The sequence below is a fragment of the Sphingopyxis sp. EU05-FHT14B03 genome, from assembly GCF_058790875.1.
On the sequence record NZ_JBYTDC010000001.1, the window covers coordinates 1,009,808 to 1,123,494 of the forward strand.

General features: G+C 66.9%; 106 protein-coding genes (2 of these 106 running past the window's edge). 69 read left to right on the top strand and 37 right to left on the bottom strand.

Going from position 1 to position 113,687, the window contains the following annotated elements; all coding sequences use genetic code 11:
* The 5 genes from AC3WS4_RS04975 to AC3WS4_RS04995 form a co-directional block, all read right to left on the bottom strand.
* Positions 1–331 carry the 5' portion of a reverse transcriptase-like protein gene (locus AC3WS4_RS04975; RefSeq protein WP_492736070.1) on the bottom strand. The gene continues 53 nt to the left of window position 1, outside the view, so the window shows 331 of its 384 coding nt (coding positions 1–331); it begins with the start codon at positions 329–331; its stop codon lies beyond the left edge, outside the window.
* A 178-nt stretch (positions 332–509) separates the two neighbouring features.
* On the bottom strand, positions 510–2,606 hold the full coding sequence (locus AC3WS4_RS04980; RefSeq protein WP_492736069.1) for a TonB-dependent receptor plug domain-containing protein: 2,097 nt from the start codon (positions 2,604–2,606) through the stop codon (positions 510–512).
* Complete coding sequence (locus tag AC3WS4_RS04985) at positions 2,603–3,346, bottom strand: hypothetical protein (RefSeq protein WP_492736067.1); 744 nt, start codon at positions 3,344–3,346, stop codon at positions 2,603–2,605. Before AC3WS4_RS04985 ends, AC3WS4_RS04980 begins: the two co-directional genes overlap by 4 nt.
* 146 nt (positions 3,347–3,492) lie before the next feature.
* Positions 3,493–5,226: a M56 family metallopeptidase gene (locus AC3WS4_RS04990; protein WP_492736065.1), complete on the bottom strand. Its 1,734-nt coding sequence runs from the start codon at positions 5,224–5,226 to the stop codon at positions 3,493–3,495.
* Positions 5,223–5,600, bottom strand: coding sequence for a BlaI/MecI/CopY family transcriptional regulator (locus tag AC3WS4_RS04995; RefSeq protein ID WP_187138989.1), 378 nt, complete (start codon positions 5,598–5,600; stop codon positions 5,223–5,225). Before AC3WS4_RS04995 ends, AC3WS4_RS04990 begins: the two co-directional genes overlap by 4 nt.
* 127 nt (positions 5,601–5,727) lie before the next feature.
* On the opposite strand from AC3WS4_RS04995, the gene AC3WS4_RS05000 reads away from it, so the two are divergent.
* The 3 genes from AC3WS4_RS05000 (at position 5,728) to AC3WS4_RS05010 (ending at position 11,110) form a co-directional block, all read left to right on the top strand.
* On the top strand, positions 5,728–6,531 hold the full coding sequence (locus AC3WS4_RS05000) for a hypothetical protein (RefSeq protein ID WP_187138990.1): 804 nt from the start codon (positions 5,728–5,730) through the stop codon (positions 6,529–6,531).
* 101 nt (positions 6,532–6,632) lie between these two features.
* Positions 6,633–8,768, top strand: a complete 2,136-nt coding sequence (locus tag AC3WS4_RS05005) for a S9 family peptidase (RefSeq protein WP_492736063.1) — start codon at positions 6,633–6,635, stop codon at positions 8,766–8,768.
* 2 nt (positions 8,769–8,770) lie between these two features.
* A complete protein-coding gene (locus AC3WS4_RS05010) occupies positions 8,771–11,110 on the top strand; it encodes a GH92 family glycosyl hydrolase (RefSeq protein WP_492736061.1) in 2,340 nt (779 codons plus the stop codon).
* A 6-nt stretch (positions 11,111–11,116) separates the two neighbouring features.
* Here AC3WS4_RS05010 and AC3WS4_RS05015 read toward each other — a convergent pair whose 3' ends face one another.
* Positions 11,117–11,488: a hypothetical protein gene (locus AC3WS4_RS05015; protein WP_492742649.1), complete on the bottom strand. Its 372-nt coding sequence runs from the start codon at positions 11,486–11,488 to the stop codon at positions 11,117–11,119.
* Positions 11,489–11,552: 64 nt separating this feature from the next.
* Here AC3WS4_RS05015 and bchE point away from each other — a divergent pair, with 64 nt between their 5' ends.
* Both bchE and AC3WS4_RS05025 read left to right on the top strand, forming a co-directional pair.
* The gene (gene bchE / locus AC3WS4_RS05020; protein ID WP_492736057.1) at positions 11,553–13,067 is read left to right on the top strand and encodes a magnesium-protoporphyrin IX monomethyl ester anaerobic oxidative cyclase; all 1,515 of its coding nucleotides are present in this window, start codon (positions 11,553–11,555) and stop codon (positions 13,065–13,067) included.
* A gap of 63 nt (positions 13,068–13,130) precedes the next feature.
* Positions 13,131–14,102, top strand: coding sequence for a magnesium and cobalt transport protein CorA (locus AC3WS4_RS05025; protein ID WP_492736055.1), 972 nt, complete (start codon positions 13,131–13,133; stop codon positions 14,100–14,102).
* A 240-nt stretch (positions 14,103–14,342) separates the two neighbouring features.
* Here the strand turns inward: AC3WS4_RS05025 and AC3WS4_RS05030 are convergent, their stop codons facing one another.
* Genes AC3WS4_RS05030 through AC3WS4_RS05040 form a run of 3 tightly spaced genes read right to left on the bottom strand, consistent with a single transcriptional unit; the run spans position 14,343 to position 15,746 of the window.
* Positions 14,343–14,522, bottom strand: coding sequence for a hypothetical protein (locus AC3WS4_RS05030; protein WP_492736054.1), 180 nt, complete (start codon positions 14,520–14,522; stop codon positions 14,343–14,345).
* Position 14,523: 1 nt separating this feature from the next.
* Positions 14,524–15,099 (bottom strand): SRPBCC family protein, encoded by a 576-nt coding sequence (locus AC3WS4_RS05035; protein WP_492736053.1) that lies wholly within the window; start codon positions 15,097–15,099, stop codon positions 14,524–14,526.
* Entirely contained in the window at positions 15,099–15,746 is a 648-nt protein-coding gene (locus AC3WS4_RS05040) for a glutathione S-transferase family protein (protein ID WP_492736051.1), read from the bottom strand. Before AC3WS4_RS05040 ends, AC3WS4_RS05035 begins: the two co-directional genes overlap by 1 nt.
* A gap of 181 nt (positions 15,747–15,927) precedes the next feature.
* On the opposite strand from AC3WS4_RS05040, the gene AC3WS4_RS05045 reads away from it, so the two are divergent.
* The 5 genes from AC3WS4_RS05045 (at position 15,928) to AC3WS4_RS05065 (ending at position 24,048) form a co-directional block, all read left to right on the top strand.
* On the top strand, positions 15,928–17,574 hold the full coding sequence (locus AC3WS4_RS05045; RefSeq protein ID WP_492736049.1) for a CHASE domain-containing protein: 1,647 nt from the start codon (positions 15,928–15,930) through the stop codon (positions 17,572–17,574).
* Positions 17,558–21,214: a hydantoinase B/oxoprolinase family protein gene (locus tag AC3WS4_RS05050; protein ID WP_492736047.1), complete on the top strand. Its 3,657-nt coding sequence runs from the start codon at positions 17,558–17,560 to the stop codon at positions 21,212–21,214. The genes AC3WS4_RS05045 and AC3WS4_RS05050 overlap by 17 nt, the downstream gene beginning before the upstream one ends.
* Before the next feature lie 57 nt (positions 21,215–21,271).
* Positions 21,272–21,946 carry a DUF969 domain-containing protein gene (locus AC3WS4_RS05055; RefSeq protein WP_492736045.1) on the top strand — a complete coding sequence of 225 codons (675 nt, stop codon included), beginning with the start codon at positions 21,272–21,274 and terminating at the stop codon, positions 21,944–21,946.
* Positions 21,943–22,881: a DUF979 domain-containing protein gene (locus tag AC3WS4_RS05060; RefSeq protein ID WP_492736044.1), complete on the top strand. Its 939-nt coding sequence runs from the start codon at positions 21,943–21,945 to the stop codon at positions 22,879–22,881. The genes AC3WS4_RS05055 and AC3WS4_RS05060 overlap by 4 nt, the downstream gene beginning before the upstream one ends.
* A 177-nt stretch (positions 22,882–23,058) precedes the next feature.
* On the top strand, positions 23,059–24,048 hold the full coding sequence (locus AC3WS4_RS05065; protein WP_492736042.1) for a DUF2891 domain-containing protein: 990 nt from the start codon (positions 23,059–23,061) through the stop codon (positions 24,046–24,048).
* On the opposite strand, the gene AC3WS4_RS05070 is transcribed toward AC3WS4_RS05065, so the two are convergent.
* From AC3WS4_RS05070 to AC3WS4_RS05085, 4 genes are read right to left on the bottom strand one after another with little or no spacing between them, the layout of a single operon-like run.
* Positions 24,045–25,277: a nucleotidyltransferase family protein gene (locus AC3WS4_RS05070; RefSeq protein ID WP_492736040.1), complete on the bottom strand. Its 1,233-nt coding sequence runs from the start codon at positions 25,275–25,277 to the stop codon at positions 24,045–24,047. The two genes, AC3WS4_RS05065 and AC3WS4_RS05070, sit on opposite strands and share 4 nt — an antisense overlap.
* On the bottom strand, positions 25,274–27,004 hold the full coding sequence (locus tag AC3WS4_RS05075) for an ATP-binding cassette domain-containing protein (protein WP_492736039.1): 1,731 nt from the start codon (positions 27,002–27,004) through the stop codon (positions 25,274–25,276). Before AC3WS4_RS05075 ends, AC3WS4_RS05070 begins: the two co-directional genes overlap by 4 nt.
* Positions 26,997–27,485: a lasso peptide biosynthesis B2 protein gene (locus AC3WS4_RS05080; protein WP_492736037.1), complete on the bottom strand. Its 489-nt coding sequence runs from the start codon at positions 27,483–27,485 to the stop codon at positions 26,997–26,999. The genes AC3WS4_RS05075 and AC3WS4_RS05080 overlap by 8 nt, the downstream gene beginning before the upstream one ends.
* Complete coding sequence (locus tag AC3WS4_RS05085) at positions 27,482–28,738, bottom strand: cupin domain-containing protein (protein ID WP_492736035.1); 1,257 nt, start codon at positions 28,736–28,738, stop codon at positions 27,482–27,484. The genes AC3WS4_RS05080 and AC3WS4_RS05085 overlap by 4 nt, the downstream gene beginning before the upstream one ends.
* Positions 28,739–28,933: 195 nt before the next feature.
* Between AC3WS4_RS05085 and AC3WS4_RS05090 the strand changes: the two genes are divergently transcribed.
* The 13 genes from AC3WS4_RS05090 to AC3WS4_RS05150 all read left to right on the top strand — a co-directional run bounded on the left by AC3WS4_RS05090 (position 28,934) and on the right by AC3WS4_RS05150 (position 39,720).
* Entirely contained in the window at positions 28,934–29,536 is a 603-nt protein-coding gene (locus tag AC3WS4_RS05090; RefSeq protein WP_187139010.1) for an aspartyl/asparaginyl beta-hydroxylase domain-containing protein, read from the top strand.
* The gene (locus AC3WS4_RS05095) at positions 29,533–30,459 is read left to right on the top strand and encodes a hypothetical protein (protein ID WP_492736033.1); all 927 of its coding nucleotides are present in this window, start codon (positions 29,533–29,535) and stop codon (positions 30,457–30,459) included. The genes AC3WS4_RS05090 and AC3WS4_RS05095 overlap by 4 nt, the downstream gene beginning before the upstream one ends.
* 6 nt (positions 30,460–30,465) lie before the next feature.
* Positions 30,466–31,320, top strand: coding sequence for a sulfotransferase domain-containing protein (locus AC3WS4_RS05100; protein ID WP_187139012.1), 855 nt, complete (start codon positions 30,466–30,468; stop codon positions 31,318–31,320).
* 53 nt (positions 31,321–31,373) lie between these two features.
* Entirely contained in the window at positions 31,374–31,664 is a 291-nt protein-coding gene (locus AC3WS4_RS05105) for a PqqD family peptide modification chaperone (protein WP_492736031.1), read from the top strand.
* Between the two features lie 130 nt (positions 31,665–31,794).
* Complete coding sequence (locus AC3WS4_RS05110) at positions 31,795–31,938, top strand: hypothetical protein (protein WP_156377568.1); 144 nt, start codon at positions 31,795–31,797, stop codon at positions 31,936–31,938.
* A gap of 226 nt (positions 31,939–32,164) precedes the next feature.
* Positions 32,165–33,910 (top strand): asparagine synthetase B family protein, encoded by a 1,746-nt coding sequence (locus AC3WS4_RS05115; protein ID WP_492742651.1) that lies wholly within the window; start codon positions 32,165–32,167, stop codon positions 33,908–33,910.
* Complete coding sequence (locus AC3WS4_RS05120; RefSeq protein ID WP_492736027.1) at positions 33,907–34,539, top strand: sulfotransferase family 2 domain-containing protein; 633 nt, start codon at positions 33,907–33,909, stop codon at positions 34,537–34,539. Before AC3WS4_RS05115 ends, AC3WS4_RS05120 begins: the two co-directional genes overlap by 4 nt.
* Positions 34,536–35,381, top strand: a complete 846-nt coding sequence (locus tag AC3WS4_RS05125; protein ID WP_492736025.1) for a glycosyltransferase — start codon at positions 34,536–34,538, stop codon at positions 35,379–35,381. Before AC3WS4_RS05120 ends, AC3WS4_RS05125 begins: the two co-directional genes overlap by 4 nt.
* On the top strand, positions 35,378–36,178 hold the full coding sequence (locus AC3WS4_RS05130) for a sulfotransferase (RefSeq protein WP_492736023.1): 801 nt from the start codon (positions 35,378–35,380) through the stop codon (positions 36,176–36,178). The genes AC3WS4_RS05125 and AC3WS4_RS05130 overlap by 4 nt, the downstream gene beginning before the upstream one ends.
* Positions 36,175–36,933, top strand: a complete 759-nt coding sequence (locus tag AC3WS4_RS05135) for a sulfotransferase family 2 domain-containing protein (protein WP_492736021.1) — start codon at positions 36,175–36,177, stop codon at positions 36,931–36,933. The genes AC3WS4_RS05130 and AC3WS4_RS05135 overlap by 4 nt, the downstream gene beginning before the upstream one ends.
* A gap of 49 nt (positions 36,934–36,982) precedes the next feature.
* The gene (locus AC3WS4_RS05140) at positions 36,983–37,999 is read left to right on the top strand and encodes a LacI family DNA-binding transcriptional regulator (RefSeq protein WP_492736019.1); all 1,017 of its coding nucleotides are present in this window, start codon (positions 36,983–36,985) and stop codon (positions 37,997–37,999) included.
* Positions 38,000–38,097: 98 nt separating this feature from the next.
* Positions 38,098–39,279, top strand: coding sequence for a GGDEF domain-containing protein (locus tag AC3WS4_RS05145; RefSeq protein WP_492736017.1), 1,182 nt, complete (start codon positions 38,098–38,100; stop codon positions 39,277–39,279).
* A 144-nt stretch (positions 39,280–39,423) separates the two neighbouring features.
* The gene (locus tag AC3WS4_RS05150; RefSeq protein WP_187139020.1) at positions 39,424–39,720 is read left to right on the top strand and encodes a hypothetical protein; all 297 of its coding nucleotides are present in this window, start codon (positions 39,424–39,426) and stop codon (positions 39,718–39,720) included.
* Between the two features lie 33 nt (positions 39,721–39,753).
* Here AC3WS4_RS05150 and AC3WS4_RS05155 read toward each other — a convergent pair whose 3' ends face one another.
* Positions 39,754–40,224 (bottom strand): MarR family winged helix-turn-helix transcriptional regulator, encoded by a 471-nt coding sequence (locus tag AC3WS4_RS05155; RefSeq protein ID WP_492736015.1) that lies wholly within the window; start codon positions 40,222–40,224, stop codon positions 39,754–39,756.
* Positions 40,225–40,460: 236 nt separating this feature from the next.
* Here AC3WS4_RS05155 and AC3WS4_RS05160 point away from each other — a divergent pair, with 236 nt between their 5' ends.
* The 5 genes from AC3WS4_RS05160 (at position 40,461) to AC3WS4_RS05180 (ending at position 46,554) form a co-directional block, all read left to right on the top strand.
* Positions 40,461–42,800 carry a bifunctional diguanylate cyclase/phosphodiesterase gene (locus AC3WS4_RS05160; RefSeq protein WP_492736014.1) on the top strand — a complete coding sequence of 780 codons (2,340 nt, stop codon included), beginning with the start codon at positions 40,461–40,463 and terminating at the stop codon, positions 42,798–42,800.
* A 132-nt stretch (positions 42,801–42,932) separates the two neighbouring features.
* The gene (locus tag AC3WS4_RS05165) at positions 42,933–43,097 is read left to right on the top strand and encodes a Flp family type IVb pilin (RefSeq protein WP_492736012.1); all 165 of its coding nucleotides are present in this window, start codon (positions 42,933–42,935) and stop codon (positions 43,095–43,097) included.
* Positions 43,098–43,252: 155 nt separating this feature from the next.
* Positions 43,253–45,925 (top strand): aconitate hydratase AcnA, encoded by a 2,673-nt coding sequence (acnA, locus tag AC3WS4_RS05170; protein WP_492736010.1) that lies wholly within the window; start codon positions 43,253–43,255, stop codon positions 45,923–45,925.
* A 16-nt stretch (positions 45,926–45,941) separates the two neighbouring features.
* Positions 45,942–46,229: a ribosomal protein L7/L12 gene (locus AC3WS4_RS05175; protein ID WP_492736008.1), complete on the top strand. Its 288-nt coding sequence runs from the start codon at positions 45,942–45,944 to the stop codon at positions 46,227–46,229.
* Between the two features lie 49 nt (positions 46,230–46,278).
* Positions 46,279–46,554, top strand: coding sequence for a CBU_0592 family membrane protein (locus tag AC3WS4_RS05180; RefSeq protein ID WP_492736006.1), 276 nt, complete (start codon positions 46,279–46,281; stop codon positions 46,552–46,554).
* Here the strand turns inward: AC3WS4_RS05180 and AC3WS4_RS05185 are convergent.
* Complete coding sequence (locus AC3WS4_RS05185; RefSeq protein WP_492736004.1) at positions 46,499–48,010, bottom strand: amidohydrolase family protein; 1,512 nt, start codon at positions 48,008–48,010, stop codon at positions 46,499–46,501. The two genes, AC3WS4_RS05180 and AC3WS4_RS05185, sit on opposite strands and share 56 nt — an antisense overlap.
* Positions 48,011–48,582: 572 nt before the next feature.
* On the opposite strand from AC3WS4_RS05185, the gene AC3WS4_RS05190 reads away from it, so the two are divergent.
* The 6 genes from AC3WS4_RS05190 to AC3WS4_RS05215 all read left to right on the top strand — a co-directional run bounded on the left by AC3WS4_RS05190 (position 48,583) and on the right by AC3WS4_RS05215 (position 54,780).
* A complete protein-coding gene (locus AC3WS4_RS05190; RefSeq protein ID WP_492736002.1) occupies positions 48,583–49,470 on the top strand; it encodes a TauD/TfdA dioxygenase family protein in 888 nt (295 codons plus the stop codon).
* A 25-nt stretch (positions 49,471–49,495) separates the two neighbouring features.
* Positions 49,496–50,476: an aliphatic sulfonate ABC transporter substrate-binding protein gene (locus tag AC3WS4_RS05195; RefSeq protein ID WP_492736000.1), complete on the top strand. Its 981-nt coding sequence runs from the start codon at positions 49,496–49,498 to the stop codon at positions 50,474–50,476.
* A complete protein-coding gene (locus AC3WS4_RS05200) occupies positions 50,473–51,333 on the top strand; it encodes an ABC transporter permease (protein WP_492735999.1) in 861 nt (286 codons plus the stop codon). The genes AC3WS4_RS05195 and AC3WS4_RS05200 overlap by 4 nt, the downstream gene beginning before the upstream one ends.
* 10 nt (positions 51,334–51,343) lie before the next feature.
* Positions 51,344–52,114, top strand: a complete 771-nt coding sequence (locus AC3WS4_RS05205) for an ABC transporter ATP-binding protein (RefSeq protein ID WP_492735997.1) — start codon at positions 51,344–51,346, stop codon at positions 52,112–52,114.
* Positions 52,115–52,194: 80 nt separating this feature from the next.
* Positions 52,195–53,067 (top strand): TauD/TfdA dioxygenase family protein, encoded by an 873-nt coding sequence (locus AC3WS4_RS05210; RefSeq protein WP_492735995.1) that lies wholly within the window; start codon positions 52,195–52,197, stop codon positions 53,065–53,067.
* 51 nt (positions 53,068–53,118) lie between these two features.
* Positions 53,119–54,780 carry an arylsulfatase gene (locus AC3WS4_RS05215; protein ID WP_492735993.1) on the top strand — a complete coding sequence of 554 codons (1,662 nt, stop codon included), beginning with the start codon at positions 53,119–53,121 and terminating at the stop codon, positions 54,778–54,780.
* A gap of 19 nt (positions 54,781–54,799) precedes the next feature.
* On the opposite strand, the gene epsC is transcribed toward AC3WS4_RS05215, so the two are convergent.
* From epsC to AC3WS4_RS05235, 4 genes are all read right to left on the bottom strand, one after another.
* Positions 54,800–55,732: a serine O-acetyltransferase EpsC gene (epsC, locus tag AC3WS4_RS05220; RefSeq protein ID WP_492735991.1), complete on the bottom strand. Its 933-nt coding sequence runs from the start codon at positions 55,730–55,732 to the stop codon at positions 54,800–54,802.
* Between the two features lie 329 nt (positions 55,733–56,061).
* Positions 56,062–57,255, bottom strand: a complete 1,194-nt coding sequence (locus AC3WS4_RS05225; RefSeq protein ID WP_492735990.1) for an aminotransferase — start codon at positions 57,253–57,255, stop codon at positions 56,062–56,064.
* Between the two features lie 67 nt (positions 57,256–57,322).
* Complete coding sequence (locus AC3WS4_RS05230) at positions 57,323–58,330, bottom strand: NAD(P)H-dependent flavin oxidoreductase (RefSeq protein ID WP_492735988.1); 1,008 nt, start codon at positions 58,328–58,330, stop codon at positions 57,323–57,325.
* An 84-nt stretch (positions 58,331–58,414) separates the two neighbouring features.
* Positions 58,415–59,398 (bottom strand): GlxA family transcriptional regulator, encoded by a 984-nt coding sequence (locus AC3WS4_RS05235; RefSeq protein ID WP_492735987.1) that lies wholly within the window; start codon positions 59,396–59,398, stop codon positions 58,415–58,417.
* Positions 59,399–59,537: 139 nt separating this feature from the next.
* On the opposite strand from AC3WS4_RS05235, the gene AC3WS4_RS05240 reads away from it, so the two are divergent.
* A complete protein-coding gene (locus AC3WS4_RS05240; RefSeq protein ID WP_492735985.1) occupies positions 59,538–60,521 on the top strand; it encodes a phytanoyl-CoA dioxygenase family protein in 984 nt (327 codons plus the stop codon).
* 17 nt (positions 60,522–60,538) lie between these two features.
* Here the strand turns inward: AC3WS4_RS05240 and AC3WS4_RS05245 are convergent, their stop codons facing one another.
* Positions 60,539–61,486 (bottom strand): DUF7064 domain-containing protein, encoded by a 948-nt coding sequence (locus tag AC3WS4_RS05245; RefSeq protein WP_492735983.1) that lies wholly within the window; start codon positions 61,484–61,486, stop codon positions 60,539–60,541.
* A 46-nt stretch (positions 61,487–61,532) separates the two neighbouring features.
* On the opposite strand from AC3WS4_RS05245, the gene AC3WS4_RS05250 reads away from it, so the two are divergent.
* Positions 61,533–62,576, top strand: coding sequence for a phosphotransferase family protein (locus AC3WS4_RS05250; protein WP_492735981.1), 1,044 nt, complete (start codon positions 61,533–61,535; stop codon positions 62,574–62,576).
* Positions 62,577–62,709: 133 nt separating this feature from the next.
* Here AC3WS4_RS05250 and AC3WS4_RS05255 read toward each other — a convergent pair whose 3' ends face one another.
* The 6 genes from AC3WS4_RS05255 to AC3WS4_RS05280 are packed head-to-tail and all read right to left on the bottom strand — an operon-like array spanning position 62,710 to position 68,078.
* Positions 62,710–63,450: an SDR family NAD(P)-dependent oxidoreductase gene (locus AC3WS4_RS05255; RefSeq protein ID WP_492735979.1), complete on the bottom strand. Its 741-nt coding sequence runs from the start codon at positions 63,448–63,450 to the stop codon at positions 62,710–62,712.
* Positions 63,447–64,232 carry an SDR family NAD(P)-dependent oxidoreductase gene (locus tag AC3WS4_RS05260; protein WP_492735977.1) on the bottom strand — a complete coding sequence of 262 codons (786 nt, stop codon included), beginning with the start codon at positions 64,230–64,232 and terminating at the stop codon, positions 63,447–63,449. Before AC3WS4_RS05260 ends, AC3WS4_RS05255 begins: the two co-directional genes overlap by 4 nt.
* Entirely contained in the window at positions 64,229–65,185 is a 957-nt protein-coding gene (locus AC3WS4_RS05265) for an SDR family NAD(P)-dependent oxidoreductase (protein ID WP_492735975.1), read from the bottom strand. The genes AC3WS4_RS05260 and AC3WS4_RS05265 overlap by 4 nt, the downstream gene beginning before the upstream one ends.
* Positions 65,182–65,973: a thioesterase family protein gene (locus AC3WS4_RS05270; protein WP_492735973.1), complete on the bottom strand. Its 792-nt coding sequence runs from the start codon at positions 65,971–65,973 to the stop codon at positions 65,182–65,184. Before AC3WS4_RS05270 ends, AC3WS4_RS05265 begins: the two co-directional genes overlap by 4 nt.
* The gene (locus AC3WS4_RS05275) at positions 65,973–66,929 is read right to left on the bottom strand and encodes an acyl-CoA dehydrogenase family protein (RefSeq protein WP_492735971.1); all 957 of its coding nucleotides are present in this window, start codon (positions 66,927–66,929) and stop codon (positions 65,973–65,975) included. The genes AC3WS4_RS05270 and AC3WS4_RS05275 overlap by 1 nt, the downstream gene beginning before the upstream one ends.
* A 3-nt stretch (positions 66,930–66,932) precedes the next feature.
* Positions 66,933–68,078 (bottom strand): acyl-CoA dehydrogenase family protein, encoded by a 1,146-nt coding sequence (locus AC3WS4_RS05280; RefSeq protein WP_492735969.1) that lies wholly within the window; start codon positions 68,076–68,078, stop codon positions 66,933–66,935.
* Positions 68,079–68,229: 151 nt separating this feature from the next.
* On the opposite strand from AC3WS4_RS05280, the gene AC3WS4_RS05285 reads away from it, so the two are divergent.
* On the top strand, positions 68,230–69,345 hold the full coding sequence (locus AC3WS4_RS05285; RefSeq protein ID WP_492735967.1) for a GntR family transcriptional regulator: 1,116 nt from the start codon (positions 68,230–68,232) through the stop codon (positions 69,343–69,345).
* On the opposite strand, the gene AC3WS4_RS05290 is transcribed toward AC3WS4_RS05285, so the two are convergent.
* Positions 69,337–70,029 carry a hypothetical protein gene (locus tag AC3WS4_RS05290; RefSeq protein WP_492735966.1) on the bottom strand — a complete coding sequence of 231 codons (693 nt, stop codon included), beginning with the start codon at positions 70,027–70,029 and terminating at the stop codon, positions 69,337–69,339. The two genes, AC3WS4_RS05285 and AC3WS4_RS05290, sit on opposite strands and share 9 nt — an antisense overlap.
* Positions 70,030–70,123: 94 nt before the next feature.
* Here AC3WS4_RS05290 and AC3WS4_RS05295 point away from each other — a divergent pair, with 94 nt between their 5' ends.
* The 7 genes from AC3WS4_RS05295 to AC3WS4_RS05325 are packed head-to-tail and all read left to right on the top strand — an operon-like array spanning position 70,124 to position 77,456.
* A complete protein-coding gene (locus AC3WS4_RS05295; RefSeq protein ID WP_492735964.1) occupies positions 70,124–70,924 on the top strand; it encodes an enoyl-CoA hydratase/isomerase family protein in 801 nt (266 codons plus the stop codon).
* Between the two features lie 18 nt (positions 70,925–70,942).
* Positions 70,943–72,016 carry an acyl-CoA dehydrogenase family protein gene (locus AC3WS4_RS05300; RefSeq protein WP_492735962.1) on the top strand — a complete coding sequence of 358 codons (1,074 nt, stop codon included), beginning with the start codon at positions 70,943–70,945 and terminating at the stop codon, positions 72,014–72,016.
* Positions 72,016–73,218 carry an acyl-CoA dehydrogenase family protein gene (locus tag AC3WS4_RS05305; protein WP_492735960.1) on the top strand — a complete coding sequence of 401 codons (1,203 nt, stop codon included), beginning with the start codon at positions 72,016–72,018 and terminating at the stop codon, positions 73,216–73,218. The genes AC3WS4_RS05300 and AC3WS4_RS05305 overlap by 1 nt, the downstream gene beginning before the upstream one ends.
* 37 nt (positions 73,219–73,255) lie before the next feature.
* Complete coding sequence (locus AC3WS4_RS05310; RefSeq protein WP_492735958.1) at positions 73,256–74,680, top strand: MFS transporter; 1,425 nt, start codon at positions 73,256–73,258, stop codon at positions 74,678–74,680.
* A gap of 20 nt (positions 74,681–74,700) precedes the next feature.
* Positions 74,701–75,858 (top strand): NADH:flavin oxidoreductase, encoded by a 1,158-nt coding sequence (locus tag AC3WS4_RS05315; protein WP_492735956.1) that lies wholly within the window; start codon positions 74,701–74,703, stop codon positions 75,856–75,858.
* 23 nt (positions 75,859–75,881) lie between these two features.
* Positions 75,882–76,673: an SDR family NAD(P)-dependent oxidoreductase gene (locus AC3WS4_RS05320; protein ID WP_492735954.1), complete on the top strand. Its 792-nt coding sequence runs from the start codon at positions 75,882–75,884 to the stop codon at positions 76,671–76,673.
* Between the two features lie 18 nt (positions 76,674–76,691).
* Entirely contained in the window at positions 76,692–77,456 is a 765-nt protein-coding gene (locus AC3WS4_RS05325; protein ID WP_492735952.1) for an SDR family NAD(P)-dependent oxidoreductase, read from the top strand.
* A gap of 6 nt (positions 77,457–77,462) precedes the next feature.
* Here AC3WS4_RS05325 and AC3WS4_RS05330 read toward each other — a convergent pair whose 3' ends face one another.
* On the bottom strand, positions 77,463–78,032 hold the full coding sequence (locus tag AC3WS4_RS05330) for a nuclear transport factor 2 family protein (protein ID WP_492735950.1): 570 nt from the start codon (positions 78,030–78,032) through the stop codon (positions 77,463–77,465).
* A gap of 75 nt (positions 78,033–78,107) precedes the next feature.
* Between AC3WS4_RS05330 and AC3WS4_RS05335 the strand changes: the two genes are divergently transcribed.
* The gene (locus AC3WS4_RS05335; protein ID WP_492735948.1) at positions 78,108–79,418 is read left to right on the top strand and encodes an oxidoreductase; all 1,311 of its coding nucleotides are present in this window, start codon (positions 78,108–78,110) and stop codon (positions 79,416–79,418) included.
* Position 79,419: 1 nt separating this feature from the next.
* On the opposite strand, the gene AC3WS4_RS05340 is transcribed toward AC3WS4_RS05335, so the two are convergent.
* From AC3WS4_RS05340 to AC3WS4_RS05350, 3 genes are read right to left on the bottom strand one after another with little or no spacing between them, the layout of a single operon-like run.
* Positions 79,420–80,238 carry an enoyl-CoA hydratase-related protein gene (locus tag AC3WS4_RS05340; RefSeq protein ID WP_492735946.1) on the bottom strand — a complete coding sequence of 273 codons (819 nt, stop codon included), beginning with the start codon at positions 80,236–80,238 and terminating at the stop codon, positions 79,420–79,422.
* Positions 80,239–81,315 (bottom strand): acyl-CoA dehydrogenase family protein, encoded by a 1,077-nt coding sequence (locus tag AC3WS4_RS05345; RefSeq protein WP_492735944.1) that lies wholly within the window; start codon positions 81,313–81,315, stop codon positions 80,239–80,241.
* Positions 81,312–82,481, bottom strand: coding sequence for an acyl-CoA dehydrogenase family protein (locus AC3WS4_RS05350; protein ID WP_492735942.1), 1,170 nt, complete (start codon positions 82,479–82,481; stop codon positions 81,312–81,314). Before AC3WS4_RS05350 ends, AC3WS4_RS05345 begins: the two co-directional genes overlap by 4 nt.
* A gap of 324 nt (positions 82,482–82,805) precedes the next feature.
* Between AC3WS4_RS05350 and AC3WS4_RS05355 the strand changes: the two genes are divergently transcribed.
* The 9 genes from AC3WS4_RS05355 to AC3WS4_RS05395 are packed head-to-tail and all read left to right on the top strand — an operon-like array spanning position 82,806 to position 91,174.
* Entirely contained in the window at positions 82,806–84,008 is a 1,203-nt protein-coding gene (locus AC3WS4_RS05355) for a cytochrome P450 (RefSeq protein WP_492735940.1), read from the top strand.
* Entirely contained in the window at positions 84,008–85,147 is a 1,140-nt protein-coding gene (locus AC3WS4_RS05360; RefSeq protein ID WP_492735938.1) for a serine hydrolase domain-containing protein, read from the top strand. The genes AC3WS4_RS05355 and AC3WS4_RS05360 overlap by 1 nt, the downstream gene beginning before the upstream one ends.
* A complete protein-coding gene (locus AC3WS4_RS05365; RefSeq protein ID WP_492735937.1) occupies positions 85,144–86,394 on the top strand; it encodes a cytochrome P450 in 1,251 nt (416 codons plus the stop codon). The genes AC3WS4_RS05360 and AC3WS4_RS05365 overlap by 4 nt, the downstream gene beginning before the upstream one ends.
* Before the next feature lie 12 nt (positions 86,395–86,406).
* Positions 86,407–86,571 carry a rubredoxin gene (locus tag AC3WS4_RS05370; protein ID WP_492735936.1) on the top strand — a complete coding sequence of 55 codons (165 nt, stop codon included), beginning with the start codon at positions 86,407–86,409 and terminating at the stop codon, positions 86,569–86,571.
* A gap of 1 nt (position 86,572) precedes the next feature.
* Entirely contained in the window at positions 86,573–88,153 is a 1,581-nt protein-coding gene (locus AC3WS4_RS05375; protein ID WP_492735934.1) for a GMC family oxidoreductase, read from the top strand.
* 8 nt (positions 88,154–88,161) lie between these two features.
* Positions 88,162–89,205, top strand: coding sequence for a phosphotransferase (locus tag AC3WS4_RS05380; protein WP_492735932.1), 1,044 nt, complete (start codon positions 88,162–88,164; stop codon positions 89,203–89,205).
* Between the two features lie 11 nt (positions 89,206–89,216).
* Complete coding sequence (locus AC3WS4_RS05385) at positions 89,217–89,984, top strand: SDR family oxidoreductase (RefSeq protein WP_492735930.1); 768 nt, start codon at positions 89,217–89,219, stop codon at positions 89,982–89,984.
* Positions 89,981–90,469: a cupin domain-containing protein gene (locus AC3WS4_RS05390; RefSeq protein ID WP_492735928.1), complete on the top strand. Its 489-nt coding sequence runs from the start codon at positions 89,981–89,983 to the stop codon at positions 90,467–90,469. Before AC3WS4_RS05385 ends, AC3WS4_RS05390 begins: the two co-directional genes overlap by 4 nt.
* 3 nt (positions 90,470–90,472) lie before the next feature.
* Complete coding sequence (locus AC3WS4_RS05395) at positions 90,473–91,174, top strand: nitroreductase (RefSeq protein WP_492735926.1); 702 nt, start codon at positions 90,473–90,475, stop codon at positions 91,172–91,174.
* Positions 91,175–91,187: 13 nt separating this feature from the next.
* On the opposite strand, the gene AC3WS4_RS05400 is transcribed toward AC3WS4_RS05395, so the two are convergent.
* The 4 genes from AC3WS4_RS05400 to AC3WS4_RS05415 form a co-directional block, all read right to left on the bottom strand.
* Positions 91,188–91,418, bottom strand: coding sequence for a biotin/lipoyl-containing protein (locus AC3WS4_RS05400; protein WP_187139065.1), 231 nt, complete (start codon positions 91,416–91,418; stop codon positions 91,188–91,190).
* 12 nt (positions 91,419–91,430) lie between these two features.
* Positions 91,431–92,441 (bottom strand): alpha-ketoacid dehydrogenase subunit beta, encoded by a 1,011-nt coding sequence (locus tag AC3WS4_RS05405; RefSeq protein WP_187139066.1) that lies wholly within the window; start codon positions 92,439–92,441, stop codon positions 91,431–91,433.
* A complete protein-coding gene (locus tag AC3WS4_RS05410) occupies positions 92,438–93,427 on the bottom strand; it encodes a thiamine pyrophosphate-dependent dehydrogenase E1 component subunit alpha (RefSeq protein ID WP_056344113.1) in 990 nt (329 codons plus the stop codon). Before AC3WS4_RS05410 ends, AC3WS4_RS05405 begins: the two co-directional genes overlap by 4 nt.
* Before the next feature lie 86 nt (positions 93,428–93,513).
* A complete protein-coding gene (locus AC3WS4_RS05415; RefSeq protein ID WP_187139067.1) occupies positions 93,514–94,305 on the bottom strand; it encodes a GntR family transcriptional regulator in 792 nt (263 codons plus the stop codon).
* 193 nt (positions 94,306–94,498) lie between these two features.
* Here AC3WS4_RS05415 and AC3WS4_RS05420 point away from each other — a divergent pair, with 193 nt between their 5' ends.
* Genes AC3WS4_RS05420 through AC3WS4_RS05435 form a run of 4 tightly spaced genes read left to right on the top strand, consistent with a single transcriptional unit; the run spans position 94,499 to position 99,098 of the window.
* Complete coding sequence (locus AC3WS4_RS05420) at positions 94,499–95,842, top strand: aromatic ring-hydroxylating oxygenase subunit alpha (protein ID WP_492735922.1); 1,344 nt, start codon at positions 94,499–94,501, stop codon at positions 95,840–95,842.
* On the top strand, positions 95,839–97,485 hold the full coding sequence (locus AC3WS4_RS05425) for an FAD-binding protein (RefSeq protein ID WP_492735920.1): 1,647 nt from the start codon (positions 95,839–95,841) through the stop codon (positions 97,483–97,485). The genes AC3WS4_RS05420 and AC3WS4_RS05425 overlap by 4 nt, the downstream gene beginning before the upstream one ends.
* Before the next feature lie 31 nt (positions 97,486–97,516).
* Entirely contained in the window at positions 97,517–98,068 is a 552-nt protein-coding gene (locus AC3WS4_RS05430) for a nuclear transport factor 2 family protein (protein WP_492742654.1), read from the top strand.
* Positions 98,069–98,090: 22 nt separating this feature from the next.
* On the top strand, positions 98,091–99,098 hold the full coding sequence (locus AC3WS4_RS05435; protein ID WP_492735916.1) for a zinc-dependent alcohol dehydrogenase family protein: 1,008 nt from the start codon (positions 98,091–98,093) through the stop codon (positions 99,096–99,098).
* Between the two features lie 24 nt (positions 99,099–99,122).
* Here the strand turns inward: AC3WS4_RS05435 and AC3WS4_RS05440 are convergent, their stop codons facing one another.
* Positions 99,123–100,046 (bottom strand): SDR family NAD(P)-dependent oxidoreductase, encoded by a 924-nt coding sequence (locus AC3WS4_RS05440; RefSeq protein ID WP_492735914.1) that lies wholly within the window; start codon positions 100,044–100,046, stop codon positions 99,123–99,125.
* 137 nt (positions 100,047–100,183) lie between these two features.
* On the opposite strand from AC3WS4_RS05440, the gene AC3WS4_RS05445 reads away from it, so the two are divergent.
* The 9 genes from AC3WS4_RS05445 to AC3WS4_RS05485 all read left to right on the top strand — a co-directional run bounded on the left by AC3WS4_RS05445 (position 100,184) and on the right by AC3WS4_RS05485 (position 110,811).
* Positions 100,184–101,308 (top strand): Rv3169 family protein, encoded by a 1,125-nt coding sequence (locus tag AC3WS4_RS05445; RefSeq protein WP_492735912.1) that lies wholly within the window; start codon positions 100,184–100,186, stop codon positions 101,306–101,308.
* 4 nt (positions 101,309–101,312) lie between these two features.
* Positions 101,313–102,341, top strand: a complete 1,029-nt coding sequence (locus AC3WS4_RS05450; RefSeq protein WP_187669096.1) for a phosphotransferase family protein — start codon at positions 101,313–101,315, stop codon at positions 102,339–102,341.
* Between the two features lie 4 nt (positions 102,342–102,345).
* Positions 102,346–102,798 carry a hypothetical protein gene (locus AC3WS4_RS05455; protein WP_056344141.1) on the top strand — a complete coding sequence of 151 codons (453 nt, stop codon included), beginning with the start codon at positions 102,346–102,348 and terminating at the stop codon, positions 102,796–102,798.
* Positions 102,799–102,808: 10 nt separating this feature from the next.
* Positions 102,809–103,618 carry an SDR family NAD(P)-dependent oxidoreductase gene (locus tag AC3WS4_RS05460; RefSeq protein ID WP_187139075.1) on the top strand — a complete coding sequence of 270 codons (810 nt, stop codon included), beginning with the start codon at positions 102,809–102,811 and terminating at the stop codon, positions 103,616–103,618.
* A 4-nt stretch (positions 103,619–103,622) separates the two neighbouring features.
* On the top strand, positions 103,623–105,071 hold the full coding sequence (locus AC3WS4_RS05465) for an aldehyde dehydrogenase family protein (protein ID WP_492735909.1): 1,449 nt from the start codon (positions 103,623–103,625) through the stop codon (positions 105,069–105,071).
* 11 nt (positions 105,072–105,082) lie between these two features.
* Positions 105,083–106,687 (top strand): GMC family oxidoreductase, encoded by a 1,605-nt coding sequence (locus AC3WS4_RS05470; RefSeq protein WP_492735907.1) that lies wholly within the window; start codon positions 105,083–105,085, stop codon positions 106,685–106,687.
* Positions 106,684–107,373: an SDR family NAD(P)-dependent oxidoreductase gene (locus tag AC3WS4_RS05475; RefSeq protein ID WP_492735905.1), complete on the top strand. Its 690-nt coding sequence runs from the start codon at positions 106,684–106,686 to the stop codon at positions 107,371–107,373. Before AC3WS4_RS05470 ends, AC3WS4_RS05475 begins: the two co-directional genes overlap by 4 nt.
* Before the next feature lie 80 nt (positions 107,374–107,453).
* Entirely contained in the window at positions 107,454–108,950 is a 1,497-nt protein-coding gene (locus AC3WS4_RS05480; protein WP_492735903.1) for a class I adenylate-forming enzyme family protein, read from the top strand.
* A gap of 31 nt (positions 108,951–108,981) precedes the next feature.
* Complete coding sequence (locus AC3WS4_RS05485) at positions 108,982–110,811, top strand: AMP-binding protein (protein ID WP_492735901.1); 1,830 nt, start codon at positions 108,982–108,984, stop codon at positions 110,809–110,811.
* Between the two features lie 10 nt (positions 110,812–110,821).
* Here the strand turns inward: AC3WS4_RS05485 and AC3WS4_RS05490 are convergent, their stop codons facing one another.
* A complete protein-coding gene (locus AC3WS4_RS05490; RefSeq protein ID WP_492735899.1) occupies positions 110,822–112,027 on the bottom strand; it encodes a cytochrome P450 in 1,206 nt (401 codons plus the stop codon).
* A gap of 25 nt (positions 112,028–112,052) precedes the next feature.
* Between AC3WS4_RS05490 and AC3WS4_RS05495 the strand changes: the two genes are divergently transcribed.
* Together AC3WS4_RS05495 and AC3WS4_RS05500 are read left to right on the top strand one after the other, a co-directional pair.
* On the top strand, positions 112,053–112,214 hold the full coding sequence (locus AC3WS4_RS05495; RefSeq protein ID WP_492735897.1) for a hypothetical protein: 162 nt from the start codon (positions 112,053–112,055) through the stop codon (positions 112,212–112,214).
* Positions 112,211–113,687, top strand: partial view of a class I adenylate-forming enzyme family protein gene (locus AC3WS4_RS05500; RefSeq protein WP_492735895.1) — the 5' portion only. 206 nt of this gene lie beyond the right edge of the window; only the first 1,477 of its 1,683 coding nucleotides appear in the window; it begins with the start codon at positions 112,211–112,213; its stop codon lies beyond the right edge, outside the window. The genes AC3WS4_RS05495 and AC3WS4_RS05500 overlap by 4 nt, the downstream gene beginning before the upstream one ends.

The window sequence follows — 113,687 nt, forward strand, 5'->3', positions numbered from 1 at the left end:
CGACATGGCGCACCCGCGGCCTGGGGCCGTCGCCCACCAGGGCATGAAATGCCGCCAGATGGACCGCCGCACCGCCGCGCGCCCTTACCGCCCCGTTCGCCTGAGCCACCACAGCGGCGGCATCGCCGAGCAACAGGAAATCCTCGAACCCCCGCGTCCGCGCCAGCCGCAGCCCCGCGATCAGCGCCAGCCATTCGGCGTCGAGGCTGCCGCCCCGACCCGCATCGCGCTCGATATGCGCGACCCCGCCGCACACGACGGCGATCTCGATCGTCCCCGGATTCGGCCGCGCCCCGCCGTCGAAATAGATTTTGATACGGGTCTTGGTCATAGCGCTCACTTACCGCAAAGCGGCGCCATCGAGAACCGATCCTCCCTGTGCCGAAGGCATGGGGAGGGGGACCGCTCGCGAAGCGAGTGGTGGAGGGGCCAGCGACGTCGCGCCAACGCCCCTCCGTCAGCGCTTCGCGCTGCCACCTCCCCATCGCTGCGCGACAGGGAGGATTTCCTCAGAACTTCCCGCGCACCGAGAAAGCGAAGACCGGCCCGATCAGCCGGTCGCGCTTCTCGACGAAGGCGATCGGGCTTTCGCCGCGCACCCCGGTGTAGACGGTGCGGTCGCGCTTCGACCGCGCATTGGCGGCATTGGCAAGCTGCGCCCGTACCGTCAGCCCCATCACATTCTTGTGCTCGATATAGGCCGCGGCGAACCACGGCCCCTCCCACGTCTTGTCGACCTGGTTGCGGCGATAATTGGGCTGGTAATGCCCATAGTTGGCGCTCGCGCCCAAGGCGATATCACTGCCCGGGATGTCGTACCGCGTGCCCAGTTCGATCACGGTGTCGGTGAACCCGCTCCACTGGCGCTTCTCCCCCGTGAACGGATCGCGCAGCGAGCTTTTCTGGAGCAGCACCCGTGTCTCGAACTTCATACCCTTGATGCCGGCGGGGTCCATGTTGATCGTCGCGGTCCAATCGATCGCGCCGGCCTTGGCCTTGGCGATATTGCCGACCGCTTCGCCATCGACCCCGATCGGCACGACATCGACACGGTCCTCGACGTCGCGATAGATCAGGATGACCTTGGTCGATCCCCAGGCGCCGAATTTCTTGTTGATCTCGGCCTCGTAACTCCAGTCCTGCTGGGGCCGCAGGTCGTTGTTGCTCTCATTCTGGTTGCCGTCGTTGAGGAAGGCGCGCGCAAGAAAATCGTAAAAGGACAATTGCAGCACCCGCCGCCGGATCTTGAGCGACGCGTCGAAATCGGCGGTCGGCGTCCAGGCGAGCGACAGCGACCCCTTAGGCCGGGAAAAGGTGCGCGTCAGGCCGTTGACCCCGGTCTGGGTGATCGTCGAATGCTCGGCGCCCGCGACGATCTGGAACGACAATTTGTTCGTCAGCTTGCGCCCGAAGCTCAGCAGCCCTTCGTAGCGGTCCTCGCTGACTCCGCCGGTGCCGCCCGGAAAGGGTATGTCGACGAACACGCCATCCTCGAGCTCCGCGATCGACGCCACATTGTCGAGCGTGTTGAACGCCGCCTCCCCCGACAATTGCCAGTCGCCGCCGAACATCTTCCACTGATATTCGCCGCGTGCGATCGTCTCGCCCAAATCGCCGGTCTGCGCAAAGCGGTCGCCCTCGTCCGGCCTGCCGTCGGCAAAGGTCGTGACGATTTCCTGTGAGTAGGGCTCGTGGCTGAACCGCCGCAGCCCGATCAGCTTGAGTTTGCCCGGTCCGACCCCGAACTGATAATCGCCGCTGACCTCGTAGTTCCAGCTGTCGGCGTTCTCACGCACGGTGCGCAGCCGGTCGACAAGCCCGGGGCCGGTACGCACGCCATTCTCATAATAGCGGTCATATTTGCGCTGATAATGGCCGCCGAGGTTCGCGACGCTGTCGCCCGCCGGGTCCCAGGTGATCCGCCCCGACAATTTGGGCGTGTCATAATGGGTGTTCCAGATATCCTTGCGCCGCTCGATGAGGTTGCCCGCCCCGTCGGTGATCAGCGTCGGGCCGCCGGCACCGCTGCGCGCCGAATCGTCGTTGTTGAGCGCCGCCTCATATTCCAGATCGCCCGACCGCCCGCGCACCGACACGTCGCCGCGGGTGAACAAAGGATCGGTGTAATGCGCCCGAAACTCGGGCTTCCACGAAAATTGGCCCGAGAAGCTGTCGGCGCGATAGACGATGTTCGCGACCTGCCCCGACAATCCGGGGATATCGAGCGTCGCCCCGTCGACGATCTCGATCCGCTCGACATTGCCCGCGGGGATGCGCGACAGCTGGGTGTACATGTCGTCGCCCTTGTTCGACGGCCTTTCGCCGTTGAACAGCACATTGCCCGTCGCCTGCCCCAGCCCGCGCAGATTCTCATTGTCGCGGATTGAAAAGCCGGGGACCTGATTGAGCATGTCATAGGCGTTCTTCGGCGCGTAGCGCGCGAAGTCGGCAGGTGTATAGACCTGCCGCGCGGTGCTGCTCGCGCCGCCTGCGGGCACCTCGGTCGCCGCGGGCGGCGGCGTGTCGCCGGTCGGCGCGTCCTGCGCCGCGACGGGAAGGGCGACCAGCACCGCCGCGATCGCCGAAAGACTGGCTGCGATCCTCACTGACCGCCCCCCGTCGCCCGGTTCATCGCCCTGGCATAATCGCCGGTGACGCCCATCGCCTTCATGCCGACCACATCCTCGACGTCGAGCGTGTCATATCCCGCCGCGACCAGCTCGCGGACATAGGCGCCGGTCACGCCCAGCGCCTTGCACGCGATCGCATCCTCGACCTCGGTCAGCTTCAGCGGCGCCCGCTTGAGGTCGCGGACATAGTCGGGGGTCACCCCCAGCGCCGCGGCGGCGATCAAATCATTGCTGTCCTTCGGCTTCACGCCTTCGCGCGTCAGGCCGTCGGCGAGCGTCAGCGTCGCATCGACCATCAGCATCGCGAGCAAGTCGCCGCGCTTCTCGGGCGCCAGCCCGCGGGCGGCCAGTTCGCGCTCGAAACCGGCATCGGCGGTGAAGTCGCAACGCCCCTGCCCCTTGTGGGCCGCGGTCAGCGTGCCCGTGCATTCGAGCGACCCCGCCGCATGCCGCACCGCAAAGCGGACCGGTCCGGTCCCGCCCAGCGCGCTGCGCGCCGCGGCGAATTCGGGGCGCGCGCCGTCGAGCGCGATGTCGCTGTTCGAATTCTTCTGGCGCAGGCGCAGCACCGGCTGGTCGCCGGCGCCGTCGGCCGGCTTCACGTCCCAGGCGATCGCGCCCGTTTCCTGCGCCGCGGCGGTCGCGGGCTCGCCCGGTCCGGCGCAGGCCAGCACCGACATCAGGGCCAGGCTCGACGCGATAATCATGCTCTTCATGGCTACACTCCTCCCTCGTGCGCCGGACGAGCGTCATCGCTCGCCGCCGCAGCGACGTTTCAACACAGACTTTCGATCAGTGGCCGCCAGGGTCGGACGAATGTCCGGGCGTCAGCGGCCGGTTGGGCCGGACCGGAGTCCGGGGATCAATCTTCGGGCGGTTCCGGCGGCTGCGGTGCTTCGGGGATTTCGATCCGCGCGACCCGGCCGTCGGCCGACCGCGCCTCGATCACCCCGCCGGGGCCAACCCGCACCGTCGCCGCCTTGTCGCCCTTGTCGCCTTTGCCGCCCTTCGGCCCCTTCGCGACAAAGGGTCGCCGCGGCGCCGACACCGCGCGCAACGCGATCGCATCGTCGGGGGTGCGCAGCACCACCCCGGCCTTGCGCATCTCGCGAATATAGGCGCCGTCGACCCCCATCGCGCGCATCCCGGTCAGGTCGTCGAGGCCGACGCCGGGGAAATAGGACTGGATTTCGCGGGCATAGGCGGCATCGACGCCGACCGACGCGGCGCCGATCATGTCGCCGACGTCGGATCCGGGGAACAACCGGCGCATCTGGCCGATATACGCGCTGTCGACCCCGCTCGCCTTCGCAGCGATCACATCGTCGGCATCGACCGACCAGCGTTCGTCCTGCATCTGGCGGACGTCCTCGGGGGTCACGCCGACCGCACGCATGCTGATCAGCTGCTCGGGGGTCAGCGGCTTGCCGGCCGCGGCGGCCTTGGCCTCCTTCTCGGCGACGGCCTGGGCAGCGACGGCCGTCCGCGCCGACGCCCGGGCGGTTTCGCGCGATGCGACCGCGACGGCGCGGGACTCCTCCGCCGCCTGCCGCGCTTCGGGTGCGGTCGCCGAAAAGGCGGCGAGCGGCACCGTCAGCCCGACCAGCAGCATCAGGCTGCCGAACATCCAGCCGCCGCTCGCCGGACCGCGCTTCAGGCTGCCGTCGAGCACGCGGGTGATCCGCCGCTTCAGGCTGCTCTTGGCGGGTGCGACGCCATGCGCCGCCAGCAATACGGCCTTATTGTCGTGGCGCGCCGCGCCGACCAGCAGGGTCGCATAGTCGGGGCCGTCGATGTCGGCCATCAGCACCGCATCGTCGGCGGCTTCCTCGCGGAGCTGGTGGCTCTCGCGCGCCAGCATCCACACAAAGGGATTGAACCAGAACACCGCACAGGCGACCCGCGCGCCGAGCAGTTTCGCCCAGTCGAGCCGTGCGACATGCGCCAGTTCATGCGCGATGATCGCCTCGGCCTCGCCGGTCGCCGCGACCGCCTTCGGGCTGAGCACGATCGTCGGGCGCAGCACGCCCCAGCTGATCGGCGAGCGCAATTCCTCGCTCACCAGCAGCGCGGTGCCATGCTTGAAGCCCATGCGGCGCTGCGCCTCGGCGAGCGCCGACAGCCACGACGGCTGCACCAGCACCTCGGCGCGGCCGCGCATCGCGAACAGGCGGACGACCGCGAGCAGCATCACTCCAAACAGCAGGACGAGCGGGACCGCATAGAGAAAGGGGGCAATATCCCCCAGCGATGGCAATACGACCGGCGGCGACCCGGTCGCCCCCGCCGCGACAGGGACTGACGTCGCGGCGGGGGGGGCCAGGTCGGCCACCGGCCCCCCCGTTGTCGAAAGGTCGCCCGCGGCCAGCGCCACCGGGGCCGCGTCGGCGAACCACGCGGCGGGCAGCGGCGCCCATTGGGGCATCAACAGGATCGCGGCGGGCAGCGCGAGCAGGGCGAACAGCCCGCTGTGCGCGATCATCGACCGCTCGCTCGACGAGCGCGACCGCGCGAGGCGCAGCAGCAACAGCGTGACGCCGGCGATCGCGGCGGATTTCCAAGCAAAGCCCAGCAGCATGTTGGCATCGAGCATCATTTCGCCCTCCCTTCGCGCGCCTGCGCGATCAGTTTTTCCAGTTCATCGAGTTCGGATCCGCTCATCTCGTCCTGCATGCCGAGCAGCGCCGCGGCGGCGCTCGTCGCCGATCCGTTGAAGAACACGCGCACCACCTGCCCCAGCGCCGACTTGCTCGCCGCCTTCTCGGGGACGCTCGGCGCATAGAGAAAGCCGCGCTCCGATTGTTCGCGCGCGACGAAGCCCTTGCCCTCGAGCCTTTTCAGCATCGCGCGGATCGCCGACCCCGACAGCTCGTCGGGCATCGCCTCGCCGATCTCGGTGACCGTCGAGGCGCCGCGCTCGTACAGGATATCGACAATCTCGCGTTCCCGCGGGGGCAGACTGGACAGCATTCGAATCACCTCATGCGCTACATTTGTAGCGTGCTACATTTGTAGCGCCACCTTGGCAAGGGGTTTTATTCGAGTAAGACAGTGGAAGCCGGCGGCGGCCGGGATGGCGGGGCGGGAGTAACCAGGCATGGCGGGGAAATGGACCTTCGGGACGGGGCGACTACTGGCGCTGGTGGCCGCTTTGGCCGCGCTCCCGGGCTGCGACCGGGCACCGAAGAAGCCAGTCGTCGAGACCGCGGCGGCGCCCGCGACATCGTCATCGCGGGCCGAAATCTTCGGCCGGCTCGCCGACACCTTCGTCGCGTCGGAGACCTATCCGACGGGCAACATGATTTTCTACGCCCCGCCGAAAGCTTATGGAAGCTGGCTCTGCCGCGTGGACAAAATCTCGATTCCCGAATGGATCGCGCGCGGACGTCCCAAGAGCGAAGGCGAAAAGTGGAAAGACGACATCGCGGTCGAAACCTATTATGCCGCATGGCGGTCCCCCGCCGAAGGCAATGATGATGATCGCGAGGCGGCTTGTGCCAAATTCCGCGACTTCGACACGCTCTTCTATGCCGACGGTATCGATGGTCCCGGACGCTATATCTTCCTGCTCGACCGGCTGCTGCGCGACCTCGCGGCGGGCAAGACGACTTATCCGGTCGAATGCGTCGACCGGCGCGGGTCGCGCGCGGGCAAGCCATGCGACGCCAAGGCTGTGGCGAGCGGACTTTCGATCAGGAAGCTCGGCAGCGGCCAGACCGAATCCGAACGCGAAACCGAAAACTCCTTCCTCAGAACCGACCGGCTCCACTTCCGGATTGGAAATGCCCATGACCACCCCGTCATCCTCGTCCTGACGATCGACAGCGAACAGCATTTCGGACGCCAGTCGATTGACGAGGGAGACATCCGCTCGGCGCGCCTTGAGATGGAAGTCATCTGAACGCGGCATGGTGCCCGGCACCATCTCCGGGCACCCGGTTGACCGTCCGCCGCTTAAGGTTCAGACCCGCGCCATCCAGTCGAACAAGGGGCATGATATCTATGCGTAAACTCGCGATCCTCGGGGCGAGCCTCCTCGTCCTCGCCGCCCAGACCGCCGCCGCGCAGGAGGCCCCCGCCGCGACCGCAACCCCGGACACACCCCCTGCCATGTCGGCCTCGGCCACCGGCAGCGCGCGCACCGGGGCGCAGCATCGCTTCACCGGCGAGGATCTGTTCGACCTCGCGATCGCCTCCGATCCGCAGATCAGCCCCGACGGCCGCCGCATCGCCTATGTCCGCCGCGCCAACGACATCATGTCCGACAAGGCGGCCAGTTCGATCTGGCTGATCGACACGACGACCGGCGAGGAAGTCGCGATTGCCGGCCAGAATGGCGGCGCCTTTTCGCCCCGCTGGTCGCCCGACGGCAAGCGGCTGGCCTATGCCTCGACCGAGGGCGGCAGCGCGCAGCTCTGGGTCCGCTGGATGGACGGCGGCGAAGCGGTGCGGCTGACCGGTCTGCCGACCAGCCCGTCGAGCCTCGCATGGTCGCCCGACGGAAAGTCGATCGCCTACACGATGCTCGTCAAGGACGACGGGCCGAAATTCGGCAAGGCCCCCGCGAACAAGCCCGAGGGCGCGAAATGGGCCGAGCCGCTCGAGGTCCGCGACCTGCTCACCTACCGCGCCGACGGCGAGGGATATATCGAGCCGGGGTTCGAGAAGATCTTCACCGTTCCCGCCACCGGCGGCGCCCCGCGCCAGCTGACCTTCGGCCCCTATCACGACGGCGGCCCGCTCAGCTGGTCGCGCGACGGCCGCACCCTCTATTTCGGCGCCAACCGCAAGCCCGATTGGGAAAATGACCCGGTCGAGGGCGAAATCTACGCGCTCGACGTCGCGAGCGGCGGCGTCACCGCGCTGACCGACCGCAATGGCCCCGACGGAAATCCCGTCGTCTCGCCCGACGGCAGCAAGATCGCCTGGCTCGGTTTCGACGACAATCTGCGCGCCTATGAAAATACCCAGCTCTATGTGATGAACCGCGACGGCTCGGGCCGCCGCAGCCTCACCGCCAACTGGGATTATGGCGCCGACGCGATCCTCTGGGATGCCGACAGCGGCGGCGTCTATGTCCAATATGACGACCATGGCGAAACCCATGTCGCACGCATCGGCCTCGACGGATCGGTGCGCACCGTCGCCTCCGGCCTGTCGGGCGGTGGACTCGACCGCCCCTACACCGGCGGCAGCTTCTCGGTCTCGAACGGCGACGCGATCGCCTTCACCGGCGGCACCGCCACCCGCCCCGCCGAGGTCCAGCTGGCGGCCGCCGGCAAGACCCGCATCCTCACCGACCTCAACCGCAGCTTGCGCGACGTCAAGGCGTTCGGCGAGGTCCGCAAGATCACCACCCCGTCGAGCCACGACGGCAAGGCGATCGAGGGCTGGCTCACCCTGCCCCCCGGCTATGTCGCTGGCAACAAGGTGCCGCTGATCCTCGAAATCCACGGGGGGCCCTTCGCGGCGTACGGCCCGCATTTTTCGACCGATAACCAGCTCTATGCCGCCGCGGGCTATGCCGTACTCTCGGCCAACCCGCGAGGGTCGACCAGCTATGGCGCCGCCTTCGCGAACGAGATCGACAAGGCCTATCCGGGCAATGATTATTTCGACCTGATCTCCATCGTCGACCGCGCCATCGCTCTCGGCATCGCCGATCCCGACGCGCTGTTCGTCACCGGCGGCTCGGGCGGCGGGGTGCTCACCAGCTGGATCGTCGGCAAGACCAACCGCTTCAAGGCCGCGGTGACCCAGAAACCGGTGATCAACTGGACGACGCAGGCGCTGACCGCCGACGGCCCCGCCTTCTTCGGTCGCTACTGGCTCGGCGCGATGCCGTGGGAAAAGCCCGAGCTGTTCTGGGCGCGCTCGCCGCTGTCGCTCGTCGGCCAGGTCGAGACCCCGACGATGGTCGTCGTCGGCGCCGAGGATTATCGCACCCCGGTCAGCGAGTCCGAGCAATATTATACCGCACTGCGCCTGCGCGGAGTCCCGACCGCGCTGGTCAAGGTCCCCGGTGCCAGCCATGGCGGCATCGCGGCGCGCCCGTCGCAATCGGCGGCCAAGGCTGCGGCGATCCTCGCATGGTTCGAGAAGTACAAGAAGGGATGGACCCGGCCGGCGGGCGAGTGAGCATGAAACGCCTCGCCACCACCGCCGCGTTGCTGCTCGCGGTGCTGGCGATTCCGGGCGCGGCCGAGGAACCCGCGCCCGATATCCTGACCTTCGTCGACCCGATGATCGGCACCGGACCCGAAGGCCACACCTTCCCCGGCGCCACCGCGCCCTTCGGCATGGTCCAGCTCTCGCCCGACACCGACGCGACGTGCCAGATCCGCGACTGCTACGCCAACGCCGCGGGCTACAGCTACCACGACCCGACGATCCAGGGCTTCAGCCACACCCATTTTTCGGGCGCTGGCCATTCGGACCTCGGCGATTTTCTCGTCATGTCGCAGGTCGGGGAGGTCAAACTCGACCCCGGCGATCCCAACCGGCCCGGCTCGGGCTATCGCCAGCGCTTCGACCATGTCACCGAAACCGCCAGCCCCGGCTATTATGCCGTGACCCTCGCCGACAGCGGCATCCGCGCCGAACTCACCGCGGGCACCCGCGTCGGCATCCACCGCTACAGCTTCCCCGCGGGGCAGCAGGCGCATCTCCTCCTCGACCTCCGCTCGTCGCTCTATGATTATCCGGGCAAGATCCTCTGGTCGGGGCTCCGCCGCCATGCCGACGGCACGATCACCGGCTTCCGCGAGACCCGCGGTTGGGCGCCGGGGCGCAAACTCTATTTCGCGATGCGCTTCTCGCACCCGCTGTTCGGCCACGCCTTCGTCGATCGCGACGACAAGATTCCGTACAAGGGTTTCCAGGGTCCCGGCCGCGGCAGCGACGCGCTCGCCGAAAAGCTCGGCAAGGCGCTCGAAGCGCGCTTCGACTTCGGCGAATTGCGCGGCCCGCTCGAAGTCCGCGTCGCGCTCTCGGGGGTCGACGAGGCCGGCGCGATCGCCAATCTCGATGCCGCCGAAAAGGAAGCTGGGGGCGCCGGCTTCGACGCCGTCCGCGCCCGCACTGAGGGTGCATGGCGCAAAGCGCTCGGCGGGCTCACCATCGAGGCGCCCGCGCCGATGCGCACAAACCTCACCACCGCGCTCTACCACAGCCTGCTCGCCCCCAGCGTGTGGAGCGACGTCGACGGCCGCTACCGCGGTCCCGACGACCAAGTCCATGTCGCCAAGGACTTCACCGTCCGCTCGACCTTTTCGCTCTGGGACACCTTCCGCGCCCAGCATCCGCTGCTCACCCTCGTCCAGCCCGAGCAAACCACCACCGATATCGTCCGCTCGCTGCTCGCCAGCCAGCGGCACAGCCCGCACGGCATCTTGCCGGTCTGGCAATTCCACGGGCGCGAGACCTGGACGATGATCGGCTATCATGCCGTCCCTGTCATCGCCGACGCCTATATGAAGGACCTCGGCGATTTTGGTGCCGACGACGCGCTCGACGCGATGGTCGCGAGCGCCGACTATGCGCCTTATGGCGGCCTCGGCGACTATATGACGCGCGGCTACGTCCCGATCGACCGCGAGCCCGAGGCGGCGTCAAAGACCGTCGAATATGCCTATGACGACTGGACCATCGCCCGCATGGCCGAGAAAATGGGCCGCACCGACATCGCCGACCGCTTCTACAAACGCGCCGGTAATTGGCGGAACAGCTTCGACGCCAAGACCGGCTGGCTGCGCGCGCGCAAATCGGACGGCGACTTCCGCACCCCCTTCGATCCCACCGCGATCAACTATGGGTCGGATTATACCGAGGGCAACGCCTGGCAATATTCATGGTTCGTCCCGCAGGACCAGGCCGCGCTCTTCGCCATCCTCGGCGGCGACGCGAAGGCGATCGCCAAGCTCGACGCGATGTTCGATTATGACAACAGCAAGCTCGACTACAGCCATGCCGAGGATATCGCCGGCCTCATCGGCCAATATATCCATGGCAACGAGCCGAGCCACCATGTCGCCTATCTCTACGCCTATGCCGGGGCGCCCTGGCGCACGCAGGAACGGCTCAAGCAGATCGTCGACAGCCAGTATAAACCGACCCCCGACGGCCTCTCGGGCAATGACGATCTCGGCCAGATGTCGGCCTGGCTCGTCTTCACCGGCCTCGGCTTCTACCCCGTCGCGCCGGGGTCGAACCAATATGTCATCGGCCGGCCGTTCGTCGACCGCGCGGTGCTGGCGCTACCGGGCGGCAAAAGCTTCACCGTCGAAACGGTCGGGCTGTCGGACGCGAACCCCTATGTCGGCAAGGTCGAATTGAACGGCAAAGTGCTGACCCGCAGTTGGATCGCCGACGCGGAGATCCGCCAGGGCGGCACGCTGCGCTTCACGATGCAGGCGAAGCCCAACGCGGCGTGGGGCAAGGGCACGGACGCTCGCCCCTATTCGATGTCGCGCACGAAATAGGATCGCTCAGCCGAAGTAAGCGGCCAGCCCGATCGCGACCAGCACCGCTCCCGCCAGCGCCTCGCCGATGAGGACCAACGCCATCGCTCCCGGTGCCGACCGCCCCGAGGGCACCACCGCCTCCCCGTTCAACCCCTGCCACGCCGCCGTCATCGCAGCAAAGGCCGACCGCTCGCGCAGCAGCAGCCGCTGGGCGACAAACGCCCCCGCCACCGGCACCCATCCGATCAGCGCAAGCGCTTCCACCACCGGAAACAGCGCCCACAAGGCCAGCGTCAGCAGAACCGAAAAAGCAACCACCGCGAAATAGAGCCGGCTGAAATGCAGCCGCGTGTCGCTCATCACCCGGTAACGGACCAGCAACGCGTCCCTGTCCATCATATCCCCTCGCGCTTCCCTAATCGGCTGATATACCGGTCAAACCCGATGGAGTGAACGGTCGATGCGCATTGCCCTGGTCAACGTCCCGCATCCCGCGATCGGCAGCCGTATTCCGGACGAACATCTCCCCCCGCTCGGCCTGCTCTGCGTCGGCGGGCCGCTGATCGACGACGGGCATGAGGTGCGCCTGTTCGATGGCGAATTCGGCCCCGCGCCGCTCGAAACCCTCGCCGCCGACATCGCCGCCTTCGCCCCCGACGCCGTCCTTTTCGGCCATTCGGGCTCCTCCTCGGCGCAGCCGATCATCACCGCGGTCGCCGCAATGATCCGCACCGCATTGCCGCACGCGACGATCGTCTATGGCGGCGTCCACCCTACCTATCACTGGCGCGACATCCTCGCCGCCGACCCCCATGTCGACGTCATCGTGCGCGGTGAGGGCGAGGCGACCGGTGCCGCGCTGTTCGCGGCGCTCGGCGCGCAGGCGCCGATCGATACGATCCGCGGCCTCGCCTTCCGCGATGCCGACGGCCGCGCCATCGCCACGCCCCCCGCCGCCGCGATCAACGACCTCGACGCCCACCGCATCGGCTGGGAGCTGATCGACCATAGCCGTTATTCCTATTGGGGCGGCAAGCGGGCGGTCGTGATCCAGTTCTCGCGCGGCTGCCCGCACCTGTGCAACTATTGCGGCCAGCGCGGCTTCTGGACCCGCTGGCGCCACCGTGACCCGCGGAAACTCGCCGCCGAAATCGCGCATCTTCACCGCAACCATGGCGTCGAGGTCTTCAACTTCGCCGACGAAAACCCCAGCGCCGGGCGCAAGCCGTGGAAGGCGTTCCTCGAGGCTCTGATCGCCGAAAATATCTCGGTCACCCTCGTCGGCTCGACCCGCGCCGACGACATCGTGCGCGACGCCGACATCCTCCACCTCTATAAGAAAGCGGGCTTCGAACGCTTCCTGATGGGCATGGAGAATACCGACGAGGCGACGCTCAAGCTGATCCGCAAGGGCGGCACCGTCGCCGCCGACCGCGAAGCGATCCGCCTCCTTCGCCAGCATAATATCCTCTCGATGGCGACCTGGGTCGCGGGCTTTTCGGACCAGAGCGACCGCGACCTCTGGCACGGCCTCAGACAACTGATCGACTACGACCCCGATCAGATTCAAGCGCTGTACGTCACCCCGCATCGCTGGACCCCCTTCTTCTCGCTCGCTCGCGACCGCCGCGTCGTGCAGGACGACCGCACCAAATGGGATTACAAGCATCAGGTGCTCGGCATGGACCGCATGCCCCCCTGGCGGCTGTTCCTGTGGGTCAAGGCGATCGAGGCGGCGGCGCAGCTTCGCCCGCGGTCGCTGCGCCGTTGGGCGTGGAACCCCGACCCGAAGATCCGCCACGCGATCCGCTGGTACTACCGCATGGGCCGCCGCGTCTGGTTCCACGAAATCATCGGTTTCCTCTTCCGCGACCGCACCCGCGACCGCGGCATGACGCTCGCCCAGTTTGCGGGCGAAACGCTCGAAGCCGAGGAGGAATCGATGGTCGTCGAGCGGCGCGCCCGCGCAGCCTGACGCCCCTTCCCTTCCCCGCGCCGCGATCTATGGAAGGCATAGCTCCGCAAGAAAGTCCCGCCGATGCCGATCATGGCCGCCCGCCACTATAACCAAGGCCTGCTCGTCCGCGAACTCGGCCCCGACGACATCATCCCCGAGGATTGCGACGACGGCGATTTCTACTGGCTCGGCCTCTTCGAGCCGACGCCAGAGGAACTCGCGGGCATCGCCAAGCGCTTCGGCCTCCACCCGCTCGCCGTCGAGGACGCGCTCAAGGCGAAGCAATTGCCCAAGGTCGAGGTCTATGGCGACCAGCTGTTCGTCATCGCCGCGACCGGCAACCGCGAGGGCGATACGATCCAGTCGGGCGAGACCGCGATCTTCGTCGGCCGGCATTTCATCGTCACCGTCCGTCACGGCTCGGCGCGCGCCCACACCGACGTGCGGGCGCGGCTCGAAACCCTGCCCGCCAAGCTCGCGCACGGCCCCGACTATGTCCTTTATGCGATCCTCGATTTCATCGTCGACGGCTATTTCCCGGTGATCGACGCGATCGAGGACCGGCTGCTGCTCGTCGAGGAAAGCGTGATGGACACGCCGTTGGATGCGGCGGAAATCCGCCACCTCTATGCCCAGCGGCACGAGGTCATCCGCTTCCAGCGCATCGTCGGGCTGATGAAGGACGTCGCCTGGCGCCTCGCGGGCGACGACGAACTGCCCGGCATCGACGACGCGGTGCGCCCCTTTTTCCGCGACATCTGGGACCATGTCCAGCGCGCCGAATTCCGCCTCACCGGGCTGCGCGACGTCACCGCCTCGGTGATCGAGACCAACTCGATGCTCGAACAGCAGCGCCAGGGCGTCATCACCCGCCAACTCGCCGCCTGGGCCGCGATCCTCGCGGTGCCGACCGCGATCGCCGGCATCTACGGCATGAATTTCGAGTTCATGCCCGAGCTCGACTGGACGCTCGGCTATCCCTTCGCGCTCGGGCTGATCTTCGGCGGCTCGGCGCTCGTCTTCTGGCGCTTCAAGCATATCGGCTGGCTCTGACGCAGCTGGAATGTCGGTTTTGGGGTGGGAAGCGGACTTTGCCGCTTCCTTGCTTTGTCCTTCCCGCGAAAGCGGGAACCCAGGGATGAACCAGCCAACGGACGCTCTGGGTCCCCGCTTTCGCGGGGATGACAAAGAGAGAGAGAGAGAGAGAGAGAGAGAGAGAGAGAGAGAGAGAGAGAGAGAGAGAGAGAGAGAGATGAGGCAGATTTCGCCGGAAACCCGCCACCCCTCACCGCCTCAGCCCGCCGCCTTCGGCATCCACTTGCCCTTGGTCCGGCTCGTCAGGTGAAACTGCCGGCACCGCTCGCAGCGATAGGGCCGCAAGATCAGCCCGGCCTCGCGCGCCGCCGCCATCGCCGCTTCCGCCGAGGCATAACGCCGCTTGCGTGCACAGATACTCGCCCGCGTGCGCACCATGTCAGCGGCGCAGCTTGGCGTTCCAGTCGACCGGCCCGGTCACGAACCGTGCGCGCAAATTTTCCAGCGTCTCCCCATTCCCGCCTTCGAAAAAGGCGACCAGCGCCCGCCCGCCCTCGCTGTCCGGATAGCCGCGCGAGATCAGCCGGACACGGGTCTGCCGGCCCGCCGGTTCTATCTCGAACACGCTCGTCACCTTTTGATACGCCTCCCAGTGCGGAAACCCGGCCGGCGCCTTGACCGTCCGGAATCCCAGCCGCCGGCCGGGAATCCGATCGCCGAACCACTGCTGGATCGTGTCGGCACCGCCCGGTTTCGACGCCGGGTCATAGGCCGCCTCGATCAGGTCGGGGTCGTCCTTCGTCATCCACGCGACCGGCACCGCCCAGGTCATCCAGCCTTCGGCGGTCGAGATCGCGGTCCACACCTCGGCGGGCGTCGCATCGACCAGTATCTCATGCACCAGCGTCGTCGTGGCGTCGGCCTCGACCTGCCTCGTCACCCGTATCTCTCCGGCGAGCGCCGGCGACACCGTCAGCAGCAACGCCGCGGCCAGCCCGGTCGCCCATGCGCGCATCAGGCGAGTACCTTCGCCATCATCCGTTCTTCCTTCGCCACCCACGGCGCCATGCTCGGCCGCGACAGGATAGCTTCGCTCCATGCCGCGATCTTCGGGTGCGTCGCCGCATCGACGACCGCGCCGCAATGGCGGAAATTCATCAGCGGCGACGCCACCGCGAGGTCGGCGAGCGTCAGCCGGTCGCCGACGAGGAAACCCGACGCCGGGATCGCGCTTTCCAGATAATCGAGCAGCTTCGGCAATTCCTCGCTCTCGGCCTGCGCCGCGGCGGCGAGGTCGCCCTCGCGGCCCAGGAATTTCGGCGCGACGATGCGGTTGAAGAACATCTTGCCGCTGCACGCCGCGAACACCGTGTCGCCGAACTCCTCCCACCAGATCACCCGCCCGCGCGCCTGCGGGTCGGCGGGGATCAGTTCGGGTGAGGGATGCTTCGCCTCCAGATACTGGATGATCGCGCTCGAATCGGCGAGCATGAAGCCGTCGTCGTCCATCGCGGGCATCTTGCCGAGCGGCGAGGCGGCTCGGAACCCCGGATCGGGATCGCCGATCCCCACCCCTTTCAGTTCGAAGTCGATCCCCTTCTCGCCGAGATAGGCGAGCAATTTTCGCACGAAAGGCGACACCAACGAACCGTAAATGATCATCCGACCGCTCCCCTGTTCTTCTCCATCGCGCCCGTCTTACGCCAAAGGGCATAAACCGCAACCATCGCCGCGGCGGGTGCATAAGCGCGACATTGCGCTTGCTAAGCGCCCGTCCGCGTGGGAATATTGCGGTCACAGGGGCGCCGGGCTCAGCGATAAACCACGGGAAAATAACAAGAGCATGCGCTCGGTTTGGGCAGATCGGCTGATAGGGCTGCTGGTCCGTTTCGTCGGGCTGGTGATCCTTGTCGCCACCCTGATCGCCGCCGCCGCCAGCTTCCTCTACAACCAGTCGCAGGAGGCCGACCAGGCCAGCCGCGTCGCGACGCAGGTCAATATGCGGCTGCGCGACCATATCGCGGTGCTCGAAGGCGTCCGCGCGCTGTATCAGTCGGACACCGCCGCCAGCGGTCCCGGCATCCGCGCCTATCTCGCCGCGCTGCAGCCGCAGGTGCAGGCGCCGGGCATGGAGGGGGTCGGCATCGCCGCCGCGGTCCGCCGCGACGACCTGGCCCCCGCGGTGGCGCAATTGCGCCTCAACTACGGCCGCGACATCGCGATCTGGCCCGCCACCAGCCCCCGCAAGATCGGCTTCGCGGTCGTCCTCGTCGAACCCTATACGCCGCGCCGCAACGCCGCGCTCGGCTTCGATATGTACAGCGAAGCGACCCGGCGCGAGGCGATGCGCCGCGCCTGGCAGACCGGACGCCCCGCCGCCAGCGGCATCGTCCACCTCGCGCAGGAACGCGTGTCAAAGGTCAAACAGCCGGGCTTCCTCGTCTACGTCCCCGTCTATGCGCGGCAACGCACGGCGCTGGAACCCGCCGACCCCGGCGATGTCCCCGCTCCCTCCACCACCGCCATCATCGCGACGATGGGTGACGCGCGGCCGGTCGAAGCGTTCGTTTACGCGCCCTTCCGCACCGAGGACATGATGAAGGCGGTGCTCGGCGAACAGCTCAAGGGCGTCGATGGCATCGAGGTCCGCGCCGGCGAGGGTCCGTCGGCGCCGCTCGTCTTCAGCCACGGCACGATCGGCTGGGACGCGCACGAACAGAAATTGCACGTCGCCGACCGGCAATGGATCATCCGCATTTCCTATGGCCGCTTCATCGACCGGCTCGGGCGGCCGCTCGGCATCTTCCTGTTCGGCCTCGCGCTCGCGGTGCTCGCGACCCAGCTCCACCGCGTCCAGCGCCGCCGGATCGACGCCGCCCAGGCGCTCGCCGCGGAAAAGGCGCGCCATGCCGAGGATCGCGAACTGATGATCGGCGAAATGGCGCACCGGATGAAAAACGCCTTCGCGCGGATCGGGGCGCTCGCGCGGATCACGCTGCGCGAATCGACCGACCTTCAGGATTTCGAGGCCAAGTTCGACGGCCGCATGCGCGCGCTGTCCGATGCGAAACAGATGCTCGTCACCGGCGCCGTCGACACCGTCGACCTCGGCCAGATCATCCGCCGCGAACTCGAAACCACCGGTCGGGCGTCCGACGACGTCACCGGCCCCGACGTCCGCCTCGACGACGAAGCGGCGCAGGCGATCTCGCTCGCGGTGCATGAAATCGTCACCAACAGCATCAAATATGGCGCGCTCGCCGGCAAGGGCGAACTCAGCGTCGGCTGGCGCCGCGCGGCCGAGGATATCGAACTCAACTGGGTCGAAAGCGGCCTTCCCGAAACCCCGCAGATCGACACCGAAAGCTTCGGCACCCAGTTCATCCGAACCCTGATCGAACGCCAGCTCAAGGGCAGCTGGAACCGCAGCGCCGCCGACCACAGCCTCTCGATCACCATCCGCTGGCCCGACCGTGACATCGCGGACTGACGCCGACTGGCAGGTCTGGATCGATCGCGGCGGCACCTTTACCGATGTCGTCGCGCGGTCGCCGGACGGCGCGGTCGTCACCGCCAAATATCTGAGCGAGGATCCCGCGCGCGCCGGTGACGCCGCGGTCAATGCGATCCGCGACCTGACCGGCGCCGGCACGGGCGCGCTGCCGCCGCTCGCGATCCGCATGGGCTCGACCGTCGCGACCAACGCGCTGCTCGAACGCAAGGGCGAACCGACATTGCTCGCGATCACCCGCGGTTTCGGCGACGCGCTGACTATCGGTTACCAGGACCGCCCCGACCTCTTCGCACGGCGGCTCGACCGCATCCCACCCCCGCATGCCGCGGTCGCCGAGATCGCCGAACGCACCGCCCCCGATGGGAGCATCCTGACCCCGCTCGACGAGGATGGCGCGCGCGCCGCGTTGCGGGCCGCCCGCGACGCCGGCCTCGCCAGCATCGCGATCGTCCTGATCCACGGCTATCGCTATCCGGCGCACGAACTGCGCCTCGCCGAAATCGCGCGCGAAACCGGCTTTACGCAGATCTCGACCAGCCACGACGTCAGCGCGCTGATCAAGCTGGTCGGCCGCGGCGACACGACCCTCGCGGACGCCTATCTCTCTCCCGTCCTGCGCCACTATGTCGATCAATTCTGCGCCCAACTCAGTGACGACGTCGAACCACAATTCATGAAAAGCTCGGGCGGCCTCGCGTCGGCCAGCGCCTTCCACGGCCGCGACGCGATCCTCTCGGGTCCCGCGGGCGGCATCGTCGGGATGGTCGGCAGCGCCGCCCCCTTGGGCAAGACCCGCCTGATCGGCTTCGACATGGGCGGCACCTCGACCGACGTGAGCCATTATGCCGGCCGCCTCGAGCGCGATAACGAAACGATCGTCGCGGGTACCCGCATCCGCGCCCCGATGCTGCGCATCCACACAGTGGCGGCGGGCGGCGGCTCGATCTGCCGCTGGGACGGCGCGCGCCTGCTCGTCGGCCCCGAAAGTGCCGGTGCCAACCCGGGTCCCGCCGCCTATGGTCGCGGCGGGCCGCTCACCGTCACCGACTGCAATGTGCTGCTCGGCAAGATCCAGCCCGATCATTTCCCCAAACTCTTCGGCCCGAACGGCGACCAGCCGCTCGACCGCGACGTGGTGGTCGAAAAATTCGCCGCTATGGCCGCCGAAGTCGGCAACATCACTCCCGAAGCTCTCGCCGAAGGCCTGCTCGCGATCGCGGTCCAGCAGATGGCGAACGCGATCAAGCGCATCACCATCGCGCGCGGCCATGACGTGACCCAAGGCTATAGTCTTGTCGGCTTCGGCGGCGCCGCGGGCCAGCATGTCTGCCTCGTCGCCGACGCGCTCGGCGTCGACGAAATCTTGCTCCATCCGCTCGCGGGGGTGCTCTCGGCCTATGGCATGGGCCTCGCCCGGCCCTCGGCGATCCGCGAGCGCACGCTGGGGTCGACGCTCGACGCCCAATGCGCCGAGATGCTCGCCGAGGTCGAAACCGAGCTAGCGCAGCAAGCCCGCGCCGACCTCGCCCCCGACGCCCAAACGACCCAGGAAACCCTGCTCTTCGTCCGCCTCGCCGACAGCGACAATGCGATCGAACTCCCCCTCGCCGCGCCCGCCGACGTGGCGCGAGCCTTCGCCGCCGCCTTCCGCCAGCGCTTCGGTTACGCCCCGCACGCCAATCTCGTCGTCGACCGCATCCGCGTCGAACTGACCGAGGCGGGCGACGCCCCCGCCGCGCTTCCGCCGCCCGCTGCATCCGAGGAAACGCCGCCCGAAACCGTCTCCGCCTGGCTCGCCGGAGCCCGCCACGACGTCCCGCTCCACCAGCGCGACGCCCTCGCCCCCGGCCGCACCGTCACCGGTCCCGCGATCATCATCGACGCGCTGTCGACGACGGTGATCGAGCCGGGCTGGACCGCGACGGTAGAGGCAGAAGGAACGCTCAGGCTCTCTAGTGCTCCCCGGCGAAAGCCGGGGCCCAGCGCAACCAAAAACGCGCGCGGCAGCGCGCCGTCTGGGCCCCGGCTTTCGCCGGGGAGCACTGACCCCGCAACCCCCGACCCCATCCGCCTCGAAATCTTCAACAGCCTGTTCATGGCGATCGCCGAGGAAATGGGCAGCGCGCTCCAGCACAGCGCCTCGTCGATCAACATCCGCGAACGGCTCGACTTCTCCTGCGCGATCTTCGACGGCGAGGGCCGCCTCGTCGCCAACGCCCCGCACATGCCGGTGCATCTCGGCTCGATGGGCGAAAGCGTCCGCACCATATTGCGCCAACGGACCAAAGACGGCCGCGGCCTCCGTCGCGGCGACGCCTACGCCCTCAACGCCCCTTACGACGGCGGCACCCACCTCCCCGACATCACCGTCATCATGCCGGTGTTCGTCGCCAAAGAAGAGGGGGACGCCGACGCCCCCGCCTTCTTCGTCGCCGCGCGCGGCCATCACGCCGACCTCGGCGGCATCGCGCCGGGATCGATGCCCCCCGACAGCCGCAGCATCGAAGACGAGGGTATTCTCTTCGACAACATACTGATCGTCGACGACGGCAATTTCCTCGACGCGGAGGTCGCCGCGCATCTGGTCGACGGCGCCTTCCCCGCGCGCAACCCCGCGCTCAACATCGCAGACCTGAAGGCGCAGGTCGCCGCGTGCCAGCGCGGCGCCAGCGCGCTTGCCGACCTTTCCGCCGCGCACGGCACCGCGACCGTTGCCGCCTATATGGCGCACGGCCAGGCGCAGGCCGAAGCGGCGGTCCGCCAGCTCATCGCCCGCCTCGACGACGGCGCCTTCCGCTACGCGATGGACAATGGCGCCGAGGTGGTCGTCGCGGTCAAGGTCGACCGCACCGCGCGCCATGTCACCATCGACTTTACCGGCTCGTCGGCGACCCTGCCCGACAATTTCAACGCGCCGCTGCCGGTCGTCCGCGCCGCGGTTCTTTATGTGCTGCGCACGATGCTCGACGACCCGATCCCGATGAACGAGGGCTGCCTCGCCCCCGTTACCCTGATCGTCCCCGCGGATTCGATGCTTAGCCCCAGCTATCCCGCCGCGGTCGTCGCGGGCAATGTCGAGACCAGCCAGGTCATCACCGACGCGCTGTTCGCCGCCTTCAACGCGATGGCGCCCGCGCAGGGGACGATGAACAATTTCACCTTCGGCAACGACGCCTACCAATATTATGAAACGATCGCCGGCGGTTCGGGCGCGGGCCCCGGCTTCGACGGCACGTCGGTGATCCAGACGCATATGACCAACAGCCGCATGACCGACCCCGAAGTCATGGAAATGCGCTTCCCCGTCATCGTCGAGGAATTCTCGATCCGCAAAGGCTCGGGCGGCGGGGGCCAATGGCGGGGCGGCGACGGCGCCACCCGTCGCATCCGCTTTCGCAAAGCGATGACCGCGAACATCCTCGCGAACCGCCGCAGGATCGCGCCCAGTGGGCTCGCGGGCGGCGACGATGCCGCACCGGGACAAAACTGGATCGAGCGCGCCGACGGGTCGGTCGAGATGCTCGCCGCGACGGGTAGCGCCGATCTCGGAGCGGGCGACGCGTTCGTGATCGAAACGCCGGGCGGCGGCGGCTATGGGAAAACAGGGGAGAGATAGGGTGACGACAGCGCGGTCTACCCCACGCGGGGATGACGGGATGACAGGATATCGATCATGCTCGTCCTGATCGGCATCCTGATCATCATCGCGGGCTTCCTACTCCGCTTCAATCCGTTGCTCGTCATCATGGCCTCGGCGCTCGCGACCGGTCTTGCCGCAGGGCTCGACGTCACCGCGATCATCGCCGCCTTCGGCAAGGCGTTCAACGACACGCGCTATGTCTCGATCATCTGGATCGTCCTGCCCGTCATCGGCCTGCTCGAAGCCTATGGTCTGCAACAACATGCCCGCACGCTGATCGCCCGGATGAGGGGCGCGACGCTGGGGCGCCTTCTGACCGGCTATCTGCTGCTGCGTCAGGCGATGTCGGCGGCGGGCCTCACCTCGGTCGCGGGCCATGCGCAGACCGTGCGTCCGCTCGTCGCCCCGATGGCCGAGGCCGCCGCCGACGCGCAGAATCCCGCGCTCAACGATGACCAGCGCGAGGAGATCAAGGCCTATTCGGCCGCCACCGACAATGTCGGCCTGTTCTTCGGCGAGGACATCTTCCTCGCGATCGGCTCGATCCTGCTGATGAAGGGCGTGCTCGAAGGCTATGGCTATGTCATCGAGCCGCTGCACTTCTCGCTTTGGGCGATCCCGACCGCGATCGCCGCCTTCCTGATCCACGGCTTCCGGCTCCGGCGCCTCGACAAGAAGATGCGCGCATCGGGGGAGCGTAGCGCATGATCACCCTCGACCATGTCTATATCCTCGCGGGCCTCACCTTTGCGGCGTTCGCGCTGCTCGGCGCCGCCGACCGCAGCAACCCGAAACGCTTCGGCAATGCCGCCTTCTGGGGCTTGCTCGCGGTGTCGATGCTCGCGGGCGACCGGCTCGGCGACTTCTACAACGGGCTGCTCGTTCTCGCGCTCGTCGCCATCGCCGGCGCCGGCCAGATCGGCCGCGCGCCCGGCGGCGAAGTTCCTGCCGAGGTGCAGGCCGAACGCGCCGCGAAATATGGCAATTTCCTCCTCCTCGTCGCGCTGATCATCCCGGTGGTCGCACTCATCGGGACTTTTCTGTTCAAGGAAATTCCTGGCCTCGCCGATCCCAAGCAGGCGACGCTCATCTCGCTCGCGATCGGGGTGCTGATTGCGCTCGCGGTCGGCATGGCGCGTCTCAAACCGCCCGCCCTGCTCCCGCTGCAACAGGGCCGCCGCCTGCTCGACTCGGTCGGCTGGGCGGCGATCCTGCCGCAGATGCTCGCCAGCCTCGGCGCGGTCTTCGCACTCGCGGGCGTCGGCGACGTCGTCGGCGGGCTGATCGGCACCGCCATTCCGCAGGGCAGCCTGTTCGGCGCGGTGCTCGCCTTCGGACTCGGTATGGCGCTCTTCACCATGGTGATGGGCAACGCCTTCGCCGCCTTCCCGGTAATGCTTGCGGCGGTCGGCATGCCTTTGCTCATCAAGCAGTACGGTGGCGACCCCGCGGTGGTCGCGGCGATCGGCATGCTCGCGGGCTTCTGCGGCACGCTGATGACCCCGATGGCGGCGAACTTCAACCTCGTCCCCGCCGCCTTGCTCGAACTCAAAAACCCCTATGGGGTAATCAGGGCGCAGATCGGCACCGCGCTGCCGCTGCTGGGCGTGAACATCGTCTTCATCTACCTGTTTGCTTTCTAAGATCCTCCCCATCGCGAAGCGTTGGGGAGGGGGACCGCGCCCGTAGGGCGTGGTGGAGGGGTTATACGTCAGCGCCATTACCCCTCCGTCAGCGGCTACGCCGCTGCCACCTCCCCATCGCTTCGCGTGGGGAGGATCGTCTCGACTTCGCTCGATGCAAACGGATAAGAGGATCGCATGCACCTCACCCCCGACCACGCCGCCCGCTTCGCGACCGCCACCCTGTCGCACCTCGGCCGCGAATATCCGTACAAGATGGACCATGTCCTTGCCGGCCCCGAGGACGCCCGGCCCCCGCGCGATTTCCATCCGATCTTCCACGGCAGCTTCGACTGGCACAGCTGCGTCCACGGCTGGTGGCAGATCCTCCGCCTCGCGCGCCGCTTCCCCGATCTTCCGATCGCCGCCGACATCCGCGCCCGCGCCGATGCGATGCTCGTGCCCGACAAGGTCGCGGGTGAACTCGTCTATCTCGCGCGCGCCACCGCGACCGGCTTCGAACGTCCCTACGGCTGGGCCTGGCTCCTCGCGCTCCACGCCGAGGCCGAACGTCACGACGCCCCCTGGGCCGCCGCGCTCGCACCGCTCGCGCTCGCCTTCGCGCAGCGCTTCCACGCCTTCCTGCCCAAGCTCACCTATCCGCTGCGCGTCGGCACCCATTTCAACATTAGCTTTGCGTTGCTCCTCGCGCGCCACTGGGCCGAAGCCCGCGACGCCGATCTCGTCGCCCTGATCGACACCCGCGCCCGCGACTGGTTCGGTGGCGACCGCAACTGTCAGGCATGGGAACCCGGCGGCGACGAATTCCTTTCCCCCGCACTCACCGAAGCGCATATGATGTCGGTCGTCCTTGGCGATGATTTCGCCGCATGGTTCGACGCCTTCCTGCCCCGCGCCGCCGGGCAGCAGCCCGCGACGTTGTTCACCCCCGCCACCGTCTCCGATCGCAGCGACGGCAAGATCGCGCATCTCGACGGCCTCAATCTCAGCCGCGCCTGGTGCTGGCGCGCGATTGCGAGCGCGCTCGGCCCCGCGCACCCCGTCAGTCCCGCCGCTGAAGCCGCCGCCCAACAGCATCTCGACGCCGCGCTCCCGCACGTCACCGGCGACTATATGGGCGAACATTGGCTCGCGAGCTTCGCGCTGCTCGCGCTCGACGGGCTCTAGCCGCCCGTACCCAGCCAGCGCCGCATCGCGCGCATGTCGGCGACCTCGGCGTCCATCGCGTCGCCGCCGCGCTGGACCAGCCAGCGCCAGCCATGATCGGCCATACGCAGCGGATAAGCGGGCCACACACGCCAGCTGTCGACCGGCACGCCCGCATAGTGCGCGACGATATGCCGCGGCGGAAAGGCGCGGCCCCAGGCAAAGGCCGCCTTGCCGCGCTTGCCCTCCGCCTCGGCGATCTGCGTCGCGAAACCGCGCTCGGCGCGCGCGCCCATGTCCTGCAGCATCAGCGCCTCGGCCGCCGCGACCAGCCGCTCGGGCAGCGGCACCGGATCGGGATCATCGACCACCCGCGCCCCCATATATTTCGCCATCAGCGCGAACAGCAACCGCGCGCCACCCGTCCGTCCCTGCGCCGCCGCGTCGGCCCAGAAGCGCGGCCAGTCGATCGCCGCCGTGTCGATCGCGGCGGCGAGGTCGCACAGCACCTGCGGCCCGGTGTCGAACGGCTGGCGGCCATAGGCCGCATGGACGACCAGATGCAGCAGGGTGTCGGTCGGATCGAGATAGGCGATCTCGACCGGCCCGGCTTTCGCCCGCCCCCCCCGCGCCAGCAGCCCCGCCGTCGTCGCCGCGACCGCGTCGCGATCCTCACCGGGGACCGGGTTGGTCAGCCGCCAGTGCAGTTCGAACGCCACCTTTTGCGGCCCCCAGTGCAGTGGCGGCAGATGCTTGTGATGCGCGCGCGCATAGTCGATCGGCGTATGCGAAACCGGCCCCGGCACCGCCCCGGCCGCGATCATCGCCGCGTACAGGCGCACCGCATCCGCCTCGCCGAGCAGCAGGTCAATGTCGCGCATCGGGCGCAGCGCCGGCTGCGGATAGGCCTGCCAGGCAAGCCAGGCGCCCTTCAGCGCCGCATAGTCCAGCCCCTCACGCCCGGCCAGCGCCCCCACCTCGCCCAGCGCCTGCTGCATCGCCAGCGCCCGCGCCGCCGCCGCCAGCCATCCGCGCGCCCAGCGCGCCTTCAGCGTCTCGGGCACCGGCCAGTCGCTCCCGCGCCCCGCCATCTGGCGGTGGAGCAGCGACGCCAGCCGGTGCTGTTTCGCCATGTCGCCGATCACCTCCCATTCGGCGTCGGACAGCGCCGCGAGCATCGCGCGGTCGGCGCCGCGCACATCGGCGAGCATGTCGAGCAACAGCCGCGCCAGCCCCCCGCGCGCCGTCATTCGGCCGCCTCCGCCCGGGGTACGATCCGCCCGTCCTCGATCCGTACCAACTGGTCGGCCAGGTCGAGCATGACCTGTCGGTGCCCGATGATCACCAGCGTCACCGCGCCGTGCAGTCCAGCGATCGCCTTGCGGATCGCCGCCTCGTTCGCGGGGTCGAGCGCGCTTGTCGGCTCGTCGAGCACCAGCAGTTCGGGCGACAGCAACAACGCGCGGGCCAGCGCGATCCGCTGGCGCTCGCCGCCCGACAATGTTTGCCCGCGATCGCCGACCACCGTGTCGATCCCCCGCGGCAGCGCAAAGACGAAATCGGCCGACGCTTTCGCCAGCGCCGCGCGCAACGCCGCCTCGTCGGCTTCCGGCGCCGCCCACAACAGATTGTCGCGGATACTGCCGCCGAGCAGGAAGGGCTGCTGCTGGACATAAGCGACCGACCGCCGCCACAATTGTCGCGTCGCCCCCGCGATGACGACATCATCGACGCGCATTTCGCCCGTGTCGGGCGACAGCAGCCCCATCAGGATGTCGGCCAGGCTGCTCTTGCCAGCGCCCGAAGGCCCGACGATCGCCGTCGTCGTGCGCGCCGGCAGCACCAGGTCGATCTCGTGCAACGCGGCGCCTTCGCGCCCGGCATAGGTGAAACCCGCGCCGCGCAGCGTCACCGCGCGCGCCAGCGCCAGCGGCGGCGCATCGGCGGGCGCGCCGGCTTCCGCCACCGACGCCGTCTCGCGGCGCAGCGCCTCGGTCTCGGCCATCGCCGCCGCGGCGTGCAGCCAGCTGTGCCAGCTTTGCTGGATCACCCCCAGCATCGGCACCAGCCGCGCAAAGACCAGCAAGATCGGCAGCATCGCCGCCAGCGGCAGTTTCAAGACCGCCAACCCGACATAGACGAGCGCCGCCAGCAACGCCCCGCCGCCCAGTTGCAGCGCGGTGCGCCCGTGGCTCGCGCTTGCCGCATAATCGATCTGCTGCCCGCGCAGCGTCCTGAGCACTGAGGCAAAGCGCGCGCGCTGGCGCGCCTCGCCGCCCAGCATCTTGGTGATCCGCACCCCGTCGAACCCTTCGACGATCTCGGCCTGCAACCCCTTGTTCGCGCCGCCGAGCAAGCGCCCGAGTTGCACCGCGCGGCGCCGGTGTCCGGCAAAACCGAACAGGATCAGCGCCCCGCCCAGCGTCGCCACCAGGGCCACCTGCCAGGACAGCAGATAGGCCGCCGCCAGATAGGCGATCGCGGTCACCAGCGTCGCCGCCAGCGTCATCAACTGCTGGAACGCCGCCCCGATCCGCCCGATGTCGGTGATCAACAGGCTGGCATGGTCGGATGCGCGCCGCGTCGCCAGCCAGCGCCACTCGGCCGACACCAGCCCCGCGAACAGGCTCTCGCGCATCCGGTCTACCAGCATGTGCTGCAGCTCGAGCGCCTTCATCGTCTGCGCATGTTTGACATAAGCGCGCAGCAACAGCAGCGCGAGGAAGACCAGCACCACCTGCCCCAGCGACACCGTGCCGACCAGGCCGTGCAGCAGCTCGCCGACCCGCCCCGGCGCGCGCATGCCGCCGGCGTCGACCAGCGCCAGCATCGGCACCAGCATCATGATGCCGACCCCCTCGGTCAGCGCCGCGGCGATCATCAGGGCCATCACCACGACCAGCTGGCGCCGGTCGGCGCTCGCCAGCATCGCGGCGAGCAGCGCGCGCGGCCGGATCGGAGCCACGGGTTCAGACAAAGGCCGCCACCTCGATCAGCGCCGGATCGACCGGATAACCGGCGATTCTTTGCCCCGACGCGTCGAGCCATGCATGGGCGGGCGGCGTATCGGGATCGATCTTCACCGCCTCGCGGTGGTCGCGCCACACCCCCAGGTGCAGCGTCGCCGCGATCCCCCGGCGCTTCAGCATCGCGCGCGCCGCGATCGCCTGCGGCAGGCACACCGCCTCGACGGGCAGGCGCCCGGCGGCAAAGCGCACCGCCCAGCTCACCATCATCGCGGCATCGTCGGGGCGTTCGCGCGGCGCCGGCGGTACCAGCGCGCCCGGCGAAACCGGCGTACCGAGCCAGCGTGCGACGCGGCGAAAGGGCAGCGTCGCAACCGCGATCCGCGCGCCGAGCAGCAATATACTCGCCTCGGCGACCAGCAACCCGCGCCGCCCGCCCAGCCGCCACGCGCTCGCCAGCTTGCGCCGCGCAAAGGCGATCCGCCCGGTCATGCGCCGAGGTCGACGAACAAATATCCCGCCGCATTGAGCCGGATCAGCAATTGCTCGAGTTCGCGCCGCGCGGCGTCGTCCAGCCCGGCGGCGAGCGCGTCGAAGGCAACATCGCCGTCGCTCGACAGCCGCCCGAGCACCGCACCGACCGCCACGCTGCACGGAAAGAAGTGCTCGCCGATCTCGATCCCATGGTCGCCGCTCACCGCATCGCGAACCGCCGCGAAGGCGCGCCGGCTCGCGGGGCGCAGCCGGCTGTCGCCGCCGATCCGCGCCATCTTGCCCGCCGCGAACTGCGGCAGGGTGAAGACCGGGCGCGCCACCGGCGCCGCGCGCTGCTCGGCCAGAAAGGCTTCGGGCGGATGCGCGGCGTGCAGCGCCTGCATCGCTTCGCCCAGGTCTCGCCAATAGGCTGCGGTCGCCTCGGCGCCGCGCGCCGCCGGCCAGTCGGCACGGAACAGCGGCGATCCGGTCGCCTTGCCGACCAGCCAGCGCAGATAATCCTGCCCCGTCGGCGGCGACAGCGCGATCGTCAGGTGCAGGCTCGGCTCGTCGACCGGGGTCGCGACATGCCACCAGCCGCGCGGGATATAGAGGATCGCGCCCTCTTCCAATATCGCGTCATGGACTGGATCATCGCCCTCCGCGGGCGGCGGCACGGTCTCGCCGCGCGCCGGGTGGTCGCGCGTCGGCCGCTGGACCCGCCAATGCTTGCGTCCCGCGACCTGCAGGATGATGACGTCATGATGGTCCCAATGCAGGTCGAACCCATGGTCGGCGCGCCACCCCGCATACAGGTTGACGTTGCAACGCACGCCGAGTTCGTCCGCCATCCGGTCGGCGAGCGCACCGATCCGCGCCACCATCTCGTCGACGAAGCTCAAGACCAAGGTCGCGCCCTGCGCCAACTGCGCGGTGACCGCGCCGGCATCGAGGCGGCGGTTCGGCCCTACCATATCGACGAATTTTTCGGCCGGCACGTTTTTCCCGGTTTTGACCAGTTGCAGGCGCGGCGGCTCCAGCCGCTGCGTCGCCAGGATATGGTTGATCTCGTCCCAGCCGATCAGCGCCGCAAAGCGCCCCGCCTGCCCCGGCCAGGCGCGAAACGCGCGGTTCCAATATCCCTCGAGGAATTCGCCGACGCTCAACGGGGCGACCAGCGCGGCCAGCGATGGCGGCGCGGCGTCGACGTCGCCGGATGGCGACAGAGCGCCAACCTCGCGGGTCATTTGCCCCTGATCCTGATCCGCCATCGAAACACTCCCCCGGGTCCGGCCGCATCCCCACCGGCACCGCCACGATCTTAGCTAGCGCGCGCCAAAGGTTCAATGCGGCCCTGCGGCGCGAAGCATCTGTGTCCCAAAGCGAAATCGGGGTGACTTTACCCTTGTCGCGGGGCGCAACGCGCGCCAGAACGACCCGGCAATTGCGGGGGCAATTTTCATCCCATGGCCGTCATCGTCACAAAGCCTGCCAATGTCCGCGACCTCGGCCCGGTCGACGCGACCGCGCTCGCTGCACGTGTCGCCGCGATTTCGGAACGCGCCTGGGCCGGCGAGGATGCGCGCAAGGAAAATGACTTCGAGGTCTTCCACCACACGCGCCACATCATCTTCCGTTTCACCCCGGGCAATCGCGAACCCGAAGACCATTATGACAATCCGGCATGGATGGTCTGGCGGCCGCTGCTCCAGCCGGTGATGGACGCGGCGATCCGGCCCTATGGTTTCGCCGATCCCGCCTTTCCAAAGGCGATGCTCGCGCGGCTCCAGGCCGGGCAGAAAATCGACCTCCACCGTGACGGCGCCGGGTCGAACCTGCGCACCCACAAGATCCATGTGCCGCTGATCACCAATCCGGGGGCCTTTTTTCTCAGCGGCCCGAACCGCCACCATCTCGGCCTCGGCCATGCGTGGGAGGTCAACAATATCGCGTCGCACGGCGGGGTGAACGAAGGCGACGCCGACCGTATCCACTTCATCTTCGAAGTGTTCGACCGCGCCGCGCCGGCGCCATTGGGGGCCGGGGCCGAAGCCGCGACGACCGCATGACACGGGGTCATTTTTACCGCCACTACGGCTTCACGCTGCGCTCCGACCTCGCGCTGCCGCACTTGCTGCCCGGCGATCCCGCGGCACCGGTCGCGGTCGACATCCGCCTCGGTTCGATCGCCGACGACCGGCTGGCCGAGGCGATGCATTTTCGCAACTGGCGCGCCGAACCGGGCGAAATCCTGTTTCACGCCTTTGGCATCGGCCGGCTGCTGATCGCCGGCGGCACGTCGATCACCGTCGACCGCGAAGCCGGGGCGACCGACGCCGCGCTCGTCTCGATCATCCTCGGCACCGGCATTTCTGCGCTGCTGATGCAGCGCCGCATCCTGCCGATGCACGCCTGCTCGATCGCCAGCGACAGCGGCGCGATCCTCGTCATCGGGCGCTCGGGCGCGGGCAAGTCGACGCTGCTCGGTGGGCTGATGGCGGCGGGCTGCACGATGCTCGCCGACGATGTCACCGGGGTCACCGTCGACGATGCCGGCGCGACCGCGATCCCCGCCTTTCCCGCGATGCGGCTGTGGACCGACAGCCTGTCGCTGCTCGACCGTGACGACGACGACAAGATCCAGGTTCGCGAGGATATCGAAAAATATTATGTCGCGGTCGACCGCTTTCGCAAAGACCCGATGCCGGTGCGCGCGGTGGTGCTGCTTCAATCGCACAGCGGAACCGGCGTCCTGACGCGCCCCGTGCTGATGGGCAACCGGGTCGAAGCGCTCGCCCGCTACGTCCATCGCAAGAAATTCCTGCGCGGCCTCGGGCTCCAGCCCTGGGGCTTCGACGCGGTGGTAAAGCTCGCCGGGTCGATCGACATGGTCGCGATCGGACGCCCCGCGACCGGTGCGACGCCGGCGGGCATGGCCGATGCGGTGATCGAATATTTCGGCCTCGCCCCCGCGCTTCAGCCGACGCCATAGCGCGTCATGCCCTGCTCGATCGTCTGGCTCGCTTCCTATCCCAAATCGGGCAACACCTGGCTGCGCGCGATGCTCACCCACCTGCTCGCCGCGCCGGGCGATGATGTCTCGGTCAATGCGCTCGCCGGGGCGCCCGAGGGCGGCGACCGCCACGCGCTCGACGACGCCTGCGCCATTTCCTCGGCGGAGATGAAACCCGCCGAACTCTTACCCTATCGCGCGCTGCTCCACCGCCAGATGGCGGCGGAGAATGCCGCGCCCTTCTTCGTTAAGACGCACGACCAATATGCGCTGGGGCCGGGCGACACCGCGCTCTTTCCCGCCGACGCCAGCCGCGCCGCAATCTACATCGTTCGCAATCCGCTCGACGTCGCCCTCTCCTTCGCACACCATAACCAGCAGGATGTCGACACGACGATCACACGGATGGCCGACGCCGATTCGACACTCAACCGGTGGCCCGACCGGATCAGCGATTTCCTGCCCGTCCATCTCGGCCGGTGGAGCGACCATGTCGCGGGCTGGACACAGCAGGATGCGATCCCGCTCTGCCTGCTGCGTTACGAGGATATGCTGACCGACCCCGCAGCCGCGCTTGCGCGCGCCGCCGCCGCCGCGGGCCTCGATGCTGCGCCCGCCGCGATTGCCGCTGCGGTCGCCGCGAGTCGTTTCGACCGGCTGCGCGATCGTGAGGCGATCGAGGGCTTTTCCGAAAAGCCCGCCAACATGCCCAACTTCTTTCGCGCCGGGCGCGCCGGCGAATGGCGCTCGGCGCTGACCGCCGCCCAGGTCACGCATATCGTCGCCGATCATCGCGGCCAGATGGCGGCGCTCGATTATCTTCCCGCGTCAATGGCTTGACGCGTGGCGGCGGCGCTCGCTATCGCATCTGCGGGGATTTTGGGGGGCAGGACATGACGGTCGCACTAACCGGCAACACCTTGATCACGCGCAATCCGTCGATACTCTTCAACGACTTCGACGACGGGCTGATGATGATGGACATCGACAGCGGCAATTATTTCGACGTCGACTCGGTCGGCGGACGGATCTGGGCCTTGCTCGATTCGCCGGCGACGCTCGACACCATCTGCGATTCGCTGGTCGCCGAATATGACGTCGAACCCGGGACTTGTCGTACCGAAACCATTGGATTCGTCCAAGAACTTGCCGGCAAGGGGCTGGTCACGCTGCGTCCCTCCTAAACCATTGGTAGACGGGCCGTTTACCTTGACTGGTCAGCATTTTTGTCTCATCATGGCCAAGTAAATCGCCAGTCAGTGAAAAGCATCTGCGGGCGAACGGTGGGACCGATATCAAATAGGGGGGATTCTGATGACCAAGACCGTGGAAAAGCATGTGCCGCGCAAGGATTGGCAAAAGCCGGAACTGCGCTCGGTCGTGCCGGCGGCGCGTACGCGTGGCGGTGGCGGCGGCCCCAGCCCCGATCCGGACGATACCTTCTACGACGCGTCCTGATTCGCGCCACTCCAGTTCAGAGATGGAAATAGTGGTTTGGCCCTGCATCGCGGGGCCAAATTGCTTGCGCGTTAATTTGTCTGTGCGCTTGACGCTTTCGTGCGACGGCGGCACGATCGGCGCCGGCGCCCCCGCGTCCTGACGGGATCGACTATCGGCCGTGCATCGCTTCTGTGGCATCATCGATCGTTCGGCGTCCGCCGCACCCTCCATCGCCGATAGCGCCGTGGTTCGGGCCGCGCTCGGGGCGGCCAGTGTCGCCAACAGCCTCGCAGCGGCGAGCTTCGCCGCGCTCGCGACCGCGAAACAGGCGCGATCCATCGACGCACTGCATATCGCCGACGACCTCATCGTCGTCGCCGACGCGCGGATCGACGGCCAGGCTGACCTGCGTGCCGCGCTCGCCGATCTCGCGCCGCCCGCCAATACCTCCGCCGCCGCGCTGATCGCTGCCGCCTGGCGCCGCTGGGGGGCCGACTGCCCGCTGTTCCTCTATGGCGATTACGCCTTCGTGCTGCACGATCGGGACAGCGGCACCAGCTTCGCCGCGCGCGACCATGTCGGCGCCCGCCCCTTTTTCTATGCGCTAACCGGCGACTGCCTCGCTTTTGCCAGCGACCCCGCAGCGCTGCTCGCGCTCCCCGGCGTGCCCGACGACCTCGACGAGGATTTCATCGCCTCGATCCTCATCCATCGCAAGTTCCAGCCGATGGGTCGCAGTTTCCAGCGCGCGGTCCGCCGCCTCGAACCCGGCCACCGCCTGTTTTTGGTGGGCGGCGACGCGCGCCTCGACCGTTGGTGGAACCCCGAAAAGATCGCCGTCGACGACCGCGCCGACGACGCCGCGACCATCGCGCGCTATCGGCAGTTCGTCGAGCAGGCGGTGACCGATCGCCTCGCGGGCGCCACGCGGTTCGCGGTGCATCTCAGCGGCGGGCTCGATAGTTCGCTCATCGCCGCGGTCGCGACACCCGAACTGCGCGCCCGCAGCCTCGCCGATCCGCCGGGCTACAGCTGGCATATCGTCGATCCCGACGCCGCCCCCGACAGCGAACCCGGCTGGAGCGAGGCGATCCGCGCCCGTCTCGGCCTTCAGCTGTATGCCCCCACCCTCTCGACCGACGAGATGGCGGCGCTGTTCACGCAGGACTGGACCCGCGGCCCCGACATCCGCAACCTGCTCCACGAGGCGGCGATCCAGCGCGACGCCGCGGCGCGCGATGTCGAGGTCATCCTGTCGGGCTGGGGCGGCGACGAAGCCGCCTCGTACAACGGCCGCGGCTATCATCCCTGGCTCTTTGCCACCGGTCGCTGGGTGACGCTCTATCGCGACGCGGGCCGGCCCGGGGTCAGGGCGGGGCTGCGCACCATCTATCACGCCGCGCGCCGCACCGTGCGGACCTTTCGCCCGCAGCTGCCGCTGCGCTGGCGCGCGTTCGCGGGGCACAGCCTGGCCGATCCCGCCTTCGTCCGCCGCGCCCGCCTGCTCCCGATGAAGGTGACGCGCGAGTTCGGCGTCCGCCGCACCCAGCATACGCTGCTCCGCTACAGCGCGACGACGGGGCGGCTCGAGGACTGGGCGATCAGCGGCGCGACACGCGGTATCGACTATCGTTTCCCGCTGCTCGACCGCCGCCTGCTCGAGTTCATCTACAGCCTGCCGCCGCGCATGTTCCGTCGCGGCGCAATGCGGCGCTGGCTGATCAAGGAGGCCAGCGACGGCCTGCTCCCCGACGTCGTGCGCCTCAACAACAGCAAGACCGAGCCGCTGCGCGTCGCCTGGATCGACAAGGCGCTCGGCGAAACCATGGTGCTGATCGGCGACCGCATCCTTGCGAGCGACACCCCGCCCGCCCGCGCGCGCTACATCGACATGGACCGGCTGCGCAAACGCGTCGAACACGCGCGCCGGACCCACTCGGGCCGCGACCCGGCGCTGCGCCTCGCGCTCCAGTTCCTCGACACCCCATGATCCTGTCGTTCAGCCGCCGCTTCGCCTTCGTCGCGATCCCGAAGACCGCCGGCCATGCGCTGCGCACCGCGCTGCGCCCGCTGCTCGCGGCGAACGACTGGGAACAATGCACCCTGTTCGACAAGCGCTATTTCCCCGTCGCGCCGCTCGCCGCGATCGGCCACGGTCACCTCGGCTATCGCGACGTCGCGCCCTTCCTGCTCCCCGGCCAGTGGGACGGCCTCACCAGCTTCGCGGTCGTCCGCTCGCCCTTCGACCGCTTCCTTTCCTATGCCCGCTTCGCCTGGCGGAACGGCGACGCGATGGCCCGCGACCCGCTCGGCACGATGAAGGCGGCGCTTACCGATCCCGCGCGCCGCGCGCATATCCTGCTCCGCCCGCAGCAGGAGTTCGTCTGCGACGACGAAGGCCGTGTCCGCACCACGCTGCTCCTCCGCCACGAAGACCTGGCGGCCGAGATGGCAAGGCTGTCGGCCGCCCTCGGCGCCCCGCTGCCGCCGCTCGAGGCGGTCAATGTCTCGCCCGATCGGGCGGACGCCGCGCTCGACGCCGAACTCGCCGATCTCATCCGCCACTATTATGCCCGCGACTTCGCGCTCTTCGGTTACGATCCGGCCGCCGCGCCATGACCGCAACGACGCTCGTCACCGTCTCCTCGCCCGATTTCCGCATCGGCACCGAAGTGATGCTCGCGAGCTTCCTCGCGCATAATCGCTGGTTCACGGGCGACATCCTTGTCCTTCACAGCCGCCTGACCGACGCCGACCAGGCCGCGCTCGCCGCGTCCTTCCCGCGCCTCCTCTGCCGCACGGCGAGCCCGCCGCTCGCCGACGCGATCAATACGCTCACCGTCGCGCACCCGCATCTCGCAGCGCGCCGCGACCGTTTCCTCAGCCTCGAAACCCTGCTCCTGCCGGCGACCGGCAGGCTGCTCTTCGCCGACAGCGACCTGCTGTTCCGCGGCGATATCGCGCCGCTGCTGGACAGCGACGCCGCGCTCGTCGCCTGCCCCGATGCCGCGATGCTGCGCGGCAATGTCCGCGACGCCGACTCTCTGGCCGAGGTCACCGCCGGCGAAACCGCGTCCGCCAGCTTCAACGCCGGGCTGCTCGTCTACGACCCCGTCGCCGCCGGCCCCGGCGTCGCCGCCGCGCTCTGGCCGCTGCTCGATCCCGCCGGCTGGGCGCGCATCGCCTCGCAGCACACCGACCAGGCGGTGTGGAACCTGCTGCTGCGCGATCGTGTCGCACTCGCCGGCACCGCGTTCAACCTGATGATCGGCCACCGCGCCGCCAGCTTCGCGCACGAACCGGTGCCGCTCGCCGACGCCCGCGTCCTCCACTTCAACGGCGGCGCCAAACCCTGGCGCCCCGACCGCCACGCCGCCGCGATCGCGCGCGACCCCGAATATGCCGCCGCCGTCCGCCTGTGGGCTGCGGCGCGCGCCGCCTGGCTGCGGGCGCGGCCATGATAGGCGGCGGCGAAGGCGCGATAAGGCGCCACCTCTTCCTGCTCGCCCCCAACAACAGCGGCTCGACCTTTCTCGCCGCCGCGCTTGGCCAATGCGCCCGCGCCTGGTCGCTGCCGCGCGAGGGCCAGCATGTGACGGGGTTCCATGGCCCCAGTTCGCGCGGCACCGGCACCCGCCTGCTGTGGGCGGCCACGCCGGCGGCGATCGCGACCTTCCGCGACCCCGCCGCTTACGACTGGGGCCGCACCCGCCGCGCCTGGCATTTTCACGCCCGCGCGCGCCATGCCGACGCCGAAACGCTGGTCGTCGCCGCGCCGCCCTTCCTGCTCATCGCCGACCGGCTCGCGGCGGCGTTTCCCGACGCCGCTTTCCTGATCATGGTCCGCAACCCCTATGCCGTCGCCGAAGGCATCATCCGCCGCGACGCCGAAGCCGGTCCGGTGGCGCCGGGCGACAGCCTCGCAACCACCGCCGCGCGCCACATCGTCGCCGCGTTCGCCGCGCAGGCCGCCAACCGCACCGCGCTCGGCGACCGCGCGACCGTCTTCACCTATGAGGAGATGTGCCGCACCCCCGCCGCCGTCGCGACCCGCATCGCCGGCCTCGTCCCGGCCTTCGCCGACCTCGAACTCGACCGCTCGCTTCCAGTGAAGGGCCGCTACCACGAACCCCTGCGCGACATGAACGTCGATCAGGTCGCCCGGCTCGGCCCGGCGCAATTGGCTGATCTCAATCGGGTCTTCGACGATCACCGCGGCTTGCTCGACGGCTTCGGCTACGACAGGATCGGGGCATGACCGACGCCCCGCGCCGCCCCCTGTGGATCTTCCTCCACGTCCCCAAATGCGGCGGCACGACGCTGAAGGCGCATCTCGAACGCCATTTCGCCATGGACGAGCAGCTGGTCGAATTTTCCAACTGGGGCCGCCGCTATCGTAAGGAACAGAGCCGGCCCGAATTCGCCGACCGCCCGGCCGAGGAGCGTACCCGCGCCGAAATCCTCGCGGGGCACCAGCTCGATTACGGCATCCACCGCCTCGTCCCCGGGCTGCGCGAGCCGCGCTATGTCACCGTCGTCCGCGACCCTGCCGAACGCTGCGTCTCGCTCTATAATTTCCGCTGGAGCCGCGGCCACGCCCCCGACGATTTCGACGATTGGTATATGAACTGGTACCGCCCCGAACAGTCGGACTATATGGTGCGCTTCTTCGCCCAGCGCCTCTATGGCGCCGACCTTCCCGCCGATCCCGAACAGCAGCTTGCGATGGCGCAGCGGCTGCTGGAGCTGTGCTGGTTCGCCACCACCACCGATCGCTGGAACGAGGGGCTCGACTTCCTGTCGGCCGCCATGGGCATCCCCGCCGACTGGAACCATTATCGCGCCGCCGGACGTTCGATCGAGCTCCCCGCCTCGCACCCGTCGCAAGGCGAAGTGGTCGCGCGCCGCGTCACCCTCGACGATGCGCTGCGCGCACGTATCCATGCCGACTCGCCCGGCGACGTCCGCCTCGTCGACTGGGTCCGCGCCCGACGGTGGCCGCTCGCCGATTGACAGCGCCCGTCGCCCGCGCGACAGACGCGGCAGAGGGGAAGAGGCCGAAATGACCGGAAAAATGCTGCGCCCGACATCGTTCGACGTCGCCGAGCGCGCGGGCGTGTCGCAATCGACCGTGTCGCGCGCGCTGCGCGGCAGCCCCGGGGTCAATGCCGAAACCCGCGCCCGCGTTTCGGCGGCCGCGCGCGAACTCGGCTATGTCGTCGACCGCCACGCCTCCAGCCTGCGCCTGAAAAGCAGCGAGACGATCGCGCTCGTGACCATCTGCCGCCCCGGCGAGGATCGCAGCGCGATCAACCCTTTCTACTTCGCGCTGCTAGGCAGCATCGCCGAGGCGACTTCGGCGCGCCGCTTCAACCTGCTCGTCAGCTTCCAGGAAAGCCCCGCCAATTTCCGCGCCGATTTCGTCGCCTCGGGGCTCGCCGATGCGATGATCGTCATCGGCACCACCAGCAACGACGCGGCGTGGGATTATTTCGGCGCGGCGCAGGCCTCGGGGCTCGACTTCGTCTGCTGGGGCAGCCCGGGCGATCCCTTCCACTGGATGCGCAGCGACAATGACGCCGGCGGGCGGATCGCTGCCGAACATCTGATCGCGACCGGCCGCCGCCGCGCCGCGTTCATCGGCCCCGCCGATTCGGCGCAGCGCCAGTTCGACGAACGGCGCGAAGGCTTCACCGCCGCACTCGCCGCGCATGATATCGACCCGGTCGTCTGGGCGGCCGCGCCCGCCGCCGACCGCCATGCCCAAGGCGTCGCCGCCGCACATGCCTTGCTCGCCGCGCATCCCGACACCGACGCGATCTTCGCCGCTAGCGACATGCTCGCGCTCGGCGTGCTCCAGGGCCTCAAGGAAATCGGGCGCCGCGTGCCCGAGGATGTCGCGCTGATCGGCTTCGACGGCATCCGCGCCGGCACCCTCGCCGATCCCGCGCTCACCACGCTCGAACCCGATCTCGAGGCCGCCGGTGAGGCGCTCGTCGCGATGGCGCTCGAGGATGACGAGCATGTCCGCGACGGCACGCGCGTCCCGGTCCGCCTCGCGGTGCGCGGCAGCGCCTGACGGCGTCAACGGTTCACCGCTTCGTCACTTTCCCACTGCGCTCGTAACGGCTTATTATCCCTGTTCTTGTTACGCTGCGTGCGAGAGGCAGTAAGCGTTTGTCGGGTCAGTTTTTCATTTCCCTGCTCAATCCGGGCATCGGCCTGTTGCTGGCGGGCGCCTTCCTGCTGCTCTGGCTCTACCGCCGCGAATATCGCTACCTCCTCGCCGCCGCCGCCGGCCATGCGATCACCGCCGCCGCCTTCCTGATCCAGGATCTTGGCCCGGTGCTGCCGATGGAGTTGCAGCGGATTCCCGCCAATTTCGGCTATCTCCTCGCCGGTTGCCTGCTCGTTGGCGCGATCATCGCCCATTATCGCGTCGCCGTGCCGCGCCGCACGATGGCGGTCATCTGCACCGTGTCGATGACCATCTTCCTCTGGTTCCTGCTCGTCGATCCCAGCATCGTCGGGCGCATCTATGCGATCAGCTTCGCGCTCGGACTGATCGCGCTGATGATTCCCGTCTGCCTGCGCCGCTTGCCCAAACGGCACATCGTCGACCATATCTTCTGCTGGCTCGGCATCGTCTGGGCGCTCAACTACACGCTGCGACCGTTGCTCGTCCTCGGCGTCACCGGCGACATCGCCAATTATGTCGGCTTCCAGCAGTCGGTCTATTGGACCACCGTCCAGTTCACCCAGGCGATCTGCTCGGTGCTGTCGGCAATCACGCTGATGGTTGCGGTGGCGATCGACCTGATGGCCGAACTGCGCGAACAGGCCGACGGCGACCAGCTTTCGGGCCTGCTCAACCGGCGCGGGTTCGAGGCGGAGGCGGGCGCCGCGGTGCGCGCCTGCGCCGACCAGGGGCGGCCCGCCGCGCTGCTCATCGCCGACATCGACCATTTCAAGGCGGTCAACGACAATCACGGTCATGCCGCTGGCGATGCGATCATCGCCGCCTTCGGCGCCCATCTTCGCGCGGCCGGCCCTGCCGGGACGATCGCCGGCCGCATCGGCGGCGAGGAATTCGCCCTCTTGCTGCCCGGCAGCGGGATCGAGACGGCACGCGCGCTGGCCGAGGCGGTTCGCACCGGCATGACTATCGCGTGCCAGCCCTGCCTCCCCGGCGCGACGCCGCCGACGACAAGCATCGGGCTGGCGGTCGCCGTGCCCGGCGCCGGCCTGTCGCAGCTGATGCGCGACGCCGACCAGGCGCTCTACGAAGCCAAGCGCGCCGGACGCAATCGCGTCCGCGCCTTTACCCCGGCACCGGTTCGTATCGCCACCGCGTCCTGACACGGCGGGCATCCGCTTGGGCTTCACACCCTATGGCACCGGCGGCGGCAAAGCCGCGCTTTCGCGGCGGGCAGTTTTTTGTGCGTTGCACACTAAACTAGCATATACTAATATGACTTAGTATATAGTCGAAAGGTCATTCCCATGCGTATGTTCGTCACCATTGCGCTTCTCGCCGTCGCCACGCCCGCCCTCGCCGTCGAAACCGCTACGCCGCCGGCCGAAGCGACCACCGCGCTCGAACGCGCGCCGAAGGAAGGCGAAGTCCTGCGCGACACCAGCGCCCGCATCGTCGGCAAGGTCTACAAGGTTCAGGCGTCGGGCAACCTCCTCGCGATCGTCAACCGCGAGACCGTTCGCATCCCGGCGAGCACGCTCAGCATCGTCAACGGCAAGCTGGTCACGACGCTCAGCAAGTCGGAAGCGCTCAAGCAGAAATAATCCGGACCTGCGTCGCCGGAGGGCCCTCCCCTCTCAACGTCGCTCCGGCTTGCAGGTCACGGCTTCGACCGCGTCGCCGCCCAAATTGGCGGTGATGCGGTCGAGCATCGCGTGGAGCCGCGCCTGCTCCTGCGCGTCGAAGCCTGCCAGCGCCGCGGCTTCCTCCGCCGCTCCGATCCGCGTCAGTTCGCCGATCAGCGGCTCGATCGTGGGGGTCAGCCAGATACGGTGCGCGCGCCGGTCGGCTGGATCGGAGCGCCGTTCGACCAGCCCCGCCTCGACCAGCTTGTCGATCGATCGGCCCACGGTCACCTCGCCGACCTCCAGCAGTTCGGCGACCTGTCGCTGCGTCGCGCCGGGGCGCCGCCGCACGCAGGCGATCGTCTGCCACTGCGCGCGCGTCAGCCCCAACGGCTGGACACGCCGGTCGAAGCGCAGCCGCAGCATGCGCGACAGCTTCATCACCTTCATTCCCAGCGCCTTGTCGTCGTCGACCGCCTGCACGCGCGTTCCTTCCCCCGATCGCGCGACTGTCGCCGACAAGGCGGCGAAGCGCAAGCGCTGAAGGCAGGAGGGGGGCGCCCGTCGCGCGCGGGCAGGATGCCGCCCCGTCGCACCGATTCGCGGCGCCCCTCAGTATTGAATCATTTATTTCTCAACGGGTTTCAGTATCTTCTCCAATAATAATCCAATCTTTACGCCTGTCTGGTCTGATGAGCGCGGGGACCAGGGGGAATTTTATGTTCAGCGTCCTCGAATGCGTGGTGTATCAGCATGACCTGTGGCTAGTCCTTGTCGCCGCGCTCGTCTGCGTCCTCGGCAACATCTGCCTCTTCGTCGTCCTCAACCGCTCGACCTTCTGCATCGAGACGCGCCGCCGCCATTGGCTCGTCGTCGCCGCGGTCGCGCAGGGGGTCGGGGTCTGGGCCACCCATTTCGTCGCGATGCTCGCCTATCGCGGGGCGATGCCGATCCGCTTCGACGTCTCGCTCACCCTACTCTCGGTCGCGATCGCGATCGGCTTCTTCTGGGTCAGCTTCCGCTGGCTCGGCAAGGCGCCGACCGCCGCGCGCTGCGCCGTCGCCGCCGCAGGCGCCGCGGTCGGGGTCGCGGCGATGCATTTCACCGGCATGGCGTCGATCATCGCCCCGGCGCATGTCTCCTATGCCGTCGCCCCCATCCTCGTCTCGCTCGCCGCCTCGTGGCTCTGCTTCTGGGCGTCGTTCGTCGCCTTCGCACGCAGCAGCGGATGGCGCCGCATCGCCCTGCCCGCCAGCCTCGCGGTGCTGGCGATCGTCGCGCTGCATTTCACCGCCATGTCGGCGACCACGCTCGTCCCCGATCCGACGCGCGGCGACGCGCTCGGCGCCGCGGTCACCCGCGACTGGCTCGTCCCCGCGATCGTGTTCGCCAACCTCGCGCTCGTCGCGCTCGCGCTCACCGGCTCGCTGATCGACCGCTGGCTCACCGATGCCCACGGCCTCGCCGAAGCGACGCTCGAGGCGCTCGCGATCACCCACGACGGCCGCATCGTCGAGGTCAACCACCAGCTCGGCGATCTACTCGGGGTCAGCGCCGGCGCGATCCTCGGCAGCGCGCCGGGCGACTGGTTCGTCCGCCTCGACGGGTCGCCCTTCGCCGCCCCCGACGGTCCGTCGGTCGAGGCGCGGCTGCGCGGCAGCGCCGACGAGGACCAGATCTTCGAGATCGGCACGCGCACGATCGAATATCGCGGCCGCAGCTGCCAGGTGCTCGCGATCCGCGACCTCTCCGATCGCAAACGGGCGCAGCGCGCGATCGAGCATCTCGCCTCACACGACGCGCTCACCGACCTCGCCAACCGCACGCAGTTCGCCGTCGCGCTCGACGATGCGATCGCTGCCGACGCCCCCTTCGCGCTGCTCGCGCTCGACCTCGACCGCTTCAAGGCGGTGAACGACATCTTCGGCCACGCCGCGGGCGACGCGGTGCTGCGCCGCGTAGCCGATATCCTGCGCGCCGCGGTGCGCGGCGACGACATCGTCGCCCGCGTCGGCGGCGACGAATTCCTGATCATCCAGCGCGCGGTCTCCGCCCCCGACGACGCGCGCCGGCTGGCGACCCGCATCCTCGAAGCCCTCGCCGAGGAAATGGATGTCGCACGCGATCCGATGGCGGTCGGGGTCAGCATCGGCGTCGCGCTCTTCCCCGCCGACGGCGCCGACGCCGAGACGCTGCAGCGCAACGCCGACACCGCGCTCTACCGCGCCAAGAACAACGGCCGCGGCACCGCCGCCTTCTTTGACCAGGAGATGGACGAGGTCGCCCGCGAACGCCGCGCGCTCGAACACGACCTGCGCCACGCGATCACCCGCGGCGAACTGCGCCTCGTCTTCCAGCCGCTCGTCGCCACCGCCTTCGGCTCGGTCGTCGGGTACGAGGCGCTGCTGCGCTGGGACCATCCCGAGCGCGGCGAGGTGCCCCCCGACGATTTCATCCCGATCGCCGAGGAGATCGGCGCGATCGTCCAGATCGGCGAATGGGTGCTGCGCCAGGCGTGCGATACCGCCGCCACCTGGCCCGACAATATATCGATCGCGGTCAATGTCTCGACGATCCAGTTCCAGGTCCCCAACCTGCCCGGACTGGTCCGCGAGGCGCTGCGCGAATCGGGGCTCGACCCGCACCGGCTCGAGCTTGAGATCACCGAGACCGCCTTCCTGCGCAACCGCCAGAGCGCACTCAAGGCGCTCCACGCGATCCGTGACATGGGGGTGCGCGTCGCGATGGACGATTTCGGCACCGGCTATTCGTCGCTCTCGAACCTCAAGGCCTTTCCCTTCGACAAGATCAAGATCGACAAGAGCTTCGTCTCGGCGATCGACGATGACGATGCCGCGCGCTCGATCGTCCGCGCGATCATCGGGCTGGGGCGCAGCTTCAACATGCCGATCGTCGCCGAGGGGGTCGAGACCGCGGCCCAGCGCCAGATGCTGCTCGACGAGGGCTGCCCGCAGGCGCAGGGCTATTATTTCGGCCGCCCCGCCGAAAACCCCTATGCCGAGGGCACCGCGCCGCGCGAAGCGCAATCGGACGGCTGATCCGCCCGCGCACCCGCCTGCCACACCGCGTAGCTTCACGCCCGTTAGCCCCGTCCTCGAACAGATTGTTCTGACGTAACGTTCCAGATTGCCCGGCATCGCCGGGGGCCGATCCTGTACGGGAAATTCACCATGCGGAAAATTCGGCTGATCGACGGCACAAGGGCCGCGACCGCCATCGAATATGGACTGATCGCGGCACTGATCGCGGTCGCCTGCATCATTGCCTTTCAGATGCTCGGGCTCAGCCTCGCCAATATCTTCACGACGATCGACGATGCCTGGAACGGACGATAACGAGGCATACTCCTCTGCCACCCCCTTGCATTTCCCCGCCCCCGGCGTAAGGCCACGCCAACAATAACCGCGCGCGCGACTCCCTTCGGCCCCGCTCTCCCGCTCGGTCCGTCGGACGGTCTTCCCCCGCCGCGCCTACAGGGGACTGCTGCACCATGACGACCACCGGCAACGACACGCTTGGAACTCGCTCGACGCTCGACGTCGGCGGCAAGAGCTACGCTTATTACTCGCTCGACAAGGCCGCGGCGAAGCTCGGCGACGTGTCGCGGCTGCCGTTCAGCATGAAGGTGCTGCTCGAAAACCTGCTGCGTTTCGAGGATGGCGGCTTCACCGTGTCGACCGATGATGTGAAGGCGCTGGTCGACTGGCAGAAGGACCCGCATTCGAACCAGGAAATCCAGTATCGCCCGGCGCGCGTGCTGCTGCAGGATTTCACCGGCGTTCCCTGCGTCGTCGACCTCGCCGCGATGCGCGACGCGATCGCCAAGCTTGGCGGCGACACGACCAAGATCAACCCGCTCGTCCCCGTCCACCTCGTCATCGACCACTCGGTGATGGTCGACGAATTCGGCACCCCCAAGGCGTTCGAGCAGAATGTCGAGATCGAATATTATCGCAACGGCGAGCGTTACGACTTCCTGAAATGGGGATCGAAGAGCCTCGACAATTTCAAGGCGGTGCCCCCGGGCACCGGCATCTGCCACCAGGTCAACCTCGAGCATATCGCGCAGGCGGTGTGGTCGAGCGAGGATGCCGCGGGTGAAACCGTCGCCTATCCCGACACTTGCGTCGGCACCGACAGCCACACGACGATGATCAACGGGCTGGGCGTGCTCGGCTGGGGCGTCGGCGGGATCGAAGCCGAAGCGGCCATGCTCGGCCAGCCCGTGTCGATGCTCATCCCCGAAGTCGTCGGCTTCAAATTCACCGGCAAGCTCAAGGAAGGCGTCACCGCGACCGACCTCGTGCTCACCGCGACGCAGATGCTGCGCGCCAAGGGCGTCGTCGGCCGCTTCGTCGAATATTTCGGCCCCGGCCTCGCCTCGCTGTCGCTCGCCGACCGCGCGACGCTCGCCAATATGGCGCCCGAATATGGCGCGACCTGCGGCTTCTTTGGCGTCGACGACAAGACGATCGATTATATGCGCCTGACCGGCCGCACCGAAGAGACGATCGCGCTGGTCGAAGCCTATGCCAAGGCGCAGGGGCTGTGGATCGTCGAGGGGGCCGCGGACCCCGTGTTCACCGACACGCTCGAACTCGACCTCGGCACCGTCGTGCCGTCTCTCGCCGGGCCGAAGCGTCCGCAGGACCGCGTCTCGCTCCCCGACGTCGACGATGTGTTCAACGCCGACATGGCGAGCGTCTATAACAAGAAGCAGACGCGCGTTCCGGTCGAGGGCAAGGATTTCGACATCGGCGACGGCGACGTCACCATCGCCGCGATCACCAGTTGCACCAACACCTCGAACCCCGGCGTGCTCGTCGCCGCGGGACTCGTCGCGAAGAAGGCCGATGCGTTCGGGCTGAAGCCCAAGCCGTGGGTCAAGACCAGCCTCGCCCCGGGGTCGCAGGTCGTCACCGACTATCTGGTCAAGGCCGGGCTGCAGCAGCATCTCGACAATATCGGCTTCAACCTCGTCGGCTATGGCTGCACGACCTGCATCGGCAACTCGGGCCCGCTCGCCGAGCCGATTTCGAAGGCGATCAACGAAAATGGCCTCGTCGCCGCGGCGGTGATCTCGGGCAACCGCAACTTCGAAGGCCGCGTGTCGCCCGACGTGCGCGCGAACTTCCTCGCCTCGCCGCCGCTCGTCGTCGCCTATGCGCTGAAGGGCACGGTGATCGAGGATTTCACCACCACCCCGATCGGGCAGGACCAGCAGGGCAAGGACGTGTTCCTTGCCGACATCTGGCCGACCAATCTGGAAGTCGCCGAGGCCGTCGCCGGCGCGGTCGACCGCGACATGTTCGTCGCGCGCTACGCCCATGTCTACAAGGGCGACGAGCATTGGCAGAAGATCGAGGTCGAAGGCTCGGACACCTATCAGTGGCGTGCCGGGTCGACCTATGTCGCCAATCCGCCGTACTTCGAGGGCATGACGATGACCCCGGCGCCGGTGAAGGACATCATCGACGCCAAGCCGCTCGCGATCCTCGGCGACAGCATCACCACCGACCACATCAGTCCCGCCGGCAGCATCAAGGCGGACTCTCCGGCCGGAAAATGGCTTATGGAACATCAGGTTAACAAGGCCGACTTCAACAGCTACGGCGCTCGCCGCGGCCACCACGACGTCATGATGCGCGGCACCTTCGCCAACATTCGCATCAAAAACGAAATGGTCCCCGGCATCGAGGGCGGCATGTCGCGCTATGGCGCCGAAGTCATGCCGATCTACGACGCCGCGATGCGTCACAAGGCCGACGGCACCCCGCTCGTCGTCATCGCCGGCAAGGAATATGGCACCGGCTCGTCGCGCGACTGGGCGGCGAAGGGCACGAACCTGCTCGGCGTCCGCACCGTGATCGTCGAGAGCTTCGAGCGTATCCACCGTTCGAACCTCGTCGGCATGGGCGTGCTGCCGCTGCAGTTCCTCGACGGCCAGAGCCGCGAGACGCTGGGCCTGACCGGCGACGATATCTTCACCATCACCGGCGTCGCGGACCTCAAGCCGCGCCAGACGGTCACCGTGAACGTCACGCGCCCCGACGGCTCGACCTTCGCCTTCGACACGCTCTGCCGCATCGATACCCCGAACGAGGTCGAATATTATATGAACGGCGGCATCCTGCATTATGTGCTGCGCAAGCTCGCCGCGTAAGGACTAGGCGGGGACGATGGGCGCCTTGATCCCTTTCGTCCTCGGCCTGCTGCTCGGGGTCGCGCTGACGCTCTTCCTGATCCGCAAGGGTCAGGGCGACCAGCGCGACCTGACGGCCCCACCACGTCCTGCACCGCGCCCCATGGTCCACGTCGGCGACGAACGGGTCAGCGATGACGAAATCCTCGACCTCATCCGCCAGAACCGCAAGATCGAGGCGATCAAATTGATGCGCGAAAAGACCGGGCTGGGGCTTGCCGAAGCCAAGGATGCGGTCGACGCACTCGAACGGGGCATGCGCTGAACGGCCGTCCCCGAAACAGGCGGCGCAAACGACCGCGAAGGGACGGGATATGGGCGCATTCAACATCGGCATCGAGATCATCGGCTGGACCGCCGCCGCGATCATTCTCGCCAGCTATATCCTGCTCTCGCTCGGCAAGCTCGAGCCGCGCGGCTATCTCTACCAGTGGATGAACGTTGTCGGCGCCGGCGGCTTCGTCATCAACTCGGGCTATAATGGCGCACTGCCCTCGGCAGGGCTCAACGTCATCTGGGCGGCAATGGGCCTGTTCACCCTGTGGAGCGTCTGGCGCGCCCGCTCCTCGGCGCCCGCGGCAACCCCCTAGGGCTTCGCGCCGCCTCGGCATCCCAAGCCGCAACCTTGGCGCGCGTATCGGCGAGCATCGCGTCGAGCGCGGCGCGGTCGTGGACGATCCCGCGCATCACCACCGTATCGATCGCGCGCGTCGCGGCGATGTCTTCCAGCGGATTGCGGTCGAGCAGCACGAGGTCCGCCGCCATGCCGGGCTTGATCGCGCCATAGCGACCCAGCCAACCGAACCATGCAGGGCCCGCGCGCGTCGCCGACGCGAGCGCCTGCGCCGGGGTCAGCCCCTTTTCGACGAACAGCGCGAGCTCGTCGTGCAGCCCGAAGCCCGGGTAATTGTAGCTGTTGAGGAAGCCCGCGTCGGTCCCCGCGATGATCGGCACTCCCGCCTCGGCGAGCATCGGCAGGATCGTCCCGACATCCTCGATCTGCTTGTGCCGCGCCGCGATCGCCGCGGCATCGGCCTTCGCCGCGCGCTCGACGCGCCAGTCATAGGTCTTGCGCAGCTTCGGCCCGATATAGGCGAGCCCCGCGTCCTTGCTGTGATCGTCGCGATCGAGATAGGCGATGATCCGGCTGCCGTTCAGCGTCGGGGTGACCGATACGCCCTGCTGCGCGAAACGCCGATAGGCGGCCATCGCGGTGTCACGGTCGAACCCGCTATCGAGGCGGCGGTTGGCCTCCGCGCGGTCGATGCGGCCCGCGGCAAAGTCGGCGGCGATCGCCGCCTCATCCTTCGCCCCGGCATTATAGGCATAATCGAGATGCTCGATCGAACTGATCCCGGCATCGACCGCCTGCCCGGTGGTCAGCGCCATCGGGATATGGCCCGAGGTTTTGATGCCCAACGCCTTCGCCTGCTTGAGGGCATAGAGAAACAACTCGGGTTTCAGCGTGCTGTCGGTGATCTTGACGAAATCGACCTTGTCGCGGTTCTTCAGCCGGTCCAGCGCCGCATCGACATCGGCCTCGCTGCCGACCTCGATCGTCCCCTTCCACAGCGGCGCGATCCCTTCGATCTTCGCGCCCGAGGTGAGCAGCCGCGGGCCGAAGAGCTTGCCCTCCGTAATCGCGCCGCGCCACGCGAGCACCTGGTCGGCGAGGTCGCCCGAACAGTCGCGGATCGTCGTGATGCCGTTGGCAACATAGAGCGGAAACAACGCCGCATTTTCTTCGATCAGGTCGGGTCCGCCGCCGAAATGGACATGCATGTCCCACAGGCCGGGGGTCAGATATTTGCCCTTGCCCTCGACCCGCTGCTTCGCACGCCACGCCTGCGCGATCGCGGCATCGGGACCGACCGCGACGATATCGTCGCCGTGCAACACAATCGCCTGGTCCTCCACCGCCTTCGCCGCCTCGACATCGATCAGCGTGACATGGCGAATGATGACATCGCCCTGCTGCGGTGCCGCCAGAGCGGGGGTCGCGAAGGCGAGCAGGGCCGAGGTGAGAGTGGCGATCAGGAATTTCATAGCGGGCGACCTTTTTGCGAAGTTGAAATCCTTTACCGCCGCCATGCCGGATAGAACAGGGATGAACCGCCGTCCGGCCTCCCGCGCGATCATTCGCGAGACGCGCGCTCGCGAATATCGTCACCCGGATGATGCCCCTAAAGAAGCGTCCCGCGCCCGGTCGCGACGGAACGGGCCAACCGAGCGACGCTTTGCCGCCTAAAAGCGAAACTAGGCTTGACCATTTCAACTCTACCAATCAAGTTGAATTACCGGCCTGATCCCGACCGGCATGGATTTTCGGGATTCGCGGCTTTTGACCGGGAAGCAGCTTGCTCCGCGTTACCAACAGCTAAAGCGCGCGATGCTCAGGCGACAGCGCCAGGTATCGTGTTCCCCTCAGATGATGAGGTGATACGATGCACATCCCTACGCCGCGATAGCCCCCGCGTGCCCATGACGGCGCGCCACCTCTGACCCGGAGCGCGCGCCAAAATCTTCCTGCGGCCCCCTGCCGCCGCACCTGCCACGGCTTCGCGTCACCGCGATAGCCGTCCCTTTTGCACGTCCTTTTCTAACCAGGGAATCCGACCATGACCGTCCAGACGCTCGACCGCAACGCCCCAGCAACCGGGCATTTCGACATCACCCCGCTCCAGCCCAGCCTCGGCGCGCTGATCACCGGCATCGACCTTGCCACGCCGCTAGACCGGCCGACCTATGACGCGCTGCGCGCCACCCTCCTCAAATATCGGGTCATTTTTTTCCGCGACCAGAATCTGACGCGCGAACAGCATATCGCGCTCGGCGCCGCGTTCGGCGATCTCGAGGAGCATCCGGTCTTTTCGCTGCCCGACTATCCTCAGATCCTGCCGCTGATTTCGGAAGAGCTGAAGGACCGGCTGCCCGGTGGCTACCGCCAGACCAGCGACGGCAACTGGCACGCCGACACGACCTTCCGCGCCGAACCATCTGCCGCCTCGATCCTGATCCAGCGCGTTTCGCCCTCGCTCGGCGGCGACACCGTCTTCGCCAATGCGGTCGCCGCCTATGAAACGCTCGACGACGAAACCAAGGAGCGGATCGACGGCCTCACCGCGATCCACGACACGCGCACCTTCCTGCAATTCCTCGACACCGAGGAAAAGCGCGATGCGCTGCAAAAGACCTTCCCGCCCGTCGAGCATCCGGTGGTGCGCATCCATCCCGAGACCGGCGAGAAAGTCCTCTACGTCAATTCGGTCTTCACCCGCCGCATCGTCGGCCTGCCCGAAGCCGAGAGCGACGCCCTCCTCGCCAAGCTCTTCAATCAGGTGAAGCGCCCCGAATTCCATGTCCGCTGGAGCTGGAAGCCCGGATCGATCGCCTTCTGGGACAATCGCGCGACACAGCATTACGCCGTCCCCGACTATAGCGAGGCGCGCCACATGGAGCGCGTGACGATCGTCGGCGACCGCCCCGTCGGCCCGACCGCCGCCTGACCCAGAACAAACAAAGGCGGTCATCATGAAACTCTCCCTCATCCCACTTCGCGGGCTTGTTGCCGGCGCATTTCTTTCACTCGCCGCGTGCGGCGGTACGGCTGAAAGCGGCACGACGCTGAAGGTCGCCGACCAGCTCCACGCGCTCAAATCCTCGCTCGACGTCGCGGGCGAGGGTCAGCCGACCGACTACAAGATCGAATGGGCGAACTTCATCGGCGGCCCGCCGATCATCGCCGCGCAGACCGGCGGGTCGATCGACGTCGGCTGGATGGCCGAAACTCCGCTGATCTTCGCGCAGGCGGCGGGCAGCCCGGTGAAGGTCGTCGCGGTCAGCCAATCGGCGAAGGCAGGCGGATCGGCCTATGCGCTGGTCGTCAAACCCAGCTCGCCGATCCGCACTGCGGCCGACCTCAAGGGCAAGTCGGTGACCTTCATGAAGGGCACGGTGCTGCACTATTTCATCGCGAACCTGCTTGAGAAGCAGGGCCTGTCGCTCAAGGACATCAAGCAGGTGCAGGCGACGGGTTTCGGCACGGGCCTGCTCGACAAGGGGGCGGCCGATGCGATCATCCTGACCGAACCCTTCCTGACCGAACTCGAACAAGCGGGGAAGATCCGGATCATCGCCAATGGCGCCGACTATACGCCGGGCTTCAACTATCTGGTCGCGTCGGACGCGGCGCTGGCGGATCCGGCCAAGGCCAGGGCGATCGGCGACCTTGCCGCGCGGGCGGCGCGCGCACAGCGCTGGCAGCGCGAAAATGTGAAGAAGGCCGCACCGGCGCTCGCGAAGCAATATAATGTCGGCATCGACATCGCCGAGAAGATCATCGAGCGATCGCCGTCGAAATACACCCCGATCGACAACAGCATCATCGCGGCGCATCAGGCCGAAGCCGATCTGTTCCTCAAGGAAGGGCTGATCCGCAAGAAGCTCGACGCGTCCCAAATCTTCGACAAGCGCTACGACAGCATCGTCGCCGCGCAGGAGGCGGCGAAGTGAACGCGCCGACGCCGATCGCCGCGTCGGGGCCGACCGCCTCGGGCGATCCCGGCCGGCTCGTCCAGCCGGTCGTCCGCCAGGCCGGCAACCACTCCGAAAAGCTGTCCTTTGCCCGCCGCGCCATCGGGCCGCTGATCGTCGTCGCGCTGTGGGCGATTTCGACGAGCGCGGGCTGGATCGACCCGTCGATCCTCCCCTCGCCCGCCGGGCTGGCCGCGGGATGGCAACAGCTGTGGACCGAGCAGGCCCTCGCCACGCAGATCGCGACCTCGCTCACCCGTGCGCTCGTCGGCGGCGCGGTGGGGATCGTCTTCGGGCTGGTATTGGGCACGATCGCGGGCCTGTCGAAGCTCGGCGAGGAATTGTTCGACGCGCTGCTCCAGATGCTGCGCACCATCCCCTTCCTCGCGCTCGTCCCGCTGTTCATCGTCTGGTTCGGGATCGGCGAGTCGCCCAAGCTTCTCCTCATCGCGCTCGCGACGATGTTCCCGATGTACCTCAACACCTATGCCGGGGTGCGCAATGTCGACCGCAAGGTGATCGAGGCGATGCGCAGCTTCGGACTCGGCGGCCGCCGGCTGATCCTCGACGTCGTCTTGCCGCTGGCGCTGCCGCAGATTTTCACCGGGCTGCGCTTCGCGCTGGGGGTCTCGGTGCTCGTGCTGATCGCCGCCGAGCAGATCAACGCCTCGGCGGGGCTCGGCTATTTGCTCAACAGCGCGCAAATGTATCAGCAGGTCGATGTCATCCTGATCTGCATCGCGATCTACGCCGTCCTCGGCCTCAGCGCCGACCTGATCGTCCGCTCGCTCGAACGGCTGTTCATGCCGTGGCGCGCGGGCATTGCCGTCCGATAGGAGATTTTCGATGAGTGCCGTCCTTTCGATCGATTTCGCCGCCGCCGAGCGTGTCGCCGAGCCCAGTTTCCTGCATCACCCGGTCGCGGTCGAGGCCAGCGAAGTGAGCCGCAGCTTTGCGGGCAATAGCGTCCTCGACAGCCTCGACCTCACGATCCACAGCGGCGAATTCGTCGCGCTGCTTGGCGCGTCGGGCAGCGGCAAGACGACGCTGCTGCGTATCCTCGCCGGCCTCGATGCCCCCGATGGCGGCGAGGCCTGGGTTCCCGAAGCGCGCACCGTCGTGTTTCAGGAGCCGCGCCTGGTCCAGTCGAAAAAGGTCTGGAAGAATGTCGTGATCGGCCTGAGCGGCAAGCAGGCGTCGCGCGAACGCGCCGAGGCCGCGCTCGCCGAGGTCGGCCTCGACCATCGTACCGACGCGTGGCCCGCAACGCTATCGGGCGGCGAAGCCCAACGCGCCGCGCTCGCCCGCGCGCTGGTACGCGAACCGCGGCTGCTGTTGCTCGACGAGCCCTTCGCGGCGCTCGACGCGCTGACCCGGCTCAAGATGCAGCGGCTGATCGGCGAGCTGTGCCAGGCGCACGGCCCCGCGACGCTGCTCGTGACGCACGACGTCGAGGAAGCGATCCTGCTCGCCGATCGCATCCTTGTGCTCAAGGAGGGCCGGATCGGATACGACACCCGCGTCCGCCTGCCGCACCCGCGCTGCGCCGGCGGCAAGGAATTCGACGCGCTGCGCGACACGCTGCTCGCCGAACTGGGCGTGCCGCAGACCCACTGATCGCCCCACCCCATCCATGACGGACCGACCCTCCTGCCAGTCGACAGCGACAGCAGCCCCCTCGCTATCAGGAGAATGACATGAACGCCGTTACCAGCATAATCACCGCCGAACGTCCCGTTTCCGACCGTTTCGAAGTCGTCCCCGTCGAGGCCAATCTGGGCGCCGAAATCCGCGGTCTCGACCTCACCGGCCCGATTACCCCGGCACTCGCCGACCTGATCCGGGGCCTGCTCTGGCAGCATCAGGTGCTGTTTTTCCGCGACACCGGCATCGACGACGCCAAACAGGCCGAAATCGGGCGTATCTTCGGTCCGCCGGTCGCCGATTCGATCCTGAAGCGCCGCGGGGTCAAGGACGAGGACATCATCCCCTTCAACTCGGGGCCCTATTCGAACAGCTATTATGGCACCCCCTGGCACGCCGATGCGACCTACCTCGAAACCCCCTATCAGGTGTCGATCTTGCGCAGCGTCATCGCACCCGAACTCGGCGGCGACACCGCCTTTTCGAGCGGCATATCGGCCTATGAATCGCTGCCCAAGGACATCAAGGACAAGATCGACGGGCTGAGCGCGATCCATCGTCCGACCGGCAAGGCGTATAATCTGATCGAGGACAAGGCCGACCTCGATGACTATCTGGCCGAATATAGCGGCGTCGCGCACCCGGTGGTGATCACCCATCCGTTCAACGGCAAGCCCGTGTTGTACGTCAACGAGGGGTTCACCAAGGAAATCGTCCGGCTACCCGAGCAGGAGAGCAAGGAGTTGCTCACCTTCCTGACCCGCCAATTCTATCGCCCCGAGAATATCGCGCGGTTCAAATGGCAACCGGGCTCGCTGGCGATCTGGGACAACCGCGCGGTCCAGCATTATGGCGTCGCCGATTACGGCAATGTCCCGCGCCAGCTCGTCCGTATCGTCGCGGCGGGCGACCGACCGGCTCGATAGCCTGCCCGGACGGGCGACGGCCCTAGCTCTCCCATATTCCAAGGAATCCTTATGACCGACGCCCGTCCCAACGTCCTGCTCATCGTCGTCGACGACATGGGCTTTTCCGATCTCGGCACCTTCGGCAGCGAGATCGATACGCCGCATCTCGACGCGATCGCCGCCGAAGGCGTGCGGCTGACCGATTTCCACTCGGCGCCCGCCTGCTCGCCGACGCGCGCGATGCTGCTGTCGGGGGTCGATCATCATATCGCCGGGATCGGTTCGATGATCGAGACCGTGCGTCCCGATTTCAAGGGCGCGCCGGGTTATGAAGGCTATCTCAACGACAGCGTCGCGGCGCTTCCCGAGTTGCTGCGCGATGCCGGCTATCGCACGATCCTGTCGGGCAAATGGCATCTCGGCCACACACTAGACCGCGCGCCGCACGCACGCGGGTTCGAACGCAGCTTTGCGCTGCTTCCCGGCGGCGCCGACCATTTCGGCGGCGGACCGATCGACCGCATCGCGGCGCGCGGGCCGATCTATGCCGAGGACGGCGAATGGGTCACCGACCTGCCGACGCCTTTCTATTCGACCGACTATTTCACGACCCGGCTGATCGAATTTTTCGAGGAGGCGGATACCGCAAACGACGACCGCCCCTTCTTCGCCTATCTTCCCTTCTCGGCTCCGCACTGGCCGCTGCAAGCGCTCGACGCCGACATCCAGAAATATCGCGGCGTCTATGACGGCGGGCCCGATGTCTTGCGCGAACGCCGGCTCGATCGGCTGAAGGAACTCGGCCTCGTCGCGCCCGACACCACGATCGCGGCGGTGGCCGCCGAGGGCGAGCCCGAATGGGCCGACCAGACGGCGGAACAGCGCGCGCATTCGGCGCGGACGATGGAAATCTATGCCGCGATGGTCGATCGTATCGATCAGAATGTCGGACGGGTGATCGGCCATCTCAAGCGCACCGGCCAATATGACAATACGCTGGTCATCTTCCTCTCCGACAATGGCGCCGAGGGGGCGATCGTCGAGGCGATGCCGATCATGGGGCCGGTGTTCGCCAGGCTGATCGCCGAGCATTGCGACAACAGCCTCGACAATCTCGGCCGCCCGGGCTCCTATGCCTGGTACGGCCCGCGCTGGGCGCAGGCGGCGACCGCGCCATCGCGGCTGGTCAAGGCCTACACGACCGAGGGCGGCATCCGCGTGCCGACGATCATCCGCGCGCCGGGCGGCCAGCGTGCGGGCGAGATTTCAAGCGCGTTCGGGACGGTGAAGGATGTGACGCCGACCTTGCTCGAACTCGCCGGCATCCGCCATCCGGGAGCCAGCTACAAAGGCCGCGCGATCGCCGAGCCCTCGGGGCGCAGCTTCGCCGCCTGGCTTGATGGCGCCGAGGCGATCCACCCCGCGGGCACGACGACCGGCTGGGAATTGTTCGGCCGCCGCGCGCTGCGCAAGGACGACTGGAAGGCGGTCTATGTCCCCGGCACCGACGGCAGTTCGCAATGGCAACTCTACGACCTGTCGAAGGACCGCGGCGAGGTGCACGATCTCGCCGAAACCCATCCCGACAAGCTCGCCGAACTGCTCGCGCACTGGCGCGACTATGTGCGCGACAATGGCGTCATCGAGGAAGCGATCAGCTTTTTCGATAGCGATCCCGCGGCGTTCGAGGCCGGCTGGATTTCGGATCCGCGCGAGCGGGAGACCGCCTGAGGCGATCAATCTCCGCCGATCACGCCCCGCTTATGCTGTTCTGCTCGCGCGCCTGGATGACACGGCTCTTCGCCGGGACGTCATGCGTCAGCCACACATTGCCGCCGATTTCGGACCCCGCGCCGATCGTGACGCGGCCGAGGATGGTCGCGCCGGCATAGATCACGACATCGTCCTCGACGATCGGGTGGCGCGGAATGTTGCGCACCATCACCCCCGCCTCGTCCGCGGCAAAACTGCGCGCGCCGAGCGTCACGCCCTGATACAGTCGGACGTTGCGCCCGAGGATCGCGGTTTCGCCGATCACCACGCCCGTGCCATGATCGATGAAGAAGCTGTCACCGATCTGTGCGCCGGGGTGGATGTCGATCCCCGTCTTGTCGTGCGCCACCTCCGCGATGATCCGGGCGACCAGCCTTGCGCCATCGACATGCAATTGATGCGCGAGCCGGTGATGAATGATCGCCAGCATCGAGGGATAGCAGATCAGCACCTCGTCGACGCTGCGCGCGGCGGGATCGCCGCGCCACGCCGCCTCGACGTCGGTATCGAGCAGGCGGCGGAGCGCCGGTAGCCGCTCGGTGAAGGTCCGCACGATCGCGGCCGCGCGCGCATCGACGGCATGGGTCGTTTCGTCGGCCATGGCGTAGATGAGTTCGAGCCGCACCTGCCCGTAAAGCCGCGCAAGCGTCGTCTGCAGCGTCTGTTCGACGAACACATGCTCGTTGTGCGGCCGCACGAAATCGGGACCGAGCCGGAGCGGATAGAGCGCGCCGCACAGCGCCCCGACGATCTTCAGCAAATCGCCGCGCGACGGGAAGCCCTCACTGCCATATTCCGCATTGTGACCATAGGCGTCGCGCCATTCGCGGCGAATCTCGGCAAGTTCGGATGCGATCGCCGCGACACCATCGGTCAGTTCGGGCCGATCCGCGTCGGCTGTCCCGATCACAGGCCGAGCCGCTGCCAGAATTCCTGCGCGCTAACGCGCCGCCTGTCCGCCGGATGCGGCAGCCAGGACGGATGCGGGAGGGGCTGCGACTGGGTCGATTGACGGCGACGGGGAGCGTCTTGGCGCCGGACTCTCATATTCGTATCTCCTTTACAGAAGCACGAATCCGACGTGTCGCCAGGTCTTCGTGCGCTTTAGCCGTTGGTGACGCGGAGCAAGCTGACAGCTATCAAAAGCCGCGAGATCCGAAGATCTGCAATTTATCTACTTATTTAATTGAGATATGTCGCGCGAAGCTTTCTTGGCCGCGCGAAAGCAAAAGTTTCGCCTCAGCGAAGCCCCGCTCCATCGGCCCCTTCAGCCGTCAGCCCGTCACGAAAGCGCGCGAGCCGCTCCACCGCCTCGTCGAGGACGGCAGCGTCCTTTGCGAAGCACAGCCGCACGATATGGCGCGGCCCCTCGCCCTCGAACAAGGCCGAGACCGGAATCGACGCCACGCCCGCCTCGCGGACCACCCGCTCGCTGAAGCTCCGGTCGTCGATCGCGATCCCCGACGCCGCGAGGTCGATGCAAAGGAACCAGGTCGCCGCGCTCGGCAGCACCGCAAAGCCGGCATCGGTCAAACCCCTGGCAAGCCGTTCGCGCGACGCTGCCCAGGCCGCGCGTTGCGGTGCGAACCAGCTGTCGGGCCGATCCAGCCCCTCGGCGACCGCCCACTGCAAGGCCGGCGGCGTGGTGAAGGTCAGAAACTGATGCGCGCGGCCGATGGCCCGGGCCAGGTCGGGTGACGCGCAGAGCCAGCCCGTCTTCCATCCCGTCAGTCCGAATATTTTTCCTGCCGAGCCGATCTTCACCGTCCGCTCTTCCATGCCGGGCATCGACCAGAGCGAGCGATGCGGCACGCCGTCGAACCGGACGTCTTCCCAGACCTCGTCACAGATCGCGACCAGATCGTTGCGCCGACATGCTGCGGCGATGAGCGCGAGCTCGCTCCCGGAAGCAACCTTGCCCGCCGGATTGAGGGGATCGTTCAACAGGATCAGGCTGGTGCGAGGCGTCATCGCGCGATCGAGGGCAACGGCATCATACCCCCAATCGGGTGGGCTGAGGTGGACCGAAACCGGCATCCCGCCCGCTCGCCGGATCATTGGCGCATAACTGTCATAGGCGGGCTGGAACAGGATCACCTCGTCGCCGGGCTTGACGAGAGCCAGGATCGACGCCGCGAGCGCCTCGGTCGCGCCCGACGTTACGACCACCTGGTCGCGGGCGATACGCAGCCCTTGCCGGCGCCCATAGAAACGACCGATCGCGTCGCGCAGCTCCGGCAGACCGAAAGCAGGCGGATATTGGTTCGATTTCTCACGCAGGGCCCGCGCCGCGGCCTCGATCATGTCCGGCGACGGGGCCTCGTCCGGAAAGCCTTGCCCGAGGTTTATCGCGTCATGCGCAATGGCGAGGCCCGACATATATTCGAATATCGTCGGTTCCATCGCTTCGTAAATGGGATTCAGGCGGGTCACGACACACTCCGGCAGCGCATTGGGCATGGATTGTCGCGCATCGGAGCCATCGCTGTAAAGGCGGATGCTAGTCCTCGGCGGCGTCCAGCGCCTGATCGACGAGCCGCGCGACATCGGCGAAACTGGGTTGCGCGCAGGCCGCCAGATATTCGGCGCGCAGACGGAGCACAAGATCGCCGATAGCCGGAACGTCGCCGATCAGGTCGATGCCCTGACCCGCCGACCACAGATTTTTCCAGGGTTTCACGCCTTCGGGCAAATGATCGTGGCTCATGCCGGGACCGGTGGGTGCGGGCAGATTTTTGGGGTCGAGGCCCAGCCTTTCCATCGAGGGCCGCAGCCAGTTCGCCGCCACGCCCGCGATTTTGGGCGTGAACATCAAATCCTCCGAATGGCATTCGACCAGCATCCGGGCATATTCGGGATCGACGCCGGCCTCCTGCGTCGCGATGAATCGGGTCCCCATATAGGCGAGGTCGGCGCCGAGTATTTCGGCCGCGCGGATGGCCGCTCCCGTCGAGATCGACCCCGCCATCAACAGGGTGCCATCGAAAATCTTACGAATTCGCGGGATCAGCACGAGGTGACCGACGCTGCCCGAATGGCCGCCGCCTCCCGCGCCGACGCAGGTCAGCCCGTCGACCCCCGCCGCGATCGCCTTTTCCGCGTAGCGGAACGACACCACGTCGTGGAATATCTTCAACCCCGCATCATGGACCCGGCGCGTCAGTTCGGCGGGGTTGCCGAGGGCGCTGATGATGATGTCGACGCCATAGCGTTTGGCGACTTCGAGATGCCGCTCCGCCTCTGCGGGGTCCATCCGCGAGGCGAGGTTCACCGCCAGCGGACCGGCCCGCGCACCGGGATGGGTCTCAGCATGACGATCGAGGTCTTCGCGAATATCCTTCAGCCAGGATTCGAACATTTCGAAGCTGCGCGCATTCTGACGCGGGAGGGCGCCCATGATCCCCGCCTTGCACGCTTCGCGGACCATCGCGGGGTTGCTGACCAGAAACATCGGGGCGCAGACCGCCGGAAGGACCATCCGGTCGCGCAGTGCAGGTTCAAGCGCCATAAGAAATCCTCCCACCCTGTCGCCTCCGCGACATTTACAGTTTAATTATATATATGTTTTTAGAACCGCAAGCGCGAGCGCTTGTCAAGCGCCCTCTGGCCGCGCCGCGCGATGCGCGCGGCGATAGGCGGCAGGCGACATGCCGACCGCCGCGAAGAAAACGCGGCGAAAGGACGGGATGTCTGTGTAGCCGACCAGCTGCGCGATTTCGGTCACCGAACGGCGGGTTTCGGTGAGCATGATCATCGCCGAATCGACCCGGGTGCGTTGAACGAATTCGCGCGGCGTCGCCGACCCGACGGCCCGAAAGCGGCGGATCAGCGACTGGTGGCTGACGCCGAGGTCGCGCGCCAGGTCGCCGATCCGGAACCGGCGGGTGAAGCGGTCACGGATCCACAATTGCGCGCGGGCGACGAAGGGGTCGGCGGCGGACGCGAGTGCCGCAGCCAGCGGACCCGGCGGTTCGCGCGCCGCGATGCCGCGCCCCACTGCGATCGAATAGGATTCGGCGAACAGGCGCGCCACCAGCGCGGCGCTGTCGGCGTCGCGGCTGCAGGTCCAGATGTTGCCGGCGTGGGTGATTACATTGTCGGGGTCGATCGCCACACGCGGAAACAGCCGCCGCATCGCCGGCACCAGCCGGGCGCCCACGGCGCCGGCACGGCCGTCGAGAAGCCCCGCCGCGGCGAGATGGAACACGCTCGCCCCGCAGGCGCCGATATCGACGCCTTTGGCATTCTGCTCGCGGAGCCACACATGCAGGGGTGCGAAGCCGGACAGCAGCCCCGCCATCGCATCGGGATCGACCAGCTGGAACGAGGGCAGGAAGATGAAGCGCGGGTCGTCGGTTTCCGCGAGGGTCGCGTCGGCGGCGAAACGCCGCCCGCCGACCAGCGCGATCGGACTGGGTTCGGCCGCGAGAAACCGCAGCTCGGTCTGCATCCGGGCATAGTCGCCGAGCGCCGGATTGGTCGCGAAAACCTCCCCGAGCCGCGCATGCGCGTCGATGATCGCGCCGAGGGTGGCGACATAGCTGGGCGAAGTGACGACGGCGGCGATGTAGGACATGCCCGGCTTTCGGAAAAATGCCCTCCTATAATGTCAAAAACGCCCCTTGTTGTCGAGGCGGGCTTTCGCTCAAATCACCGGCGATGCTGGCGAGCCGGTCGATACCGGTCGCGGCGGAGAGGATCAGAAAGGACACCCCATGGCCGTGCAATCCATCTCGATGCCCGATGCGAAGGATCTCGATGTCCTGAGCGTCAAGCCGGTGCAGGAACTGCAATCCTGCAACCATCTGCTCGACGATCATGCCGCGCTGATCCGTTTCCATGACGAGGAGGGTTATATCCTGCTGCGCGGCGTCCTCGACGCCGCTTCGGTCGAAGAGGCACGCCAGACGATGTTCGCGGTGATGGAGAAGCACGGCCTGATCGAAGCCGGCGCGACCGAACCGGTATGGACCGGGACGCCATCGCCGGGCGGGATGGAAGAGAGCCCCGAATTTTCGGGCATCGCGCGCAAGCTGATCGAGCATCCGACCAATATGCGGCTGATGGAACAGATCCTAGGCGAACCCGCGTGCATCATCCCGATCGTGCAATATCGCGCCTATCCGCCGGGCGGATCGGTCACCGGCGTCCATCAGGACGGATTTTTCAGCCCCGGAATCAAGAATTACAAGCCGGTGTGGACCCCGCTGACCAATTGCGAACGCGAGGTCGGCGGGCTGATGCTGGCGGTGCGCCAGTGCAACCGGGGATTTTTCCACAATATCGCCAAGACGCCGAGTTCGATCCCCGAAGGTGTGATCCCCGACGACAGCTGGGCGACGACCGATTATTTCCCCGGCGACGTGCTGATCCTCAATCCCTGCACCCCGCACGCCAGCATGCCCAATGTTTCGAACCGCTGCCGCGTGACGATCGACACGCGGGTCCAGTCGGCGGCCGACCCGCGCGTACTGATGGCCGATATCGTCGAAGCGACCCCCGATTCGATCCGCGTGCGCACCCTGGACGGCAAGGAACGCGGCTTCGCGGTCGACGACCAGACCTTCATCCGCATCGAAAACCCCGGGGTGCGCCAGAAGCGGTCCGACTATGTGCCGAGCGCGGCGCCCGGCAAGCGGATCGTCGTGGTGTTCGACGGCGACCATGCCGAAACGCTGCGCCGCGCGTCCGAAAACTGACGCGGTCGGTGCGCTGGCTAGGGCGATCGCCGGCTGAGGCCGTCGGCCGCATTGGACCCCAGGGTGCACAAGGGCACGGCATGGCCGCCAGCGGCGTTGGTGCTGACCTCGAGGTTCGACATGCCGCGCCGTCCATCCAGCGTCGCGGTGCCGATCGTCTCGACCGCGGTATAGCCGCGCACCTGCATCAAGATGGCGTCGGCGCGGTCGCACGCGACGCGCAACACCTCGCCGGTCGCCAGATGCAGCACCGCTTCGCCATGCCGCGGCGTCAGCGCGTCCGATTCGAGCCCGACCACCAGGTCGCTGTCGACGATCGGGATCGTCGTCCCGTCGCGCCAGACATAGCCGACCTTCATCACCCGTCCCGCGTGAACGAGATGGATGATGTGGGTCGTGAGGTTGGGACCGAAGACGCAGGGCCACCAGCGGGTGCCGCGGCTCTGCGACCAGTCGCGCCGCCCCCACGAGCGGTCGCGATAGCCGAGCGCGTCGATCGCGATCTCGCGGTCGCCGATGCGGACCGTCCCGGTCATCCGCCCCGACACCTCGAAATGATGCGCCGCACCGGTCAGTTGGCGCCCCGGCATGGCGACCGCATGATAGTCGAAGCGCGGGTGGAAGTCGGTGAAACGCAGCGCCGCTTCGCAGTCGGCGAAATCGGCGACGATCGCCGCGTCGCCGTCGAACGATACGCGAAGATGCGGACCCCAGCCCATATGCGCCTCGCCCCGGTCGGCAGGATCGAGCGCCATGCCGGTGACATTCGATCGAAAGCGCAGTCCGTCATGGGTGAAGAGGCCGAAACAGCTGTTGACCGCGCCCGCGACGGGTTCCTGACCCAGCCGCCAGAAGCCGCCGACGCCGGCATCGAGGTCGTGCCAGACGAACAGGCTGCTTTCCTGCCACAGCGGATCGTCATCGGGCCGGTGGGGGCGGTCGTCGGCTTCGGAAAAGATATGCATGGCGCTATCCTTGTTGGCGTCGTGACGAGCGCGAAAGGGCCACGCGATGCCGCACGCTGAGCGCAGCCCGGACGACCTGCGCCGGCGCCTCGGCGACTGGGCGAAGCGCCGACTGGCCCGATTGGGAGGCGTCGAAATCGGGGCGATCATCGCGGCGCAGGGCGGGGCGTCGAGCGAAACCTGGCTGATCGACGCCTTGGTCGGCCCCGATCATCGGCCGGCCCATTGGGTCCTGCGGATCGAGCCGCGAGGCCATCAGGTCTATCAGGACCCGTCGGTCGCGCGCCAATATCGGGTGATCGAAGCGCTGGCGGGCGAACCCGGCCTGCCGATCCCCAAGCCGATCGCGCAGGAAGGCGACCCCAACATTCTCGGCGCGCCCTTTTTCCTGATGGTCCGCGCGCCGGGGGTGGCGCCGCCGAACGACTATCATCGCGAAGGCGTGCTCGCCGCGGCCCGGCCCGCCGAGTGTGAGGCGATGTGGGCGCAGGGCATCGCGCTGATGGCGCGGCTCCACGGCCTCGATCCCGCGCCGTTCGCCTTTCTCGCCCCGCCGGGAATCGCGCCGGGTGTCGACGGCGTGGCGCAGGAACTGGCGCGGTGGGACCGCTATCGCGGCTGGGCCGCCATCCCCCACCTGCCGCTCTATGAACATGCGCGGCAGTGGCTGGACGATCACCGCCCCACGCCGCGCCCGGCGGGCTTTGCCTGGGGCGATGCGCGACCACCCAACATGTTGTTCGCCGATGGCCGCTGCACCGCGCTGCTCGATTGGGAAACCGCCTCGCTCGGCGGCGCCGAGACCGACCTTGGCTGGTGGCTGTTTTACGACCGGCTGATCTGCGAGGCCGCCGGCGCACCGCGGCTCGACGGGATCGGCGACGCCGAACGGACCGTGGCGCTGTGGGAAGCCGAGGCCGGGCGCAAGGCGCAGGCGATGGAGTGGCACATCGCCTTCGCCGGCTATCGCTTCGCGCTGATCAGCGAGCGCGCCCGCGCGCTGGCGATCGCCACCGGTCGCCTGCCCCCCGAAGCCTGCGGCGCGGCCAATCCGGCGGTGCAACTGCTCAGCGAACTGATCCCCGGCTAGGCACACGGCGCTCAGACTTCGATGCCCTTGTTCTGGTGGTGTCGATAGGTCCGCAGCCCGATCGGGATGCGGCTGCCACCGGTCACCACGATCGGCTTGCCCTCCGGTGAAAACATCGCCCTCTCCTTCGGTTTCAGGTGCCCGCCGCGCCGTCGGCCAACACGATCGACCCGTTGACGAAGCTGGCCGCGTCGCTCGCCAGAAAGGCGATCATCGCAGCGATTTCATCGGGACGGGCGATGCGGCCCTGCGGGATCATCGCGACGATCTGATCGAGGTGCGCCTTGGGCAGGCCGTCGAGGATCGCGGTCTGGGTGACGCCCGGTGCCACCGCGTTACAGCGGATGCCGTCGGCGGCATATTCCTTGGCCGTCTGCTTGGTCAGCATGATCATCCCTGCCTTGGAGATGCTGTAGGAGCCGACGCGCGGCACCGCGTGCATGCCGGCGGGCGACGCCAGATTGACGATCGCGCCGCCGCCCTGCGCGATCATCAGCGGCAGCGCGGCGCGCGTCAGCGCCAGGGGCGCGCGCAGGTTCGCGCCCATGACCGCGTCATATTCGGAAAGGTCGAGTTCGTGCAGCCGCTTGGTGCGCGGGCCGCCGATGCCGGCGTTGTTCACCAATATGTCGATCCGTCCAAAGGCGGCGTCCAGCGCGGCGAACAGGCTTTCGACGCCCTTGGGCGACGTGAGGTCCGCGGCGTGGACCCGCACGCCCGATATGTCCGCCGCCAGTCGTTCGAGTCCCGGCCCATCGACGTCGGTCGCGAGTACCCGCGCGCTATCGGCGACGAAGCGGCGGACGACCGCGCCGCCGATTCCCCCGGCCGCGCCGGTGACCAGCGCGACCTTGCCGTCCAGCGCACCGCTCACAGGCGCGCGGCCATCGCATAGCTCGACATGTCGGGCAGCATATGGCCGCCATCGACGACGAGCGCCTGCCCGGTCACGAATTGCGACGTCGGCGAACAGAAGAACATCACCGCATTGGCGATATCGCTGGGCAGGCCGGCGCGTTGCAGCGGGATGTTCGGGACGATCTTGTCGCGCGTGACATCATCCATCTTGGGGCTGCGATCGTCGATGACGAGGCCCGGTTCGATGACGTTCACCGTCGCGCCATGCTTCGCGAATTCGAGCGCGAGGTTGCGCGCGAGGCCGTTCATGCCGCCCTTCGATGCGGCATAGCTGTCGAGCCCGGCGAGCCAGGCGTGGTTTCCGATCAGCGAGGAAATGCCGACGATGCGGCCGTTGCCGCATGTCTTCACATACGGCAGCGCGGCGCGGCTCAGCCACATGAAGCTGTAAAGATTGGTCTTGAGGACGCTGTCGAACTCCTCGTCGGTGACCTGTTCGAACGGGGTGAACGGAAAGATCGCGCTGTTGTGGACGACGATGTCGAGCCCGCCAAAGGCATCGACCGCCGCCTGCACCGCCGCATCGCATGCCGCGCGCGTCGAAAGGTCGAGCGCGACCAGTTCGACCTCGCCGCCCATCACGCGCAGCTCGTCGGTGACCTCCTGCCCGCTGGCTTGCGTGCGGGTGGCGATCATCACACGCGCGCCATTCTGGACGAGCTGCGTCGCGATGACGCGGCCGATGCCGCGCCCGCCGCCGGTAACCAGCGCGACTTTTCCGGCAAGATCGATCTTCATGTCCGTCCCTTTCCCTTGGTGGCCGCGATCGCGTTTTCGGTCCAGGCCCAGAGCCGTTCGGCGGCATCCGGATCGCGCGCCCAGGCTTTGACCCCGTCGCGCCGGCCCTCCCGATTGGGCAGCGCTTCGTTGCAATCTTCGAGATAGAGGCCGCCGCTGCCGTCGAGTTCGCGGCCGAGTGCCGCCCAGACCGTCGTCGCGCAGCCCTGTTCGACCGTCTTCCACTTGTACTGGCTCGCGCTCGCGGGATCGACGCCGAGCCGTTGGCGAATTTCGTCGGTCATATGCCGCCCGAGCGAGGTGTGAATGCCGCCGGGCATCAGCGAAAAGGCGCGAATGTCATCGCCCCGATAGCGGCGGTCGAGTTCGAGCGCAAACAGCGCATTGGCAGTCTTCGACCGGCCATAGGCGGCGAGCGAATCATAGTCGGTGCGTTCAAAATTGGGGTCGTCGAAGTCGAAGCCGCTCCACAAATGCCCGCTCGACGCCACCGCGACGACACGCGCGCCGTTCGCGGCCTTGAGCGCCGGGAGCAGCAGGCTGGTCAGGTGGAAATGGCCGATATGATTCACACCGAGCTGCATTTCGAACCCCTGCGCGGTGCGCATCAAAGGGCAGGCCATGATCCCGGCATTGTTGATCAGCAGGTGCAGCGGCGCCCCGCTGTCGGCGACGGCAAAGGCCTCGACCGAGCGAAGGTCGGCGAGATCGAGCGCGGCGGCGCTGGCCTTGCCGCCTGCGGCCTCGATCTCGGCGACCAGCGGCGCGGCGGCAGCGGTGTCGCGGACCGCGAGCACGACCTCGGCGCCGCGGCTGGCCAGCACGCGCGCGGTTTCGACGCCGAGTCCGGCGGTCGCCCCGGTGATGATCGCGCGCTTGCCCGACAAATCATGGCCGGCGGCGACTTCGGCGGCGGTCGATTCCCAGCCGAAGGGGGAGGTTATGCGGCTCATTCACTTTTCCTTTTGTCCATGAACAGGGTCTGGTGGGCGCGGCCCAGTTCGCCCTGTTCGTCGGCGAGTGTGGAATGGACGATCGCGATGCCGTTGCCCGCGCTTCTGGTTTCGGCGGCGATCCGTACCCATTCGCCCTGCGGCATGCGCGTCAGGTGCAGGCTGATGTCGACATTGGCGAAGCTCCATTCGCGCCAGTTGACGAAGCTCGACGTGCCGCTGCCGAAATCGGCCGCCATCGCGAGCTGGACGAAGGGCGATATCGGCACGCCGGGAAGGATTTCGCCCGTCATCCGAGCCCACACGACCCCCGGCCCCGGGACTTCGAGCCCTCCCGATTCGAGCCGCGTCTCGTTGATATGCTGAAGCGGCGAGCGCCCGCCGTTGAGGCTCGGCAGGTCGATGGACGGCAGCAGGTGGCGCGGCGCATCGGTGGCCGGGGATTCTCCCGCCCGGATTCGCAGGGCCGAGGCGCGCGCGGTGGTGGCGCCGTCCTGTATCAGTTCGACGTCGAGCAATTGCAGCCGCTTGCCCTCGCGCAGCACCGAGACCCGCGTCTCGACCGGCGCCATCAGCGTCGGCTTCATCATGTCGAGCAGCAGGCGGCTGGTGACCATCGGCACCGGGCTGGGCGCCTGTTCGATCAGATGCGCGATCAGCGCGTTGAGCACGACCCCGCTCTGCAGGCGGCGGTCCCACGGCCCGGTCGCAAGCGCGGTCGGCGCATAGGCACCGTCGACCAGATCATAGATATGGCGCACCAGCGGGCGCGAGACTTCCGCATTCATCAGCCGGCTTTCCGAAGGGCGTCGGGCCACGCCAGCTCCGAAATCTCAGTCACATGGGTGCGAAAGCCGCCCATCTCGCCGACCAGCCAGCGCAGGCGAAAGGTCCACAGGTGCAGCGCATGCTCGAGCGTCATGCCGAGCGCGCCGTTGAACTGGTGGACGTCGTAATTGACCTGCGTGATCGCGCGCTGCGCGTGCAGCGCCGCCAGCGCCGCGTCGAGCGGATTTCTGCTCCACGCCGCCTTCATTGCGAGCCAATAGCTGCCCCGGCATTTTTCGGCGTCGGCGGCCAAGCGGTGCTGCACCGCCTGGAACGAGCCGACGGGCCGGCCGAACACATGGCGCTGTTTCACATAGTCGGTGGTGAAGTCGGTCGCCGCCTGCATCGCCGCGGCGATTTCGAGCGCCAGCGCGAGCCGCCATAACCGCCGCAGTTCGGCCGCCTTGCCGGCGCCGAGCCGCCGCGCGGCGGTAAGATCGGGCGGCGCCGCGAGCTTACCGAGCGGATAGGCATAAACGCCGTCGAGTTCGGTAACCGCCAGCCCGGCCATATCGACGACCGCGACATCGTCGCCCAGATCGATCAGCAAGGTCCGCGCGTCGCCGAGGAAACGGATCCCTCGGGTCAGATCGGCCAGCCGCCCGATCGCGATCGGACGCGGTAACGCTTCGCCGGTGAGCAACGGCGCGACCAGCGCCGAGGCGCCGACCTCGATCACCAGCGGCGACAGCGCGCATTCATAGACGAGCGCCGCCGCATCGACGGCGCCGCAGCCCGGTTCGAGCGCGACATCGAAAAAGCCACCCGCCGCGAGCGACGCATCAAGCGCGGCAGCACGGTGGAAGGTCTTTGGTTCGACGACATTGCCGGTGCGCGGCAGGTCGCGGTTGTCAGCGACCATCCGCATGATCGTTTCGCGCAGCGCCCGCTGGTCGGCGGAAAAATCGAAATCCATGGCTCAGGCTCCCCGCGGCAGGCCGAGGTAGCGGCCCGAAATCATGTTGAGCTGAACCTCCGCCGCCCCCGCCGCGATGCCGGCGGTGATCGCCGAGTTGAACTGCGCGCGCAGATGACCGTCGGCGCCATCGACGAGCAGGTCGGGCAAATAGGTCGAGGTGAGGTTGGCGACCGCATGGTCGGCCTGGATCATCGCATAGCGCGCGAGATAGGTTTCCGCGCCGGGGTCGCTGTCCTTTGCGCGGCCGTCGATGACCAGATAGGTTTGCAGGCGCGCTGCCTCGACCGCAGCGAGCGCGATCGCGCAATCGGCGCGCACCACCGCATCGTCGAAATCGCCGCGCGCTTTCAGCACATCCACGATATGCGCGAGGCCGCGCGCCGCCTTTTCATAGCGCCCGGCGCCGATCCGTTCATAATGGATGATCGCCTGGACGATCTTCCAGCCATGGCCTTCGTCGCCGAGCAGCGCATCCGCCGGCACGCGCGCGTCGGTGAAGAAGATTTCGTGAAAATCGTGGCGCGAATGGACGCCGGGGATCGGACGGATTTCGATGCCCGGGGTGTCCATCGGCACGATGAAGCAGCTCACCCCGCCCTTGCCCTTGCCGCCGACGCGCGCGAGCAGGAACATGATGTCGGCGCGCGCCGCGTAGGAGGTCCAGATCTTCGACCCGTTGATGACATAATCGCCGCCATCGGGCTCGGCGCGCGTCTGCATATTGCCGAGGTCGGTCCCCGCCTCGGGTTCCGAAAAGCCCTGGCACCAGAGGAGTTCGCCCGCCGCGATCGCCTGCAGATAGCGTTGCTTCTGGGCCTCGGTGCCGAATTTCATGATCGCCGGACCGGCCCAGTTGGTCCCGAGGTAGAGCGACGAGCGCGGTTCGCCGATCGACCACATTTCCTCGCTGACGATGATTTGTTGCCACGCACTGGCATCGGAGCCGCCATAGTCTTTTGGCCAGTGCCGGACGATCAGGTCGCGTTCGGCGAGCCGGGCATTGAAGGCACGGGCATGCTCCATCAGCTTGGGGCTGGACGGCCCGTGCGGCGCATAATTTTCCCACCAATCATCGGGCAGGGTCGCCAGCACCTCATGGAGTTCGGCCCGATACGCCGCCTCCGAATCGCTCCAGGCAAATTCCACATCGCTCTCCTCGCTTAACTGGTATACTTATTCTGCGCATCGTTCGCTTGTCAAACGAGAGGAAAATCACGAAGTGTCGGAAGGCGAGAGGGGACGTACCGTCCCGGGGGGCAGATCGAAGATGGTGGGCGCGGGCAAGCGCAGACGAAAATTGGGGGAGATTGTCGCCGAACGCATCATCGGCGAGATCATCCGGCGCGGCTGGAAAGAGGGTGAGGTGCTGGGCACCGAAGCCGATTTCATGGAGATGTTCCGCGTCTCACGCGCGACCTTCCGCGAAGCGGTGCGCCAACTCGAATGGCATGGCGCGGCGGGGATGCGGCGCGGCGTCTATGGCGGCCTCGTCGTCAAGGCGCCGCCGCGCCACGCGATCGTCTTTGCCGCCAAAACCTATTTCGAACTGACGAAGGTCGAACGCCCGCTGCTCGACGATACCGCCGCGATCCTGCGCGCCGCGCCGCGGCTGCACGCCGACGCGGACAACCTGGCGATCGAACTGTTCCTCGAGGCGGTCGACCGGCGGACGATCACCGATCTCGCCAACGAGCGCATGGTCGCCGGCTCGGTGCCCAAGCTGAGCGAGACGATTGCGCTGCGGCTGGTCCAGGATATCGAAAATGCCGGGGCGAAGCGCGGCACCAACCTGGGCAACGAAGGCGAACTCCAACGGCGCTATGGCACGAGCCGCGCGGTGATGCGCGAGGCGCTCCGGCCGCTCGAACTGCACGATATCGTGCGGGTCAAGACCGGCGCGCAAGGCGGCGTCATCATCCGCGAATGCGACCCGGCCTATACGATCGAACTGACCGCGATCTTCCTCACCTACTCGCGCATCCCGCTGTCGCATCTGTGGGAGGCGCAAAGCTGTCTCGAGATCGCGGCGGTCGAGAAATTCGTCCGCCGCGCCGACGCCGAATCGCTTGGCGCGCTGCGCAAGGCGCTGGTGCGGCTCGACCAGGCGTCGGCGGGTCATTATCTCGCCTCGGCGTGCGAGTTTCACCAGATCATCGCCGATCACAGCGGCAACCGCGCGCTCGCGCTGTTTGTCGGGGTCGCGCTCCGATACGGCCTGACGGTGATGCCGATGCCCGACGAGAATTTCCTACCCGAACTCAAGATGCAACACGGCCACATGGTCGATGCCATCGCGGCCGGCGACCGCGATGGCGCGATGGCGTCGATGCGGGCGATGTTCGATCATGCCCGCCGCTGGATCGCGCGAATCGAACGCAAGCAGGAACGCCGGGCCGCCGAATTGTCAGACTGAGCCAAGGCAAATGCCGTCGACCGCGAAGGGCGCGGCGGCGGCGGCGGACCGGTCGAGCGTCGGCGACAAGACCATGCGTTCGGTCCCGGCCCGCGCCGCGAGTTCGGCGAGCGCGGCATCGGCCTCGCCCGCCGCGACTTCACAGATCGCCAGATAACGATAGGGATAGGGACGCAATGCCGGATGGTCGATCAACCGGAAGCGCTGGGCTGCAACGAAACCGGGCACCGCGAGGACGTCGGGCAGATGGGTGTGATTGTACCAGTGGTTGAAGACGTCGTCGTCGCCGGGCGTGGCGTTGGTGAGGACGATATAGAGCAATCGGTCCTTGCCCCCGGCGTCGGGCGTGACGGTCGACCGCCGGCGTTCCGTCAGCGCCTCGGCGATCGCCATCATCATCGATTCGCCGTCGAGCGTGTCACTCATCGTCCAGTCGCCGCTGCCGGCGCGGGTGAATATTTCCGTCAGGATCGCCGCCGGGTCGCCGTCCAGCCAATAGGTCGCGGCGTTCGACCATCGCGGGCTTTCCTTACCCTCGGCAACGCGGGAAAATTCGCCGCGCAGCACCCCGGGGACGCCGCAGACATCGGGAAGATGATGCGCCAGATACCAGTCGCGGTGCGCCGTTTCCCGGCCTGATTTCGGGTTCTGCAGCACGAGCAGCATCGCCTTGGCTTCGGTCATATTCGCTCTCCGTCACGCGCCATGTCGAAATGGGGCTTGCCGCGAACCGCCGTTCGATGCAAGGAATATGGTATACCAGTTAGGAGGATTGAGGGTGTCAGCGCGATACGCGAATTATTCGGCCATCAAGGTCGGGCAGGACGGCCATGTCCTGACGATCACACTCGACAACCCGCCGCTCAACGGCATGACGCCCGAGGCGCATGAGGAACTGACGCGCATCTGGGCCGACGCCGGAGTCGACCCCGGCGTGCGCGTCATCATCTTCACCGGTGCGGGCGAACGCGGCTTTTGCGCCGGCGGCGATCCCAAAAGGATGATCGACAATTGGGGCAATCGCGAACGCTGGCATGTCGGAATTTTCGAAGCGCGCGCGATCATCATCGGCATGCTCGAATGCCCGAAGCCGGTCATCGCCCGGATCAACGGTCATGCGATGGGCATGGGTGCCAGCCTCGCGCTCGCGGCCGACATCACCATCGCGGTCGAAGACGCGCTGATCGGCGACCCGCACGTCAGCGTCGGTCTCGCGGCGGGCGACGGCGGTTCGCTGCTGTGGCCCAATCTGGTCGGACTGGTCGAGGCGCGCCGCCATTTGCTGAGCGGTGATCCGCTGCGCGGCAAGGACGCCGCCGCCAAGGGGCTGATCACCGAATCGGTCTCTCGCGACGATCTCGATGCCGCGGTCGCCAAATGGGTCGCCACCTTCCTCTCCAAATCGCCGAGCGCGCTGCAGACGACCAAGCAGGCTCTGAACCTCGACATCCTCGACAAGGCGCGGCGCTACATGGGGGAGATGCTGCGGCTCGAAACCCGGTCGTGGGAATCGCCCAATCACCGCGAGGCGGTGCAGGCGATGATCGACAAACGCCCGCCCGATTTCATCGACGAGTGAACAGAAAGCCCCCGCACCATGTCCGATGACATCGACCTCGGCGTACTCGCCGAAAGCTTTGCCGAGATGCTCGGCGCCGAATGGCCGCGCGAGCGCGCCGTCGCCTGGTCGCGGGCGCCCGCGCTGATGGCCGATACCTTATGGGAACAAATGGCGGCGCTCGGCTGGACTGCACTGACCGTGTCCGAAGCGCATGGCGGACTGGGGCTCGGCACCGAGGCCGCCGCAGCGCTGCATTCGGCGCTCGGCGCCGCGGCGGCCCCCGTCCCCATGCTCGGGACGACGCTCGCCGCGGCGCTGGTCGCGGCGGCGGGTAGCGACGCGCAGCAGGCCGCGCTGTTGCCGCGGCTCGCCGACGGATCGCTGCGCGCCGCCGTGGCACAGCCTGGCGATGCGATCGTGGCGATCGACGGAAAGATGGCGAGCGGCACCGTGACGGACATGGTCGACGCGCCGTCGGCGACCATCCTTTTCCTTCGTGGCGAAAGGGCGGGCCGCGCCTGCTGGCTCGCGATCCCAGGCGACGCGGCGGGGGTGACGATCGCCCGCGACGCGCTGACCGACGCGACCCGCACGCTGGGCACCGTCACGCTCGATGGCGTGGCGCTTGGCGATGATGCCGTCATCCTGGCCGGCGATCCCGGCGCGCTCGACGATCTTTTGCTGCGCACGGCGGCGGTGGCGATCGCCGCCGACGCGATCGGTGGCGGCGAAGTCGCGCTGGCCGGCACGATCGACTATATGAAGATCCGCGAGCAATTCGGCGTCGTCATCGGGTCGTTCCAGGCGCTCAAGCACCGCGTTGCCGATCATCAGGCGGCGCTGGTCGCGGCGCGCGGATTGGTCGAGCATGCGGCGGGACTGGCGGCGGACGACCCCAACGCGCTGCTCGACGCGCTGTCGGCGAAACAGCATGTGACGCGGATCGTCGCGGAGATCTCGCGCGATTGCATTCAGCTTCACGGCGGGGTCGGCTTCACCGCCGAATATTTCCCGCATATCTATCTGAAGCGCGCCAAGCTCAACGAGGCGCTGTTCGGCACCCGGGTGGTCCTGCTCGACCGCATTGCCGACATGCTGGAGGCCGCGTGATGGGCCGGACATTCGACATCGTTTCCAAGGTCGGCGACGAGGCGGCTTTCCGACAGGAAATCCGCGACTGGCTGGCCGCCACCGTGCCCGCCGACTGGCGCCGGCAATGGCAGGCGGTACGCGAATCCGAACTCAAGGCGATCGTCGTCGAATGGCTCGATGAACGCCGCAAGGTCGGGCTGGCGACGCCGCATTGGCCGCGCGAGTGGGGCGGCCCCGGTATTCCCTTCGCGTATCAGATCATCGTCTATGAAGAATTCGCGCGGGCCGACGCGCCCGAACTCGACATGTTCACCATCTCGCTGTTCCACACCCCGGCTACGCTGTTCGAACATGGCACGCAGGAACAGAAGGACCGCTATATCGGCGGGGTCGCGCAGGGCGCCGACATCTGGTGCCAGGGCTTTTCGGAGCCCGGCGCGGGGTCCGACCTTGCTTCGCTACGCACTGCTGCGCGGCGCGAGGGCGATCATTATGTCGTGAACGGGCAGAAGATCTGGTCGTCGGCGGCGATGCACGCAGACTATTGCCTGCTGCTCGCGCGCACCGACCCGCACGGCAAGCGCAAGCATGACGGCATCTCCTATTTCATCATGGACATGACATCGCCGGGGGTCGAGGTCCGCCCGATCCTGCAGATCACCGGCGAGTCCGAGTTCGCCGAAATCTTCCTCGACGATGTGAAAATCCCGGCCGAAAATCTGATCGGCGCCGAGGGCAATGGCTGGAACATCGCCCAATCCACCCTGTCGACCGAACGCGGCCTGCTGATCTTCGGCGCGGTCGAGCGGCTCGCGCGGTCGTTCGAGCTCGACGCCGAGGAGGCCAAGGACAGCTGGATGAAGGACGTCCAGCTGCGCCGAGAATATGCCGCCTTCCATGCCGAGCTTCAGTCGTTGCGGTTAATGATCCGCAAGCTGTTGATCGAACTCGAGGCGAATCCCGACAAGGCGTCGCCGACGCTGCCGACCTATATCAAGCTGATCTGGGGTCCGTTCCTGCAACGCTACACCGAATTCCTGCTGCGCGCCGAGGGCATCGCGGCGCTGAAGTGGCAGCCGTCGATCCCGGGCACCGGGCACAGCAGCCGGCTGCGCATGAACGATTTCCTGAAAAGCTATGGCTGGACGATCGCGGGCGGATCGAACGAGGTCATGCGCAACATCGTATCGGAGCGCATCCTCGGTATGCCGCGCGGCTGATCCGAAGGCAGAATGATCGTGCGGGAGAGAGAATAGAGTGACCGAAGCATCGCCCGCCCGATCGGAGGCTTCGGCCTTTTACCGGCTCATCATTCCGCTGATGATCGCCGAGGTCGTCGCCGCGCTCGAACTGACGATGATCTATGCCGCGATGCGCAGCCTCGTCGCCGACTTCGGCGGCACGTCGTCGGCGGGCTGGCTGGTTACATCCTTCATGCTGTCGTCGGCGGCGGGCGCGGCGCTGTTCGGTCGGCTCGGCGATCTTTTGGGGCGGCGGCGCATCCTGCTCTGGGTCGTCGCGCTGTCGACGGTCGGATCGCTGATCAGCAGCGTCACCAGCGACCTCGGCTGGCTGATCACCGGGCGCGCGATGCAGGGCCTGGCCGGCGCGATCATCCCGCTGTGTTTCGGCCTGATCCGCGAACGGGTCGCGGCGGACCGCGTGCCGCTCGGCATCAGCCTCATCGCGTCGTCGGCCAGCATCGCGGCGGCATCGGGGCTCGTGATCGGCGGCCTGATCGTCGATTATGCCGACTGGTCGATGATCTTCAAGGTTTCGGCGGCGATGGGCGCCATCGCCTTCGTCGCGGTGCTGATCCATGTCGCCCCCGACAAGCGGTCCAACCTCGGCGGCGTGCGCGACGATCTGGTCGGCGGCCTGCTGTTTATCCCGGCGGCGGTGGGCCTGTTGCTAGCCATCGACAACGGGGGCCACGCCGGTTTCACCGATCCGATGACCATGGTCTATGCGGCGGTCGCCATATTGTCGCTGATCGCCTGGATCTGGCGCGAACTCACCGTCGAAAATCCGCTGATCGACGTCCGGCTGCTGGCGAAGCCGCAGATAGCATGGGCCAATATATTGTTCGTGACGATCGCGCTCGGCGTGTTCCAGGGCGGGCAGATCATGGCGCTGTTCGGCCAGCAGTCGCCCGCGACGGGGGCCGGGCTGGGACTCAGCGCGACGCTCGCCGGCTTTCTGTTGCTGCCTGCGAACATCCTCACCGGGCTGATCTATCCGCTGGTGGCGCGCGCGAACCAGAAATTCGGTCCGCGCCGCGTCGCGACGACGGGGTGCCTGATGGTAGTAGCATCCTTTCTCGCGCTGGTCGCCTGGCACGAGGATATCATGACCGTGATGCTGCTGCTCGTCGTCCAGGCGGTTGGTCTCGGCATCGTGTACGTCACCATCCCGATCGTCATCGTCGGCGCGGCGCCGATGGACCGGGTCAGCGAAGCCACCGGGATGATGGCGGTGATCCGGTCGACCGCGATGGCGATCGGCGCCCAGACCGTCGCGACGATGCTGTCGACGGGGGCCGGTCATCACGGGGCGGCCACCGGCGTCTTCCCGACCGAGGCGGCCTATGAGAATGTCTTTCTGTTCGTCGCCGCCACCGCGCTGATCGGTGCCCTTGTGGCACAGAGACTCCCGCGCAGCCTTGCGGCCCCGTCGCAATGACCCAGGCGAAAGGACACCCCATGGACGAGCGGATCGCTCCCCTCTTCTCTCCCTTCGCACTGCGCTCGCTGCGCCTCGCGAACCGTATCGTCATGGCGCCGATGACGCGGGGCTTTTCGCCGCAGGGCGTCCCCGGCGCCGATGTCGCCGACTATTATAGCCGCCGCGCCGACACCGGGCTGATCATCACCGAAGGCGTCGGCGTCGATCATCCCGCCGCGCTGGGCGGCAGCGGCGTCGATGGCGACAACGCCCCGCACATGTATGGCCAGGCGGCGCTGGACGGCTGGCGCGCGGTAATCGATGCCGTCCACGCCGCCGGCGGCGTGATCATGCCGCAATTATGGCATCAGGGGGTGATGCGCGAAATGGGAACGGGGCCCTTTCCCAGCGTCGAAACGGTGCGGCCGTCGGGCGTCTGGGGACCACTCGACCGAACCGCGATGGTCTCGCCCGACTATATCGAACGGGTCGCAGCCAAACCCGGTCGGGCGATGACCGACAGCGAGGTCGGCGACGTGATCGAGGGCTTTGCCCGCAGCGCGCGCTGGGCCATGGAAGCGGGCTTCGACGGGATCGCGATCCACGGCGCGCATGGCTATATGGTCGATAATTTCCTGTGGGAGGGCACCAACGGCCGCACCGACCGCTGGGGCGGCGACCATAAGGGCCGCACCGCCTTCGCCGCCGCGCTGGTCGAGGCCGTGCGCCGCGAGATCGGCCCCGATCCGGTGATCAACTTCCGCTTCTCGCAATGGAAACAACAGGACGTCCGCGCCCGCCTCGCCGATACGCCGCGGCAGTTGGAAGAGGTGCTTGGTCCGATCGCCGATGCCGGGGTCGATATCTTCGACGGCAGCCAGCGCTATTTCGACAAGCCCGAATTCGAAGGCTCGCCGCTCAACCTGGCCGGCTGGGCCAAAAAGCTGACCGGCAAGGCGGCGCAGACCGTCGGCGGCGTCGGCCTGTCGTCGGGGGTCTATGATTCGAAAAAGACCGGCGGGTCCGACGCGGCGCGCGACAATGTCCACAGAGTGGCCGAACGCCTCGCGCGCGGCGAGTTCGACCTGGTCGGGGTCGGCCGCGCGATCATGCACGATCCGCACTGGACGCGCCGCATTCGCGAGGGCGAGGACCTGTTGCCGTTCGACGAAAATTCGCGGCTGGTCCTGACCTGACGCGACGAACGAGGAGAGCAAGCATGGCGGGATTATTGGACGGCCGCGCCGCGATCGTCACCGGCGCCGGGCGCGGGATCGGGCGCGGCATCGCGGTCGAACTGGCGCGTGAGAGCGCGAATGTCGTCGTCGCCTCGCGTTCGCAGGGCAGCATCGACGAAACCCTCGCCGAAATCACAGCAGCAGGCGGCACGGGCGTCGGGATGGTCTGCGATGTCGGCAATCAAGGCCACATCGTCGCGACCGTGGCCGACGCGGTCGAGCGCTTTGGCGCGCTCCATATCCTCGTCAACAACGCGCAAAGTTTCGGCACCGCCGACCAGCCCGCACCGACACCGGTGATCACTCCGCTGGAGGATTTCAACGATGGTGAGTGGGACCGCACCTTTGCGACGGGTCCGACCGCGACCTATTATTTCATGAAGGCGGCCTTTCCCCATCTGAAGGCGTCGGGCGCCGGACGCATCATCAACTTCGGCTCCTATTGGGGGCAGATCGGCTATGAAGGATCGGCGGCCTACAACGCGGCGAAAGAGGCGATCCGCGGGCTGACGCGGACCGCCGCGCGCGAGTGGGGCAAATATGGCATCACCGCCAATGTGATCAATCCGGCGATCGCCTCGGACGCGTTGCAGAGCTTCGTCCGCAACCAGCCCGAGCATGCCCGAAAGGCGGTCGAGACGATTCCGCTGCGCCGCTATGGCGACATCTATGCCGACGGCGGCCGCCTCGCGGTGTTCCTCGCGGGCGACGACGCCTCCTTCCTGACCGGCATGACCTTCCAGGCCGATGGCGGCCTTTTCATGTCGCCTTAGGCGAGCGAGGAGGATGTCATGACCCAGGGGTTCGCAGGCCATGTCGCGCTCGTCACCGGCGGCGCGTCGGGGATCGGCGAAGCGATCGTGCGGCGCCTGATCGCCGGCGGCGCGCAGGTCCTGTTCACCGATATCGACGAAGCCGCCGGTGAGCGGATGGCGGGCGAAATGTCGGGCGCTGCTACCTTCCTCCGCGCCGATGCGACCGTCGAGGCGGATGCCGAACAGAGCGTCGCGGCGGCGCTCACCGCCTTTGGCCGCCTCGATATCGCGATCAACAATGTCGGCAATTTCGGCGCCGGCGATGCCGCGGGAATCGGGCTGGAAGACGTCGCGCTGGATGCTTGGGACAACACGCTGCGCCAATGCCTGACGAGTTGCATGCTGGGCATGAAATATGCGCTGCCGCCGATGCTCGCCGCCGGGTCGGGCAGCATCGTCAACGTCGCATCGCTCGCGGGCATCCGGGTGACGCGCTTCGCCTCCTATGCCTATCATGCCGCGAAGGCCGGGGTCGTGCACCTCAGCGAAGCGGCGGCGGTGCTCTATGCCGATCGGGGCATCCGCGTGAATGTCGTGGCGCCGGGGTTGACGCTGACCCCCAATATCGCGCGAGCGATGACCGAAGAGGCGCGCACCGCGCTCGTCGGCGAATTTCACCCGTCGCGGCAGATGATGTCGCCCGAACAGATCGCCGATGCGGTCGCATGGGCCGCCGCGCCCGCTGGCGCGCATGCGACGGGGCTGACGATCCCGATCGATGGCGGCTGGTCGGCGCGCTGAGGCCGTTCAGGGCAAGCTGGTCACCTCCGCCCGCTCATCGGGATGCCCGTTCCAATACTGACCCCAGCTCTCGTCCGATTGCGGCAATTCGCAGCGGAAGCGATCCTCGCGCCCCGGCCATTGGTTGAAATCGATCGTGCGCGGCGCGGTGCGCGGGTCGCCGACGAACAGGAAACGCGGCCGCCGTCCGAGAAAATACCAGCGCCCGTCGACGCGGCAATAGCGGTCGAAATAGACCATCAGGTTGACGATCCAATGGTCGCCGTCCTCATGCTCGGCGCGGCAATAGACGGTGCCGCGCGCGCTGTCGGTGGCGATATCGGTGATGACATGGCCGGCGACCTGGTGAAAGCTGCGGTAAAAGCCGGCGAGCACGCGGCCGTAAAAGGCGCGCGCGCCGGTCGCCCCCAGCCCGTCGTCGCCGAAGCGCGTCTGCGGCGCGAACAACGCGCCGAGATCGTCCAGGTTTCGGCTGTCGACCGCGCGCGCATAGCGCGCGGCAAGTTGCTGGATCGCAAGCTGCGCCTCGATCTTCTCCAACCGCTGCGCCCAGTCCTCCGTCGCGCCGTCCGCCATCGACTCCCCCCTTGTCACCTGATTATATCAGTATACTATTTAAAAGACGTCAGACGAACAAGGGGAGAGTGAGCTATGCTGCAAACCGCGACGATCGCTATGACCGACGAGGCCGGCCCGGCGGAGCCCGAGCGTATGAAAACCACCGGCGCGACCGCCGGAAACGGCGCGCAGCCGCTGGACGTCTCGCCGCTTTTCACGCCGCTGACGATCGGCCGGCTGACGCTGCAAAACCGCTTCGTCATGGCGCCGATGGGGCGCGGTTCGGCAAGCGACGGGGTGTTGTCGCCGGGCTATGCGCCCTATTATGCCCGCCGCGCCGAAGGCGGAGCGGGACTGGTCATCGGCGAAGCGACCGCGATCGACCATCCGACCGCGATGCACATGCGGACCAGCTCGACGATATATGGTGCGGGCGCCGAGGCCTGGGCGAAGGTCGCGGATGCCGTGCATGCCAAGGGCGGCGCGTTCATGCCGCAGATCTGGCACGCCGCGCTGATGCGTTCGCCGTATCCGGCCGACGACCCGAAGCTGGAAATGGCCAACCGCGATATGAAGTCGATGGGGCCGTCGGGGCTCTATATGCCGGGGCTGATCGATCCGTCGCTGACCCCGCCCGAGCCGGTGCAGGTCGAAGAGCCGATGACGGTCGCCGAGATCGACGAGTGCATCGCATCCTATGCCCGCGCCGCGGCGACCGCGATGGCGATCGGGTGTGACGGGATCAACATCCACGGCGCGCACGGCTATCTGATCGACGAATTCCTGTGGTCGCGCTTCAACCGCCGCACCGACGCCTATGGCGGTAGCCTGGTCAATCGCGTTCGTTTCGCGGCCGAAGTGGTCGCCGCCTGCCGCGCCGCGACCGCGCCCGACTTTCCGATCATGCTGCGCCTGTCGCAGTGGAAGCAGCAGGACTATCGCGCACGGATCGCCGAGTCCGCCGACGAGCTCGCCGAAATCGTCGAGCCGCTGGCAGCTGCCGGCGCCGACCTGTTCGACTGTTCGACGCGGCGGTTCTGGGAAGCCGAATTCGCGGGATCGGACCTCAGCCTGTCGGGCTGGATCAAAAGGCTGACGCGAAAGCCGACGATGATGGTCGGCTCGCTGGGGATCGCCAAGGAGGTGCTGGAAAAGGACGCGATGGCCGCGCTGCGCGCCGTCGCGGCCGGCGGCAAGGCAGCGGCGCCGACCGATGTCGCGACGATCGACGGCCCGCCGCATATGCTCGAAGAGGCGCTGCGGCGCTTTGCACGGGGCGATTTCGATCTGCTGGGGGTCGGACGGATGATGATCGCCAATCCCGATTTCGCGAACCGCGTCCGCGACGGCGATTACGCCGCGCTGCAGGTTTACCGGACCGAACATCTGATGAAGCTCGAATGATCTAGCTCTCGCTTATGGACGGCGCGAAGACGGCGGTAACGGGCGTGAAGCGCGCCGGCCGCCCTTCGCGTTTCGCTGCCAGCGCCTCGCCGAAATCACTGCCATGAAGGGTTTCGCGCGCCAGCTCTGCCGCATTCGCTCGCGCCGTTTCGAAAGTCTCGCCGCTAGCATCGCCAAGCTGGCGCTTGATCAGCGCGAAACTCGACGGCGCGCCCTGCGCCAGTTCGACCGCATAGGCCAGGGCCGCATGGTGAAACCCCGCGAGCGGCAACAGGCGCGAGACAAGCCCCTTGGCATAGGCTTCGTCGGCGGCGATCCGCCGCGCGGAGAGCAGCATTTCGGCGGCATTGCCCGGACCCACGAGTCGCGACAGCAGCCACGCCAGCCCTCCCTCGGCACACAGTCCAAGCTTGGCGAACGGGGCGACGAAGATCGCATCGTCGGCGGCGACGCGAATGTCGGCCGAACAGGCGAGCGCGAGGCCAATCCCCGCGCACGGACCAAGGATGGCGGCGATGACCGGCTTTGGCATCGACATCAGTCCGTCATAGCGCAGGCCGCCCGAACCCGAATTCTGCGCCGCCGGATCATCGGAAAGTTCGTCGAGGACCTGCAGGTCGGCGCCGGCGCAAAACGCCCGCCCCGCCCCCGTCAGCAGCACGACCCGCACCGCGGGATCGGCGGCAGCGCGGGTGAAAGCGGCGGTCAGGCCGCGCGACAATAAGCCGTTGGACGCGTTCAGCCGGTCGGGACGATTGAGCGTGATCCGCGCGACGCCCCGTTCAACCGCATAGAGAACGACATCCTGTACTTGGTCCATCTACCAGCCCGCCAGATCCGCCGCGCGAAGCCGGTGGCGGCTGGGCGATCCCAGCCAGGCCCAGTCGAGCATGGCGCGCTTCATATAGATGTGCGTGTCATGCTCCCAAGTAAAGCCGATGCCGCCATGCGCCTCGACCGTGTCGCGCGTAACCTGAAGATAGGTGTCGGTCAGATGCGCCTTTGCCTGCGCCGCCGCATGCGCGGCCTTTTCGGGCAGCGCATCCCACGCATGCGCCGCATACCAGTACAACCCTCGCGCCGGTTCGGTCGCCAGCGCCATTTCGACCAGTTGATAGCGCAGGCCCTGAAAGCCCGCGACGGGCTGGCCATATTGTTCGCGCACCCGGGCATAGTCGACCGACATCGTCACGCACCGCTCGGCGCCGCCAAAGGCATCGGCGGCGATCAGGACCGCGGCGGCGTCGATCAGACGGTCGCGCACCGCCAGCCCGTCCGTGAGCAGCTCGATCTCGGCGCCGTCGAAAACCACCGTGTCGACCGGACGCGTGCGATCGCCGCTGTCGATCCGCTGCGTGCTATAGGCCGCGCCCTTCTCGACCAGCGCCAGCCCTTCGGCGACGCCGACGACGATGAGATCGGCTTCCGCGGCGTTGGGCACCAGCACCTTGGTGCCGGTCAGTCCCCCAGCCGCCGACAATTGCCATTCCCCCGGGAGCCAGGCGCCCTTGCCTTCGCCGAAAGCGACGGTGGCCAAAATCTCGCCCGCCGCGAGCCGTGGCAGCCACCTGGCCTTTTGCGCATCGCTGCCGCCCAAAGCGATCGCGACAATCGCCAGCGCATGGCCGAGCCAGGGCACCGGCGCGGCATAGGCGCCGAGCAGTTCGGCGACGACCGCGAGATCGACCATGCCCAGCCCGAGTCCGCCCTGCTCCTCGGGTACGAAGATCGCGGGCAGGCCCATATCGACAAGCGCGGCCCAGAGCTCGGCGTCATATTGCGCCTCGCCCTCGAGGTCGAAAATCTTGTGGACCCGGAGTGAATCGCAGCGGTCCCGCAGCAGATCCTCGATCGAGGCGAGCAGCGCGAGTTGATCGTCGGAGAGAAGGAAGTTCATGCGCCCGCCCCCTGCGACCGGTCGCGCGGTAGGCCGAGACCCCGTTCGGCGATGATGTTGCGCTGGATGTTCGATGTGCCGCCGGCGATCGACATCGACAGCGAGATCATGAAGCGCTCGATCCATTTCAGCCGCGCACCGCCCATGTCGGTGAAATCATCCTCGATGATATCGCGCGCGAGCCTGGAAATCCGCCCGGCAAGCTCGGTCATATAGAGCTTCGGCATCGTCTGGAACGATCCGATGTCGCGGTCGTGCATGTCGTGCGATGTCGCGCGATAGGTCGAATAAGTGAGCGACATCAACTGGCCCTCGATCGCGGCGAGTTCCTCGCGAATGCGGGGATCCTTGATCGCGGGCGCCCCGTCGCGCTCGACCTCCTTCGCCATTTTCACCAGGTCGCGGAACATCGACAGGCTCCACGTCATCGACGAAATGCCCGACCGTTCGTGTTTCAGCGTCGAGCGGGTCACGTTCCAGCCGCGACCGCGCTCGCCGACCAGCATGTCGGCGGGGGTCTCGGCATTGTCGAAGAACACTTCGTTGAATTCCTTCTGGCGTGTCATCTGGACCAGTGGCCGCACGGTCACCCCGGGCTGCCGGATGTCGATGAGCAGATAGGAAATACCGGCATGTTTCGGCGCATCGGGTTCGGTGCGCACGAGGCAGAACATGTGCGTCGCCTTGTGCGCGTGGGTGGTCCAGATTTTCTGTCCGTTGATGATCCATTTGTCGCCGACAAGCTCGGCCTTGGTGCGCAGCGATGCGAGGTCCGACCCGGCATTGGGTTCGGAAAAACCCTGCGCCCAGACGATGTCGCCGCGCAGCGTCGGCGCGATGAAGCGGTCCTTCTGGTCCTCGGTGCCCCATTCGAGCAGCGTCGGGACGACCAGCCCATTGCCCGGAATGCGACCCGCCGGCGCGCGCGCCTTGGTCAGCTCCTCGCGAATGATCTCCGCCTTGCCGATATCGGCTGCCTGTTCGCTGCCGCCGAAGCGCCTGGGGATCGCACGGTGCAGATAACCGCGCTCGGTCGCCGCGATCACGAACGCCCGCTCGTTCTCGCGCGATTTCAGATTGCCGTCGGCGGGCGGCCAATGCTGGCCGATGAAGTCCCGCACCTCCTGACGAAAGGCGTCATACTCCGCCCCGAAGCCCAGTTCCATCCTCAATCCTCTATATGATTAGCGCTTACCCTCCTTCAAATGCTGCGGCCGCCAAGAGTCAATCGAAAACGTGATAATCAGATAACTAAGTCACTTGATTATGCAGCAGCCTAGGCGCAGGTTTGTCGGCGCCGGATTCGGGGAAAGCCAGACAGGCCGCCCTTGACCCTTCGGCAACCGATGGCCACCCGGAAGCGGCCAGAAACGAATTGACAAATTTTGTCCAAACGTCAGAACTGTGGGTGACCCGCCTCTTTGGGCGCATGAAAACTTCAAGAAACGACGGTCTTCAGGACCGTGTTGATGGGATGAGGAGAGCGAGCGATGCCGCAGACAGTCGCGGTCCCCGACAATGTGCCGCCCGAACTGGTGGTCGATTTCGACTTCTACACGCTCGCCGGCAAGGCCGAGGATATCCAGCTCGCCTGGGCCGAGCTTCACAAGGGCCCCGACATCGTCTGGACGCCGCATTATGGCGGCTATTGGATCGCGACGCGGGCCGCCGACATCCAGGTGATGCAGGTCGATCACGAACATTTCAGCCACAATGAATTCGACATCCCGCTCAACCCCGGCCGGATGAAATCGATCCCGCTTTCGCTCGATCCGCCCGACCACACCCCCTATCGCAAGCTGTTGATGACCGGCTTCACCCCGCAGAAGGTCCGCCAATATTCCGAAGTCGCGCGCGAGACCGCACAGGAACTCGTGGCGACACTCAAGCCGCGCGGCGAGTGCGAATTCATCGACGATTTTGCCAAGGTGCTGCCGATCAACGTGTTCCTGACGATGATGGGCCTGCCGCTGAGCGATCGCGACTTCCTGTTACCGCGCGCCGAAATCGCGGTCCGCAGCAACGACATCGAGCTAAAGGCCCGGACCCAGGGCGAACTCGCCGGCTATCTGATGGGGCATATCGAGGACCGCAAGGCGAACCCGCGCGAAGACCTGCTCGGCATGATCGTCAACGGCGAGGTCAGCGAACGGGCGCTGACCCCACACGAGATCATGGCGATGTCGCTGCTGGTGCTCGTCGGCGGACTCGATACGGTCGCGTCGCAGATCGGTTTCGTCGCGCATTTCCTCGCAAAGAACCCCGGGCATCGCCGTGAACTGGTCGAAAATCCGAAGCTTGCGCAGGTCGCCTGCGAGGAATTCCTGCGCCGCTACGGCCTGCCGAACACCGCGCGGCAGCTGACCGAAGATTATGACTATAAGGGCCTGAAGTTCAAAAAGGGCGACATGATCCAGATGCCCAAATGCCTCTATGGCCTGGACGACCGGATCAATGACCGACCGGAGGTCGTCGATTTCCACCGCAAGCCGTCGGAGATCAAGCATGCCGCGTTCGGTGCGGGGCCGCATGTCTGCCCCGGCAATGTGCTGGCGCGGCGCGAGCTGATCATCTTCCTTGAGGAATGGCTGCCCGCGATCCCCGATTTCGAGATCGACCCCGACCGTCCCCCCGTCTTTGCCGCCGGCAGCGTCAACGGCGTCGACAAACTCTATCTGAAATGGGCGGTGTGATGGACATCGACGACAGCGGCGTCCGCGCCGCGATCCGATCTGCGATCGATGCGGGGCATGAAGAGGCGGTGCATGTCGTCGCCTATCACAAGGGCGCCAAGGTGCTCGACCTGTGGGACGGCCTCGCCGACCCCGCGTCGGGGCGCAAGGCCGACGCCGACACGCTGTACAACGTCTATTCGGTGACCAAGGCGGTCGCCGCGACCGCGCTGCATATCCAGGCCGAGCGCGGCCATGTCGATTATGACGCGCCGATCGCCGATTACTGGCCCGAATTCGCCCAGAACGGCAAGAGCGCGGCGACGGTGCGCCATGCGCTGACCCATCGCGCCGGCGTCCCGCTGATGCCCGAGGGCGTGACCCCCGCAGCGATGTGCGACTGGGACTATATGACCGGCGCGATTGCCGCGATGGAGCCGCTCGCCCCGCCGGGCGAGAAGACGCTCTATCAATCGATGACCTTCGGCTGGATCATCGGCGAGATCGTCCGACGCAGCGACCCCCAAGGCCGCGACTTCCGCCAGTTCGTGCTTGACGAGATCAACGCGCCGCTCGGCCTGAAGGACCTGTGGATCGGCATCCCCGACACGGTCGCCGATCGCGTAGCCGTCATGTCGAACCGCAACGAGAATGATCCCCCGCCCCCCGCCGCGACGCTTTATGCCCGCTCGATGCCCGCCTCGGTCGACCTAGTGCCGCCGGTGTTCGCGCGGCCCGAGGTGCAGCGAGCGTGCATCGCCGGGGTCGGCGGCATCTTCAACGCCCGCGACGAAGCGCGCTTCTGGGCGATGCTGGCGGGCGGCGGCGAGTTGGACGGCACACGTCTGCTGTCCGCCGACCGCGTCGCGGGCTTTTCCCATATCCGCGACAATGGCGACGAACCCGACCCGGTGATGTTCGGCATCCCGATCCCGATCAGCATCGGCGGATACTGGCTCGGCGGCCACCGCGTCAGCGGCCCGCGCGCGATCTGGCATCCCGGCGCCGGCGGCTCGATCGGCTGGGCCGACCCCGACCAGCACCTCGCCGTGGCGATCTGCCACAACCGCATGTTCAACGCGCGCGACCCGCAGGATGACCCGATCCTGCCGATTTCCAAGGCCGTGGTCGCGGCGCTCGGCCTGGAGTGGAAATCATGACCGCGATGCCCCGCCTCGAAGATCTCGAGGACAAGAGTTTCGACCCGTTCCTGGTCGAGAAATTGTCGACAGGCAACTGCCCCGACCCCTACCCGCGCATCCACGAGCTGATGCAGCAGGGCGCGGTCGTCGAGGGCAGCTATCGCATGCAGTTCACCGACGTGCCCGACGCGCAGATGGGCCATCTGCCGCAGGTGATGGTGCTGGGGTACGACGCGGTGATGAAGGTGCTGACCCAGCCCGAAATCTTCACCAACAAGGAAGCGTTCCGGCGCAACCTCGGCCGCTCGTTCGGCAACACAGTGACGGTGATGGATGCCCCCGAACACACCCATTACCGCAAGATATTCCAGAAGGCGTTCCTGCCGCAGATCGTCACCCAATGGGGCGAGACGGTGGTCGATCCGGTGGTCAACCGGCTGATGGGCGAGTTCGTCGGGCGCGGCGAAGCCGATTTGATCGAGGAATTCACCCACCATTATCCGTTCCAGGTCATCTATGCGCAGGTCGAGCTGGAACCCGATCAGGCGCCGGTGTTCCACAAGCTGGCGATCGCGCAGATCCTGTCGTCGATCGGCCTGCCGCAAGGTCCCGAGGCGAGCACGAAACTCGGCACCTTCTTTGGCGCCCTGCTGGCGCGCAAGCGCGAGAATCCCGGCACCGACCTGATCAGCCACCTCGCCACGGTCGAGGTCGGCGGCGAGCGGCTGCCCGACGACGTGCTGATCTCCTTCCTTCGCCAGCTGATGAACGCCGGCGGCGACACCACCTATCGCGGCACCAGCGTGTTGTTGACCGGCCTGCTGACCCATCCCGAGCAGCTGGCGGCGGTCGCCGCCGACCGCAGCCTGATCCCGCAGGCAATCGACGAAGCGCTGCGCTGGGAAGGGCCGGTCACCTCGACCTTTCGTTATGCGGCGCAAGATACCGAGATCGACGGCATACCGATCAAGGCGGGAACCTTCATCAATCTGGTGCTCGCCTCGGCCAACCGCGATCCGCGCAAGTTCGAAAATCCCGACAGTTTCGACATCTTCCGCAACCGCAGCACCCGCCACATCGCCTTTGCGAGCGGCCCGCATCTGTGCATCGGGCAGCATCTCGCACGGGTCGAAATGACGCGCGCGCTCAATGCGATCTTCGACAGGCTGCCGGGCCTCCGGCTCGATCCCGACAAGCCCGGCCCCGATATCCGGGGGCATCTGCTGCGCGTGCCCGAGCATCTGTGGGTCAGGTTCGACAGCTGACGGAGGCGGCCCATGAAGAAGTGGATGTGCATGAATTGCGGCTGGATTTACGAGCAGGAGCTGGGCGACCCGGCGGGGGACATCGAACCCGGCACGGCGTGGGAGGATGTTCCGGGCGACTGGAAATGCCCCGACTGCGGCACGATGAAGGCCGAATTCGACATGGTCGAGATCTGAGATGGGACCGTTCGACTATATCATCGTCGGCGCCGGATCGTCGGGCTGCGTGCTCGCCGAACGCCTCAGTCGCAGCGGCCGCCACAAGATTTTGGTGATCGAAAGCGGCCCGGTCGATTCCAGCCCGCTGATCGACATGCCGCGCGGCTTCGGTAAAACGCTGATGGATCCGAAGCTGACCCATGCCTATGTCGCGAAGAAGACCGGCGGCCATAACGAGCCCGAATATTGGGTGCGCGGCAAGGCGCTCGGCGGGTCGAGCTCGCTGAACGGCATGGTCTATGTCCGCGGCCAGCCGAGCGACTATGACGAGTGGGATTGCGAAGGCTGGCGCTGGGCCGACCTCAAGCCGCATTTCAAGGCGCTCGAAAATCATGAACTCGGCGCATCCGATATGCGCGGGACCGGCGGTCCGCTGAACATCACCGTCCACCCGACAAAATTGCCGGTGCTCGAGGCGATGATCGCGGCCGCCGCCGAAATGGGGGTGCCGACCGTCGACGACCTCAATTCGCTCGACAGCGCAGGCTTCGGCTATCAGCCGCGCAACATCTGGAAGGGCAAGCGCCAGAGCGCGGCCAAGGTCTTTCTGCGCCCCGCGATGCAGCGGCCCAATGTCACGGTCGTGACCGACACCGATGTGCTGCGGCTGACGCGTGAGGGCAGCCGGATCACCGGCGTGCGCATCCGCAGCGCTTCGGGCGAACAAGAGATTGCCGCGCGCGAAGTGATATTGAGCGCCGGCGCGCTCAACTCGCCGACGCTGCTCCAGCGATCGGGCATCGGCCCCGCCGCCCATCTGAAGAGCGTCGGCATGGAGGTGCTCCACAACGCGCCGGGGGTCGGCCACAATATGCGCGAGCACCGCCTGCTCCGCGCGCAATACCGGCTGCGCGGCGGCAGCGAGAATTTCTCCTTTCAAGGCCTCGGCCTCTATCTCAGCGCGCTGCGCTATTTCCTGTTCAAATCGGGACCGTTGACGTCGGCGGCGTTCGAGGTCGGCGGCTTCATTCGCACCGAGCCCGGCAGCGGGCGACCCGACGCCCAGCTCGGCATGGGGCCGATGTCGATCGACAGCCGCACCCCGGGCTTGTCGCTCCACGATTTCCATGGCGCGATGTGCGGCGGTTATGTGATGCGCCCCGAAAGCCAGGGAAGCATTTTGATCGCCGGGCCGGACATTGCGACGCCGGCGATCATCGATCCCAATTATCTGGCGACCGAATACGACCGGCGCGTGTCGGTCGCGCTGTTCCGCGCGATCCGCAACCTCTTCGCCCAGCCGGCGCTCGCGCCGTTCGTCGTAGCCGAGGTCGATCCGAGCGCCGGCATCGAGACCGACGAGGAGATCGTCGACGCCTATCACCGGATCGGCGGCAGCGGTTATCATGCGGCGGGCACCTGCCGGATGGGCACCGACGCCGCATCGGTCGTCGACACCAGCCTGCGCGTTCGCGGTGTGTCGGGGCTGCGCGTCGTCGACATCTCGGTGATGCCGTCGCTGGTGTCGGGCAACACCAATGCGCCCGCGATGGCGATGGCGTCGCGCGCCGGTGAGCTTATCCTCGCCGATGCCGGCTAGGCCTCGCGGTGCGGATACCGGACGATATTGCCGAGATCACGCCCGAATGGCTGAGCGTGGCGCTCGCCCCGCGCTTTCCGGGGGTGCGGATCGACCGCGCCGAGCCGGTGGATGTGATCCATGGCGCCTGCACCAAGATACGGCTGGCGGTGGCGAGCGATCACCCCGACCTGCCACCGACGATGATGATGAAGGCGGGGTTCGAGCCGCACAGCCCGGCCATGCGCAAGATGCATGTGAACGAATATCACGCCTATCACGACCTGATGCCGACGACCGGACTCAACGTCCCCGATTGCCTGGCCGCGGTCATCGACGACGAGGGCAAGGCGCTCGTCATTCTCGAGGATCTGTGCCGGCGCGACGTGCGTTTCCTGTCGTTGCAAGAGCCGGTCGGCTTCGACCTGGCGAAGGCGTTTCTGTCGGGCCTCGCCAAGCTCCACGCACGCTGGTGGAATGCCCCCGAACTCGCGACGCGTTTCGCATGGGTGCCGGACACCAGCGAAGAATCGATGGCGCATTATGTCGGCCTGTTGCTGACGCCCGACCAGTTTCAATCCTACGCCACCGCACCGCGCGGAGCAGCGATGCCGCGCATGCTACTCGATCCGCCGCGCATCCGCGCCGCGCACCGGGCGATGCGCGCGGCGCACGAAACGCAGGCGCGGGTCATCAACCACGGCGATATGCACCTCGGCAATCTCTACGTCGATGCCGACGGCACCCCCGGTTTCCTCGATTCGCAGCCGCGTCTCGGCGCCTGGTCGATCGACGTCAGCTATTTCCTGATTGCCGGGCTCGACCTCGTCGACCGGCGACGCTGGGAAGCCGCTCTGCTCGACCATTATCTGGGCTGCCTGAAGGATCATGGCGTGGCTCCGCCGTCGTTCGACAACGCGTGGGCCGCCTATCGCCGCGACGTCGTGTGGGGCTTGCTGATCTGGATGCTCAACGGATCGCATTTCCAGACCGAGGCGAACAACACCGCCGCCGCGACGCGCTTCGCGATGGCGATGGTCGATCTCGACAGCTTCGGCGCGCTCGGCGTTTAGAGGGCAGAGCAATGGAGAGACGCAAGATCCTGGTGACCGATTCGGCGCGCGGCATCGGCGCGGCCACCGCCCAACGGCTGCGCGAGGAAGGGCACCACCCGATTGGGCTCGATCTCGACGATGCCGACATCATCGCCGATCTCGCGACACCCGGCGGCCGGGCGGCGGCGCTGAAGGCGGTGGGCGAGCGGAGCGAGGGAAAATTGCACGGCGTCATCGCCTGCGCGGGACTGGCCGGTGCCGACACCGCGGCGATGGTCGGGGTCAATTATTTCGGCACGATCGCCTTGCTCGAAGGCGTGCGCGAACTGCTCGCAGCGGCCGAAGCCCCGCGCGCGGTTGCCGTCTCCTCGTCCTCGATCATCCTCGGCCATGATGAAGACTTGGTGGAAGCCTGCCTTGCGGGCGACGAGACGCACGCCCTGCATCTGGCGGCGAAAGAACCGCGGCTGGTCTATGCCTCGACGAAGGTCGCGTTGAGCCGCTGGGTCCGACGTCACGCGATCCGTCCCGAATGGGCAGGCGCGGGCATCCTGCTCAACGCGGTGGCGCCCGGCACGGTGCTGACCCGGATCACCCGGCCGATCCTCGCCACCGAAGAGGGGCGCGCGATGCTGGCCGAAGCGACGCCGATCGCGGTCGATCGCTATGCCGAAGCCGAAGACATCGCGCCGCTGCTCAGCTTCCTTTCCGGTCCCGACAATCGCTATATCGTCGGGCAGACGATCTTCGCCGACGGCGGCAAGGACGCCATCCGGCGCGGCGACCGATTGCCGTGACCGGCGAGGCGCAGCGCACGGGTCATCGCCGCATCGTGACCGGGCTCGATCCGACGGGGCGGTCGTGCATCCTGTTCGATGGCCCCGGGGGCTTCGTCACCGCAGCGGCAGGTATCCGCGTCACATCGCTGTGGCAGAGCGACCGGTCGCCGGCGGACAACAGCGGCGACACCGACGCAGCCGACGCCGCCTATTCTTTCGCCTTTGCTCGGGGCGGCACCAAGTTCCTGATCGTCGAATTCGATCCGGGCGACGGACTGCTCGGACCCGGCATGCACGCGACCGACACGCTCGACTATGGTGTCATGCTGGCGGGCCGGATCACCCTGGTCACCCAGACCGGCGAAGTCGATCTGGTGCCCGGCGACCTGATCGTCGACCGCGGCGTCCTGCACGCGTGGCGCAATCGCGGGCCAGAGGTCGCAAAGATGATTTTCGTCAATATCGACGCGGCGCCGGTCGGCGCCGGCGCAACGGTGGAGTAAGCAATGGAAGACAGGGCAGCGCTGGCGCAGGCGTATAGCGAGGTGGTCAACGGGCGGCGGAGCATTCGCGGCTACAAGCCCGATCCGGTGCCGAAATCGCTCATCGTCGAGATATTGGAGCTGGCGATGCGCTCGCCTTCGTCGCTCAACACCCAGCCGTGGAATTTCTATGTCGTGACGGGCGAGCCACTGGCGCGGATTCGCGCCGGGAACACGCAGCGCAATCTCGATCGCATTCCGCACACCCGCGAATTCCGCAGCATGGAGAATTACGACGGCGTCCACCGCGAACGCCAGGTCGGGGTGGCCAAGCAATTGTTCGGCGCGATGGGGATCGAACGCGACGACAAGCCGAAGCGCAAGGATTGGGTGCTGCGCGGCTTCCGGCAATTCGATGCACCGGCCTGTATCGTCGTCACCTATGACCGGGTGCTGGTGGGGAGCGACATCGCACCCTTCGATTGCGGCGCGGTCGCGACGGCGATCGTCAATGCCGCCTGGTCGCGCGGGCTCGGCTGCGTGATCAACAGCCAGGGCATCATGCATTCGGCGGTGGTGCGCGCCGAGGCCGGGATCGCCGACGACCAGACGATCATGATCTGTATCGCGATCGGCTGGCCCGACGAGAGCTTCCCCGCCAATGCCGTGGTCTCGACGCGCAAAGCCGTCGAGGACGCGGCGACCTTCGTCGGGTTCGACGACTGAGCGCCGCGCCCCGCTAGCCGATCTCCGCGATCAGATCGCCGACCTCATAGGTTTCGCCGACTTCGCCGATGATCCGGATCTTGCCGCTCGCGGGACTCTCGACCTCGTTCGTCGATTTGTCGGCCTCCAGCGCATAAAGCGGCTGGCCTTCGGTCACGTCGGCACCGTCCTCCACCATCCATTCGGCGAGAATGCCTTCGTTCATTGAAAAGCCGATTTTCGGTATGGTCACTTGCACAGCCACTTGGGGGCCTCCTTAGCTGACGATGTCTTTGATGGCGGCGAGGATCGTGTCGGTATCCGGCGCATAGGCGGTTTCGAGCGGCCGCGAATAGGGCACCGCGCTGAACGCGCCGCCGAGCCTTTTGACGGGTTTCTTGAGCGCGCCGAACAGTTCCTCGTTGATCACCGAGGCGATTTCGGCGCCGGCGCCATGCTGCTTGACCGCTTCATGGACGACGATCACCCGACCGGTCTTGCGCGCCGATGCCAGCACCGTCTCACGATCCCACGGCGCGATGGTGCGCAGATCGACCACCTCGACCGAAATCCCCTGTTCGGCCGCCTGATCGGCGGCGGCGCGAGCCAGCACCGCCATGCGCGCATAGGTGACGATCGTCACGTCGCTGCCCTCGCGCTGCACCGCGGCCTTGCCCAGCGGGACGCGGTGGCTGCTGTCGGGCAGTTCGAACGCCATCGGGGTCCGGTATGTCGGCAGGTTCTCGATGAAGATCACCGGATCGGGATCGTCGATCGCCGCGCGGAGCAGGCCATAGGCGTCCGCCGGCGTCGACGGCGCGCAGACCTTGATCCCCGGGGTGTGCGCGAACCAGGCCTCCAGATAATCGCAATGCTGGCCGCCCGAACCGAAGCCCAGCCCGGTCATCGTCCGGATGACGATCGGCACGCTCGTCTGCCCGCCCGACATGAAGCGCAGCTTCGCGGCATGGTTGACGATCATGTCCATCGCGACGGTCGTGAAGTTCATCAGCATGATCTCGGCGATCGGCTTGTAGCCGCCAAGGCTCGCGCCGATCGCGGCGCCCATGATCGCCTGTTCCGAAATCGGCGTCGAACGGACACGGTCGTCGCCGAAGGTCGTGGAAAGCCCCTTGGTGATCTTGGCGATGCCGCCGCCCTCGGGATCGGCGAGGTCTTCGCCCAGCGTGATCACCGTCGGATCGTCGGCAAAGGCGTCCTGATAGGCTTTCGAAATCGCCTCGATGATGGTGACTTTCGGCTTCGCCGCCTTTTCCGCCGCGCTCATGCTGCGATCTCCTGCGCGAATACGTCGAAGCGCAAGGAGTCCCGTTCGGGCCAGGGCGAGGCAAGCGCATATTCGATCGCATCGTCGATCTGTTTCTCGATATCCGCCTCGATCGCCGCCAGTTGATCCTCGCTCGCGATTCCGTCGGCGAGCAGGCGCGCACGGAGGCGGGGAACGGGATCGGCCTCGATCGCCTCGGCTTTCTGCCCCTTGGGCATATAGCTGTCGTCGTCGCCGAAGGTGTGGCCATGGAAGCGGAAGGTCATGCATTCGAGCAATGTCGGACCTTCGCCGGCGCGGGCGCGCGCAACGGCTTCGGCAAAGGCCGAATACATCGCCTCGGGATCGTTGCCGTCGACGCGGACGCCCGGGATGCCATAGCCTTCGGCGCGGCCGGCGATATTGCCGCCGGCGGTCATCTTTTCGAAGGTGGTATGCTCGGCGAACAGATTGTTCTGGCAGACGAAGATCGTCGGCAGTTTCCAGACCGCCGCCAGATTGAGCGCCTCATGGACGGCGCCGATATTCGACGCGCCATCGCCGAAGGTGCAGACCGAAACCCGGTCGCTCTTGTCGAGTTGCGCCGCCCAGGCGAGACCGTTGGCGATCGGCGCCGACGATCCGACGATGCCGGTGGTGACCATGATCCCCTTCGGCGGATAGGTCAGGTGCATCGGCCCGCCCTTGCCCTTGCACGAACCGGTGGTTCGCCCAGCCAGTTCGGCCCAGAGTTCGCGTAAGGGAAAGCCCTTGCCGAGCATGTCGTGGATGCCGCGATAGATGGTACACAGCTTGTCGTCGTCGCGCAGCACCTGCCCCATCACCGAGGGAATGATCTCCTGCCCGCGATAGGAATAATAGACCATCGCGATCTGACCCGAGAGAATCACCTTCCGTGCACGCTCGTCGTTCGCTTTCAGCAACGCGGCGCGTTGATAAATCTCCAGCAATACCGCTGGATTCGCCACAAACTGCTTGCTGGCCATCGATCACACTCCCTGAGACAGTCGTTTATCAGTGCAATCAGTTATATAATTACACTGCTTCTGTCGAGAGTGATATGCGAGGAATTTCAGTCGATCAGATCGACCACCGAATTGGGGCCGACCTGCGCCAGCCACACTTTGCCCGCCGCGACCATATGCGCCTTCCAATGTTCTTCGGCGCCGGCGCCATCCCTGGCTTCGATCAGATCGACAAGCTTGGTATGCGATTTCAGGCCGAACCGGAGCTGTTTCAGCGAAATTTCCGGGTCGACCGAATTGCGCCGCTGCGCCAGGTTCAGATGTTCATTCACCAGACCGCTGAGCGCGTGCGAGAACATGATCAGCGTCTTGTTGCCGGCGAGGTCGATCATCGCCCGGTGAAATTCGGCGATCATCGACGTGATCGCGAACCGGTCCTTGATATGGCTCATTTCGCCTTCGATCATCGCGCGCAGGATCGGCACCGCTTTTTCGCTGTTGCGCTCGGCCACCAGCCGCGCCGCGGGCGGTTCGATCAGGGTGCGCATCTCGTAAAGGTCGCCGATGGTGACGCCCGTCGCCTGCAAGGTGATCCCGGCGGCGCGTTCGATCATCACATAATTGGGCGAACTGACGCGCGCGCCGCCCCGCGCGCCGCGCGCGACGGTCACCAGTCCCTCCGATTCGAGAATACGCACCGCCTCGCGGATCGTCGGGCGCGACACTTCGAATTCGGCAATCAGATGCGATTCGGCGGGAAGCGTATCGCCATCGACGAGTTCGCCGCGAATGATGGCGTTGCGGATTTGTTTCGCGACCAGTTCGGCGGTCTTGGGAACGCGAACGGCCGCCGCATTGCTTCGATTGCCGACGGGTATTGCGACAAAAGCGTTAGACAAGTTTAATTCCTTTATGGGGTTGGGCGCCTTTTGCCCCGAAACCGCGCGCCGCGCAAGCTTAGCCGGATCGACTCGCCTCTTGCAAACAGTCATATTACCTAGTTAGATGATAAGGTGCACGTCGGCGCGCGATCGGCGTTGCGGAACGCGAGCCCATTCAGTACACTGAATGGGCATGAGGAGAGGAATTTCGATGAACGTTCAGACCAAGGACGGACTGCAGCAGGATGGCGCGGGCTATGTCGTTGCCGCCGATCACTATATTTCCCCCGAATTCGCGAAAATCGAGGCGGAAAAGCTGTGGTATCGCGTCTGGCAGATGGCCTGCCGCGAGGAGGAAATTCCCAACGTCGGCGATTATTATACTTATGACATCGTCGACCAGTCGATCATCGTGATCCGCGTCGCCGCCGACGAGATCAAAGCCTATTACAATGTCTGCCCGCATCGCGGCCGCACGATTACCGAGGGATGCGGCCACGCCGCGCGCCTGTTCTGCAAATTCCATGGCTGGTCGTGGAAGCTCGACGGGACGATCGCCAAGGTCGTCGATCGCCATGAATGGCCCGAAGAATCGCTGACCGACGACGACCTCAACCTCGTGCCGGTCAAGGTCGGACGCTGGAGCGGCTGGGTCTATATCAACATGGACCCCGACAGCATCAGCCTCGAGGAGCATCTGGCGCCGGCGAAGGCCTATCTCGACCCCTACGACATCGGCGGGATGAACTATCACTGGCGCAAATCGACGATCTTCGACTGCAACTGGAAGGTCGCGCTCGAAGCCTTCAACGAAGGCTATCATGTCCAGACGACGCACAACCAGATGCTGCGCTACATGGACGACTGGACGCAAAGCTATGCGCGCGGGCGCCATTCGCACTTCGGCTATTGGGAATCGATGCCGATGGGTTCGCGTTCGGCCCGGCTGACCGACGGCAAGCCGACCGAGGATATCCGCCCCGGCATCCGCGACTACATGGAAGATATGGCGGCGACGCTGAACGCGGGTTCGTCGGTGCAGACCGTCTTTGCCGCGCGGCGTGTCGAACAGGAGGTGCCGCCGGGCACCCCGCCGATGGAGGTGCTCGCCAAATTCGGCCAGTATATATATGAAAATGCCGCCTCGCAGGGCCTGCAATGGCCGAGCATCACGCCCGAGCAAATGTATGCCGCGGGCGTCGACTGGCATCTGTTCCCGAACCAGATCATGCTGATGGGTCCCACCGGCCTGCTCGGCTATCGCGCGCGTCCGTTCGGGAACGACCCCGACAAATGCGTCTGGGATGTCTATTCGCTTCAGCGCTACCCCGAAGGGCAGGTGCCGAAGGTCGAGCATGAATGGAGCCAGGATCATGGCGACGTCGATTTCTGGGGCCTGATCCTGACCCAGGACTATCAGAATATGGGCCAGGTCCAGAAGGGCATGAAGTCGAAGGGCTTCAAGGGCGCCAAGCCCAATCCGCGGCAGGAGATCGCGGTCATCAACTTCCACCGCAGCCTCGACGACTTCGTCGAGAATGGATACGCTCAATGAGCGGGTGGGACGAGAGTGCCGATTTCATCGTCGTCGGCAGCGGGGGCGGCTCGATGCTCGCCGCGATCGCCGCGGTCGATGCCGGAAAGAAGCCGCTGATCCTGGAGAAGACCGACCGGGTCGGCGGATCGACCGCGCTGTCGGGCGGGGTTTTCTGGATTCCGAACCACCCCTTACAGGCCCGCGAAGGCATCGACGACGATGCGGACAAGGCGCGCACCTACCTCGATTCGGCAGTCGGGGACGTCGGCCCGTCGACGTCGCGCGAGCGCAAGGACATGTTCCTGAAAATGGGTCCGCGGATGGTCGACTATCTCGAAACAAAGGGCATGCCCTTCGTCCGCTACGGCGGCTGGTCGGACTATCATGACGATCTGCCTGGCGGGCTGGCCGAGGGCCGCTCGCTCGGCGTCGAAATCTTCAACATCAAGACGCTCGGCAAGGAATGGTATCCGAAGCTTCGCCGCGGCGAATTCGGCATTCCCGCCAAGCGCACCGAAACCAAGCATCTGACGCTGATGAAGGTGACCTGGGCCGGCAAGCTCGCGATGGTGAAGATCGGCCTGCGCCTGATACGCAACAAGATCCTCGGCATCCACCAGGTCGGCTCGGGCGCCGCGATCCAGGGGCGGATGCTGAAAATGGCGCTCGACCATGGCGTCGATATCCGCACCGATTCGGGGGTCAGCGATCTGGTCGAACAGGACGGCCGCATCGTCGGCGTGGTGACCGAAAAGGATGGCAAGCCCTGGCGGATCGAGGCGCGCGACGGCGTGCTGATCAACGCGGGCGGCTTTGCCCACAACGCCGAACTCCGCAAGAAATATGGCCCGCAGCCCTCATCGACCGCCTGGACCAACGCCAATCCCGGCGACACCGGCGAAATGATCGAGATCGCCCGCGCGCATGGCGCAGCGCTCGACCTGACCGATCAGGCGGTGTGGATTCCGACCTCGGTCCCGCCCGACGGCGCGCCGTTGATGAATGTCCCCGACCTGCCCAAGCCGCATTGCATCCTGGTCGACAAGCTGGGCAAGCGCTTCCTCGACGAAGCGCAATCCTATATGGCGAACGGGCAGGATTTTTACGCGCATGGCGCGGTGCCCGCTTATGCGATCATGGATGCGTCCTATTTCAAGAAATACAGCTGGGGCTTTCGCATGGGCGCGATTCCGCAGATCTGGTACGACAGCGGCTTCCTCAAACAGGCGGCGAGCCTGCGCGAGCTCGCGGCGCTGCGCGGGATCGATCCCGACGGCCTCGAAGCGACGGTCGAGCGCTTCAACGGGTTCGCCCGCGCGGGCAAGGACCCCGATTTCGGCCGCGGCGACAAGGCCTATGACCTCGTCTATGCCGACCGCACCCACAAGCCGAGCCCGACGCTGGGCGTCATCGAACGGGCGCCCTTCTATTCGATCGAGGTGTTTCCCGGCGATGTCGGCACCTTCGGCGGCATATTGACCGACGAATATGCGCGCGCGCTGCGCGACGACGGCAGCGTGATCCCCGGCCTCTATGCGACCGGAAACTCGACCGCCTCGGTGATGGGCAAGACCTATCCAGGCGCGGGCGCGAGCATCTCGCCGTCGTTCATCTTCGGCTGGGTCGCGGCACAGCACGCGCTGCACCGCCTGCCAAACTGAGAGCCCGGATATGGAACCCTCCGTCGAAGCAATGGTGCGCGAACTGTATGACAAGCAGAAGATCCGCGAGGTCGTCGCCCGCTATTGCCGCGGGGTCGACCGGATGGACCGCGACCTGTTCCTGTCCGCCTATCACCCTGATGCGATCGACGACCATGGCTTCGTCGTCGCGGGGCCGGAGGAATTCTGGGCCTGGGTGAACCACTATCACACCACCGCCCAGGCGACCCACCAGCATATCATCACCAACCACAGCTGCGAACTCGATGGCGACACGGCGCATTGCGAAACCTATTGGATGTTCGCCGCGCTCGATCCGAACGGGCAGAATCTGACCATCGGCGGCGGGCGTTATGTCGACCGCATGGAAAAGCGCGGCGGCGAATGGCGCATCGCGGCGCGCAAATGCGTCCCCGACTGGGGCGGCCAGCCGGTGGCGACCCAGATCAGCCCGGAGGCGCGCGCGATGCTGGCGCAAAGCGGCACGACCGCGCGCGATGCCAGCGACTGCTCGTACGAGCGGCCGCTGACGATCCCGCCCGAACGCGTCGGGATCAACGTCGATATTCTCGCCGGCACCTGACGCAGCGGCCGCGTCCCCAGCGATGAAAGTCTATCGCCTCCGCGATCACGGGTCGCTCGACAATCTGGCGATCGAGGGCGCGCCGGTTCCCGAAATCGGGTCCGGCGAGGTGCTCGTCCGCATCCGCGCCGCGTCGCTCAACGCCCGCGACCTGATGATGGTGTTCGGTCCCTCACCCTATGGCCCGAAACCGGGGCTGATCCCCCTGTCCGACGGCGCGGGCGAGGTCATCGCCTGCGGATCGGCGGTGACCGGCATCGCGCCGGGAATGCGCGTCGTCATTCCGTTCCGCCCCGGCTGGATCGACGGTCCCTTCGATCCCGCGGCGATCGCGACCGACCTCGGCGGCGCGGTCGACGGCGTCCTCGCCGAGCAGGTCGCGGTGGCGGCGCGCACCGTGGTTCCGATCCCCGCTTCGATGTCGTTCGAACAGGCCGCGACGCTACCGTGCGCCGGCGTCACCGCCTGGGCCGCGCTCGATCGCGGCGCGGCGGTCGGCCCCGGTCACAGCGTCCTCGTCATGGGCAGCGGCGGGGTTTCGCTGTTCGCGCTGCAGATCGCGCGCGCCAGGAGATGCCGGGTGATCGCCACGACATCGAGCGAGGCCAAAGCCGCGCGCCTGCTCGCCATGGGCGCGAGCGACGTGATCAACTATCGCGACTGCCCCGACTGGGACCGGCGCGTTCTGGAACTCACCGGCGGGCGCGGGGTCGATCGGGTAATCGAGGTCGGCGGCGCGGGCACCCTGCCCCGTTCGATGGCCGCGCTGGCGCCCGAAGGCGAAATTGCACTGGTCGGGTTACTCGACGATCCGATGAGCGCGATCAGCCCGCTGCCGCTGATGCGGACGATGGGCACCATCCGCGGCATTTCGGTGGGATCGCGCGCCGATCTCGTCCGCCTCGTCGATTGCGCGGCGCAAAATTTCGCGCCGGTGATCGACCGTGTCTTCGATTTCGATCAGGCCCGCGCGGCGCTGGCTCATCTCGCATCGCGAACCCATTTCGGAAAAGTGGTGATCCGGGTCTGAGCGACGCGGACCACCTTTTCCTTCTTATTTCCCGGTAAATCGGTTGCGGATGTCCCACGTCAGCGCGCGCGTGGTTCCCTCGTTACACAGGCCCTCGAAGGTCCAGCCGTCGACCGCGAACTGGCTGCGGACATATTCGGGTTCCTGCACCAGCGCGACATGGCCACCGTTGATGAAGAGTTCGCGTCCGTTGAGGTTTTCCGACAGGTCGGAACAGAGCCAGGCCGCGACCGCGGCGACATTCCACGGGCGGCCGTCGGGGCCGCTGTTGCCGATCCAGTGGTTCGACAGCGGCGGAATCTTGAGCGTGTTCATCGCATAGCCGAGCGTCTCGTACACCTCGGGGATATTCATGTTGCTCGGCCCCGAAATCGGGCGGATGACGTTGGTGCGCACCCCATATTCGGCCAATTCGCGCGCGACGGTGCGCGACATGCCGACGACACCCTCTTTCGCGGCGCTGTAATTGGCCATGCCATAATGGCCAAAGCCCGAGGGGGAGGCGAAGTTTACGATCGCGCCGCCCTGTTTCTTCAGATGCTCGGCCCCGGCGCGGATCGTCGCGAAATAGCCCTTGAGGTTGACCGCGATGACGATGTCGAAATCCTCCTCGCTCATCTCGGTGATCCGGCGCGGACGGATGATGCCGGCGTTGTTGATCAGATAATCGAGCCGCCCGAAATGGTCGATCGCGCAATCGACGACCGCCTGGCCGCCCGCCATCGACGCGACGCTTGAGGTGTCGGCGACCGCCTCTCCCCCCGCGGCCTTGATCTCGTCGACGACCTGCTGCGCGAAACTGGCATCGCCGCCGCCGCCCTGCGGCCCGCCGCCCAGATCGTTGACGACGATCTTTGCCCCCTCGCGCGCCATCAGCAGCGCGGTTTCGCGCCCGATCCCGCGCCCGGCGCCCGTGATCACGGCCACCCGGCCATCGAATTGTCCCATATCCTGCTCCCTACTTGTGTTCTGTGTCGATTCCCGATTAAAGGTATATAGGTTTTATACGATTGTGAGCATGATTCAACCGGACTCGCGATCGCCGGACGGCCTCATATGACAGGGGCTGCCGATGGGAGAGATGCATGCTGAGCGCGTTCGACGATTACCCCTATCACCAGATCGCCGACCATTTCGACTGTGCCGGCAGCAGCGACCATCGTTTTTTCGACCGCTATTGGTGGGTCGCCTATGATCCCGAGAATCGCGCGCAGGTGAACTCGGGCCTCGGCGTCTACAAGAATATGAATGTGCTCGACGGCTTCGGGACGATCCTGCTCGACGGGCAGCAGCATAATGTGCGGACGTCGCGCGCCTGGCGCCCGAATGTCGGCCGGATCGGCGCGGGGCCGCTCGACTATATCGTCAAGGAGGGGCTCAAGAGCTTTCGCCTGCTGCTCGAACCGAATGATTTTGGCGTGTCTTTCGACATGCATTGGGAAGCGACGCTGCCGGCGTTCGACGAGCCGCATCATCGCCGCTATATCAACGGGGTGCTGCACGAGGACTATCGGCGCTATTATCAGTTCGGACGGGTCAACGGCTGGGCCGAGGCGCAGGGGACGCGGATCGAGATCGTCGACTGGTTCGGCTTTCGCGACCGATCCTTCGGCGTCCGCCCCTCGGTCGGCGGTCCGGCGCCGCCGACCCCGCCCGCGCCGGTCGCGGGCGGCCGCGTGACGTCGGTGATTTCGGGCATGGCCTTCGCCTGCGACGACGGAACCCATGGCAGCGTCCAGATCCAGGAGGACGATAGCGGCCGCACCGTCTATTCGGGCGGCAAGCTGGTGCGGCGCGACGGCGACGGATGGCGCGAGATGACCATCGACGGCGCGACGGTCGATATCGGCCTCGTACCCGGCACGCTGAAACCGACGGCGCTGAATTTCGATTTCACCGCCGGCGGCGACCGGTATGAACTGCGCGGCACGCCGCTCTCGGACGGTTTCGTCTATCAGGGCTATGGCTATTACAACGGCTATTGGGACCAGCGCGGACTCGGCGCGTGGCGCGGCGACGGCATCGTCGAAGGCGAAACCTATGATGTCAGCGATCCGTCGAGCGTGCGCGACCTTAGCGGTCGTGTGACCTTTCCGGCCGTCCTGCCGCACGAATATCCGCTGGCGATCACCCTCAACGGCGGCGCCGGCATGGCCGATTCGATGGTCGGCTTTACCGGCCCCCACCCGCGCTACCGGCCGCAGGGATAAATCGATGCCCCTCTATCAACCCCTCAACGAGCCGCAGATGACGGCCTATTTCCAACAGCTTTTCCCGGATCGGTCCAAGGCGCGCCTCGAAACGGTCAAGCGCTCCTATCCCGGCATGTCGCGCGAAACCTGGTGGGTCACGCTCGCCTGGGACGCCGACGGCGAAAAGGGCCGCGAGAAATTCGTCGTCCGCCTCGATCCGCCCGGCGGCTGCATGTCCGACAGTCCGCTCCGCGACGAAAGCGAAGTGTATCGCCTGCTCCATGGCACCGCGGTGCCCGTGCCGCGCCTGGTGGTGCACGAGGACCGTCCCCAATGGCTGCTTGAGGGACGCGAATTCACGATCCGCGAATGGATCGATGGCGAGATCGAGCCAGCCTGTCTTCGCGAGACCGGCGACGAAGCCGAAGCGGCGAAGATCGGCATCGTCAAGGAACAGATGGACAAATTGGCCGCGCTCCACGCACTCGACTGGGACGCGATGGGCTTCGGCCAGCTGCTGCCCATTCCGTCCGACCCCGAGAATTGCGGTAAGGACGATGTCGTCCGGCATCTCGAGATGCTCGACCGCCACGCGCAGGAGCCGCTTCCGGGCCTGCGCGAAATCGGTCGCTGGCTGCTCGACAACCCGCCCCCCGCCCCGGCGCGTATCGTCCTGCGCAAGGAGAACAACGGCATCGGCGAAGAGATTTGGCAGGACGGCAGGATCGTCGGCATGTGCGACTGGGAGGGCGCGAGCCTGGGCGATCCGGCGCTCGACCTGGCCGTCGCGATGGGGACGACCGCCAAATTTTGGGACGAGGATGCCGCGCTCGCCTATTACAACAGCGTCGCGCCGCACCCGGTGACGCAGGAGGCGGTCGGCTGGTACCGGCGCTTCTGGGGCTACAAGGGCGCGTGCGCGTTGCACTCGGCCTTGCGCAACTACAATGACGGCCGCGACCGCCGCGTCCAACTTCTTACGCTCGGTTGCCTCTATCCGGTGATGATCCAGGCCAACCTGTCCGCCGCCGCACAGTTCGGGAAGGGTTGAGGCGATGAATCCTTCAGCACAGGACATTCTTCGCGGTTGCGTCGAGAATCTCGAAGAGCTGGTCGCACCCGAAATCAGCAGTCCGCATGCGAAAAGCGCGATGATGTGCGCGCGCATGCTGATCAACCATGTCATCCTGCGCCTCGATCAGGAGGGCGCCGCGCTGGTCGAGGATTGCCGCGAGAAGCGCCGCCTGCTGGCCACGCTGGCCGAAGCGGGAGAATTTCCGCCGGCGCTCGCCGCCGAGGTTCGCACCCTCGCCGCCGACGCCGAACCCGGTCATATCGCGATGGCCGATCTCACCGCGCGCAACGACGCGTGGAAACGCCTGTTCGAACGGGCGCTCGCCGAGCCGCTCGCCCCCGCCGTCCGCACCAGCCTGCGCGCGCAACTGGCGGCGCAGATCGGCCGCGAAGCCGCCTATTGCGTTCCCGCGCTCGACGGACCGATGTTTTGAGGAGCCCCCTATGACCGACACTATCCTTGAGTCCGCCGCCCTCGCGCCCTTCACCCTGACCGGAAAGGTCGCGCTGATAACCGGCGCCGCGTCGGGGCTCGGCAAGGCGACCGCCGGGCTTTTCCTCGACGTCGGCGCCAGCGTCGTGATCGCCGACCTGAATGCCGAGGGCGCCGCCGCGGTTGCCGCCGAACTCGCGGCCAAGGGGCCGACGCTCGGCATCGGCATGGACGTGTCCGACGAGGCCGCGGTGCAGGCGGGTTTTGCCACCGCGGCCGAGCGGTTCGGCGGCGTCGATGTGCTGGTCAACAACGCCGCCTATCGCGGCAAGGCGAACACGATGGACATGTCGGTCGCCGAATGGGACATCATGCACGCCGTGTGTACGCGCGGCAGTTTCCTGTGCCTGCGCGAGGCGGTCAAGCAGATGCGACGGCGCGGCGGTGGATCGGTGGTCAATGTCTCGTCGATGAGCGCGCAGCATCCGACGATCTTTCCCAACATGCATTATGACTCGGCGAAGGCCGGGGTCGACGCGATCACCCGGCTGGCGGCGGTCGAGTTCGGCAAGGACGGGATACGCGTCAATTCGGTGCTGCCCGGCGGCATGGCGACCCCCGGACCCGACAAGATGCGCGCGGCGCAGGCGGCGGGCGGCGCGGTCATCGCGGGGCCGGCGACGATCCCGGGGCGCAACCCGATGGGGCGCATCGCCGATCCCATCGAAATGGCGCGCGCGATCCTGTTCCTCGCCAGCGACGCGGCGAGCTATATCACCGGCGCCGAACTGCTCGTCGACGCCGGCTTCACCAAGGGTTGATGGCATGACCGACCTGCTCTCCGACAGCCGTCCCCTGATCGGCGATACGCGCCCGGCGACGACCGGTCTCGGCGCCCGCGATCATGTCAATCCCGCCACCGGACAGGTTCAGGCACGCGTGTTGATCGGCGGCGCCAGCGAGATCGATGCCGCGGCGCGCGCCGCGGTTCTCGGCCAACGGGCGTGGCAGGCGCTCGGCCCCGAAAAGCGGCGCGATAGCCTGCTGCGCCTCGCCGACCTGATCGAAGCCGACGCGGCCAAGCTCCTGCGGATGGCGGCGCTCGAATGCGGCACGCCGCTGTCGAGCAATTCGAGCGGCCTCGCGCTGTCGTGGATCCGCTATTATGCCGGCTGGGCCGACAAGATCGAGGGCAGCTACAGCGAACCCTTCGGCATCGCCGGACTAGCTTATTCGCGGCACGAGCCGATCGGGGTGATCGGCGTCATCATCCCGTGGAATTCGCCGCTGGTGGCGATCGCGATGACCGCGATCCTGGCGATGGCGGCGGGCAATGCCGTCGTCCTCAAGCCGCCGACGCAGACCCCGTTCGTCGCGCTGCGTTTTGGCGAACTGGCGCTCGAGGCGGGGATTCCGGCAGGGGTGCTGAACATCGTTCCTGGCGATGCCGAAGCGGGCGAGGCACTGATCGCGCATCCGGCGGTAGGCAAGATCAGCTTCACCGGCGGCGACATCGTCGCCAAGGCGGTGATGCGGACCGCCGCCGAACATCTGAAACCCGTCGCGCTGGAACTCGGCGGCAAGTCGGCGAACCTGATCTTCGCCGATGCCGATCTCGATGTCGCGGCGGCGATGGCCGCCGGTTGCAGCCTGGTCCCGCTGGCGGGGCAAGGCTGCGTCCTGCCGACGCGCGTCTATGCGCATGGCGCGATCTTCGACGAGTTCGTCGACCGGGTGCGCGCGCATGCCGAAAGCTACACGCTTGGCGATCCGCTCGACCCTGCCACCATCATCGGACCCGTCATCAACGAGGCCGCCGCGCAGCGGATCATCGGGGTGATCGACCGCGCCAAGGCCGAAAGCGGTGGCCGGCTGGTCACCGGGGGTCGCCGCGGGCAAGGCGACCTCGCCGCCGGCAGCTTCGTCGAGCCGACGGTGTTCGCCGGCGTCGCGCACGACAGCCACCTCGCCCGCGAGGAAGTCTTCGGCCCGGTGCTGTCAATCGTACGGTTCGGCGATGACGCCGACGCGGTGGCGATGGCCAATGATTCGCGCTTCGGCCTCGGCGCCTATCTCCACACCCGCGACCTGTCGCGCGCGCACAAGGTCGCCGCCGCGCTCGAGGCCGGATGCGTCGCGGTCAACGGCATGTTGCCGATGGCCCCCAACCAGCCCTTCGGCGGCGTCAAGCAAAGCGGCTTCGGACGCGAGGGCGGCCGTGCGGGGCTCGAGGAATTCATGCAGATCAAGCAGGTGCTGATGCACCTGCGCTGAGGGGATGAGGCGTGGACGACGAGGCGGACTTTGTCATTGTGGGCGGGGGCAGCGCGGGCTGCGTCCTGGCCGCGCGGCTGAGCGAAAATCCCGGGCATCGGGTGATCCTGCTCGAGGCCGGCGGCGAAGGCCGCGATTTCCTCGTCCGGATGCCCGCCGGCACCGCGAAACTGATGGGGCACAAAAAGTTCGACTGGTGCCTGCCAACCGAACCCGATCCGTCGATAGGCGGCCGGACGATGCAATGGGCGGCGGGCAAGGCGCTCGGCGGCAGTTCGGCGATCAACGGCCAAGTCTATATGCGCGGCGAACGGTCGGACTATGACCATTGGGCCGCCGCCGGATGCACCGGCTGGGGCTATGACGATGTCTTCCCCTATTTCCTGAAGGCCGAGGAATTCCACGGGCCGCCGATGCAATCGCATGGCCGGCACGGCCCGCTCAGCGTCTCGCCGATCCAGGATCCGCAACCGGTCGGCCAATATGTCATCGACGCCTTCACCCAGGCCGGGATTCCGCTGAACGAGGATTATTGCAACGGCAGCCAGAGCGGCGTCTATCGCATCTTCGCGACCCAAAAGGACGGCCAGCGCTGTTCGGCGGCGCGGGCCTATCTCGATCCGGTGCGCGGCCGCGCGAACCTGACCGTCGTCACCCAGGCGCATGTCGACCGGATCGTCATCGAGGGCGGCCGGGCGACCGGGGTGGAGGTCCGCGTGGCCGGCGGGCGCCGCGTCATCCGGGCGCGCGGCGAAGTGCTGCTGTGCGCCGGCACCCTGTTGTCGCCCACCCTATTGATGCGGTCGGGTGTCGGCCCGGCGGCAGGGCTGGCCGCGCACGGTATTGCGGTGCAGCGCGACCTGCCCGGCGTCGGGCGGAATTTGCGCGAGCACAACAGCGTCAGCCTGGCGAAGCTCGTCAACATCCCGACGATGAGCGCCGAGCTCGGCCCGTTCAAGCTCGCACGCCACATGCTGAATTACATGTTCTTCCATCGCGGGCTGCTGACGACCCCGGCGGTGCAGGTCATGGCGGCATTCCGCACCGATCCCGACCTCGCCGACCCCGACATCATCCTGTCGATGCTGCCCGTCGCGGTCTCGTTCAACGACAAGGGCGATGCGGTGGTGGAGAAGCGTCCGTCCTTCTCGTTCGGATTCCATGTCGCGCGCCCGCAGAGTCGCGGCGAAATCCGGCTGCGCAGTGCCGATCCCGATACCAAGCCGGTGATCGACCATCGGCTGCAAAGCGCGCAGAGCGACGTCGACAAGCTGGTCGCGGGGCTGAAGATCGTCGAAAGCCTGTGCGGCAAGCCGGCGTTGGCCGCGATCATCACCGGGACGCTGCGACCCGATCCCATGCCGTCAGATGACGACCAGTGGGAAGCCTATGTGCGCCAATGGGGCGGCATCGGATATCATGCGGTCGGCACCTGCCGCATGGGCGCTGATGGCGACCCGATGGCGGTGCTTGATCCGCATTTGCGGGTCCGGGGGATCGCGGGACTGCGGGTGGTCGATGCGTCGGTGATGCCCGAACCGGTGTCGGCGAACACCAATGCGCCGACGATCATGATCGCCGAACGCGCCGCCGAATGGATCGGGAGAGGGATATGACGCTCGAACGCATTTTTGGAGTGACCGACCGCAAGATACTGGTCATCGGCGCCACCCCGATCGGCGAGGCCACCGCCGCGCTGTTCAACGAACTGGGGGCCACTGCCGAAATCGCCGATATCGTGCCGGGCGAGCAGGTGATCGCCGACGTGGTTGCGGGTTTTGTCGCGCGCCATGGCCGGATCGACGTGATGGTTTATGCGGTCACGCGCATCGGCACCTATGCGCTGCCGACGATGTCGCTCGACCAGTGGGATCAGGTGCAGGACGCCAATCTGCGCGGTGCCTTTCTGGCCATGCGTGCGGTGATTCCCGCCATGCAGCAACAGGGCGGCGGCGCGATCGTCGCGGTGTCGACGATGGGATCGGTCCATCCGGTGCTGAAGGGCAATGGCGCCTATGGCGCGTCGAAGGCGGGGCTCAACGGCCTCGTGCGCGCGGCGGCGCTCGACCATGCCGACGACGGTATTCGCGTCAACGCGGTGTTGCCCGGCGCCGTGCCGGTGGGCGACCCGCCAGCCGATATGGAGCGGCTGGGCGGACCGGCCACCCAGCCCGGCCGGTTGATGCTGGGAATGGGGCGTGCCGAGGATGTCGCCAGCGCCATCGTCTATCTCGCCTCCCCGGCGGCGCGTTTCGTCACCGGACAGATGCTGGCGCTCGACGGCGGCTTCCTGATTTCATGAGGAATGGCTTGCAAAGCGAGGGCATATACATATAAATCAGATATACATTAATTTCCACCGCTCGCAAGGATTACGGCAGCATGTCCACGCTCAATTCGATCGTCCGCAACGTCATGGCGATCGACCCTGCCGCCCCGGCGCTCGAATATCAGGGGCAGTGGCACAGCTGGGGGGACCTCAGCGGGGTAATCGATGCGGTCGAGGCCCTGTTGCAGCAGCATCATATCGGTTCGGGAACCCGCATCGGCGGCATATTGCGCAACACCCCGCCGATGGCGGCGGTGATCATCGGCACAATCACGTCCGACCGCTGCGTCGTCACGCTCAACCCCGCGCTGCCCGACGAAAAGCTCGCGAACGACATCATTACCTTGAAGACGCCCGTCATCGTCGCCCAGACCGAGGACTGGCAGCGCGCGCCGGTGCGCGACGCGGTCGCGCAAAGCGGCGCATTGGGGATCGAGATTACCGGCGACAAGGATCAGCCCGCGCGTCTGATCATGGCAAGCACCGGGACCGATTTCCACAGCGATGCCGCGGGGATCGGGATCGAGATGCTGACCAGCGGCACCACCGGCGCGCCCAAGCGGGTGCCGCTGAAAGCCGCCAATTTCTCGAAGATGGTGCTCGACGCGGCGGTGTTCGAAAAGCGCGATATCGATGCGCCGCCGACCTTGTCGCGGGCGGTGAGCATTTCCAACACCCCCTTCTCGCACATCGGCGGCATATTCAGCCTGTTCGTCACGCTGTCCGCGGGTCGCAAGTCGTGCATGCTCGACCGCTTCCGGGTCGATGAATTTGTCGACGCGGTGCAGCGGCACCGGCCCAAGGTCGCGGGCGCGCCGCCGTCCGCACTGCGGATGATCCTCGATGCCGGGGTGCCCAAAGAGGCGCTGTCGAGCCTCGTCGCCTTTCGCACCTCGACGGCGCCGCTCGATCCCGCGCTGGCCGACCAGTTCTACGAGCATTTCGGCATCCCGGTCCTGCAAAATTATGGTGCGACCGAATTCGCGGGTGGAGTCGCGGGGTGGACGCTCCCCGATTTCCTGAAATCGGGCGCCCAGCGGCGCGGCAGCGTCGGCAAGATGAACCCCGGTGTCGACGGCCGCATCGTCGATCCCGAAAGCGGCGAGCCGCTCGCCTATGGAGAAAAGGGACTGCTCGAACTGCGCGCCAAACATCTTGGCGACGGCCGGAACTGGGTCCGGACGACCGACCTCGCGCGCATGGACGAGGAGCAATTTCTGTGGATCCTCGGCCGCGCCGACAATGCGATCATCCGCGGCGGGTTCAAGATCATCCCCGACGACGTCGTCAAGGCGATGGAGACCCATCCCGCCGTCCTCGAAGCCTGTGTCGTCGCGCTGTCCGATCCGCGGCTGGGGCAGGTTCCCGCGGCAGGATATCGCGTGAAGGCGGGACAGTCGGTCGCCGCCGACGAACTGCGAGCGTATCTGCGCGAACGACTGACCGCCTATCAGCTGCCGACCAAGCTGCTCGAAGTGCAGGATTTCCCGCGGACGCCATCGATGAAGCCCAGCCAGCCCGAACTCAGGAAGCTGCTCGAAGCGGCTTGATCGGGCCTGTCGGCTGAAGCATGGCCCGACGGTGGATTATGCCCCTTTGCCTTTCGAACCGCATCGCTGCCGCTTCGAGGGTCGTGACGACGGCTCGACGCTGATCACGCCGGGCTATCGCCTGCCCGAACTCTGGCCGTCGATCCCGCACCTGTTCATCGATCGCGCCGAGCGCTTTCCGGACCGCCCCTTGGTCGCGCGCCGCGAATTGCTGCCCGACGGCGGCCGCGGCGAATGGCGGCGGCTGTCGTTCGGCGACGCTTTGCGGCAGGTGCGCGGGCTGGCGCAGGCGCTGATCGATCGGGGGATCGGTCCCGACGCGTCGGTCATGGTCCTGTCTGGGGGCAGTCCCGAGCATCTGGTCGTCAACCTCGCCGCCCAGATGGCGCGCGCGCCTTATACGCCGGTGTCGGTCAATTATTCGCTCGCCGGCGGCGATTTCGCGCGGCTGCGGCACTGCTTCGCGATATGCCGGCCGCGGCTGATCTACGCCGACGACTGGCGCATCTTCCTGCCCGCGATGCGCGCACTCAACGAACGGGGCGACCTGATCCTCATCACCGACGAGGCCGCACCCGATGGCGAGACGCTGGCGCTGGGCGAGCTGCTATCGGCCGTGCCGACCGACGCGGTCGATGCGTCGCTCGCCGCGATCGCCCCCGACACCCACGCCAAGACGATCTTCACCTCGGGTTCGACCGGCAAGCCCAAAGGCGTGATCCAGACCCAGCGTATCCTGACCGGCATCGTCGCGCAGCATCAGGCGATGTATGCGCATGAAGAGGAAGAAAGCCCTGCCAAGGCCTTTCTGTCGTGGGTGCCGTGGAGCCATGTCGGCGGCAGCAACACCCTGCCCGCCGACATCTTCAACGAGGCCGCCTGCTTTTACATCGACGACGGACGCCCCCTGCCCGGCCAGTTCGCCGAATCGATCCGCAACCTGCGCGAGATATGCCTGACCGAATATAATTCGACCCCGATCTTCTTTTCGGAACTGGTAACCGCGATGGAGGCCGACGACGGGCTGCGCGCCCATTTTTTCCGCGACCTGCGCTTCCTCAGCTATGGTTCGGCGGGACTGTCGGAGGATGTGTTCCGCCGCCTGCAGGCGCTGGCGGTCGCGGCCACCGGGCGCCGGATTCCGATCATCACCAAATATGGGACGACCGAGACACAGGGGACGACGATCGTCGGCTGGCCGCTCGAAACCACCGGTCCGATCGGGCTGCCCTTTGCCGGCAATGTGGTGAAGCTGGCGCCCGCCGGCGGGCGGCTCGAGATCCGGGTCAAGGGACTGACCGTCACCCCCGGCTATCTGAGCGATCCCGAGGCCACCGCCGCCGCCTTCGATGAAGAGGGCTTTTATCGCACCGGCGACGCCGCCCGCTTCGTCGATCCCGAACGCCCCGAACTCGGCCTCGTCTTCGACGGCCGGGTGACCGAGAATTTCAAGCTGTCGTCGGGCACCTGGGTCCATGTCGGGGCGCTCCGCATGGCGTTGCTCGACGCACTCGATCCGCTGTTGCAGGATGTCGTAATCGCGGGCGAGGGACGCGGCGAGGTGCGCGCGCTCGGCTGGATGCGGATCGCCGATGCGCGCAAACTGGCCGGGGACGATCTCGACGCCGCAGCACTGGCCGGTCATCCGGCGATCACGGCGCATGTCGCGGCGCGGCTCGCGCGCCACAATGCCGCGGCGGGCGGCCAGTCGCGCCGCGTCTCCGCGCTGCGCCTGCTGATCGCGCCGCCCGCCGGCGACGAGATCGCCGACAAGGGCTATGTCAACCAGCGCGAAGTGCAGCGCCAGCGCGTCGTCGATGTCGAGGCGCTCTATCGCGGCGAGGCGATCGCCGCCGGCTGACGCGCGGCTCTCAGTCCCAGCGAAGATAAAGCTCGTCGAAGCCGGGCACCGATCCGCAATGTTCGACATTCTTGCGGTCCGGATCGAGCCGGAATTCGGGCAGGCGGCCGACGAACTCCTCGAGGAATATCTCGATCTCGGCGCGCGCCAGCCCCTGACCGACGCATTTGTGCGGGCCATTGCCGAATGTATTGTGCGCGGGCGCGTTGCGATCGAAATCGACGGCCATCGGACAAGCATATTCGCGATCGTCGATCCCCGACAAATTGTTCGGGACCATGATCATCTCGTCCTTCTTGAACAACACGCCCTTATATTCGAAATCGCGGGTCAGGATGCGGCCGGTGTTCGACAAGCCGAAACGGCGCAGGAATTCCTCGCAGGCGGCGGGAATGATCTCGGGCTCTTCGCGTAGGCGCCGCTGCTGCTCGGGATGCTGGGCGAGATAATGGGCGATATAGGATATTTCGGACGCCACCGTGTCGAGCCCGCCAAAGAAAAGCAGGCTTGCCATCGACAGCACCTCCTCTTCCGACTGGAAACGCGGGTTGCGGCGCCACGCCGCGACGCGGGTCAACAAATCGTCGCCGTCGCCATCGGCGCGCTCGTCGAGCACGGTCTTCAGATAGTCGCGGACGCGAATCTGCGCGGCGAGCCTTTCGGCGGGGTCATAGGAGGACATCAGCGCGATACCCCATTCGACAAATTCCTCGCGCCGGTCGAGCGGCAGGTCGACGATGCGCAGGAACATCGTCACCGGCATTACCCGCGCAAAATCGCCGAGCAGTTCGCAGTGCCCTCGCGGCAGCAGTTTTTCGACAAGTTCGATCGTCAACTCGCGGGCATCGTCGCGCATCTTGGCAACCTTGCCGGGCATGAAGCCGGGGTTGATGACCGCGCGATAGCGCGCGTGATTGGGCGGATCGACCGCGAGCGGCAGCGGCTTGAGCGGCATCAGCGTGCGCGGAATCATGAATTCCTCATGGCTGAAAATCTCGTAGTTCAGCTGGACGAATTTGACGTCCTCGGCGCGCGTCACCATCCAGTGCCCGCCATGGCGCGGCGACCAGATGATGTCGGGACCGTCGTGCAGGCGCTTCACCGCCTTGTACACCCCCACCTCTTCCAGGCCGTCGGGACGGATATAATCATAATCCACCACCAGCTCGGCCGGGACATGGTCCGGCTTCGGGGTAAGAGGGACGGGGCTGTTCATATCCTGCTCCTGATAGGCTTTTGTTGTGTATATCATCTATCTGTTTATACCGATGATGCAAGCGATGGCGCGCGGATGCGCGACATGGGAAAAGAGGCTTGCCGGGGAGAGCGGCGTGGAAACAAAGGTCCGGATCGGTCAGATCATCAGCGATGATTTCGGTCAGCGGGAATTCCGCCTGCCATGAGCGCCACGATCCCCCAGCCCGATTTCCAGCCCACGATCCCCGGCCTGATCCGCAATTTTTCGGCGCGCTATGGCGAGGCCGATGCGTTGGTGCGCGATGGCCGACGGGTGACCTTCGGCGATCTCGACCGGCAATCGGCCGCGGTCGCGAAATCCCTGCTGGCGATGGGGGTCGGCAAGGGCGCCCGGATCGGCATCATGGCCCCGCCCTGCCCCGAGTTCGTCGTCGCGGTCCTCGCCGCCGGACGGATCGGCGCGATCGTCGGCCCGCTGAGCACATTGTATCAGGCGCCCGAATTGCGTTGGGTGCTCGCCCATGCCGAATTCGACCATCTGATCATTGCCGATGCATTCCTGCGGCACGACTATCTCGCCCGGCTCGAAGAGGCGCTGCCCGATCTCACCGATCAGGCCGCCGGCGCGCTCCAGCTCGAGGCGGCCCCGCGACTGCGGCATATCCATGTCATCGGCGGCGGATCGCGGCCCTGGTCGCGCCCGTTCGATGCCCTGCTCGACGGCAGCGACGCGATCGGCGACGCGATGCTGGAACAGGTCGAAACGCTAGTGACCCCCGCCGACCCGGCGTGCATCATCCACACCTCGGGCAGCACCGCGACCCCAAAGGGCGTCGTCCATGGGCACGGCCCGCTCATCCGCCACAGCTGGCAGATGGGCATGGACTTCACCCCGTTCGGCCATGGCGACCGGGTGGTCACGACGCGCGCGATGTTCTGGGTCGCCGGCTTTGTCGCGACCCTGTTCTACAGCCTCAACAATGGCGCCTGCCTGATCACCACCAGCGACGGGTCGCCGGCGAATATAGTGAAGCTGATCGAAACCGAACGCGCCAACGCGCTCGCCGGCGATTCGGGCTGGTTCGACGTGTTGCGCGACTCCGCCGAATTAAAGGCTGCGGGCTATGACGTGGTGCGGCTCAATATGGACAGCGCCGGACTGGCGCGCGGCGGACGCTTTGTCAGCGATCATCTGTCCGAACGGTTCGGCGCGCCGGTTTCCCATCCCAACGGTCGCTTCGCCCGCACCTTTGGCATGACCGAGGCGCTGGGGGGGCATACGTCGGCGCGCCACGACGAACTGCTGCCCGAAGACCGGCCGTTCTGGCAGGGCCGCGCCGTTCCCGGGGTCGAATTGAAGATCGTCGATCCCGAAACGCGTATCCCGTTGCCGCCGGGCGAGGTCGGCGAACTGCTGGTGCGCGGCTATTGCCTGATGCTCGGATTGAACGGACGCGAACGGCATGAGACCTTCGATCCCGAGGGCTATTATGCGACCGGCGACCTCTGCCTGCTCGACGCCGATGGCTATCTGAAATTCGAGGCGCGGCTGGGCGAGATGATCAAGGTCCATGGCGCCAATGTCGCGCCGATGGAGGTCGAACTCGCGCTCGCCGGCCTGATGGGAATCGAAAAGGCGGGCGTCGTCGGCGTCCCCGGCGCCGGTGACACCTTGCTCG

Bases quoted from the DNA above. Each gene is read 5' to 3' on its own strand.
- AC3WS4_RS04985 (WP_492736067.1), bottom strand. From the start codon at position 3,346: ATGAAGAGCATGATTATCGCGTCGAGCCTGGCCCTGATGTCGGTGCTG.
- AC3WS4_RS04990 (WP_492736065.1), bottom strand. From the start codon at position 5,226: ATGATGCTCGATGCCAACATGCTGCTGGGCTTTGCTTGGAAATCCGCC.
- AC3WS4_RS04995 (WP_187138989.1), bottom strand. From the start codon at position 5,600: ATGCTGTCCAGTCTGCCCCCGCGGGAACGCGAGATTGTCGATATCCTG.
- AC3WS4_RS05000 (WP_187138990.1), top strand. From the start codon at position 5,728: ATGGCGGGGAAATGGACCTTCGGGACGGGGCGACTACTGGCGCTGGTG.
- AC3WS4_RS05005 (WP_492736063.1), top strand. From the start codon at position 6,633: ATGCGTAAACTCGCGATCCTCGGGGCGAGCCTCCTCGTCCTCGCCGCC.
- AC3WS4_RS05010 (WP_492736061.1), top strand. From the start codon at position 8,771: ATGAAACGCCTCGCCACCACCGCCGCGTTGCTGCTCGCGGTGCTGGCG.
- AC3WS4_RS05015 (WP_492742649.1), bottom strand. From the start codon at position 11,488: ATGGACAGGGACGCGTTGCTGGTCCGTTACCGGGTGATGAGCGACACG.
- bchE (WP_492736057.1), top strand. From the start codon at position 11,553: ATGCGCATTGCCCTGGTCAACGTCCCGCATCCCGCGATCGGCAGCCGT.
- AC3WS4_RS05025 (WP_492736055.1), top strand. From the start codon at position 13,131: ATGCCGATCATGGCCGCCCGCCACTATAACCAAGGCCTGCTCGTCCGC.
- AC3WS4_RS05030 (WP_492736054.1), bottom strand. From the start codon at position 14,522: ATGGTGCGCACGCGGGCGAGTATCTGTGCACGCAAGCGGCGTTATGCC.
- AC3WS4_RS05035 (WP_492736053.1), bottom strand. From the start codon at position 15,099: ATGCGCGCATGGGCGACCGGGCTGGCCGCGGCGTTGCTGCTGACGGTG.
- AC3WS4_RS05040 (WP_492736051.1), bottom strand. From the start codon at position 15,746: ATGATCATTTACGGTTCGTTGGTGTCGCCTTTCGTGCGAAAATTGCTC.
- AC3WS4_RS05045 (WP_492736049.1), top strand. From the start codon at position 15,928: ATGCGCTCGGTTTGGGCAGATCGGCTGATAGGGCTGCTGGTCCGTTTC.
- AC3WS4_RS05055 (WP_492736045.1), top strand. From the start codon at position 21,272: ATGCTCGTCCTGATCGGCATCCTGATCATCATCGCGGGCTTCCTACTC.
- AC3WS4_RS05060 (WP_492736044.1), top strand. From the start codon at position 21,943: ATGATCACCCTCGACCATGTCTATATCCTCGCGGGCCTCACCTTTGCG.
- AC3WS4_RS05065 (WP_492736042.1), top strand. From the start codon at position 23,059: ATGCACCTCACCCCCGACCACGCCGCCCGCTTCGCGACCGCCACCCTG.
- AC3WS4_RS05070 (WP_492736040.1), bottom strand. From the start codon at position 25,277: ATGACGGCGCGCGGGGGGCTGGCGCGGCTGTTGCTCGACATGCTCGCC.
- AC3WS4_RS05080 (WP_492736037.1), bottom strand. From the start codon at position 27,485: ATGACCGGGCGGATCGCCTTTGCGCGGCGCAAGCTGGCGAGCGCGTGG.
- AC3WS4_RS05085 (WP_492736035.1), bottom strand. From the start codon at position 28,738: ATGGCGGATCAGGATCAGGGGCAAATGACCCGCGAGGTTGGCGCTCTG.
- AC3WS4_RS05090 (WP_187139010.1), top strand. From the start codon at position 28,934: ATGGCCGTCATCGTCACAAAGCCTGCCAATGTCCGCGACCTCGGCCCG.
- AC3WS4_RS05095 (WP_492736033.1), top strand. From the start codon at position 29,533: ATGACACGGGGTCATTTTTACCGCCACTACGGCTTCACGCTGCGCTCC.
- AC3WS4_RS05100 (WP_187139012.1), top strand. From the start codon at position 30,466: ATGCCCTGCTCGATCGTCTGGCTCGCTTCCTATCCCAAATCGGGCAAC.
- AC3WS4_RS05105 (WP_492736031.1), top strand. From the start codon at position 31,374: ATGACGGTCGCACTAACCGGCAACACCTTGATCACGCGCAATCCGTCG.
- AC3WS4_RS05110 (WP_156377568.1), top strand. From the start codon at position 31,795: ATGACCAAGACCGTGGAAAAGCATGTGCCGCGCAAGGATTGGCAAAAG.
- AC3WS4_RS05120 (WP_492736027.1), top strand. From the start codon at position 33,907: ATGATCCTGTCGTTCAGCCGCCGCTTCGCCTTCGTCGCGATCCCGAAG.
- AC3WS4_RS05125 (WP_492736025.1), top strand. From the start codon at position 34,536: ATGACCGCAACGACGCTCGTCACCGTCTCCTCGCCCGATTTCCGCATC.
- AC3WS4_RS05130 (WP_492736023.1), top strand. From the start codon at position 35,378: ATGATAGGCGGCGGCGAAGGCGCGATAAGGCGCCACCTCTTCCTGCTC.
- AC3WS4_RS05135 (WP_492736021.1), top strand. From the start codon at position 36,175: ATGACCGACGCCCCGCGCCGCCCCCTGTGGATCTTCCTCCACGTCCCC.
- AC3WS4_RS05140 (WP_492736019.1), top strand. From the start codon at position 36,983: ATGACCGGAAAAATGCTGCGCCCGACATCGTTCGACGTCGCCGAGCGC.
- AC3WS4_RS05150 (WP_187139020.1), top strand. From the start codon at position 39,424: ATGCGTATGTTCGTCACCATTGCGCTTCTCGCCGTCGCCACGCCCGCC.
- AC3WS4_RS05160 (WP_492736014.1), top strand. From the start codon at position 40,461: ATGTTCAGCGTCCTCGAATGCGTGGTGTATCAGCATGACCTGTGGCTA.
- AC3WS4_RS05165 (WP_492736012.1), top strand. From the start codon at position 42,933: ATGCGGAAAATTCGGCTGATCGACGGCACAAGGGCCGCGACCGCCATC.
- acnA (WP_492736010.1), top strand. From the start codon at position 43,253: ATGACGACCACCGGCAACGACACGCTTGGAACTCGCTCGACGCTCGAC.
- AC3WS4_RS05175 (WP_492736008.1), top strand. From the start codon at position 45,942: ATGGGCGCCTTGATCCCTTTCGTCCTCGGCCTGCTGCTCGGGGTCGCG.
- AC3WS4_RS05180 (WP_492736006.1), top strand. From the start codon at position 46,279: ATGGGCGCATTCAACATCGGCATCGAGATCATCGGCTGGACCGCCGCC.
- AC3WS4_RS05185 (WP_492736004.1), bottom strand. From the start codon at position 48,010: ATGAAATTCCTGATCGCCACTCTCACCTCGGCCCTGCTCGCCTTCGCG.
- AC3WS4_RS05190 (WP_492736002.1), top strand. From the start codon at position 48,583: ATGACCGTCCAGACGCTCGACCGCAACGCCCCAGCAACCGGGCATTTC.
- AC3WS4_RS05195 (WP_492736000.1), top strand. From the start codon at position 49,496: ATGAAACTCTCCCTCATCCCACTTCGCGGGCTTGTTGCCGGCGCATTT.
- AC3WS4_RS05205 (WP_492735997.1), top strand. From the start codon at position 51,344: ATGAGTGCCGTCCTTTCGATCGATTTCGCCGCCGCCGAGCGTGTCGCC.
- AC3WS4_RS05210 (WP_492735995.1), top strand. From the start codon at position 52,195: ATGAACGCCGTTACCAGCATAATCACCGCCGAACGTCCCGTTTCCGAC.
- AC3WS4_RS05215 (WP_492735993.1), top strand. From the start codon at position 53,119: ATGACCGACGCCCGTCCCAACGTCCTGCTCATCGTCGTCGACGACATG.
- AC3WS4_RS05230 (WP_492735988.1), bottom strand. From the start codon at position 58,330: ATGGCGCTTGAACCTGCACTGCGCGACCGGATGGTCCTTCCGGCGGTC.
- AC3WS4_RS05235 (WP_492735987.1), bottom strand. From the start codon at position 59,398: ATGTCCTACATCGCCGCCGTCGTCACTTCGCCCAGCTATGTCGCCACC.
- AC3WS4_RS05240 (WP_492735985.1), top strand. From the start codon at position 59,538: ATGGCCGTGCAATCCATCTCGATGCCCGATGCGAAGGATCTCGATGTC.
- AC3WS4_RS05245 (WP_492735983.1), bottom strand. From the start codon at position 61,486: ATGCATATCTTTTCCGAAGCCGACGACCGCCCCCACCGGCCCGATGAC.
- AC3WS4_RS05250 (WP_492735981.1), top strand. From the start codon at position 61,533: ATGCCGCACGCTGAGCGCAGCCCGGACGACCTGCGCCGGCGCCTCGGC.
- AC3WS4_RS05260 (WP_492735977.1), bottom strand. From the start codon at position 64,232: ATGAAGATCGATCTTGCCGGAAAAGTCGCGCTGGTTACCGGCGGCGGG.
- AC3WS4_RS05265 (WP_492735975.1), bottom strand. From the start codon at position 65,185: ATGAGCCGCATAACCTCCCCCTTCGGCTGGGAATCGACCGCCGCCGAA.
- AC3WS4_RS05270 (WP_492735973.1), bottom strand. From the start codon at position 65,973: ATGAATGCGGAAGTCTCGCGCCCGCTGGTGCGCCATATCTATGATCTG.
- AC3WS4_RS05275 (WP_492735971.1), bottom strand. From the start codon at position 66,929: ATGGATTTCGATTTTTCCGCCGACCAGCGGGCGCTGCGCGAAACGATC.
- AC3WS4_RS05290 (WP_492735966.1), bottom strand. From the start codon at position 70,029: ATGACCGAAGCCAAGGCGATGCTGCTCGTGCTGCAGAACCCGAAATCA.
- AC3WS4_RS05300 (WP_492735962.1), top strand. From the start codon at position 70,943: ATGTCCGATGACATCGACCTCGGCGTACTCGCCGAAAGCTTTGCCGAG.
- AC3WS4_RS05305 (WP_492735960.1), top strand. From the start codon at position 72,016: ATGGGCCGGACATTCGACATCGTTTCCAAGGTCGGCGACGAGGCGGCT.
- AC3WS4_RS05315 (WP_492735956.1), top strand. From the start codon at position 74,701: ATGGACGAGCGGATCGCTCCCCTCTTCTCTCCCTTCGCACTGCGCTCG.
- AC3WS4_RS05320 (WP_492735954.1), top strand. From the start codon at position 75,882: ATGGCGGGATTATTGGACGGCCGCGCCGCGATCGTCACCGGCGCCGGG.
- AC3WS4_RS05325 (WP_492735952.1), top strand. From the start codon at position 76,692: ATGACCCAGGGGTTCGCAGGCCATGTCGCGCTCGTCACCGGCGGCGCG.
- AC3WS4_RS05330 (WP_492735950.1), bottom strand. From the start codon at position 78,032: ATGGCGGACGGCGCGACGGAGGACTGGGCGCAGCGGTTGGAGAAGATC.
- AC3WS4_RS05335 (WP_492735948.1), top strand. From the start codon at position 78,108: ATGCTGCAAACCGCGACGATCGCTATGACCGACGAGGCCGGCCCGGCG.
- AC3WS4_RS05340 (WP_492735946.1), bottom strand. From the start codon at position 80,238: ATGGACCAAGTACAGGATGTCGTTCTCTATGCGGTTGAACGGGGCGTC.
- AC3WS4_RS05345 (WP_492735944.1), bottom strand. From the start codon at position 81,315: ATGAACTTCCTTCTCTCCGACGATCAACTCGCGCTGCTCGCCTCGATC.
- AC3WS4_RS05350 (WP_492735942.1), bottom strand. From the start codon at position 82,481: ATGGAACTGGGCTTCGGGGCGGAGTATGACGCCTTTCGTCAGGAGGTG.
- AC3WS4_RS05355 (WP_492735940.1), top strand. From the start codon at position 82,806: ATGCCGCAGACAGTCGCGGTCCCCGACAATGTGCCGCCCGAACTGGTG.
- AC3WS4_RS05360 (WP_492735938.1), top strand. From the start codon at position 84,008: ATGGACATCGACGACAGCGGCGTCCGCGCCGCGATCCGATCTGCGATC.
- AC3WS4_RS05365 (WP_492735937.1), top strand. From the start codon at position 85,144: ATGACCGCGATGCCCCGCCTCGAAGATCTCGAGGACAAGAGTTTCGAC.
- AC3WS4_RS05370 (WP_492735936.1), top strand. From the start codon at position 86,407: ATGAAGAAGTGGATGTGCATGAATTGCGGCTGGATTTACGAGCAGGAG.
- AC3WS4_RS05375 (WP_492735934.1), top strand. From the start codon at position 86,573: ATGGGACCGTTCGACTATATCATCGTCGGCGCCGGATCGTCGGGCTGC.
- AC3WS4_RS05385 (WP_492735930.1), top strand. From the start codon at position 89,217: ATGGAGAGACGCAAGATCCTGGTGACCGATTCGGCGCGCGGCATCGGC.
- AC3WS4_RS05395 (WP_492735926.1), top strand. From the start codon at position 90,473: ATGGAAGACAGGGCAGCGCTGGCGCAGGCGTATAGCGAGGTGGTCAAC.
- AC3WS4_RS05405 (WP_187139066.1), bottom strand. From the start codon at position 92,441: ATGAGCGCGGCGGAAAAGGCGGCGAAGCCGAAAGTCACCATCATCGAG.
- AC3WS4_RS05410 (WP_056344113.1), bottom strand. From the start codon at position 93,427: ATGGCCAGCAAGCAGTTTGTGGCGAATCCAGCGGTATTGCTGGAGATT.
- AC3WS4_RS05420 (WP_492735922.1), top strand. From the start codon at position 94,499: ATGAACGTTCAGACCAAGGACGGACTGCAGCAGGATGGCGCGGGCTAT.
- AC3WS4_RS05425 (WP_492735920.1), top strand. From the start codon at position 95,839: ATGAGCGGGTGGGACGAGAGTGCCGATTTCATCGTCGTCGGCAGCGGG.
- AC3WS4_RS05430 (WP_492742654.1), top strand. From the start codon at position 97,517: ATGGTGCGCGAACTGTATGACAAGCAGAAGATCCGCGAGGTCGTCGCC.
- AC3WS4_RS05435 (WP_492735916.1), top strand. From the start codon at position 98,091: ATGAAAGTCTATCGCCTCCGCGATCACGGGTCGCTCGACAATCTGGCG.
- AC3WS4_RS05440 (WP_492735914.1), bottom strand. From the start codon at position 100,046: ATGGGACAATTCGATGGCCGGGTGGCCGTGATCACGGGCGCCGGGCGC.
- AC3WS4_RS05445 (WP_492735912.1), top strand. From the start codon at position 100,184: ATGCTGAGCGCGTTCGACGATTACCCCTATCACCAGATCGCCGACCAT.
- AC3WS4_RS05450 (WP_187669096.1), top strand. From the start codon at position 101,313: ATGCCCCTCTATCAACCCCTCAACGAGCCGCAGATGACGGCCTATTTC.
- AC3WS4_RS05455 (WP_056344141.1), top strand. From the start codon at position 102,346: ATGAATCCTTCAGCACAGGACATTCTTCGCGGTTGCGTCGAGAATCTC.
- AC3WS4_RS05460 (WP_187139075.1), top strand. From the start codon at position 102,809: ATGACCGACACTATCCTTGAGTCCGCCGCCCTCGCGCCCTTCACCCTG.
- AC3WS4_RS05465 (WP_492735909.1), top strand. From the start codon at position 103,623: ATGACCGACCTGCTCTCCGACAGCCGTCCCCTGATCGGCGATACGCGC.
- AC3WS4_RS05475 (WP_492735905.1), top strand. From the start codon at position 106,684: ATGACGCTCGAACGCATTTTTGGAGTGACCGACCGCAAGATACTGGTC.
- AC3WS4_RS05480 (WP_492735903.1), top strand. From the start codon at position 107,454: ATGTCCACGCTCAATTCGATCGTCCGCAACGTCATGGCGATCGACCCT.
- AC3WS4_RS05490 (WP_492735899.1), bottom strand. From the start codon at position 112,027: ATGAACAGCCCCGTCCCTCTTACCCCGAAGCCGGACCATGTCCCGGCC.